Origin of the sequence: Holdemania sp. 1001302B_160321_E10 (genome assembly GCF_015552275.1) — a bacterium.
GTDB lineage: Bacteria > Bacillota_I > Bacilli_A > Erysipelotrichales > Erysipelotrichaceae > Holdemania.
The window spans coordinates 1-114,750 of the sequence record NZ_JADNEM010000012.1; the positions used below are offsets into that span (position 1 = coordinate 1).

General features: G+C 52.7%; 113 protein-coding genes and 1 tRNA gene (1 of these 114 only partly in view). 98 read left to right on the top strand and 16 right to left on the bottom strand.

What is annotated here, in order from left to right; genetic code table 11:
- Window positions 1-36 precede the first annotated feature (36 nt).
- Window positions 37-186: a hypothetical protein gene (locus I2D94_RS08735; RefSeq protein ID WP_195396376.1), complete on the bottom strand. Its 150-nt coding sequence runs from the start codon at window positions 184-186 to the stop codon at window positions 37-39.
- A 350-nt stretch (window positions 187-536) separates the two neighbouring features.
- Between I2D94_RS08735 and polA the strand changes: the two genes are divergently transcribed.
- The 8 genes from polA to I2D94_RS08775 all read left to right on the top strand — a co-directional run bounded on the left by polA (window position 537) and on the right by I2D94_RS08775 (window position 10,103).
- Window positions 537-3,149 (top strand): DNA polymerase I, encoded by a 2,613-nt coding sequence (polA, locus tag I2D94_RS08740; protein WP_195396377.1) that lies wholly within the window; start codon window positions 537-539, stop codon window positions 3,147-3,149.
- Between the two features lies 1 nt (window position 3,150).
- A complete protein-coding gene (gene mutM / locus I2D94_RS08745; protein WP_072684242.1) occupies window positions 3,151-4,071 on the top strand; it encodes a bifunctional DNA-formamidopyrimidine glycosylase/DNA-(apurinic or apyrimidinic site) lyase in 921 nt (306 codons plus the stop codon).
- A complete protein-coding gene (gene coaE, locus I2D94_RS08750) occupies window positions 3,983-4,597 on the top strand; it encodes a dephospho-CoA kinase (protein ID WP_072684243.1) in 615 nt (204 codons plus the stop codon). Before mutM ends, coaE begins: the two co-directional genes overlap by 89 nt.
- Complete coding sequence (locus I2D94_RS08755) at window positions 4,563-5,783, top strand: DnaD domain protein (protein ID WP_072684244.1); 1,221 nt, start codon at window positions 4,563-4,565, stop codon at window positions 5,781-5,783. Before coaE ends, I2D94_RS08755 begins: the two co-directional genes overlap by 35 nt.
- A 3-nt stretch (window positions 5,784-5,786) precedes the next feature.
- Entirely contained in the window at window positions 5,787-6,707 is a 921-nt protein-coding gene (locus I2D94_RS08760; RefSeq protein ID WP_195396378.1) for an ATP-binding protein, read from the top strand.
- A 57-nt stretch (window positions 6,708-6,764) separates the two neighbouring features.
- A complete protein-coding gene (gene pfkA, locus I2D94_RS08765; RefSeq protein ID WP_006059031.1) occupies window positions 6,765-7,727 on the top strand; it encodes a 6-phosphofructokinase in 963 nt (320 codons plus the stop codon).
- A 17-nt stretch (window positions 7,728-7,744) separates the two neighbouring features.
- Window positions 7,745-9,166, top strand: coding sequence for a pyruvate kinase (pyk, locus tag I2D94_RS08770; RefSeq protein ID WP_229056819.1), 1,422 nt, complete (start codon window positions 7,745-7,747; stop codon window positions 9,164-9,166).
- Window positions 9,167-9,263: 97 nt separating this feature from the next.
- Window positions 9,264-10,103 (top strand): HAD family hydrolase, encoded by an 840-nt coding sequence (locus I2D94_RS08775; protein WP_072684248.1) that lies wholly within the window; start codon window positions 9,264-9,266, stop codon window positions 10,101-10,103.
- Between the two features lie 104 nt (window positions 10,104-10,207).
- Here I2D94_RS08775 and I2D94_RS08780 read toward each other — a convergent pair whose 3' ends face one another.
- From I2D94_RS08780 to def, 4 genes are all read right to left on the bottom strand, one after another.
- Window positions 10,208-11,062: a carbon-nitrogen hydrolase family protein gene (locus tag I2D94_RS08780; RefSeq protein ID WP_195396379.1), complete on the bottom strand. Its 855-nt coding sequence runs from the start codon at window positions 11,060-11,062 to the stop codon at window positions 10,208-10,210.
- A 6-nt stretch (window positions 11,063-11,068) separates the two neighbouring features.
- Window positions 11,069-11,629 (bottom strand): histidine phosphatase family protein, encoded by a 561-nt coding sequence (locus tag I2D94_RS08785; protein ID WP_229056820.1) that lies wholly within the window; start codon window positions 11,627-11,629, stop codon window positions 11,069-11,071.
- Window positions 11,630-11,674: 45 nt separating this feature from the next.
- Window positions 11,675-13,639, bottom strand: a complete 1,965-nt coding sequence (gene rnjA / locus I2D94_RS08790) for a ribonuclease J1 (protein WP_195396381.1) — start codon at window positions 13,637-13,639, stop codon at window positions 11,675-11,677.
- A gap of 225 nt (window positions 13,640-13,864) precedes the next feature.
- Window positions 13,865-14,434 (bottom strand): peptide deformylase, encoded by a 570-nt coding sequence (gene def, locus I2D94_RS08795; RefSeq protein ID WP_195396383.1) that lies wholly within the window; start codon window positions 14,432-14,434, stop codon window positions 13,865-13,867.
- A gap of 252 nt (window positions 14,435-14,686) precedes the next feature.
- Here def and I2D94_RS08800 point away from each other — a divergent pair, with 252 nt between their 5' ends.
- The 3 genes from I2D94_RS08800 to coaD all read left to right on the top strand — a co-directional run bounded on the left by I2D94_RS08800 (window position 14,687) and on the right by coaD (window position 17,175).
- On the top strand, window positions 14,687-15,880 hold the full coding sequence (locus I2D94_RS08800) for an FtsW/RodA/SpoVE family cell cycle protein (protein WP_072684252.1): 1,194 nt from the start codon (window positions 14,687-14,689) through the stop codon (window positions 15,878-15,880).
- Between the two features lie 69 nt (window positions 15,881-15,949).
- Entirely contained in the window at window positions 15,950-16,675 is a 726-nt protein-coding gene (rsmD, locus tag I2D94_RS08805; protein WP_195396385.1) for a 16S rRNA (guanine(966)-N(2))-methyltransferase RsmD, read from the top strand.
- Window positions 16,672-17,175 carry a pantetheine-phosphate adenylyltransferase gene (gene coaD / locus I2D94_RS08810; protein WP_195396387.1) on the top strand — a complete coding sequence of 168 codons (504 nt, stop codon included), beginning with the start codon at window positions 16,672-16,674 and terminating at the stop codon, window positions 17,173-17,175. Before rsmD ends, coaD begins: the two co-directional genes overlap by 4 nt.
- Window positions 17,176-17,433: 258 nt before the next feature.
- On the opposite strand, the gene I2D94_RS08815 is transcribed toward coaD, so the two are convergent.
- Window positions 17,434-18,348, bottom strand: coding sequence for a hypothetical protein (locus tag I2D94_RS08815; RefSeq protein WP_195396389.1), 915 nt, complete (start codon window positions 18,346-18,348; stop codon window positions 17,434-17,436).
- A gap of 162 nt (window positions 18,349-18,510) precedes the next feature.
- Here I2D94_RS08815 and hrcA point away from each other — a divergent pair, with 162 nt between their 5' ends.
- From hrcA to I2D94_RS08850, 7 genes are all read left to right on the top strand, one after another.
- On the top strand, window positions 18,511-19,536 hold the full coding sequence (gene hrcA, locus I2D94_RS08820) for a heat-inducible transcriptional repressor HrcA (protein WP_195396502.1): 1,026 nt from the start codon (window positions 18,511-18,513) through the stop codon (window positions 19,534-19,536).
- A complete protein-coding gene (gene grpE, locus I2D94_RS08825; RefSeq protein WP_229056822.1) occupies window positions 19,529-20,194 on the top strand; it encodes a nucleotide exchange factor GrpE in 666 nt (221 codons plus the stop codon). Before hrcA ends, grpE begins: the two co-directional genes overlap by 8 nt.
- A gap of 44 nt (window positions 20,195-20,238) precedes the next feature.
- On the top strand, window positions 20,239-22,047 hold the full coding sequence (dnaK, locus tag I2D94_RS08830) for a molecular chaperone DnaK (protein ID WP_195396391.1): 1,809 nt from the start codon (window positions 20,239-20,241) through the stop codon (window positions 22,045-22,047).
- Window positions 22,007-23,356, top strand: coding sequence for a polysaccharide deacetylase family protein (locus I2D94_RS08835; protein WP_195396393.1), 1,350 nt, complete (start codon window positions 22,007-22,009; stop codon window positions 23,354-23,356). Before dnaK ends, I2D94_RS08835 begins: the two co-directional genes overlap by 41 nt.
- Window positions 23,357-23,373: 17 nt before the next feature.
- Window positions 23,374-24,504 carry a molecular chaperone DnaJ gene (gene dnaJ / locus I2D94_RS08840; RefSeq protein WP_195396395.1) on the top strand — a complete coding sequence of 377 codons (1,131 nt, stop codon included), beginning with the start codon at window positions 23,374-23,376 and terminating at the stop codon, window positions 24,502-24,504.
- 111 nt (window positions 24,505-24,615) lie between these two features.
- The gene (locus tag I2D94_RS08845) at window positions 24,616-27,189 is read left to right on the top strand and encodes an ATP-dependent Clp protease ATP-binding subunit (protein ID WP_195396397.1); all 2,574 of its coding nucleotides are present in this window, start codon (window positions 24,616-24,618) and stop codon (window positions 27,187-27,189) included.
- Between the two features lie 450 nt (window positions 27,190-27,639).
- On the top strand, window positions 27,640-28,512 hold the full coding sequence (locus I2D94_RS08850; RefSeq protein ID WP_195396399.1) for a GH25 family lysozyme: 873 nt from the start codon (window positions 27,640-27,642) through the stop codon (window positions 28,510-28,512).
- Between the two features lie 30 nt (window positions 28,513-28,542).
- Here the strand turns inward: I2D94_RS08850 and I2D94_RS08855 are convergent, their stop codons facing one another.
- Both I2D94_RS08855 and rpsD read right to left on the bottom strand, forming a co-directional pair.
- Complete coding sequence (locus I2D94_RS08855) at window positions 28,543-28,797, bottom strand: TfoX/Sxy family protein (RefSeq protein ID WP_195396401.1); 255 nt, start codon at window positions 28,795-28,797, stop codon at window positions 28,543-28,545.
- 96 nt (window positions 28,798-28,893) lie between these two features.
- Window positions 28,894-29,496 (bottom strand): 30S ribosomal protein S4, encoded by a 603-nt coding sequence (gene rpsD / locus I2D94_RS08860; protein WP_072684263.1) that lies wholly within the window; start codon window positions 29,494-29,496, stop codon window positions 28,894-28,896.
- 344 nt (window positions 29,497-29,840) lie between these two features.
- On the opposite strand from rpsD, the gene I2D94_RS08865 reads away from it, so the two are divergent.
- The 21 genes from I2D94_RS08865 (at window position 29,841) to I2D94_RS08965 (ending at window position 56,082) form a co-directional block, all read left to right on the top strand.
- Complete coding sequence (locus I2D94_RS08865; RefSeq protein ID WP_195396404.1) at window positions 29,841-30,275, top strand: N-acetyltransferase; 435 nt, start codon at window positions 29,841-29,843, stop codon at window positions 30,273-30,275.
- 123 nt (window positions 30,276-30,398) lie between these two features.
- The gene (locus I2D94_RS08870; RefSeq protein WP_072684265.1) at window positions 30,399-32,129 is read left to right on the top strand and encodes a septation ring formation regulator EzrA; all 1,731 of its coding nucleotides are present in this window, start codon (window positions 30,399-30,401) and stop codon (window positions 32,127-32,129) included.
- Complete coding sequence (locus tag I2D94_RS08875) at window positions 32,110-33,270, top strand: cysteine desulfurase family protein (protein ID WP_195396406.1); 1,161 nt, start codon at window positions 32,110-32,112, stop codon at window positions 33,268-33,270. Before I2D94_RS08870 ends, I2D94_RS08875 begins: the two co-directional genes overlap by 20 nt.
- A complete protein-coding gene (gene thiI, locus I2D94_RS08880; RefSeq protein WP_195396407.1) occupies window positions 33,251-34,447 on the top strand; it encodes a tRNA uracil 4-sulfurtransferase ThiI in 1,197 nt (398 codons plus the stop codon). Before I2D94_RS08875 ends, thiI begins: the two co-directional genes overlap by 20 nt.
- A gap of 152 nt (window positions 34,448-34,599) precedes the next feature.
- On the top strand, window positions 34,600-35,247 hold the full coding sequence (locus I2D94_RS08885; RefSeq protein WP_195396409.1) for a hypothetical protein: 648 nt from the start codon (window positions 34,600-34,602) through the stop codon (window positions 35,245-35,247).
- A gap of 269 nt (window positions 35,248-35,516) precedes the next feature.
- Window positions 35,517-37,436 (top strand): BglG family transcription antiterminator, encoded by a 1,920-nt coding sequence (locus tag I2D94_RS08890; protein ID WP_195396411.1) that lies wholly within the window; start codon window positions 35,517-35,519, stop codon window positions 37,434-37,436.
- Window positions 37,437-37,467: 31 nt separating this feature from the next.
- The gene (locus tag I2D94_RS08895) at window positions 37,468-37,746 is read left to right on the top strand and encodes a PTS sugar transporter subunit IIB (RefSeq protein ID WP_072684272.1); all 279 of its coding nucleotides are present in this window, start codon (window positions 37,468-37,470) and stop codon (window positions 37,744-37,746) included.
- Between the two features lie 20 nt (window positions 37,747-37,766).
- Entirely contained in the window at window positions 37,767-39,026 is a 1,260-nt protein-coding gene (locus I2D94_RS08900) for a PTS ascorbate transporter subunit IIC (protein WP_139248601.1), read from the top strand.
- 268 nt (window positions 39,027-39,294) lie between these two features.
- Complete coding sequence (locus I2D94_RS08905; protein ID WP_229056823.1) at window positions 39,295-43,650, top strand: PolC-type DNA polymerase III; 4,356 nt, start codon at window positions 39,295-39,297, stop codon at window positions 43,648-43,650.
- Window positions 43,651-43,786: 136 nt separating this feature from the next.
- Window positions 43,787-44,113: a hypothetical protein gene (locus I2D94_RS08910; RefSeq protein ID WP_072684273.1), complete on the top strand. Its 327-nt coding sequence runs from the start codon at window positions 43,787-43,789 to the stop codon at window positions 44,111-44,113.
- 137 nt (window positions 44,114-44,250) lie between these two features.
- Window positions 44,251-44,721 (top strand): ribosome maturation factor RimP, encoded by a 471-nt coding sequence (gene rimP / locus I2D94_RS08915; protein WP_020223702.1) that lies wholly within the window; start codon window positions 44,251-44,253, stop codon window positions 44,719-44,721.
- A gap of 21 nt (window positions 44,722-44,742) precedes the next feature.
- Window positions 44,743-46,440, top strand: coding sequence for a transcription termination factor NusA (gene nusA / locus I2D94_RS08920; RefSeq protein ID WP_195396412.1), 1,698 nt, complete (start codon window positions 44,743-44,745; stop codon window positions 46,438-46,440).
- Window positions 46,441-46,464: 24 nt separating this feature from the next.
- The gene (rnpM, locus tag I2D94_RS08925; RefSeq protein WP_006059090.1) at window positions 46,465-46,722 is read left to right on the top strand and encodes an RNase P modulator RnpM; all 258 of its coding nucleotides are present in this window, start codon (window positions 46,465-46,467) and stop codon (window positions 46,720-46,722) included.
- Window positions 46,715-47,014 carry a ribosomal L7Ae/L30e/S12e/Gadd45 family protein gene (locus tag I2D94_RS08930; RefSeq protein ID WP_195396414.1) on the top strand — a complete coding sequence of 100 codons (300 nt, stop codon included), beginning with the start codon at window positions 46,715-46,717 and terminating at the stop codon, window positions 47,012-47,014. The genes rnpM and I2D94_RS08930 overlap by 8 nt, the downstream gene beginning before the upstream one ends.
- 10 nt (window positions 47,015-47,024) lie before the next feature.
- Window positions 47,025-48,872, top strand: a complete 1,848-nt coding sequence (infB, locus tag I2D94_RS08935; RefSeq protein WP_072684276.1) for a translation initiation factor IF-2 — start codon at window positions 47,025-47,027, stop codon at window positions 48,870-48,872.
- A 36-nt stretch (window positions 48,873-48,908) separates the two neighbouring features.
- The gene (gene rbfA, locus I2D94_RS08940; RefSeq protein ID WP_072684277.1) at window positions 48,909-49,253 is read left to right on the top strand and encodes a 30S ribosome-binding factor RbfA; all 345 of its coding nucleotides are present in this window, start codon (window positions 48,909-48,911) and stop codon (window positions 49,251-49,253) included.
- Window positions 49,254-49,383: 130 nt separating this feature from the next.
- Window positions 49,384-49,686 (top strand): WXG100 family type VII secretion target, encoded by a 303-nt coding sequence (locus I2D94_RS08945; RefSeq protein WP_195396416.1) that lies wholly within the window; start codon window positions 49,384-49,386, stop codon window positions 49,684-49,686.
- A 15-nt stretch (window positions 49,687-49,701) separates the two neighbouring features.
- Entirely contained in the window at window positions 49,702-49,995 is a 294-nt protein-coding gene (locus I2D94_RS08950; protein WP_006059095.1) for a pore-forming ESAT-6 family protein, read from the top strand.
- Between the two features lie 51 nt (window positions 49,996-50,046).
- On the top strand, window positions 50,047-51,933 hold the full coding sequence (locus tag I2D94_RS08955) for an Ig-like domain-containing protein (protein ID WP_229056831.1): 1,887 nt from the start codon (window positions 50,047-50,049) through the stop codon (window positions 51,931-51,933).
- Complete coding sequence (locus I2D94_RS08960) at window positions 51,930-55,826, top strand: FtsK/SpoIIIE domain-containing protein (protein ID WP_195396419.1); 3,897 nt, start codon at window positions 51,930-51,932, stop codon at window positions 55,824-55,826. The genes I2D94_RS08955 and I2D94_RS08960 overlap by 4 nt, the downstream gene beginning before the upstream one ends.
- 1 nt (window position 55,827) lies before the next feature.
- Window positions 55,828-56,082: a hypothetical protein gene (locus tag I2D94_RS08965; RefSeq protein ID WP_072684282.1), complete on the top strand. Its 255-nt coding sequence runs from the start codon at window positions 55,828-55,830 to the stop codon at window positions 56,080-56,082.
- Here I2D94_RS08965 and I2D94_RS08970 read toward each other — a convergent pair.
- Window positions 56,063-56,854, bottom strand: coding sequence for a tRNA 2-thiocytidine biosynthesis TtcA family protein (locus I2D94_RS08970; RefSeq protein WP_195396421.1), 792 nt, complete (start codon window positions 56,852-56,854; stop codon window positions 56,063-56,065). The two genes, I2D94_RS08965 and I2D94_RS08970, sit on opposite strands and share 20 nt — an antisense overlap.
- Window positions 56,855-56,989: 135 nt before the next feature.
- Between I2D94_RS08970 and truB the strand changes: the two genes are divergently transcribed.
- From truB to I2D94_RS09030, 12 genes are all read left to right on the top strand, one after another.
- Complete coding sequence (gene truB, locus I2D94_RS08975; protein ID WP_229056825.1) at window positions 56,990-57,865, top strand: tRNA pseudouridine(55) synthase TruB; 876 nt, start codon at window positions 56,990-56,992, stop codon at window positions 57,863-57,865.
- Window positions 57,866-57,876: 11 nt separating this feature from the next.
- Window positions 57,877-58,815, top strand: a complete 939-nt coding sequence (ribF, locus tag I2D94_RS08980) for a riboflavin biosynthesis protein RibF (RefSeq protein ID WP_195396423.1) — start codon at window positions 57,877-57,879, stop codon at window positions 58,813-58,815.
- Window positions 58,808-60,139 (top strand): RsmB/NOP family class I SAM-dependent RNA methyltransferase, encoded by a 1,332-nt coding sequence (locus I2D94_RS08985; RefSeq protein ID WP_195396424.1) that lies wholly within the window; start codon window positions 58,808-58,810, stop codon window positions 60,137-60,139. The genes ribF and I2D94_RS08985 overlap by 8 nt, the downstream gene beginning before the upstream one ends.
- A gap of 14 nt (window positions 60,140-60,153) precedes the next feature.
- Complete coding sequence (locus tag I2D94_RS08990) at window positions 60,154-61,527, top strand: hypothetical protein (protein WP_072684287.1); 1,374 nt, start codon at window positions 60,154-60,156, stop codon at window positions 61,525-61,527.
- Window positions 61,528-61,591: 64 nt separating this feature from the next.
- Window positions 61,592-62,065, top strand: a complete 474-nt coding sequence (locus tag I2D94_RS08995; protein ID WP_072684288.1) for a SpoIIIAH-like family protein — start codon at window positions 61,592-61,594, stop codon at window positions 62,063-62,065.
- Window positions 62,066-62,142: 77 nt separating this feature from the next.
- Window positions 62,143-62,481 (top strand): Asp23/Gls24 family envelope stress response protein, encoded by a 339-nt coding sequence (locus tag I2D94_RS09000; RefSeq protein ID WP_159432779.1) that lies wholly within the window; start codon window positions 62,143-62,145, stop codon window positions 62,479-62,481.
- A gap of 51 nt (window positions 62,482-62,532) precedes the next feature.
- On the top strand, window positions 62,533-62,937 hold the full coding sequence (locus I2D94_RS09005) for a PPC domain-containing DNA-binding protein (protein WP_229056826.1): 405 nt from the start codon (window positions 62,533-62,535) through the stop codon (window positions 62,935-62,937).
- Window positions 62,937-63,791, top strand: coding sequence for a patatin family protein (locus I2D94_RS09010; protein WP_195396428.1), 855 nt, complete (start codon window positions 62,937-62,939; stop codon window positions 63,789-63,791). The genes I2D94_RS09005 and I2D94_RS09010 overlap by 1 nt, the downstream gene beginning before the upstream one ends.
- 288 nt (window positions 63,792-64,079) lie before the next feature.
- The gene (infC, locus tag I2D94_RS09015; protein WP_072684292.1) at window positions 64,080-64,622 is read left to right on the top strand and encodes a translation initiation factor IF-3; all 543 of its coding nucleotides are present in this window, start codon (window positions 64,080-64,082) and stop codon (window positions 64,620-64,622) included.
- 22 nt (window positions 64,623-64,644) lie between these two features.
- Window positions 64,645-64,839, top strand: coding sequence for a 50S ribosomal protein L35 (rpmI, locus tag I2D94_RS09020; RefSeq protein ID WP_006059109.1), 195 nt, complete (start codon window positions 64,645-64,647; stop codon window positions 64,837-64,839).
- A gap of 20 nt (window positions 64,840-64,859) precedes the next feature.
- Window positions 64,860-65,219 carry a 50S ribosomal protein L20 gene (rplT, locus tag I2D94_RS09025; protein ID WP_072684293.1) on the top strand — a complete coding sequence of 120 codons (360 nt, stop codon included), beginning with the start codon at window positions 64,860-64,862 and terminating at the stop codon, window positions 65,217-65,219.
- A gap of 86 nt (window positions 65,220-65,305) precedes the next feature.
- Window positions 65,306-65,381 (top strand) — tRNA-Glu (locus I2D94_RS09030).
- A 55-nt stretch (window positions 65,382-65,436) separates the two neighbouring features.
- On the opposite strand, the gene I2D94_RS09035 is transcribed toward I2D94_RS09030, so the two are convergent.
- Window positions 65,437-65,661, bottom strand: coding sequence for a helix-turn-helix transcriptional regulator (locus I2D94_RS09035; protein ID WP_072684294.1), 225 nt, complete (start codon window positions 65,659-65,661; stop codon window positions 65,437-65,439).
- 350 nt (window positions 65,662-66,011) lie between these two features.
- Here I2D94_RS09035 and I2D94_RS09040 point away from each other — a divergent pair, with 350 nt between their 5' ends.
- From I2D94_RS09040 to I2D94_RS09080, 9 genes are all read left to right on the top strand, one after another.
- The gene (locus tag I2D94_RS09040; protein WP_195396430.1) at window positions 66,012-66,848 is read left to right on the top strand and encodes an Mrp/NBP35 family ATP-binding protein; all 837 of its coding nucleotides are present in this window, start codon (window positions 66,012-66,014) and stop codon (window positions 66,846-66,848) included.
- Window positions 66,845-67,231, top strand: a complete 387-nt coding sequence (locus I2D94_RS09045) for a NifB/NifX family molybdenum-iron cluster-binding protein (protein WP_195396431.1) — start codon at window positions 66,845-66,847, stop codon at window positions 67,229-67,231. Before I2D94_RS09040 ends, I2D94_RS09045 begins: the two co-directional genes overlap by 4 nt.
- 94 nt (window positions 67,232-67,325) lie before the next feature.
- On the top strand, window positions 67,326-67,901 hold the full coding sequence (locus I2D94_RS09050) for a GNAT family N-acetyltransferase (RefSeq protein ID WP_195396432.1): 576 nt from the start codon (window positions 67,326-67,328) through the stop codon (window positions 67,899-67,901).
- Window positions 67,898-68,800: an ABC transporter ATP-binding protein gene (locus I2D94_RS09055; RefSeq protein ID WP_195396433.1), complete on the top strand. Its 903-nt coding sequence runs from the start codon at window positions 67,898-67,900 to the stop codon at window positions 68,798-68,800. The genes I2D94_RS09050 and I2D94_RS09055 overlap by 4 nt, the downstream gene beginning before the upstream one ends.
- A complete protein-coding gene (locus tag I2D94_RS09060; RefSeq protein ID WP_195396434.1) occupies window positions 68,775-70,793 on the top strand; it encodes a hypothetical protein in 2,019 nt (672 codons plus the stop codon). The genes I2D94_RS09055 and I2D94_RS09060 overlap by 26 nt, the downstream gene beginning before the upstream one ends.
- 61 nt (window positions 70,794-70,854) lie before the next feature.
- Entirely contained in the window at window positions 70,855-71,529 is a 675-nt protein-coding gene (locus I2D94_RS09065; protein ID WP_072684300.1) for a response regulator transcription factor, read from the top strand.
- Entirely contained in the window at window positions 71,513-72,979 is a 1,467-nt protein-coding gene (locus I2D94_RS09070) for a HAMP domain-containing sensor histidine kinase (protein WP_195396435.1), read from the top strand. The genes I2D94_RS09065 and I2D94_RS09070 overlap by 17 nt, the downstream gene beginning before the upstream one ends.
- Window positions 72,980-73,170: 191 nt before the next feature.
- Complete coding sequence (locus I2D94_RS09075; protein WP_195396436.1) at window positions 73,171-73,650, top strand: MarR family winged helix-turn-helix transcriptional regulator; 480 nt, start codon at window positions 73,171-73,173, stop codon at window positions 73,648-73,650.
- Complete coding sequence (locus I2D94_RS09080; RefSeq protein WP_195396437.1) at window positions 73,647-74,186, top strand: flavodoxin domain-containing protein; 540 nt, start codon at window positions 73,647-73,649, stop codon at window positions 74,184-74,186. The genes I2D94_RS09075 and I2D94_RS09080 overlap by 4 nt, the downstream gene beginning before the upstream one ends.
- Window positions 74,187-74,258: 72 nt before the next feature.
- Here I2D94_RS09080 and I2D94_RS09085 read toward each other — a convergent pair whose 3' ends face one another.
- Window positions 74,259-75,686: a spore germination protein gene (locus tag I2D94_RS09085; protein ID WP_195396439.1), complete on the bottom strand. Its 1,428-nt coding sequence runs from the start codon at window positions 75,684-75,686 to the stop codon at window positions 74,259-74,261.
- 107 nt (window positions 75,687-75,793) lie between these two features.
- Here I2D94_RS09085 and I2D94_RS09090 point away from each other — a divergent pair, with 107 nt between their 5' ends.
- The 3 genes from I2D94_RS09090 to I2D94_RS09100 all read left to right on the top strand — a co-directional run bounded on the left by I2D94_RS09090 (window position 75,794) and on the right by I2D94_RS09100 (window position 78,602).
- Window positions 75,794-76,129, top strand: coding sequence for a hypothetical protein (locus tag I2D94_RS09090; RefSeq protein ID WP_006059125.1), 336 nt, complete (start codon window positions 75,794-75,796; stop codon window positions 76,127-76,129).
- Between the two features lie 5 nt (window positions 76,130-76,134).
- A complete protein-coding gene (locus I2D94_RS09095; protein WP_195396441.1) occupies window positions 76,135-77,301 on the top strand; it encodes a cation:proton antiporter in 1,167 nt (388 codons plus the stop codon).
- Window positions 77,302-77,444: 143 nt separating this feature from the next.
- Complete coding sequence (locus tag I2D94_RS09100) at window positions 77,445-78,602, top strand: M20 family metallopeptidase (RefSeq protein WP_195396443.1); 1,158 nt, start codon at window positions 77,445-77,447, stop codon at window positions 78,600-78,602.
- Here I2D94_RS09100 and murB read toward each other — a convergent pair.
- Entirely contained in the window at window positions 78,599-79,498 is a 900-nt protein-coding gene (gene murB, locus I2D94_RS09105) for a UDP-N-acetylmuramate dehydrogenase (RefSeq protein ID WP_195396445.1), read from the bottom strand. The genes I2D94_RS09100 and murB overlap by 4 nt on opposite strands.
- 111 nt (window positions 79,499-79,609) lie before the next feature.
- On the opposite strand from murB, the gene I2D94_RS09110 reads away from it, so the two are divergent.
- The 9 genes from I2D94_RS09110 to I2D94_RS09150 all read left to right on the top strand — a co-directional run bounded on the left by I2D94_RS09110 (window position 79,610) and on the right by I2D94_RS09150 (window position 88,560).
- A complete protein-coding gene (locus I2D94_RS09110; RefSeq protein ID WP_195396447.1) occupies window positions 79,610-80,797 on the top strand; it encodes a type II secretion system F family protein in 1,188 nt (395 codons plus the stop codon).
- A 14-nt stretch (window positions 80,798-80,811) separates the two neighbouring features.
- A complete protein-coding gene (pilM, locus tag I2D94_RS09115; RefSeq protein ID WP_139248603.1) occupies window positions 80,812-82,236 on the top strand; it encodes a pilus assembly protein PilM in 1,425 nt (474 codons plus the stop codon).
- A complete protein-coding gene (locus tag I2D94_RS09120; RefSeq protein ID WP_195396449.1) occupies window positions 82,233-82,787 on the top strand; it encodes a type II secretion system protein M in 555 nt (184 codons plus the stop codon). Before pilM ends, I2D94_RS09120 begins: the two co-directional genes overlap by 4 nt.
- A gap of 23 nt (window positions 82,788-82,810) precedes the next feature.
- Window positions 82,811-84,310: a hypothetical protein gene (locus tag I2D94_RS09125; RefSeq protein WP_195396451.1), complete on the top strand. Its 1,500-nt coding sequence runs from the start codon at window positions 82,811-82,813 to the stop codon at window positions 84,308-84,310.
- 18 nt (window positions 84,311-84,328) lie between these two features.
- Window positions 84,329-84,646, top strand: a complete 318-nt coding sequence (locus I2D94_RS09130) for a prepilin-type N-terminal cleavage/methylation domain-containing protein (RefSeq protein WP_195396453.1) — start codon at window positions 84,329-84,331, stop codon at window positions 84,644-84,646.
- Window positions 84,643-85,185 (top strand): PilW family protein, encoded by a 543-nt coding sequence (locus I2D94_RS09135; protein WP_195396455.1) that lies wholly within the window; start codon window positions 84,643-84,645, stop codon window positions 85,183-85,185. Before I2D94_RS09130 ends, I2D94_RS09135 begins: the two co-directional genes overlap by 4 nt.
- Before the next feature lie 10 nt (window positions 85,186-85,195).
- On the top strand, window positions 85,196-86,878 hold the full coding sequence (locus tag I2D94_RS09140; RefSeq protein WP_195396457.1) for a GspE/PulE family protein: 1,683 nt from the start codon (window positions 85,196-85,198) through the stop codon (window positions 86,876-86,878).
- 117 nt (window positions 86,879-86,995) lie between these two features.
- Window positions 86,996-87,400, top strand: a complete 405-nt coding sequence (locus tag I2D94_RS09145) for a type II secretion system protein (RefSeq protein ID WP_195396459.1) — start codon at window positions 86,996-86,998, stop codon at window positions 87,398-87,400.
- A gap of 80 nt (window positions 87,401-87,480) precedes the next feature.
- Window positions 87,481-88,560 (top strand): type IV pilus twitching motility protein PilT, encoded by a 1,080-nt coding sequence (locus I2D94_RS09150; protein WP_229056829.1) that lies wholly within the window; start codon window positions 87,481-87,483, stop codon window positions 88,558-88,560.
- Between the two features lie 23 nt (window positions 88,561-88,583).
- Here the strand turns inward: I2D94_RS09150 and I2D94_RS09155 are convergent, their stop codons facing one another.
- Window positions 88,584-89,327 (bottom strand): A24 family peptidase, encoded by a 744-nt coding sequence (locus tag I2D94_RS09155; RefSeq protein WP_195396463.1) that lies wholly within the window; start codon window positions 89,325-89,327, stop codon window positions 88,584-88,586.
- 39 nt (window positions 89,328-89,366) lie between these two features.
- Entirely contained in the window at window positions 89,367-89,618 is a 252-nt protein-coding gene (locus tag I2D94_RS09160) for a kinase to dihydroxyacetone kinase (RefSeq protein ID WP_195396464.1), read from the bottom strand.
- A 168-nt stretch (window positions 89,619-89,786) separates the two neighbouring features.
- Here I2D94_RS09160 and I2D94_RS09165 point away from each other — a divergent pair, with 168 nt between their 5' ends.
- The 6 genes from I2D94_RS09165 to ybaK all read left to right on the top strand — a co-directional run bounded on the left by I2D94_RS09165 (window position 89,787) and on the right by ybaK (window position 94,294).
- The gene (locus tag I2D94_RS09165; protein ID WP_039864372.1) at window positions 89,787-90,065 is read left to right on the top strand and encodes an autorepressor SdpR family transcription factor; all 279 of its coding nucleotides are present in this window, start codon (window positions 89,787-89,789) and stop codon (window positions 90,063-90,065) included.
- Window positions 90,055-90,714 carry an SdpI family protein gene (locus tag I2D94_RS09170; RefSeq protein ID WP_195396466.1) on the top strand — a complete coding sequence of 220 codons (660 nt, stop codon included), beginning with the start codon at window positions 90,055-90,057 and terminating at the stop codon, window positions 90,712-90,714. Before I2D94_RS09165 ends, I2D94_RS09170 begins: the two co-directional genes overlap by 11 nt.
- Window position 90,715: 1 nt before the next feature.
- Window positions 90,716-91,426, top strand: a complete 711-nt coding sequence (locus I2D94_RS09175; RefSeq protein ID WP_195396468.1) for an ABC transporter ATP-binding protein — start codon at window positions 90,716-90,718, stop codon at window positions 91,424-91,426.
- Complete coding sequence (locus I2D94_RS09180) at window positions 91,419-93,011, top strand: hypothetical protein (protein WP_195396470.1); 1,593 nt, start codon at window positions 91,419-91,421, stop codon at window positions 93,009-93,011. The genes I2D94_RS09175 and I2D94_RS09180 overlap by 8 nt, the downstream gene beginning before the upstream one ends.
- Window positions 93,012-93,162: 151 nt before the next feature.
- On the top strand, window positions 93,163-93,702 hold the full coding sequence (gene rbr / locus I2D94_RS09185; RefSeq protein WP_006059148.1) for a rubrerythrin: 540 nt from the start codon (window positions 93,163-93,165) through the stop codon (window positions 93,700-93,702).
- A 112-nt stretch (window positions 93,703-93,814) separates the two neighbouring features.
- Window positions 93,815-94,294, top strand: a complete 480-nt coding sequence (gene ybaK / locus I2D94_RS09190; RefSeq protein WP_072684323.1) for a Cys-tRNA(Pro) deacylase — start codon at window positions 93,815-93,817, stop codon at window positions 94,292-94,294.
- A gap of 76 nt (window positions 94,295-94,370) precedes the next feature.
- Here ybaK and I2D94_RS09195 read toward each other — a convergent pair whose 3' ends face one another.
- The gene (locus I2D94_RS09195) at window positions 94,371-95,273 is read right to left on the bottom strand and encodes a diacylglycerol kinase family protein (protein ID WP_072684324.1); all 903 of its coding nucleotides are present in this window, start codon (window positions 95,271-95,273) and stop codon (window positions 94,371-94,373) included.
- Between the two features lie 128 nt (window positions 95,274-95,401).
- Between I2D94_RS09195 and I2D94_RS09200 the strand changes: the two genes are divergently transcribed.
- Window positions 95,402-95,650, top strand: coding sequence for a hypothetical protein (locus tag I2D94_RS09200; protein ID WP_195396472.1), 249 nt, complete (start codon window positions 95,402-95,404; stop codon window positions 95,648-95,650).
- Window positions 95,651-95,707: 57 nt separating this feature from the next.
- Here I2D94_RS09200 and I2D94_RS09205 read toward each other — a convergent pair whose 3' ends face one another.
- A complete protein-coding gene (locus tag I2D94_RS09205) occupies window positions 95,708-97,378 on the bottom strand; it encodes a DEAD/DEAH box helicase (protein ID WP_072684326.1) in 1,671 nt (556 codons plus the stop codon).
- Between the two features lie 133 nt (window positions 97,379-97,511).
- On the opposite strand from I2D94_RS09205, the gene I2D94_RS09210 reads away from it, so the two are divergent.
- The 19 genes from I2D94_RS09210 to I2D94_RS09300 all read left to right on the top strand — a co-directional run.
- Entirely contained in the window at window positions 97,512-98,771 is a 1,260-nt protein-coding gene (locus I2D94_RS09210; RefSeq protein WP_195396474.1) for a type II secretion system protein, read from the top strand.
- A gap of 148 nt (window positions 98,772-98,919) precedes the next feature.
- Complete coding sequence (locus I2D94_RS09215; RefSeq protein ID WP_195396476.1) at window positions 98,920-99,807, top strand: acetamidase/formamidase family protein; 888 nt, start codon at window positions 98,920-98,922, stop codon at window positions 99,805-99,807.
- The gene (locus I2D94_RS09220; protein ID WP_072684329.1) at window positions 99,804-101,198 is read left to right on the top strand and encodes a TrkH family potassium uptake protein; all 1,395 of its coding nucleotides are present in this window, start codon (window positions 99,804-99,806) and stop codon (window positions 101,196-101,198) included. Before I2D94_RS09215 ends, I2D94_RS09220 begins: the two co-directional genes overlap by 4 nt.
- A gap of 14 nt (window positions 101,199-101,212) precedes the next feature.
- Window positions 101,213-101,884: a TrkA family potassium uptake protein gene (locus I2D94_RS09225; protein ID WP_006059157.1), complete on the top strand. Its 672-nt coding sequence runs from the start codon at window positions 101,213-101,215 to the stop codon at window positions 101,882-101,884.
- A gap of 99 nt (window positions 101,885-101,983) precedes the next feature.
- Window positions 101,984-102,250: a TIGR03905 family TSCPD domain-containing protein gene (locus I2D94_RS09230; RefSeq protein ID WP_195396479.1), complete on the top strand. Its 267-nt coding sequence runs from the start codon at window positions 101,984-101,986 to the stop codon at window positions 102,248-102,250.
- A 48-nt stretch (window positions 102,251-102,298) separates the two neighbouring features.
- On the top strand, window positions 102,299-102,451 hold the full coding sequence (locus tag I2D94_RS09235) for a hypothetical protein (protein WP_006059159.1): 153 nt from the start codon (window positions 102,299-102,301) through the stop codon (window positions 102,449-102,451).
- A gap of 39 nt (window positions 102,452-102,490) precedes the next feature.
- A complete protein-coding gene (locus I2D94_RS09240) occupies window positions 102,491-104,287 on the top strand; it encodes an ABC transporter ATP-binding protein (RefSeq protein WP_195396481.1) in 1,797 nt (598 codons plus the stop codon).
- Window positions 104,284-106,131 carry an ABC transporter ATP-binding protein gene (locus tag I2D94_RS09245; RefSeq protein ID WP_195396483.1) on the top strand — a complete coding sequence of 616 codons (1,848 nt, stop codon included), beginning with the start codon at window positions 104,284-104,286 and terminating at the stop codon, window positions 106,129-106,131. The genes I2D94_RS09240 and I2D94_RS09245 overlap by 4 nt, the downstream gene beginning before the upstream one ends.
- A gap of 18 nt (window positions 106,132-106,149) precedes the next feature.
- The gene (locus I2D94_RS09250) at window positions 106,150-106,647 is read left to right on the top strand and encodes a hypothetical protein (RefSeq protein ID WP_195396485.1); all 498 of its coding nucleotides are present in this window, start codon (window positions 106,150-106,152) and stop codon (window positions 106,645-106,647) included.
- A gap of 130 nt (window positions 106,648-106,777) precedes the next feature.
- Entirely contained in the window at window positions 106,778-108,118 is a 1,341-nt protein-coding gene (locus tag I2D94_RS09255; protein WP_195396487.1) for an MATE family efflux transporter, read from the top strand.
- Window positions 108,119-108,428: 310 nt separating this feature from the next.
- Window positions 108,429-108,803 carry a GntR family transcriptional regulator gene (locus tag I2D94_RS09260; RefSeq protein WP_072684334.1) on the top strand — a complete coding sequence of 125 codons (375 nt, stop codon included), beginning with the start codon at window positions 108,429-108,431 and terminating at the stop codon, window positions 108,801-108,803.
- A 2-nt stretch (window positions 108,804-108,805) separates the two neighbouring features.
- Window positions 108,806-109,663: an ABC transporter ATP-binding protein gene (locus I2D94_RS09265; RefSeq protein WP_072684335.1), complete on the top strand. Its 858-nt coding sequence runs from the start codon at window positions 108,806-108,808 to the stop codon at window positions 109,661-109,663.
- Window positions 109,663-110,295 (top strand): ABC-2 transporter permease, encoded by a 633-nt coding sequence (locus tag I2D94_RS09270; protein ID WP_195396489.1) that lies wholly within the window; start codon window positions 109,663-109,665, stop codon window positions 110,293-110,295. Before I2D94_RS09265 ends, I2D94_RS09270 begins: the two co-directional genes overlap by 1 nt.
- Window positions 110,296-110,319: 24 nt before the next feature.
- Window positions 110,320-111,129, top strand: a complete 810-nt coding sequence (locus tag I2D94_RS09275; RefSeq protein WP_195396490.1) for a PHP domain-containing protein — start codon at window positions 110,320-110,322, stop codon at window positions 111,127-111,129.
- A gap of 148 nt (window positions 111,130-111,277) precedes the next feature.
- Window positions 111,278-111,562, top strand: a complete 285-nt coding sequence (locus tag I2D94_RS09280) for a DUF1905 domain-containing protein (protein WP_195396492.1) — start codon at window positions 111,278-111,280, stop codon at window positions 111,560-111,562.
- A 99-nt stretch (window positions 111,563-111,661) separates the two neighbouring features.
- Window positions 111,662-112,126: a signal peptidase II gene (lspA, locus tag I2D94_RS09285; RefSeq protein ID WP_072684339.1), complete on the top strand. Its 465-nt coding sequence runs from the start codon at window positions 111,662-111,664 to the stop codon at window positions 112,124-112,126.
- Window positions 112,126-113,049, top strand: a complete 924-nt coding sequence (locus tag I2D94_RS09290) for an RluA family pseudouridine synthase (RefSeq protein ID WP_195396494.1) — start codon at window positions 112,126-112,128, stop codon at window positions 113,047-113,049. Before lspA ends, I2D94_RS09290 begins: the two co-directional genes overlap by 1 nt.
- A complete protein-coding gene (locus I2D94_RS09295; protein ID WP_195396496.1) occupies window positions 113,046-114,320 on the top strand; it encodes a rhomboid family intramembrane serine protease in 1,275 nt (424 codons plus the stop codon). Before I2D94_RS09290 ends, I2D94_RS09295 begins: the two co-directional genes overlap by 4 nt.
- A 13-nt stretch (window positions 114,321-114,333) precedes the next feature.
- A protein-coding gene (locus I2D94_RS09300; protein ID WP_072684342.1) for a dCMP deaminase family protein crosses the window boundary here: on the top strand, window positions 114,334-114,750 show its 5' portion. Its footprint extends 66 nt past the window's final position; only the first 417 of its 483 coding nucleotides appear in the window; its start codon is at window positions 114,334-114,336; the stop codon falls past the right edge of the window.

Below are 114,750 nucleotides of genomic sequence, written 5' to 3' on the forward strand. Positions count from 1 at the left end.
TATTGATGTTTTTTGAGATTTTGAGATTTTTCAAATTCACGCAAAAAACTCTTGTTTTTTATTATCTAATTTCTTTTTGGTCTCTATAATTTTTAAGCGGCATTCAATCACCTTGATCGAACATTCGATCAAGGGCAAACCAACTTTTAAAACCACAGTGACAAAAAGTTCCAGGAAATGTTCCATAGAATTGCCCTCCTTTGATGACAGACGACAAAAATCTGTCAGTTTGAATCCATTTTGATAAGACCAAAAATCGACTCTGTCCGGACGGGCATCCGCGGTTCAACAAAACCCTACATTATTAATATTGCGGAAAAAATAAATAATCCTCCTGAGAAAAATGAAAATGTTAAAATTTTTTCTGTTTTAGTAAAACTTGAAAGAATCAGAATTTTATTCACAGGAAACATCAATTAAGATTTAAACGGACAGGACTGCGGTTTATGCGCCAGCTTGCGCTTCTTTTGATATTCATCAGGGCTTATGGTAAAATAAGAACTGAATCCAGTTTAAAAACAAAAGGAGATCCAACCATGAAAAAAATGTTGTTAGTCGATGGAAATTCCATGCTCTTCCGGGCATTTTACGCAACCTTTATGCGGCCGATGTCGACGTCGACCGGTATTCCGACCAACGCGATTTACGGTTTTGCGATGATGATCAACAAAGCCGTTCAGATCATCCAGCCGGACGCGATGCTCGTCGCTTTCGACAAGGGCAAGCATACCTTCCGCCACGAGCTGTTCGCCGAGTACAAGGGCGGCCGCAAGGAAACGCCGGACGCGTTAGTGGAACAGTTTCCGATCGTGCGCGAATATCTGGAAGCGGCGGGGATTAAGCAGTTTGAAATGACGGATATCGAAGCCGACGACATCATCGGTTCAATGATTAAGAAATATCCGGACTGGGATATCAACGTGCTCAGCTCCGATCGCGATATGCTGCAGCTGATCGACGAGACGACCTCGGTCTGGCTGATGAAAAAAGGCATCAGCGATATCGAGGAGATGACCGTGGAAAGCCTGAAGGAAAAGATGGGGATCACGCCGGATCAGATCCGCGACCTCAAGGGGTTGATGGGCGACGCATCCGATAACATCCCGGGAATTCCGAAGGTCGGTGAAAAGACAGCGCTGAAGCTGCTGGAACAGTTCGGTACGGTGGAAAATCTGATCGCCAACACCGACCAGCTCAAGGGCAAGCTGAAAGAAAATGTCGAAGCCTTCAAGGATCAGGCGCTGTTATCCAAACGTCTGGCGACGATCAAAACCGACGTAGAGATTCCGTTTGAAACGGAAGAATTCACATTTCACATCACGCCGGAGCCGCTGCGTCAGTTTTATGTGCGCTATGAGATGAACTCGCTGGCAAGCAAGCTTTCTACCCAGATCAGCGAGCAGGCGGAAGCCGAGGCCCCGGCCTCGCAGCCGACACTGACGGTGGCGGAAGTCCGCCGCTGTCCGGAAGCACTTCTGCAGGACAACGCGATCCTGGTGCTCGACCAGGATCAGCCGTCGGTCTATTTCGCTGACGTTCACGGTCTGGCGCTGGCGTATCAGGACCAGGCTGTCTACATCCCGATTGAAGATGTCCGGCAGGATGAAGCGCTGTTAGCGTATCTGGCCGGGGAGAAGACCAAGATCGTCTACGACGTCAAGGCTTGTCTGCATTTAGCCGACGGCGCGGGACTGACGATCAACGGAATGAAAATCGACGCGATGATCGCCGCGTTCCTGTGCGATTCGACGCTGACCAGTGATCAGAAGATCCGTGAGAAATTCGGCCTGACGGAAACGGTGACGATGGATGAGGTATATGGCAAGCCGGGCAAGATGAAGCTGCCGGAGCCGCAGCTTCAGCGTCAGCTGTGTGCCCAGAAAATTCAGCTGATCGACGCGCTGTGGAAGAACAGCGAGCCGAAGCTGAAGGAGATGGAAATCGTTTCGCTGTTTTACGATGTGGAAATGCCTTTAGCCGTCGTGCTGTATAAGATGGAAAAGGAAGGCATCCGGATTGATTCCCAGACACTCGACGATATTGCCCGGCAGACCCAGGCCCGCCTGGACGCGCTGACCGATGCGATTTACGCCGCCGCCGGAGAGACTTTCAACATCAACTCGCCGAAACAGCTGGGCGAAGTCTTGTTTGACAAGCTGGGACTGCCGGCCAGCGGGAAGAAGCGCTCAACCTCGGCCGACGTACTCGAAAAGCTGCTGGGCGTGCATCCGATTATCGCCGATCTGCTGGAATTCAGAAAATATCAAAAGCTGTACAGCACCTATGCCGAAGGCTTGAAAAAATACATTCATCCGGATGGAAGAATCCATACGATCTACAATCAATGCGCGACTCAGACCGGCCGGCTGTCCTCGACCGAACCCAATCTGCAGAATATCAGCGTCCGCGATGAGGAATCCCGCGAAGTGCGCAAGGCCTTTCTGCCGAGCGAGGGCAATGTGCTGGTCGCTTCCGACTACTCCCAGATCGAATTAAGAATGCTGGCGCACATGGCGGACGAGCAGGGGCTGCTGGACGCATTCCGGCATGCCGTCGATATTCATACCAAAACCGCGTCAGACGTATTCCAGATTCCGCTTGATCAGGTTGACGCGAAGCATCGCCGCCAGGCCAAAGCCGTCAATTTCGGGATCGTCTACGGCATTTCCGATTTCGGCCTGTCTCAGCAGCTGGATATCAGCCGCGCTCAGGCGAAGGAATTCATCGAGCGCTATCTGCAAAGCTATCCGAACATTTCCAAATACATGGATCAGGTGATCAGCTTCTGCCAGGAACACGGCTATACCGCGACGATGCTGGGCCGGCGCCGGGAAGTGCCGGAGATTCACGATAAGAATTACATGACCCGCGAATTCGGCAAGCGCGCCGCGATGAACGCTCCGATCCAGGGCTCCGCTGCCGATCTGATCAAGCTGGCGATGATCCGCATCGACAAGGCGATCAGCGAAAAGGGATTGCAATCCAAAATGATCCTGCAGGTTCACGACGAATTGATTTTCGACGCGCTGCCAGGCGAGCTGGATGCGTTATGCGCGATTATCCAGGAGGGAATGGAGCACGCGATGGAACTGAAGGTGCCGTTAGTCGCGGAAACTAAAATCGGCAGTACCTGGTACGAGGCGAAATAAGATGCCGGAGCTGCCAGAGGTTGAAACGGTCGTCCGCACGCTGGAACTTTTAATTCCTGACCGCCGGATCGAACACGTTGAAGTGCGCATGCCGAAGATGATTCAGATGGATGCCGGCGAATTCTGCCGGCGCTTAGAGGGACAGCACTTCCGCCGGTTTTCGCGGCGCGGGAAATACCTGGTCTTTCAGATGGATGATGTCTATTTCATCGCGCACATGCGGATGGAAGGAAAGTTTTATGTCCAGCGTCCTGAAGAACCGTTGTCCAAGCATATCCATGTGATTTTCGATCTGGACGACGGGACGCAGCTGCGCTATCACGATACGCGCAAGTTCGGGACGATGGAGCTGATGGAACTGAACGGCGATCTGCGCCACTTTCACGAGCTGGGGCCGGAGCCGTTCGACGACGAATTTAATCCGGACTACTGCCGCGCATTTTTAAAGAAACGCCGAGTTCCGATTAAACAAGTCCTGCTCGATCAGAGCTTTGTCGCCGGCATCGGCAATATCTATGCCAATGAGATCTGCTTCGCGCTGCGGATTGATCCGCGCAAACGCTGCGACCAGCTGACAAAAGCGCAGATCACCGCGCTGCCGGAGGTCACCCGGCAGATCCTGAGCCTGGCGATTGAGGCCGGGGGCAGCTCGATCCGCAGCTATACCTCATCCTTAGGGGTGACCGGCCGGTTTCAGCTGCAGATCCAGGTCCATGGCCGGGAAGGCGAAGCCTGTCCGCTGTGCGGCGGGCCGATCAAGAAGATTGCGGTCGCCCAGCGGGGGACCTACTATTGTCCGCATTGTCAGAAAAAGAGAGGAACGGGAATCGAATATGATCAAAATCGCGATCACCGGCGTGATCGGCAGCGGAAAGTCGACGCTGAGCCAGTGCTTACGAAATCTGGGGTATCCGGTCGCTGACTGCGACGCGATCAGCCATGCGATCCTGCAGCCGGATCAGGCGGGATATAAAGCCTGCGTCGAAGCTTTCGGTCCCGCTATTTTAGATGATCAAGGGCGAATCGACCGGGCGGCTTTAGGCGCGATCGTCTTTCAGGATGCCGCGCGGCGGCGCCAGCTCGAAGCGATCACGCATCCCCTGATCCAGGCGGAATTAAACCGCCAGGCAAAAGCCTCCTCATCGCCGCTGTGGTTTGCCGAGGTGCCGCTGTTGTTTGAAGCGGGCATGGAAAAGCAGTTTGACGAGATCATCACCGTCACCGCGCCGCTGGAAACCATCCTGCAGCGGCTGCAGCAGGGCCGCGGTCTTTCACCTCAGCAGGCGCGGGCAAGGATGGCGGCGCAGATGAGCCAGGAAGAGAAAAGCCGCCGTTCGACGCTGACGATCGTCAACGACGGGGATATTCCCGCAATGCAAGATCAGATTCAACAATGGATCAAGGAGAAACAAGATGGAACTGAAAGCGAAAGACGGATACCGCAGTGAAGTGCTGCGGCCGCTGGGCGCGGACGCGCTGAATTCCTTAATGTCGCTGTATCAGCCGCTGGTCGGCTGCGCCGGGGCGGCGCTGTATCTGACGTTGATCAGCGAAGCCAAGCACCAGCGTTCGTTTGAGCCGCACGGCCGGTTATGTCAGATCATGAACATGGACATCACGGTGCTGGAACGCTCACGGCGCAAGCTGGAAGAAATGATGCTGATGCGCAGTTATATCAAAACCGGAGAAGGCAAGGACAACTACATTTATGTGCTGTATCCGCCGCTGGAAGCCGACCGGTTTTTTAAGCATGAGGTGCTGGGGCGGCTGTACGCGCGGATCATGGGGGCGAAGCAATACCAGCTTTCGCTTAACAAGCTGGCGCACATCGAGCTGTCGCGGGAAGGCTTTGAGGAAGTCAGCGAACAATTCAAAAGCTCGGTCATCGAGAACTGGGACGCCGAGAGCGAGGAACAGTTTGCCAGTATCAAACCGCGGTACAATTTCGACGCCGGCGATCATCCGGCCATTCACTTCGATTACGAGCGCTTCTTAACCCGCGCCAGCAACCTCGTCTTTCCGATTGAAGCGCGCACCAATGAGAATCTGCGCCTGATCGGGGAGCTGGCGACGATGTACGGCTTAAGCGCCGATGAAATGCTGATTCTGGTCGGCCGCTGCACAGACAATACGAACAACACGCTGGATGCGGAAAAGCTGCGCTCCACGGCGTTTGTCATGAAAGCGAAAAAGCCGGCGAAAAAGGTCTCGGACGATCCATACGATCTGCCGCCGGTCGCCTTTCTGCAGTCCAAGCAGAACGGTGTGCCGGTGCAGGACAGCGATAAACGCACGATTGAGAAGCTCATCACCGAGATGAAGATGGATCCGAAGGTCGTCAATATTCTGTTGGAACACGTTTTGTCCATCAGCGATAACAAGCTGGTTCCTTCCTTTGTCGCCTCGCTTGCCGCAGCCTGGATCCGCTCCGGCGTTGATACGGCGGAAAAAGCCATGGCGGAAGCTAAAAAACCACGCGGCCGCAGCGGCCGGGGCGGCAGCCGCAAAGACGTGCTGCCGGATTATTACGTCCAGATGAAGACCGGATCGGAAAAAGAAACCGCAGAAGAAACGGATTTCGATCGTGAAGAATTTGAAGAAATCCGCCGCCGGCTGCGCGAACAGGAGGGCTAAGCGATGGAAGCCGTAAAATGGGGAATCCAACTGAACGAACAACAGCTGAAGGAAAAACAAGCGCTGGCCGCCAAAATGAAAGCTCATCCGCTGGTGCAGAACTTTTTGCAAACCAACGGTCTGGATGAAAGCTGGGTTGAGAACTACCCGTACCGGTTTCATCAATGGATCGACCAGCTGAGCCTGTGCCAGAACTGTGCGGGCTTAAATCAATGCCGCCAGAAACAAAAGGGCGAGGTGCTCGATCTGTCGTATACTGGGTTTCTGACGCTTCAGGTCCGTCCGTGCCGTTATGCCAGGCAGCAGCTGCAGGCGGAAAAGCATGTTCACAACTACCGCATCAACGATTTGCCGCGGCGTTTGTGGACGGTGTCGATCACTGATATCAACATCGACGAGGAAGAGGCGGCATACGCGGCAGCGGTGGCGAAAATCTCGCAGAATTTGTTAGCACCGGCGGAAAAAGGACTTTATTTGTTTGGCGCGCCGGGAGTGGGGAAGACTTATCTTGCGGCCTGCGCGTGCAACAGCTATGCCCGTCAGGGCAAGCGCGTTGTGTTCGTGCATGTGCCGACGATGGCTTCACGGATCAAGGGGCTGCTTGACGACCGCGACAGCTTCGAGGACGAGCTGTACGAAATGAAGCGTGCGGACTTTGCGGTGTTCGACGATATCGGAGCGGAAAGCGTGACCTCCTGGCTGCGCGACGAAGTGCTGCTGCCGATCTTCAACGAGCGGATGGACCGTCAGAAACTGACCTGGTTCACAAGCAATGAAAACTTCAGCTCGCTGGAAAATCACTACATGTATAATCAAAAATCCGACAAGGAAGAATTGAAAGCGGTTAGAATTATGGAACGCATAAAAGCCTTGTCGAAAGAGATGAAAATCACTGGAAAAAATCGCCGAAACACGTCGATTTAGTTTCACAATTTTCAAATTCAATGCTATGATATACGGGAAATGACAGGAGGGTTACGTATGATACGAAGAATCGGAATCTTGACGTCCGGCGGCGATGCTCCGGGCATGAACGCGGCGATCCGGGCAGTGACGCGCGTGGCGCTGGCCAACGGCTTTGAGGTCATGGGCATCAAGGATGGTTACCGCGGTTTAGTCGAGGGCAATTACATTCCGATGGATAAATCCACCGTCAGCGATATTCTGAACCGGGGCGGCACCGTACTGGGGTCGGCCCGTTTAACGGAATTCAAAGACCTGGAAATACAGAAAAAAGCGGTGCAGACGCTGCAGAACGCGAAGATCGACGCGGTCGTCGTGATCGGCGGCGATGGTTCTTATCGCGGCGCGATGGCGCTGACGAAACTGGGCATTAACTGTATCGGTCTGCCGGGAACGATCGACAACGATATTCCGGGCACCGATTTTACGATCGGCTTTGACACGGCGCTGAATACCGTCGTGGAAGCGGTGGATAAACTGCGTGATACCTCCAGCTCGCATCATCGTTGTTCCGTCGTGGAAGTGATGGGCAACCGATGCGGCGATCTGGCGGTCTGGGCTGCGATTTCCTGCGGAGCCGAGATCGTCATCACGCCGGAAACGGGCTATGACGAGCTGGATGTTCTGGAACGGCTCCGGTATTTGGACAAAGCCGTGAAGAAACGCCATGCGATCGTCGTCATTTCAGAGAAGATCGCGGACGTCGACGAGTTAGCGCGCAAGATTTCCCAGAATACCGGCTTTGCCGGACGGGCGACTGTACTGGGCCATGTGCAGCGCGGCGGATCGCCATCGCCGAGAGATCGTGTTTTAGCCTCGATGATGGGCGAAAAAGCGGTCGATCTGTTGATGGACGGCGTCGGCGGACACTGTGTCGGGATGATTGACAACAAGGTCACTTCGATGCCGATTGAGGAAGCCCTGTCTTCCCCACGGCATTCCCGGAAGGACTTGTATCGTCTGTTTGACCGGTTAGTATAAGTTGAAGGAGGAAGATTATGTTAGGTAAGAAGACTAAAATTGTATGTACGTTAGGTCCTGCCAGCAACACCCCGGAAATGGTGGAGAAGCTGGCGAAGGAAGGCATGAATATCGTCCGGTGCAACTTTTCGCATGAGGATCACAAAACCCATGGCGAACGCATCGACATGATCCGCGAGGTCAGCGAACGAATCGGCATTAACCTGGCCATTATGCTCGATACCAAGGGCCCGGAAATCCGCTGCGGAATCTTTAAGGATGGCAAGGCTGATTTCTTAAAGGGCGATATCGTCAAGATCTGCCGCGCGGAAATCGAAGGAACGCACGAGCGTTTCCACATCGCCTGCCCGGAACTGTTTGAGGACGTGAAGGCTGGCAATTACATTCTGATCGACGATGGCAAAATGCGCCTGACGATTCTGGAAAACGACGGACAGGAACTGACCTGCCGCGTCGAAAACTCCGGAACAATCAAAACTCGCAAGGGCTGCAACGTGCCTAACGTGAAGCTGTCGATGCCGTTTATTTCGGAAAAAGACGATGCGGATATCCGCTTTGGCTGCGAAAAAGACGTTGACTTCATCGCCGCTTCGTTTGTCAGACGGGCGGAAGACGTTCTGGCGATCCGCAAGATCCTGATCGAAATGGGCAAGCCGACGATCCAGATCATCGCGAAGATTGAAAACCAGGAAGGCTTCGACAATCTGGAATCGATTCTGGAAGTTGCGGATGGCGTCATGGTTGCGCGCGGCGATCTGGGCGTTGAAGTTCAGACACAGTATGTTCCGATTTACCAGAAGACGATTATCCATAAGGCGAATGAAATGGGCAAGCCGGTCATCACCGCAACCCACATGCTGGAATCCATGATGGCCAACCCGCGTCCGACCCGTGCGGAAGCGAGCGACGTTGCCAACGCGGTTCTGGATGGCTCCGATGCGATCATGCTTTCAGGTGAAAGCGCGGCCGGCGAATATCCGGTCGAAGCGGTCAGAACGATGGCGACGATTGCGGAAGCGGTCGAAAAGATCATTCCGTACCGTGAGCGTCTGGATCATTCGATCAAGTCCAGCCGCAAGACGGTTCAGGATGCGATCGGCATCGCGGTTTCCGATGCGACGCTGACGCTGCAGAACGTCGGTGCGGTTGTCGTCTTCACCCAAGGCGGCACCACGGCGAAGCGAATCTCCAAGTTCAGACCGTGCGTTCCAATTCTGGCCGTCACGTTCACCAAGAGCACGCAGCGCAAGCTGGAAGCCTATTGGGGCGTAACGCCGATCTTCTCGGATATCCAGAATGAGCTGACCAATGATGACGAACTGGCGAGCACTATCGCCAAGGGCTACGGCTTGAAGCCAGGCCAGCTGATCATCATGTCCGCCGGTTACCCAACGGGCGAAGGCAGCGCCAACATGATGAAGATCATCGAAATAAAATAAGCTGAAAACAGTCCGAAAGGGCTGTTTTTTTCTGACATTCTCCGCTAAAATGAAAAGCAGGATCAAAGAAAAAAAACGAACAGGATGAGGAAATAAGATGATCAAGTTAATCGTATGTGATTTTGACGGAACGATTTTAGAGCGCAGCACTCAGCTGATTTATCCGCGTGTCGCTGAAGCTCTGCGCAAAGCGAAAGCGGATGGGATTGAATTCTGCGCGGCAACCGGCCGCAACGCTCCGGCTGCCCGGCGGATTCTGGAAGGCTCCAAGGTCGAAGGCTGGATGATCGATCTCAACGGCGCGGAGCTGCGCGATCCGCAAGGACAGGTTCGGGCCGTTCAGGCCTTGGATAAGAATCTGGTGCAGCGTCTGCTTCCCAAACTGAGACATCCCGAGGTGCTGACCACGCTGTACAGCGGCGAGCTGAAATATACATTTCTGCCCGTAGAGGAGCACTATCGGCGCTATTTTACAGTTCCTGGCTGCGGCAAAACTCCGCAGAACACGCCGCTGAGTCAGTTTGAAGCGGATTATCGGCAATTCGAAAGACTGGAAGAACTCGCCGACCCGATCTTTAAGGTTGAGATGCGCAGCGCGTCGCTGGACGCTCTGCATCAGATCCGCGGTCAGATCGACGACATACCGCAGATCGCGCTGACTTCGGCGTTTACGCATAATCTGGAAGTGCTTCCGATCACCTGCAACAAAGCCTCCGCGTTAACACAGCTGCAGGAAATCCTCAAGCTGCGGAAAGAAGAGATCGCAGTCTTCGGCGATGATCTGAACGATTTGTGCTTGTTTGAACAGTTTCCCCTCAGCTATGCCGTGGCCAACGCCAAGCCGGAAATCCTCAAGCGCGCTCACGCGGTGATTGGGGCGTGCGATCAACAGGGGCCAGCGGATGTGATCTTCGGTTTCAGCAGCGAAACACGATAAAGAAAACGGATTTCATTTCCATCGCCAACAGAAGCGAAGGGGAGAAATCCGTTTTTTACTGATGACTATACTAAACGTCATTGAAATAGAATAATTGCGATTGACTATTTCCGGCAGAGATGGCGGTAGGCGTTAACTTTTCTGTATTTGCCCAGATCTTCCCGCTTTCGATAGGCGCGCAGTGCGTCGATATCAAACGTTGCATAGACCAGACCGTCTTCCGTTTCGCTCGCTACTGTCAGACAGTTATCCTGGCAATCCCAGACCTGGGGATGAAAGGCGCACGAACATCCCGCTTTTTCTCCCGGCGGATTCGCCATCGCGACGCCGACCTGGTTCTGCATTGCCGCTACGGAAAGCTCCTGAAGGCGGAACGGCTTGATATCGCCGCAGTCGTTGGGAATTAAGATCAGCTCGGCGCCTTGAAGCATAAGCTCCCGGGCACTTTCCGGATATTCCCGGTCGTAACAGATCATCGTGCCAAGGCAGAGATCCTCAAAATGACAGACCTTGAATTCTTCGCCGCTCTCGAGATAACGCTCAAACGAAAAATCACAGGTATGCACTTTACTGTATTTCATGAGCACCGTACCGTTTCGGTCGATGAGATAAGCGCTGTTTTGAGGATATTTCTTCCCTTGAGTAAAAGCCGTGATTTCCACACCGATGGCATGGCGTTTTGCGGCTTGGCAGATTATATTCAATGCGGCGCTTTCATCCGTCAGGGCGTTCTCACACCAGGCGCGGAAGCTGGGGGCGTCTTCCAGACTTTCCACCGGCGTAAGGGTTTCACAGATTTCAGGAAACGCATAGCTTGTCAGGAAGCACTCCGGAAACAGGATAAAGTCGGCGTCCGCCTGCTTCGCTTCCGCGATATAGCGAAGTGCAAGCATCGTGTTTTCCTGAACGTCGGTTGTTTTCGTTTTGTGCTGAACCAGCGCGAGTTTAAATTTATTCATTTTACTTCATCCTTTGCTTTGTTCTGTATTTTGATCACGTATGCAGGAATCAAGATCGAATGCCGCGATCTCCCCGTTTTCAGGATGGAAGTTGCACAGTGACTGGATCACCAGACCATGGCAGACAACGAGGATGTCTCCCAGGCCGCAATAACGCCGCAAGACACGGATCATGCGCTGGCGCATCGCGGGAAGGGATTCCCAGGCTTTTTCTTCGCCCGGCGGATAAAGCCCGTTGCAGGCCTGAAATTCATCGTAATGCCGCGCTGCCTGCTCGTCCGGTAAATAGACATAGGTTTGATCGGCCAGCCATTCGTGCAGATCAGTTTCTACCTGCAGCGGAATCTGGAGGCAGCGGGAAAGAATCGCAGTGCTTTGTAATGCACGGGTGTAAGGCGGGGATAAGATCAGCCGGGCTTGGGCAAGCCGGGGATCGGCCGCCGTCATTTCGATCTCCTGCATGCCTTTGGCGGAAAGGGGCGCCAGATGATTGCCGAATCCCTGATAAATTTTTGCGTCTTTTTCCGTATAATCCGCAGAACCATGACGAATGAGATAAAACATCATAAACTCCCTGATTTCTTTAAATGTGAACAGAAAAAACGCCGATCGTTAAGATTCAGCGTTGTTTTGTTTCGTTTTGGAATGTGTCCGGCTTGGTGTTTCGCCATTTTCAGCTGGGGCTTTTTTTGTTTTTGCCGGTGTGCTTCTCGGCTTGCGTGTCCGCTTTACCACGCCTTCCTCATCCTTATGCGCCGCAGCGGCCGCTTCGCGTTTCTGCTGCATCTGCAGCATCGCGGCCTTCTGGTTCAGGATCACCGGAATGACGATCGGATTGCGGTTGGTCTTCTTATACAGATACGGTTCCAGCGAACTGCGGATACAATTCTTTAATTCGCCGAAGGTCGTTTTCTGCATCATTTTTTTCTTTAAAGCTTCATAAACGATCATTTCCGCTTCCTTCAAGAGCGTCTGACTTTCCTTGATGAAGACGAAGCCGCGGGAAACGATATTCGGCCGGCACAGAATTTTATTCGTGCGCGAGTCGATCGTGACGATGACCGCGACTAAGCCGTTATCGGCCAGAATCTTGCGGTCGCGCAGCACCGCTGTGCTCAAGCCGGATATATCGTTGCCGTCGACATAGATATCGTCGGTCTGGATGCGGGTTTCCGCCTGGAAGACTTCGCCGTCGCGCAGCACCAGCACGTCGCCGTTAGCGCAGATAAACGTATTCTCGCGCGGGACGCCGGTTTCAATCGCGCTCTCCGCATGGATCCGCAGCATTTTGTATTCGCCGTGCACCGGCATGAAGTATTTCGGCTTGATCAGCTGGAGCATCAGCTTCTGTTCCTCTTGGGAACCGTGGCCGGTCGTATGCAGGGAGGTCAGCGGGCTGTTGACCAGCACGTTGGCGCCGACCCGCGTCAGCTGATTGACGACCTGGGAAACGCTGACCGCGTTGCCCGGGATCGGATTGGACGAGAACACGACGGTATCGCCCGGAATGATTTTAATCCAGCGGTGTGTACCGTTGGCAATCCGGCTTAACGCCGCTAACGGTTCGCCTTGGGAACCTGTGCAGACGATGCAGATCTTACTGGCCGGCAACGAATTCAGCTGGTCCGGCGTAATGAAATGCTTCTCCGGAATGGCGATGATGCCGAGCTTGCGTGCAATCTGCACGACGTTTTCCATCGACCGCCCGAAGACGGCGACCTTGCGTCCGCAGGCTACGGCCGCTTCCAGAATCTGACCGACGCGGTTAACGTTGGAGGCAAAGGTGGAAACGATTAAGCGGCCCGGCGTTTTGCGGGTGATTTCCAATAAGGATTTCGCGACTTTTTTCTCACTGATCGAGAAGCCGGAAACCTCGGAATTGGTCGAATCGCTCATCAGAAGGCTGACGCCGATCTGACCGATGTATGCCATTTTCTGATAATCGCTGTTGGTGCCGATCGGGGTCAGGTCGAACTTGAAGTCGCCAGTCTCCACGATCCGGCCATTCGGCGTGTTGATCAAAATTCCCAGAGAATCCGGGATCGAGTGAATCGTGTTGAAGAAGCCGACCTGGAAATGATTGGTCGTGATCCGCGAATCCTCGTTGATCTGCACGAGCTTGACCTGCCGGCTCATCCGCCGTTCCTCCAGCTTTTTCTGAATCAGGGAGCAGGCGAAGCGTGGCGCGTAGATTTTATCGAGCCGGATCGACTGCAGGAAAAACGGAATGCCGCCGATGTGATCCTCGTGTCCGTGCGTAATGATTAACGCCTTGACTTTCGCCTGATTTTTAATCAGATAGGAATAATCCGGAATGACGTAATCGACGCCTAACAGATTTTCTTCCGGAAACCGGACGCCGGCGTCGACGATGATAATTTCATCCTGATGCTCAAAGCAATACATGTTTTTACCGATCTCACCCAAACCGCCCAGAGCGTAGATGAGCGTGTCGGTATCCCGATGAAACGGAGTTTCGACGACCTCGCTGACGGCGCCCGCAGGAATGGACTTCTTGCGGGGAGTTGATTTACGCGGTGCTTTTTTTGCAGGCGTCGCTGCAGTATTTTCTTTCATTATTTACCTCTTTTCTTTATTCTTAAAAAACAATGCACCTGTCTTTTAATGATTGATGTTCGCTTCTTTGCTAACCCCTTGGCAGGGGAGACGATTTCACGGCTAAACCGCGGGATGGCCTGAAATGAATTTCAGCTCCCCGCGGCAGCCAAAAACGATGAGTTTTCTGATTTTATTTATAAAGGGAAACGCCGTTGGAAAGACCGGCAGGAACGAAAAACGGAATTATTCGATCACAATCGCATTTTCAACGGGAGCATACGGATCGTTTTGATTGATCCGGTCATAGAACAGAATGCCGCTGAAATGGTCGATCTCATGCTGCAGGACGATGGCCACATACCCGGATGCCCGGAAAGTCACCTCGCGGTCCTGAAGCATATCGTAGCCTTTGACCTTGATCCGTGCGCTGCGGATGACGTAGCCTGGATGATCGTCGAGAACGGACAGGCAGCCCTCGCCGGATTTCAAATAGGAGTTCTGGACAGACTGAGAAATGATTTTTGCGTTGGCCAGCGCGTATTCGTAATGAATCGGATTGCCGTTTTTATCTTCTTCATCCACAACCACAGCCAGAAGCTGCCTGGGGATGCCGATCTGAATCGCCGCGATGCCGACCGCCGGACGCAGATTCTTGGTTTCCGCCAACTGGGGATCCGTCGATTCCTTGACGTAGGTTAAAAGCTCCATTAACGTATTTTTATCTTCTTCGGACAACGGCAAAGACACCGGCGCTGATTTATCGCGCAGATGGGCGTCATTGTCCTTTACAATGGTATCCATGTTTATGTTCATAAAATCTACCTCACTTTATATAATACTCAAGAAATGCAAAGAAGGAAAGGAAAATTTGACGAAAGCTTTCCATAAATTGATTTTTAAGCGCTTTCTTTTTCTTTCCCTGCCAGAAACCGCCCAATTTTGACGATTCTTTCCCTTATTCTATTCAAAACCAGTCTCCCCGTCACGTCTTTTGATTGTCAAAAACAGAACTTCAATTCTTTTGTGCAGGGCTGGGATTTATGGTAAAATGTCACCAGGAGGCGGATGAATTTGACGCAGAAAAAAAAGACTTCTTTTCGGATGCCGTACCGGTATGATTTGATCATCCATCTCTGTACGCTGATTTTAGCGGTGTTCGGTTTGTTCATGGTCGCTTCGGCAACGATGGGTCTGGCATCGGGCAACGTGATGACGCTGATGAAAACAATCATGAAACAGCTGGCGTTCACGGTTCTGGGATATCTGGGCATGGTGACGATGGCACGCTGGTTTACGTTTGAACGTATGAAGAAAAATATTACGCCGATCGTCAGCCTGACGCTGGTGCTGCTTTTGTTAGCCCTGTGTTGGGAGGTTGGCGGCGCACGGGCCTGGATCAAAATTCCCTTTCCGGGCCAGGAGATCACGATCCAGCCCTCGGAGTTTTCTAAGGTTGTCATCATCATGGTCATGGCGACATATCTGGGCGATATCCGCAACCTGAAGCTGACGGCCAAAGACTTGATGCGCAACCCGCTCTTGATCGTCGGGGGCTTCTGCTTCATCGTCGCAATCCTGCAGTCGGACTTCGGTTCGGCGATCGTCATGGCGGGGATCGCGTGCATCTGTTTTCTGATCCCCTACCATCCCTCGTTAGTACGGCTGCAGAAGATGCTGGTGATGTTGTTGATCATCGGGGTTGTGCTGATCGTATGGATCTTGTCGCCAATGGGCGAACACCTGATCGAAGCGCTGCCGTTTAAGAACTATCAGATCAACCGCTTCACCTCGGCGATGAATCCATTTGCGGATAAATACGGCACGGGCTTCCAGCTGATCAACGGACTGGTGTCCTTTGCCAGCGGCGGATGGCAGGGCGTGGGGTATGGCAAGTCGATTCAGAAATATACGAACTTCCCGGCGGCGAATACCGATTTTATTCTGGCGATTGTCGTCGAGGAATTGGGCATCTTCGGGTTTTTATTGATTTTTATCTGTTACGCACTGATCGTCGGGCGGATGTTTATCTATGCGATCCGGATGAAAAGCCAGCGCGGGCGGATTGTTTTGATCGGCGTTTCAATGTATTTCTTCATTCACTTTTTGTTCAATGTCGGGGGTGTAACCGGCTTGATTCCGCTGACGGGCGTGCCGCTGTTAATGATTTCCGCGGGAGGTTCCAGTACGCTGTCCGTCATGGTGGCGGTCGGCATGGGCCAGGCGGTGATCTCGCAATACCGTCAGGGGAAGATTGAATAAGGCATTAAACGCCAGCCGGCATCAACGGCGAAGGGAAACGCAGGAAGGAAAAGCGGCGGCTATTTAAAAATGAATGTCGCGATTGCTTTGAAAGAAGAAAGAAAAGAATTCCCGAAGCGACTCGGGAATTCCAAAGAAAGGGAGAGGAGAAACAAAGATTGGGGGATAGCATCTTTCGATGCACTACTATCTTGCCCGGGTTTTCCGCCCTTTATACACACAAGGAGTAAAAAAATGCGAATTGTTGCAGGAAAATTTCGTTCCCGGCTGATTCAGGCGCCCAAAGGCGACCAGACCCGGCCGACGCTGGATAAGGTCAAGGAAGCGGTGTTCAGCCGGATTGGTCCGTATTTTGACGGCGGCATTATGCTGGATCTGTTTGCGGGCAGCGGCTCAATGGGACTGGAGGCACTGTCGCGGGGCATCGAGCATGTTTATTTTGTCGACCGCAGTCCGGCCGCGGCAGCCGTGATCAAAGCCAATATTGCTTCACTTCAGGTCGAAGTGCAGTGCGACGTGTGGAAGTGCGACAGCTTCGCGGCGTTAAGACGCTTAGCGGGGATGGGTGTCCAACTGGATTTGGTTTATCTGGATCCGCCTTATCAGAAGCAGCAGCTGCACAAGATCATGATGCAGCTTGACGCGCTGAATCTGATCTGCGATCACGGACAGGTGATTCTGGAGAGTCTGAAGGAAGACGAGTTTGACGAGGCCTACCATCAGCTGCGCCGCGTCAAGGAAGCAACTTACGGCATCAGCCGCATCAGTTATTATCGAAAGGAAACAGAACTATGAAACGAGCATGTTATCCGGGATCGTTCGATCCCCCGACCTATGGTCATCTGGACATCATCACACGGGCATCGTCGGTCTTCGACGAGCTGATCATCGCGATCATGAAGAATCCGAACAAACGCAACGCCTTTACCGAGGAGGAGCGCGTGCGGATGCTGCAGGAGATTACGCGCGATCTGCCGAATGTCAAAGTTGTGGTCGGCCATGGCCTGACGGTGGAATTTGCGAAGTCGATCGGTGCGCAGGTGCTGATCCGCGGGATCCGGGCTGTCATGGACTATGAATATGAACTGCAGCAGGCGACGGCCAATATGTTTCTGGATGAGACGATTGAAACGGTGTTCTTCGTCGCCCGGCCGCGGTATTCCTTCTTATCCTCGTCCGTGTCCAAGGAAATCGCACTGAACAACGGCGATCTGTCGAAATTTATCCCGGAAGCCATCATCGAGGAAGTTGAAGAAGAACTGAATCCGCTGAAGAAGAAAAATGGCGGGGAATAGCGGCGGAGAAAACTGCTGCCCAAAATTTCGCTGACTGCAGGCAGAGTGTCTGCGGAAGAAAGTAGAATTCTCTAAGTGATCTTATTTATAAGGGTAAAGTTAGAAATAAAGGTCAAGCGAGTGCAGTCCGTTCTTAGCTAGCGAGAGGCTGAAAGTGAACGCCGGAAATTAAAAGAGCGCTGCGATGATTCCGAAAATAACGGAATCCGCCGCGTTTTTTTATGGCTTAAGACAACCGGGGAACGACATAAGCACCGGTCAGCCGCGCAGTCTTTGCAGCATCATCAAAAAGAGGAACACGCCGCCGGCCAGGCCGGTCTGCATCAGCCGGTATCCGAGATAACGCAGATAAGTCAGGTGAAGATGCGGCGTGAGCGAGAGGACCTGCAGATGCACGCTGAAGCTGGCAAATCCCAGCACCAGCGTCATCAACAACGCTTTCAGGGGTACTGCCAGCGGCAGCAGCGCCAGATTGTTGGTGCCTAACGAAAACTCGGTTACACATTGGATCGGCAGCCGCCAGGCGGAGGGCAGCTTCATCGTCGCTAAATTCAGCAGCACCAGTGTCAGCAAAAGATACGCTCCGATGAAATATAAGCTGATGCCGGCCTGGACAACCGCGTCTTTTAAATTCTCAAATAAGGAAGGGACAGATCCGCGCGGATCCAATTGCAGGGCAACGGGTGTACTGCGCGTAAAGAACAGCAGCAGCATCACGGCGAAGAATTCCGCCAGCCAGATCATCAAGCCATATTGAAAGGATTGCAGCAGGACCGAACCGCAGGTGATCAAGATAAACGACGGCGTGCTGACCGTAACGCAGCAAGCCAGCCGCCGGCCCTCCGCTTGCGAAAGCCGGCCGTCCCGCACATAATCGTCGATCAGGATCTGTCCGGCGGGCGAGCCGAGAAAAAAGGAAGCGAAGACTAAGGAAAAAGCGTCCGGCGAGATGTGGAACAAGCGCTCGGTAAATCCGAACAGCCGCCGCGAGAGCGCCACCAGCAGCCCCTGACCGTCGAGGATACGGATTACGACCATCGCCGCAAACAACGAGGGCACTAATTTTTCAAACCAGATCGCTAACGCCTGGCAGGATGCCTCATAGGTTACCGATCCATAATAAAGCAGCGCGGCCAGCAGCGTGAAAAAGATGATTGTCATTCCTTTTTTCATAGGCAAAAAGCCTCCTGGTAAAGTGTATGAACCGCAGCTTGAAAAACGAACTACGAAAAGCTTGAAAACTTGAAAAAATTAGCACTTTTAACTTGACAGTGCTAACAAGCTGGATTATACTGTTAGCAGACATCGGGAAAGAGTGCTAAAGGAGGCGGGATGATGCTGACACCAAGGCGGATTGAAATCTTCAAGGCCATTGTCGACGAGTTCGTTCAGACAGCCGAGCCGGTCGGTTCCAAGACTCTGATGGAAAAGTATCAGCTCCCTTACTCCAGCGCAACGATCCGCAACGACATGATGGTCCTGGAAGAAATGGGACTGCTGGAAAAAACACATACCTCCAGCGGCCGCGTGCCTTCCACAAAAGGCTACAAGTTCTATTGCGAACATCTGATGGAACACAGGGTCGACAACCAGCTGGAAGTGGCGGTCCGCCAGCAGCTGGCCAGCAAGCCGCTGAATTTAGACGACGCCATCCGCGAGAGCTGCAACATCCTTTCGCAGATGACGGACCTGACTTCCGGCGTGCTGGGACCGGATGCGAGCCGGCAGCGGCTGGAGCATGTCAAGCTGTTCCCGATCAGCAACCGAAGTGCTGTGGCAGTCTTTATTACCGATCTGGGGCATACGGAAAACCGGACGTTCCAGTTCGACGACGACCTGTCAGTAGAGGATATCCAAACCTGCTGCCAGATTCTGAACGACCGATTGAAGGGCACCTTGATCAAAGACGTCGTGGACAAAATGGATTCGATCAAACCAATCCTGGCAGCGCATGTCAAGCGGCATGAAATGTTGTTTCAGGCGTTTGTCAACGCATTTGTCAAGTTCGCGAGCGAGAATGTGTATTTCAGCGGCCAGAACAACATGCTGTACCAGCCGGAATTTGCCGACATTGAAAAGCTGAAGGAATTGATGGCGATGATGGAGAACCCGAGCCTGTGGCGTCAGATCGGCACCACGGCCAACCCGGAGCTGGCGTTGAAGATGAACGAAAACGCGCAGCTGGTGTGGGTCAACGACATGGCCGTCGTCACCAGCAAGTTCAAGCTCGGTTCCGACGAGGAAGGCCAGCTGATGGTCTTCGGACCATCCCGGATGGATTACGACCGGATTGTTTCACTGCTGGAACTGGTCAGTCAGTCGATCGAGAGTTTATACGGAAAAGGAGGCAGCCATGAATAACCAGGAAGAAATGAAAAAAGACGAGCTGAACGCCGCGCCGGAAACGGCGGAGGCAGCGGGCGAAACCGAAGAAAAAACGGCAAGTCCGCAGGAAAAAACGGCGGAGCCGGCCGCGGAAGAAGCGCCGGAGCAGCCGGAAGAAAAAAAGGAAGACAAGAAAGACGAGAAGAAGAAAGGCTTCTTCTCCAAGAAGAATGAAATTGAAGAACTGAAGACACGGATCAGCGAGCTGGAAGGCGAAAACGTTAAATTGAAGAACGAATACCTGAAAGCCTACGCGGATACGGAGAATACCCGGCGGCGTCTTCAGCAGGAAGCTGAGCAAACCCGGAAATACCGGATTCAAAGTTTCGCGCTCGACATCCTGCCGGTTCTGGACAATCTGGAACGGGCGCTGGCGATCGAGCCGACACCGGAAACTGAAAGCTACCGCAAAGGCGTCGAAATGATTTATCAGCAGCTCATTCACGCGCTGACCAAAGAGGGCGTGAGCGAGATCGAAGCGCAGGGCAAGGAATTTGATCCGAATTTCCATCAGGCTCTGATGATGGAAGCCGTCGAGGGCGTTGAGCCCAACCACGTCACCGAGGTACTGCAGAAGGGCTACATGTTAAAAGATCGGATTCTGCGCGCCGCGATGGTCAAGGTCAGCGAATAAGCAAACAAGTGAAAACGTGTAAATAAATAAGGAGGATTTCAATTATGGGAAAAATTATCGGTATTGACTTAGGTACAACCAACAGCTGCGTCGCCGTCATGGAAGGCAACGAAGCGAAAGTAATCACCAACCCGGAAGGCAACCGCACCACACCGTCCGTCGTCGCGTTTAAGAACAACGAACGGATTGTCGGCGACGCGGCGAAGCGTCAGGTCGTCACCAACAAGGATTCGATTATTTCGATCAAGCGGAAAATGGGCACGAATGAGAAAGTCCAGCTCAACGGCAAGGAATACACGCCGCAGGAAATTTCCGCGATGATCTTAGGCTACATGAAGGACTATGCGGAAAGCTATTTAGGCGAGAAGGTCGACAAGGCGGTCATCACCGTTCCGGCTTACTTCAACGACGCGCAGCGTCAGGCAACGAAAGACGCCGGCAAGATCGCGGGCCTGGAAGTGGAACGGATCATCAACGAACCGACAGCGGCAGCGCTGGCATTCGGTATCGACAAGACTGACAAGGAACAGAAAGTCCTCGTCTTTGACCTGGGCGGCGGTACGTTCGACGTTTCGATTCTGGATCTGGCCGACGGCACCTTTGAAGTTCTGGCAACCGCAGGCGACAACCATTTAGGCGGCGATGATTTCGATAACGTGGTCGTCGACTGGATGGCAGATCAGTTCAGAAAAGAAAACGGCATCGATCTGAAGCAGGACCGGATGGCGCTGCAGAGAATGAAGGAAGCGGCGGAAAAGGCCAAGAAGGATCTGTCCGGTATGGTTCAGACACAGATTTCCCTGCCGTTCATCAGCGCCGGCGCAGCCGGACCGCTGCACTTTGAAGCGACGCTGACCCGCGCACAGTTTGACGCGATGACCAAATCGCTGGTCGACCGCACGGTTGTTCCGGTTCGTCAGGCGTTGAAGGATGCCGGCTTAACCAAGAACGATATTGATCAGGTCCTGTTAGTCGGCGGCTCAACCCGAATCCCGGCGGTTCAGGAAGCTGTCCGTCAGGAATTAGGCAAGGAACCAAACCGTTCCGTCAACCCGGATGAAGTCGTAGCCTTGGGCGCGGCGATCCAGGGCGGCGTCATCAGCGGCGACGTCAAGGACGTCTTACTGCTGGACGTTACACCGTTAAGCTTAGGTATCGAAACGCTGGGCGGCGTCATGACCGTGCTGATCCCAAGAAATACAACGATCCCGACTTCCAAGAGCCAGGTCTTCTCGACAGCGGCGGACAATCAGCCGGCGGTTGATATCCATGTCCTGCAGGGCGAACGTCCGATGGCCAACGATAACAAGACGCTGGGCAACTTCCAGTTAGGCGGCATCGCACCGGCCCGCCGCGGCGTTCCGCAGATCGAAGTTACCTTTGACATTGACGTCAACGGTATCGTCCACGTTTCAGCGAAGGACAAGGGCACAGGCAAGTCCCAGTCGATCACCATCTCCAACTCTTCCGGATTAAGCGATGAAGAAATCGACCGGATGGTTCGTGAGGCGGAAGATCACAAGGCGGAAGACGATAAGCGCAAAGAAGAAATCGAATTGAAGAACCGCGCGGAAGCGTTCATCAATCAGATCGACGAAACGCTGAATACGGAAAACGCGAATGTCACCGATCAGCAGAAGGAAGAAGTCAAGAAGCTGCGCGACGAGCTGCGCACGGCGATTGACAACAACGATATCGACACGCTGAAGACCAAGATGGAACAGCTTGAAAAGGCAGCCAACGATATGGCTCAGGCGATGTATCAGCAGCAGGCGGGTGCTCCGGGTGCTGATGCGGGCGCAGGCGCTCAGGATGACAATGTCGTCGACGCCGATTTCAAGGAAAAGAAATAACAATTCACGCCGCACAAAAATCCTGGTTTCCATACTGGGATTTCTGTGTTTGAGCGTGCTGATCAGCGGTTGTTCCCGCACCCCCAAGAACAACGCCGGTCAGTTGGAAAATGCGGACAACGCCGTGCTGACAAGCTCGCTGAGCGAGGAACAGCTGGCGCATGTCAAAGAATGCAACGGCCGCCGCGTCAGCAGCGATCAGCCGGTGGAGCTCGTCGTGATGAACGGCGGCAAACCGGAACCGTTTGCCGTGCTGCAGCCGGGGCAGCTGGTTCAGTTAAAAGAAATCAACGATCCGAATCTGATCACTTCACAATATCTGCCCTTGGATGGAATGGATCAGGAGGGCGGTGCGCAGGTATTGGTCAACGCGCTGGAGGTCACGCCTTCCGGTCGCTGGCTGAATCCGACCAATCATTTATTGGAAAAGGATTTTGCGGTGAAGCTGAAGGCCGGCACCCGGATGCTGGATGACAACGGCGAAACGATCCTGACGACCAGCACGGATCAGCAATGGCTGGTGTATGCCCAGAAGGACGGCGCTTACGGCGTTGAGCTGCAGGGACGAATCGTCTGGGTGGATTCCGCTCAGGTTGAAGAAACGATCGCCCGGTCAGGCAGTGCCGGACCGGCGGCTACGTCGCTGCCAGTGCTGATGTATCACTTCTTTTACAGCGAAGCCGATGGTCAGAGCCGCGAAAACGTGAACTTTGTCGAGGTGGAGGAATTCCGCGGGCAGCTGCAGGCCCTGCAGGAGAGCGGCTACGTCGCGCTGACGATGCGCGAAGTGGAAATGATGATGAAGGGCTGGGCGGATGTGCCGGAGAAATCGGTCGCGATTACGATCGACGACGGCGATCCGACAGTCTATCAATACGCTTATCCGGTATTAAAGGATTTCGGCTATAATGCGACGCTGTTTCTGATCACGGGCTGGATGAATCCGCAGCTGCCGTATGAGTTTTTCCAGATGCGCGAGGATGGCTTAGAGCTGCAGTCGCATTCCTTCCTGATGCATCAGGGCGGATGCAAGGCCGGCCATGGCGGACGGATCCTGTGCGTCGATCACGATGAGGGCGTTGCGGATACCCGGCAGTCGCTGGAATATGTCGACGGCGGCTTCGTCTACTGTTATCCGTTTGGCGACGTGAACGATCACGCCGTAGAAATTTTACAGGAAGCTGGGGTTCAGCTGGCTTTTACGACAGAATATGGTAAAATAAAACCCGGAATGGATTTGTACAGGCTGCCGCGGATCCGGGTGACCGGCGGCGCGGGCCTGGACCGGTTCATCAAAAGTATAGAGTAGCAGGAGGGTGATGTTTTATGAGCGAAAAGCGCGACTATTATGAAGTCCTGGGCATCAGCAAAGGCGCTTCCGATGATGAAATAAAAAAAGCCTATCGAAAACTGGCGAAGCAATACCATCCGGATGTGAACAAGGAACCGGGTGCAGAAGAAAAATTTAAAGAAGTCAACGAGGCCTACGAAGTGCTCAGCGACCCGCAGAAACGGGCGACCTACGATCAGTTCGGTCATGCGGGAATGGACGGCATGGGTGCCGGCGGCTTCGGCGGTGGTTTTGGCGGCGGCGGATTTGACGATCTGAACGATATCTTCGGATCGTTCTTCGGCGGCGGCTTTGGCGGCGGCGGATCCCGGGCCCGGTCCAACGGCCCGCGCAAGGGTCAGGACCGCTACATGCAGATGAAGATCAGTTTTATGGACGCGATCTTCGGCAAGACGGAGACGATCACGATCGACGTGGATGAGCAGTGTTCTCAATGCATGGGAACCGGCGCGCATTCTAAGGATGACGTTACCGTCTGTCCGACGTGTCACGGATCCGGAACGGTTGTTACGCAGCAGCGGACGCCGTTCGGAGTATTCCAGTCCCAGAGTGTCTGTCCGGACTGCGGCGGCACGGGTAAGAAAATCCGTAAAAAATGCTCCAAGTGCGGCGGCAAGGGTTATGAACATAAACGCGTGAGCGTCGACGTCAAGATCCCGGCCGGCATTCAGTCCGGGCAGCAGCTGCGGGTATCCGGCAAAGGTGAACGCGGCGCCAACGGCGGATCAAACGGCGATCTGTATATCGAGATCATGGTCATGAAGCACGATTACTTTGTGCGCGACGGCCGGAATATCTACATTACGATTCCGATTTCTTCAGTGGATGCGACGCTGGGCTGTTCGGTCGACGTGCCGACGGTTTATGGCGATGTCGAGCTGACGATTCCTTCAGGAACACAGAACGGCCAGCAGTTCCGACTGAAAGGCAAGGGCGTGAAAGATCTGCGCGGGTCTGGTCAAGGCGATCAGCTCGTTGAGGTGAAGATCGAAATCCCGAAGAAGCTGAGCGGCGAAGAAAAAGAAATGTATGAAAAGCTGCGCAAGCTGCAGGCGAAAGGCGGGAAGGAATCCGTCTTCGACAAGTTCAAGAAAGCTTTTAAATAACGATGGAAAGGGTTTCGGGACAACGAACCCTTTTCTTAAAAATTTTGTTTAGCACTCTATTGACTAGAGTGCTAAAAGTGATATACTAACGAGTGTAAGGAGGGACATCCTATGAATATTGATCAGATGACAGAACGATTGCAGCGGATCTTAATGGAAGCGATCCAGCTGGCGCAGGCGCAGGGCCAGAGCGAGCTGAACGTCGAGCATTGCCTGAAAGCGATTTTTGAAGACGACGGCATCGACGGCTTGTGGCAGCGGCTGGGACAGGACAAGCAACGGACGCTGCAGATCGTCGACAGTTATATGAAACGGCTGCCTTCCAGTACTTCCGGCGCTCAGCCGAACCTCTCCCGCGAGGTGAATCAGGCGTATCAGGAAGCGCTGAAGTGGAGTCAGGCACACGAAGAAACCTATATGAGTTCGGTAGCATTTCTGATCGGCTTGTTGTTCGGCGGCAGCGCCGTCGCCAAGGCGATTCTGGAAGCAACCGGAATTACGAGAAAAGCGCTTGAAAAAGCAGAGGAAGAAAGACGAGGTGGAATGAAGATGAATGAACAGAACGCGGAAAATCAACTGGACGCGCTGCAGAAATACGGGCACGATCTGGTCGAGGACGTCAAGAGCGGCAAGATTGATCCAGTTATCGGCCGGGATGAGGAAATCCGGCGGGTTATCCAGATCCTGTCGCGGAAAACAAAGAATAACCCGGTGCTGATCGGCGAACCGGGCGTCGGGAAGACGGCGATTGTCGAAGGCATCGCATGGCGGATCATGAACGGCGACGTCCCGTTCGGCTTGAAGGAAAAGAAACTGATCGAGCTGGATATGGGCGCACTGATCGCCGGCGCAAAATACCGCGGCGAGTTTGAGGAACGGCTGAAAGCAGTGCTGAACGAAGTGAAGCAGGCGGACGGCAACATCATCCTGTTTATTGACGAGATTCATAATCTGGTCGGTGCGGGCAAAACGGAAGGCTCCATGGACGCGGCCAATCTGTTGAAGCCGATGTTGGCGCGGGGCGAGCTGAAGTGTATCGGCGCGACGACGTTTGACGAATACCGCAAGTATATTGAAAAGGATGCGGCGCTGGAACGCCGGTTCCAGAAAGTTCAGGTCGATGAACCGTCCGTGGAAGATACAATTTCCATCCTGCGGGGTTTGAAGGATCGGTTTGAAAGCTATCACGGCGTGCAGATTCTCGATGAAGCGATCATCGCCGCGGCGACACTGTCCAATCGGTATATCACCGATCGGTTTTTGCCGGATAAAGCGATCGATTTGGTCGATGAAGCCTGCGCTTCGCTGCGGGTGGAGATGGATTCGATGCCGACGGAGCTGGACGAGTTGATGCGGCGGATCATGCAGCTGGAAATTGAAGAAACGGCGCTGAAGAAGGAAACCGACGCCAAGACGCTGCAGCGGCTGGAGGAGCTGCGCAGGGAACTGGCGGATCTGAAAGAAGAAAAAGAAATCAAATACAACCAATGGCAGCAGGAAAAGCATAAGCTGGACGAAGCCAAGGTTTACAAGGAGCAGCTGGAAAAAGCCCGCCTGGACTTCACGCAGGCACAGAACGAAGCGCGTTATGAGGAAGCGGCGAAGCTGCAGTATGATACGATCCCGACGCTGGAGCGGAAAATCCGCGAGTCGGCACAGAATAAAAAAGAGGAACACATGATCCAGGAGATCGTCGACGAGGAACAGATCGCCAAGGTCGTTTCCCGCTGGACGCACATCGAGGTCAGCAAGCTGATTGAAACGGAACGGCAGAAATTATTGCATCTGCAGGATGCGCTGGCGCAGCGGGTCATCGGTCAGGATGGGGCGCTGGAGCTGGTCACGGAAGCGATTCTGCGGTCCAAGGCGCAGATCCAGGATGAAAACCGGCCGATTGGTTCGTTCTTGTTCTTAGGCCCGACCGGCGTCGGTAAGACTGAAGTGGCCAAGGCGCTGGCGGAACAGCTGTTTGACGATGAATCGAAGATCATCCGGATTGATATGAGCGAATACATGGAGAAGCACAGTGTGTCGCGGTTAATCGGCGCGCCTCCGGGATATGTCGGTTACGATGAGGGCGGTCAGCTGACGGAAGCAGTGCGCAGAAAGCCGTATTCCATCGTGCTGCTGGACGAAGTGGAAAAGGCTCATCCAGACGTCTTCAACATCCTGCTTCAGATTCTGGACGACGGCCGGATCACCGATAACAAGGGCGTCACCGTCGACTTCAAGAATACGCTGATCATCATGACCAGCAACCTCGGTTCGCAATATGCGTTTGACAGCGATAAGGAAGAGCGTAATCGCCGGTATATGGACGAAGTCCATAAGTATTTCAAACCGGAATTCGTCAATCGGATCGATGAGATCATCGTCTTCAATGCCTTGAACAATGAAGTGCTGATCAAGATCGCCGATAAGTTCCTGCATGAACTGGCTGGCCGGTTAGCGAAGAAGGATATTGCGCTTGAAGTCACCGACGCGGCAAAGGCGAAGATCGTTGAGCTGGGCGTGGATCCGGTCTTCGGAGCGCGGCCGATGAAACGGCATATCCAGAGAACGATTGAAACCTTGATTGCCCGCAAGATGATTGAACGTGGCAATGAGGGCAACTGCACGATGAAGGTGGACGTGGAGAATGGGCAGTATGTTCTGCATGTGATTGAAAATCCTGAAGTGATCTAAAACAAAGAGGTCGGAGAAATCCGGCCTTTTTTGTTGTCTCAGGGAGTTAGGAAGTTCTTTTTTGAATAACCGTTCATGAAAGAAAATAGGACGTTGATAATACTTTCTGACTTTTATTTGTTTTTAAAGACAAAATAAGTCTTATGCCACATTTGCATTAATAATATTAGAGGAAAAAATAAATTATTCACTATAATGTTAAAAGAAAAAGACGATAAAATTTGGCTATATTGTGTGTTGCATAAGAACTTATGGTTTTCCAGGCACAAGTCCTTTAATATCTTCTAGTATTATAATCTTTCGCATGCCTTTGATAATATTGAACAGATATCGTAAAGATATTCACCACACCTTTTTTGTTTCAACTGTTTAGGAACATGCGCCAGAGCGCCTTCTTCTCCGTGAATAAAATGGATTACCGGACAATCCGGGAAGAAAGGAGGACACAATATGAAAGTCATCGACATCAGTCAGTATGATGGAAATGTGGATTTTCGGCAGGTCCGGGCGTCCGGCGTGGAAGCGGTGATGCTGCGGTCAAGCTGGGGTCACTTCGTTGAAGACTTGCGCTTTCGTGAGAATGTGCGTAAATGCAACGACGCGGGGCTGCCATACGGACTGTATCATTACAGCTATGCTTTAAACGAATCCGAGATGATGCGTGAGGCCGAAAAGTTGATCGCGCTGGCCCGGCATTTTTCTCCGCGCATGCCGGTCGCAATCGACATGGAAGATGCGGACGGTTATAAAGAACGCCACGGAACACTGTATAACAAAGCGCTGAATACTGAAATCTGTCGCTACACCTGCCAGAAAATTGAAGAAGCCGGCTTCTATCCGATGGTTTACGCAAGTCTTGACTGGTTTCTTAACAAGCTGATCTTGAGCGAGCTGGACCGCTACGATCTGTGGCTGGCCCAATGGAATGTCAACGGACCGTCGCTGCCCTGTGGGATGTGGCAATATACGAGCAGCGGATCTGTGCCCGGCGTGCCCGGCCGCTGTGATCTGAATACCGCGTATAAAAACTATCCGGTGATTATCGGCGAGAACGAAGAGGGGGGACAGGATATTCAGTGGATTAATCCGTATGTTACGGTGCAGGTCGTGCGCGGCGTCGGCCGCCGCAACATCTATTATGTGCGCAATGCCGTGATTTCAGGAACCGTGATCGCGGAGCTGAGCCCGGGCGAAAGCTTGCCTGTGGATTTAATCAGCGCTACGATTCTGGAAGATGGCTACAAGTGGATTAAAGTTGATCTGGGACAAGGTGTGGTCGGCTATATGCAGGTCGATCTGGACTATCTTCGCTTTCTGATTTAAAAAGCGAATTCCGAAGAATTCGCTCGACGCTTATTTATAGACAGAATAAAAATCTTTGAGCTTGGCCTTCTTATCAGGGCTGAGCTCGCTTTTCTTTATGCCCTGAATCGCGCCTTCCAGCGCGTACAAGCGGTGGATACAGGCGGAAGGATCGACAGCCCGGATTTTTAACCAGGCTTGCTGGGCGCCCAGCGCGATCAGCTGATCCGCGGTGGTGATTCCAACTTCGTTCAGCTGGCGTTCCAATTCTTTTCCCAGATTCGGCAGCTTTGATAATTCACCCATACGTTTGTCTTCTTTCTCTATTTTCAGTGTAGCGGAATGATGCTCGAAAAACAAGGCGAAAATACAAAAAAGCCTTGCGAGAAGGCTTCTTTTGACTTATCGGTTGTAGTATTCGACAACCAGCAGTTCGTTGATTTCCTGATTCAGTTCGTTCCGTTCCGGCAGGCGGACATAGGTGCCCTTTTTGTTTTCCTTATCAACGGTAACGAAAGCCGGTGTGTTCAGCGTTGCTTCCAGCGCATCGGCGATGCAGGCCATCGACTTGGACTTTTCCTTAACTTCAACCGTAGAACCCGGCTTTACCGTGAAGGAAGGGATATCGACCTTCTTGCCGTTAACCAGGATATGACCATGGTTGACTAACTGACGGGCAGCACGGCGAGTTCTGGCGAAGCCCATGCGGTAAACGATGTTATCCAGACGGGATTCCAGCAGGCACAGGAAGTTGTGACCCTTAACGCCAGCCATCTTTTCCGCTTTCACATAAGTGTTCGCGAACTGACGTTCGTTAACGCCATACATGTTTCTGATTCTCTGCTTTTCACGCAGCTGCGTGCCGTAGTTGCTCAGCTTAATCCGCTTTGTCGGTCCGTGCTGACCTGGCGCATAAGTGCGGCGCTGCAGTTCCTCGCCTGTTTCCAGGATCGAGAAGCCCAGACGACGGGAAATTTTCCAAACTGGTCCAGTATTTCTTGCCATTTTCAATTCCTCCTTGTGTGTTTTATGGCACATAAAACAACAACAGGTACAAATCATTGACGCAGGGTGTTGGTAGACGGCAGTTTCGCTTGAAGCAGCAAGTTACTTCTGCTCTGGAAAGAATTCCAGTACCAACGCCGGTTGCGCAACTTTGTAAGCTGCTATTATTAAACGCTAGGTAAGTATAGCAGATTTCTTCGCTCCCTGTCAATCGAAAAATGAAATAAATCCCTTTAGATAAAGGCGTTTTGCGGGAATCAGAGTTGAATTGTGAACGAGGGGCAGTTTATAATGAAAAAATGAGCGCCGCAGGGAAATTCAAACCGGCGGCAGGAGGAAAAAAGATGCAATTTACAACGATCGATCAACACAATTACCGCCAGACTTGCTGTCTGAGCGTGACGCCGGAACAAAGCGGATATTTGAGCAGCGCGCCGATGATTTTAGCTCGCGCTTATGCGTATCGCCATCAAAACAGCGAAGTAAGTCTGATCGAGGAAGGAACAGACAAACTTGGTCTGATAATGACGCGGGAAACAGATTTGGGAACAACGGTCATTCTTGTTCAATTCTTTATTGATCAGCGGTTTCAGGGCCGGGGCTATGGCCGGAAGGCGATGGAGCTGCTGCTGCAAAGCCTGCGTGAACGCCGGCTAAAACGCGTTGTTTTATGTTACCGTGAGGCAGATCAGGCCGCGGCGCGATTGTATCGGTCGTTGGGCTTTACGGAAACCGGCGAGCGGGACGATGATGAAATTCTGATGGAACTGATCCTTTAAATGATGAGAAAAGTTGGACTTTGCGGCGTTTTCCATCTGGAATAAGAAGTTGTCAAAAACTTGATTTTAACCTATGAGAGTTTGTCGCTTTATGATAAAATAAGAACTAAGAGGTGGTATGCGTTGGAGAAGGTACTGGAAATTCTGACACGAAAAGAAGTGATCATCGCCATGGTGGTCATTCTTGTTCTTTTTATAATCTGGTTCATCGTGCGAAAGGTAAAGATTAAAAACTGCAAGGCGCAGCTGTCGGAGCTGGAAGTCCGGTACAACTCGATCAAGAGCGTGCCGCTGCCGTTTAAGCTGAACAAAGCCGTGGCGATTGCTCGCGTCAATCAGGAGACGATGGCGCAGGTCACGCATTGCAAGGATGATTTTGAACTGGCGCAGGCCAATCTGAAGCAGATCGCGCAGATGCTGGCGGACACGGAAGACATGGTTCTGGTCGGTAAGCTGAAAGACGCGCGCATCAACCTGGACGATCTGGACAACATGATGGAGCTGGGCGAGGAACAGGTCCATCAGCTGGAAGCGTTCCTGGATAAAATTCTCGAAAAGGAAACAGCGCAGCGGGCGGAAGTCACGCAGATGAAGGAAGAATTCCGGACGCTGAAGCTGCAGGCGCAGGAAAAGAGCGCGCAGCTGTCGTTCTGTTGGGAGACGATAGAAAACCGGATCGCCGCGACGGAGAAAATGTTCTCGGCGTTTGAGGAGTGGATGTATGCGTCGGAATTTGAAAAAGCTTCGGAAGAGCTGGTAGAAATCCGCGAAGCGCTGGGGGATCTGACCGATATCATCAATAACCTGCCGCAGCTGCTTCAGGAAGCGCGCGGACTGATTCCGAATTTGATCGACGAGGTTTCGCGCAGTTATTCGATGCAGAAACAAAAGGGCGTTTATCTGCACCATCTGGAAGTGCCGCGCAATCTGGAAGTGATCAGCGAGACGCTGAAAGAAGATCTGGCTGCACTGAAGCAGGGGACAGCCGTTCATATCCGGGCGCATCTGGACGAGGATAAAAAGCGGCTCAGTCAGTTGTTGGCGCAGATTGAAAAAGAAGGCCAGAGCTATGACGAAATGCGTCAGGCTGAGGAAAAAGCAGAAAAGACCGTGCTGCAGCTGAAAGAAAACAGTCAGTATGTCCGCCAGCTGATGGCGAAGGTTTCCGTGCGGTTTGGGATCGAGGATCTGAGTGATCAGATTAAACTGCGCGAGCAGCGGATCATTGAAATCGAAGATATGCGCGTCAAGATCATGCAGATGATCAAAGGCAATTCCGTTCCGGCTTCGACGATTTTGATTTCCCTGAAAGAGCTTCAGCAGGAAGCCGACGCCGTGCTGACTGAGGTCAACCAGCTGAAAGCGCGGCTGGACAGCGCCTGCAGCGACGAGGCCCGGGGGAAGAAGCAGCTGCTGAAGCTGCAGCTGATCATGAATGAGATGCAGGTCAAAATCCGCAAGAACAAACTGCCGGCGATTTCCGCCACCTATGAAGGTGATCTGGCGCGGGCTGTCGAATATGTCCGCTCGATTGAAGATCTTTTAACCGATACGCCGCTCAATGTGCAGCTGATGAACGCCACGCTCAACGACGCGATCGATTATATTTACAAGCTGTACAACAATGTGAACAACCTTGTCGCCATGGCGATCATGGTGGAGAATACGATTGTTTTCGGGAATAAATACCGTTCGACGTATCCGGATATCGACTCCGAGCTGACCCGGGCCGAGCTGTGCTTCCGCAACGGCGAATACACGCAGGCGCTGACCGTGGCGCTGGCGACGATTGAACGAATCCATCCGGGTTCGTATGAGAAGCTGATAAAGGAGAATGCGCAAAGTGCTGCCTGATAACGCGATTTATTTTGATAACGCCAGTACGACGCCGGTGCATCCGGAAGTCCGCAAACTGGTCAACTCGCTGTTGGAAACATCGTTCGCCAACAGCGAATCTTTGTATGATGAAGGGATGGAAATTTCCCGCCTGATGGAAAAAAGCCGCACGCAGATTGCTTCTCTTCTGAAAGTGCAGCCGCATGAAATTATTTTTACCAGCGGCGCCAGCGAGGCCAACAACATGGCGGTCAAGGGCGCGGCGTTTGCCGCGATGGGCAGGAAAAACCATCTGATAACGACGAAGGTCGAACATTCCAGTGTCGCCAACGCGATGCGTCAGCTGGAAGAGGTGTTCGGGTTTGACGTGACCTGGCTGGACGTCGACGAACGCGGCGTCGTCCGTCTGGATCAACTTGAGCAGGCGCTGAGCGAGAAAACGGCGTTGGTTTCGATCATGGCGGTCAATAATGAAGTCGGCAGCGTCATGCCGCTGGAAGCCATTAAGAAGATCGTCCGGAAAAACAGCCACGCCTTGCTTCATATCGACTGCGTCCAGGCACTGAAGCGAATTGATCTGGATCTGAGCCAGGTCGATCTGGCAAGCTTTTCCGCGCATAAGATCGAGGGCTTGAAGGGCAGCGGCTTTTTGATGAAGAAGCAGCATGTGAATCTGGTGCCGATCATCAGCGGCGGTCAGCAGGAACAGGGACTGCGCGGCGGCACGGCCAATTCCGTAGCCGACATCGCGCTGGCCAAAACTTTGCGTTTGGCTCTGGAAGAACAGACGCAGTACCGGATGGTGACCCGCCAGCTGAATCGGCGGATGCGCGAAGGGCTGGCCCAGCTGCCTGAAATTGAAATCAACAGTCCGGACGACGGCGTCAGCGCAATTTTAAATTTCTCATGCAAAACGATCCCGTCGGAAGTCATGATGAACGCGCTTAACAGCCGGAATATCTGCGTTTCCGCGCAGAGCACCTGTTCCAGCAAGTCCAAAACGCCATCCCATGTCCTCAAGGCGATGGGGATGAGCGATAAGCGGGCACTGTCAAGCATCCGCTGCAGTTTTTCCAGCCGCAACACGCCGGAAGAAGTCGATCGATTTCTGCGGGAACTGAAGGAGATATTACATAAATATGGAACCCATTCACTATGATCACATTTTAGTCCGTTATGGCGAATTGTCGACCAAGGGTAAAAACCGTAAGGATTTTATCAAAAAGCTGACCGACAACATCCGCGCCTCGTTAAGCGCTTATGACAAATTGACGTATGAGCGGACCTTTGACCGCTTATATATTCACCTGCATGGAACGGAACCGGAGGAAATCTGCGCGATTCTGAAGGAAATCTTCGGCCTGAGTTCATTTTCCCTCTGCCTGAAAATCCGTTCTGATCTCGACGCGATGGTGGAAACCGGCTATCAGGTGGCGATGGAACGCGGGCAGGGGACGTTTAAAGTTGAAACCCGCCGTCATGATAAGAAATTCCCGATGGTCAGCGATCAGATCAATCGTGCCGTCGCGACGAAAATCTTGAAGGAAAGCGAAATGAAGGTCGACGTCCACCACCCAAATCTGCGGATCGGGATTGAGGTCCGCGAAGAATTTACTTATGTGATGGCCGATACCGTCAAAGGCGCCGGCGGCTATCCGGTCGGCATGGGCGGCAAAGCACTGCTGATGCTTTCCGGCGGCATTGATTCGCCGGTCGCCGGCTACCTGACGATGAAGCGGGGCGTGGAGATCGAATGCATTCACTATGCCTCCCCGCCGTATACCTCCAGCAGCGCTCAGAAAAAAGTGTTGGACTTAGCCGGGATCATCTCGAAATACCAGGGCAGCATCAAGGTGCATATCATTCCGTTTACCGATCTGCAGCTGGCGATTTACAAGCATTGCGACGAAAGCTACGCGATCACGATCATGCGCCGGATGATGTATCGGATTGCCGAGCGGGTCGCGCAGAAATACAAATGCCTGGCGATCGTCAACGGTGAAAGTATCGGACAGGTCGCTTCGCAGACGCTGGAAAGCATGCAGACGATCAATCACGTTATCGACATGCCGGTAATCCGGCCGGTCGTCACCTATGATAAACTTGAAATCATCGACGTGGCCCGCCGCATCAACACCTATGAAACGTCGATTCTGCCATTTGAAGACTGCTGCACGATCTTTACCCCGAAGAATCCGGTGACCAAGCCGCATCCGGAAAAAGCGGAAAAGATGGAAGCCGGCTGGGATTTTGAAGCCTTGATCGACGAGTGCATTGAGAAAATGGAAACCGTCGTCGTCACACCCGCAACGCCGCAGGAAGACGACCTGTTTTAAACAAAATAGATATAAATGAAGCATAAGCTTTCTAATTCAGCCGGGAAGTCGTGAAGGACCCCGGCTTTTTCCATTTCTTCCCAAGCGTTCGTTTTGATTTCACCTGAATGTCTTCTGACAAAGACAGCCATACTGTTATTGAGGTGAGAAAAATGATGGATTATCGTAAACGCGAGTATCAGTGTCCTTCCCGGAAAAGCCAGAACGATTACAAGTATGAGATGGCTTACGAGTTGGGCGCCGATTACCAGGAAGCCCTGGTCGAACGCAAAAGCGAGTATCTTCAAAATGTGAAGCAAAAAGAAATTTGCAAGCATGCCACCGAATTTGGACAGGAGATGGAAATCATGAACAATCAGAACAACCAGTACAGCCAGAACAACAACGACCGTCAGCATCAGTCTGACCGCCAGCACAACCAGGAAAACAGCCGTCAGAACAACCAGTACCGCTCTGAATTCTCGCAGGAAAATCAGTTCCAGCAGAACAACAACGATCGTCAGCACCAGTCCGATCGTCAGAACAACCAGAGCAACAGCCGTGAGAACAACCAGTACCGTTCTGAATTCTCGCAGGAAAATCAGTTCCAGCAGAACAACGACCGTCAGCATCAATCCGATCGTCAGCGCCAGTCTGACCGTCAGAACAATCAGGAAAACAGCCGTCAGAACAACGAGTACCGCTCTGAATTCTCGCAGGAAAACGAGTTCCAGCAGAACAATGACCGTCAGCACCAGTCTGATCGTCAGCGCCAGTCTGACCGTCAGAACAACCAGAGCAATCGTCAGAACAACAAATAACGACCGATCTCATCGTGATCAGTCCAGTAAAGGAGCGGGAAACCGTTCCTTTTCTGTTTTATCGCCGGCAGGCAGATTTTTCAACATGGAAATCAGAAAATAAGTTTGAGGTTCAGCTTCTGCATAAAAACAGAATTCTGGAAAGTGAGGATCAGAAGCAAAAGCGAGCCGAAGCAGAGGTTTTCGTGATGGCGTGCAAAAGTTTGTTTCTCCTGTGCAAGAAGCCGTTCTTGTCCCACTATAATAAATAATAAAGAAAAGGAGAAACCATGAAGAAAAGACAAAGCGAGCTGATCCGCTGGATTCTGCAGTCGCCGGGCCTTCCTTTTGAAACGGCGTTGGAGAAACTCCATGTTTCCAAACGTACGCTCTACTATGACATTGAAGAAATAAATTATTGTTTGCGCCATTGCGCGCAGCTGAAAAAAATCGCGGGACAACTGGTCTTTGTGGGCGATCTGCAACGGGTCAGCCAGATGATCGCCGATCAGGAACTCACGCTGCAGGGAACGGAGGAAAAGCTGGAGTTTATTTTATATAAAATTCTGTGTGATGATTTTCCAAGATTGGAACAGATGGAACAGAAGCTTCAAATCAGTCATTCCACGATGACCTATCTGATGAATGAACTCCGCGTTCAGCTGGAGGCGCAGGGCATTGAATTACGCTATGACGAGGGCGTCTATCAGATCCGCGGCGATGAAAATCAAATCCGCGACCGCTATATATACTGCCTGTACAACGATAACAATCTGATCAACCGCATCAGCAGTGAAATCCTTGCGTTTAATCAGAAAAATCAACTGGGCTTAGCGGATTATTCGCTGGCGCTGCTTTCAGCCATGCTTCGGTTTGTCCGATTACGAATGACTAAGAAATGCCGGATCCGAGCCGACTGGACGCTGGAAACGCAGGCCTTCCATTACCGTCAGTCAGTCGCGGCCGATCTGAAAATCAACGATCCGCTGGAAGCAGCCTATCTCACAGCGTTTATCAGCTCTTTGACAACGCTGAGCGCAGGTGAAAAACAGACGATTATCGATCAGGGCGTGACGCGGCTGATCACCTGTTTTGAGAGTCGGATGGCAGTGGTTATCGAAGACCGTGAAACGATCCGGCGCAGTATTGCGCAGCATCTTCTGGCCTCTTATTATCGGATTCAATTTCAGTTTCCAATTCGAAATTTCTGTCTTGATGAGATTAAGTCCCGGTACTTCGAATTGCTTACCATGATTCGTCTGATTCTGGAAGACGAACAAATCTTTCCGGAATTCAAAGGGATTCGGGAAGAAGAAATCGCTTTTCTCACCGCCTATTTCGGCGGGGTGCTGCGCAGTCAGGAAAATCACCGGCGAATGCGCAATCGGATTCTGCTCGTCTGTCCGCAGGGACTGATGGTCTCCAAAATGCTTCAGATTCAGATCGAACAAAGCGTGCCGCTGATCCAGATTGTCGATCAGGTATCGCTGCAGCGCCTGCCGCAGCTTACGGTTCCTTACGATTATATTGTGTCTACAATGCCGATTGAAGGCTATGATGAGAAACTGATTCAGGTCAACCCGCTGCTGAATCGTCAGGACGTCTGTTTGTTGATGGAAAAATGTGCGGGGATACCGATGCCGGACTCCGGTCCGGAAATCCAGCCGCTGTTGCAGGTGATCGAAAAATACTGTGTCATCCAAAACCGTCCGGCGCTGGTCAGAGAATTGGAAGCCTTGTTATACAAACATAAAGAAGAAAGGGGAAGTCCTATGTTAAAAGAACTGATCACATCCGATAAAATCCGTGTATTAGATCATGTCGACAGCTGGCAGTCCGCGATAGCCGAGGCGGCGCAGCCTCTGGTTTATGACGGAAGTATCGATCCGGAATACATTCAGGAAATGATCGCCTCGATTGAAAAGTATGGTCCTTACATTGTGCTGGCCGACCGCTTTGCGCTGCCGCATGCCAGCGGCGCTCTGCATGTCCACCGGCTGGGCATGGCGATTCTTTCCGTGAAGGAAGCGGTGGACCTGTTGGGAAAACCCGTCAATTTGTTCGCGGTTTTGGCGACGGTGGACAGTACCTCGCATATCCGCGCGTTAGCTGAACTGACTGAGATTCTGTACGATCAGGCCAACATTGACAAGCTGTGTCAGGGCAGTGCGGAAGAGATCTTGAGATTGATCCGGCAGGATCCATCTTAGATAAAAACGTTCGATAAAGGAGGTGAGCGTTATGAAATTTGTTGCCGTGTGCGGCTTTGGCGTCGGATCCAGTCTGATCCTGGCGATGAGCTTACAGAAAGTCGCGGACAAGCTGGGATTGGACGTGGAAGTGGAGAACACCGATCTGACGTCAGCCCACAGTGCGGACTGCGACGCTATTTTTACAAGCCCGCAGCTGCAGCCCGAATTGTCGCAGAGTGTTTCCGTTCCTGTTTTTGCCGTTACCCGCTACATGGATCTGAGCGAAGTCGAAAGCCAGGTCCGCCAGTTTCTCAATGAAAAACAGTAAGTCGAAAGGGGATTTACACTATGGAATTGATGAATTTTATAATTAACAGTATCTTTCGCAATCCGCCGGTTCTGCTGGGCTTGATCGCAGCCCTCGGACTGGCGCTGCAGAAAAAACCATTCGGCACGATCGTCAAGGGCGCGCTGATGACAGCCTTCGGCATGGTCATCCTCAACACCGGCGTCTCGATGCTGGTACAGTCGATTCTGCCGATCAACACGGCGTTCCAGTCGCTGAACGGCACCGTTGCCGAAGGTCTCAACGACGCGACCTTTACCGCTTCCTTTGGCGGCGATATCGGCATGGCGATGTTTATCGGGATGATCCTGCATCTGTTGATCGCCCGTTTCACGCCGGTCAAAACGATTTTCTTAACCGGCCACATGCTCTGGTGGTTCCCGTTTATCTTTGTGGCCGCCGGGGTTGAAGGCGGTTTGCGCGGAATGCCGCTGATTCTCTTTGGGGCGATCTGTTCCGCATTATACTGGTCGCTGATGCCGTGGGCGCTCAAGAAATACACGTTTGCGGTCACCCGGGACAACAGCTTTCTGCTGGGCCATCCGACCGGCTATCTCGGCTTGATTTCCGGGTTTGTCGCCTCCAAAGTCGGCAATAAAGAAAAATCGACGGAGGATATTCAAATTCCGAAGGCGCTGTCGTTCTTCCGTGAGATCTCCATTACCGGCTGTCTGGTCATCTTCGTGATGTTTGTGATCGTCGGCCTGACGATTCCAACGATGCTGGGCGAAGGCGAAAACGTCGTCGTTGTAGCGATTGCGCAGGGTTTGAATTACGGCGCGGGCTTGATCCTGCTGCTGCAGGGCGTGCGCATGTTGATCAGCCAGATCGTTCCGGCGTTCAAGGGCATTTCGGAGAAAGTCGTTCCGAACGCGATTCCGGCTTACGACTGCCCGATGCTGTTTACCTACAAGCCGAATGCCGTTCTGATCGGCTTTGTCGTCGCGATGATCACCTCGACCGTTTTGATTTTGATCTGCAACGCGACGCAGGTCTTCGGCATTATGCTGGTTCCGTTAGTCATCACTTCGTTCTTCGAGTGCGGCACGGCGGCGATTCTGGGCGAAGGCCAGGGCGGCCTGCGCGGCGCGGTGATCGGCACATTTGTGGCCGCGGCGGTGATGGTTGTCATGGTCGGCTTCTCGGCGCTGGCGTATTCGCATACGATCGCCAACTGGATGCTGATCAATGCCGGCAACGACTTTTCACTGTTCGGCATGCTGGCGAAAGCGGTCGCCTCCCTGCTGGGCGGAATCTTCTGATCTGTCATTCAATTTGACTTTTAATTATGTAAAGAACCGGTTCGCTGAAAAAGGCGCCGGTTTTTTTGCTTTTGAAAAGCCGGTCATCGCTGTTACACCTGCGAAAAAGCCTTGGTTAAGGTTGTCCATCTCGTTTATTCCTGAGGTGGTTTGCGGCCAACGCCGGTTTCTTTTCACTTGTCTGACAAGCGGATGAAAGATATTTTCAATTCTATTTCAGGATGAAAAATGGTAGAATGATACCCAGGAACAGGATGGAGATGCGCCAATGGGAACAATCGAATTAAAAGAAACGCTAAGCAAGGTTCAGTTCGAAGGACTGGACAGCGCTTATTTTGAACAGGGAAAAATCACGCATTGTAAATTTATTACCGCGAAAAAAAAGGTTGTGCTGGAGCTTCAGCTGCCGCGGACGCTGCCGCTGGAACAGCTGCAGTGCTTTAACGACGGTCTGATCAAGCTGATCGGCTGTCCGGTTGAGCTGCGGATCAGCGCGGACGTCTGTGATCTTGATTCTGGCGAAATGTTGAAATATTGTAAATATTTCAGCGAGCACTCACGTTTTGGTCAGGGGTTGAAAGACGCGATCCCAACGGTCAGGGATCAGATTGTCGATTGTCTGTTTGCCGACGAAACGCTGAAGCAGCAGGCGACGGCCTGTCGGGAAGAACTCGATCACTTCATGCAGAACGCAGGGATCAGCTATGATTTTGAGTTTTCCTGCCGCGCGGCCAGCTTCACCCAGATCGAGGTCAAGATGCCCAAGGAAGCCCCGAAGCCGCAGGCCAAGCCGGCGTTTTCTGCGGATAAGCCGAGCTATCGCTCCCGCCGCACGAAGATGGAAGATTATACCGTGCTGACATTGAAGGAAATCAACGACGAAATTCAGAATGTCCAGTTTACCGGCACGATTTTTGAAAAAGATTCAGTGACGATCAAAAAGACCGGCAACGAGATTCAGACGCTTTATGTCAAGGATAACGACGACGCGATTACCTGCAAGCGGTTTGAGAGCGCCCGCTGTCCGAAGGAAAAGCTGAACGAGGTCGGTGTCGGGGACGACGTGCGGGTGTATGGTTCAGTCCGCTATGATTCCTTTGCCAAGGAGCTGGTGTTTTTCCCGGACGACATCGTCAAGCTGGAAAAGAAGGAAGAGGAACAGGATACGGCCGACGTCAAGCGCGTCGAGCTGCACTGTCACACGAATAAATCGGAAATGGACGGCGTTTGCGAAGTCGAGGAATTGGTGACGCAGGCGTTTAAATGGGGGCACCGCGCGATCGCGATCACGGATCACATGGCCTGCCAGGCATTCCCGAAGGCGCAGAGCTGCGCCGCCAAGCTGCTCAAGGGCAACAAGGACCGCGAATTTAAAATTCTCTACGGCGTTGAAATGAACATGGTCGACGAGTTTTTGACGATCATCCGCAATCCGCGCGCCGATTCGCTGAGCGATACGGCGTATGTCATCTATGACCTGGAAACCACCGGCTTATCCTGCAGCTTTGATCACATCATCGAATTCGGCGCGGTCGTGATCGAACGGGGCGAGATCAAGGAAACCAAACAGCTGTTCGTCAAGCCGCCGGTGCCGATCAACGCCTTTATTTCAGAAAAGACCAACATTACCAACGAAGACGTCGCCCAGGCCAAACCGTTTGCCGAGGTGGCACAGGAGCTGGTTGATTTCATCGGCGATAAAGTGCTGGTCGCCCACAATGCGACCTTTGACTACAACTTTCTCAACGAAGAACTCAAACGCATCGGCATGGCGCCGCTGACCAATCCGGTCGTCGATACGCTGGATTTGGCGCGTGCGCTGCATTCCGACCGCCGCAGTTACCGTCTGGGCAACATCGCCCGCCATTACCGGATTACCTACGACGAAGAAGTCGCGCACCGCGCGGATTACGATGCCGACGTGCTGGCCAGCGTGTTCATGTTGATGATCAAGGAATGCAAGGACCGCGGCGCGCAGACTGTCGCCGATCTGCAGAATCTGCAGGATGAAAAAGCGTTTGTCAAAGTCATGAAGCGTCATGTCAACGTGATCGCCAAGAATCAGGCCGGACTGAAGGATCTGTTCAAGCTGGTTACGCTGTCCAATACCGATTATCTGGCGGTCTTCGGCAAAGCCAATTCCAAAAGCAGCGGCGAAGAATTTCTGGCTGAACCGCGGATTTTGCGGCGATGCATCCAGGAGCTGCGCGAGAATCTGCTGATCGGCTCGGCCTGCTACAACGGCGAGGTGTTCGAGCTGGCAGCTAACCGCAACCAGCAGGATCTTGAAGCGGCGATCGCTTTTTACGATTACATCGAAATCCAGCCGCTGGAGAATTACCGGCCGCTGGTTGAATCTCATTCCCTGCCGGATACCGATCGGCTGAAGCAGGTGCTGATGCGGATAATCCGGACGGCGAAGAAGCTGAACAAACCGGTCGTTGCGACCGGCGACGTCCACTATTGCAAAAAGGAAGAAAAAATCCTGCGCGATATCTACATCCAGACGCAGGGGATCGGCGGCGTCCGACATCCTTTGTATATCTATGATAAGGAACGGCGCTCCCGCACCGTAACGCCGGATCAGCATTTCTTAACGACCAATCAGATGCTTCAGGCGTTCGACTGGGTTGAGGATCGGCAGCTGGCCTATGAGCTGGTCGTCGAAGCCCCCAACGCGATCGCCGATCAGGTGGAAAAGGTGCTGCCAGTACATGACAAGCTGTATACGCCAGTCATCGAAGGTTCCGAAGAGAAGCTGAAAACGATCTGTTATGAGAACGCGCATAAAACCTATGGCGAAGTGCTGCCGGAAATCGTGGAAAAACGGCTGGAGCGTGAGCTGAACTCAATTATCGGTAACGGCTTCGCGGTTATTTACTACATTTCCCATCTGCTGGTCAAAAAGTCCAATGAAGACGGCTATCTGGTCGGCTCGCGAGGCTCGGTCGGCTCCTCCTTTGTCGCGACGATGTCGGGAATCACCGAGGTCAATCCGCTGATCCCGCACTACGTCTGCCCGGACTGCCAGCACTCCGAATTCATCACCGACGGCTCGGTGAAGTCCGGCTTTGACCTGCCGGCGAAGAAATGCCCGAAATGCGGCGCGGAGATGATTGTCAACGGCCATGACATCGCGTTTGAAACCTTCCTGGGCTTTGAAGGCGATAAGGTTCCGGATATCGACTTGAACTTCTCGGGCGAATATCAGGATAAGGCGCATGCCTTCACGAAAACGGTTTTCGGCGAGGATCACGTATTCCGCGCCGGGACGATCGGCACGGTCGCCCAGAAGACGGCGTTCGGCTATGTCAGCGGCTATGCGGAGGAAATGGGTCTGGAAAACATGCGCCAGGCGCAGCGGCTGCGCTTAGCCAACGGATGCGAAGGCGTCAAGCGGACGACCGGTCAGCATCCCGGCGGCATCATCGTCATCCCGAGCTCCATGGACGTCTATGACTTTACGCCGGTTCAGTATCCGGCCAATAACCCGGATTCCGAATGGAAAACGACGCACTTCGATTTCCATGATATCCATGACAACGTCTTGAAATTTGATATCCTCGGCCACGTCGATCCGACGGCGATGCGCCTGCTGCAGAACATCTCCGGGATCGATCCGACGACGATTCCGATGAACGATCCGGAAACGATGTCGATCTTCAATTCCGTCGACGCGCTGAAAGCCGATCCGCGGGTGTACAGCGAGGCGACCGGGGCGGTCGGCCTGCCGGAATTCGGCACGAAGTTTGTCCGCGGTATTCTGGAGCTGACCCGTCCGAGCACATTCTCCGAACTGCTGCGAATTTCCGGTCTGTCCCATGGCACCGACGTCTGGCTGAACAACGCCAAGGATCTGATCGACGGCGGGCTGACGCTGCATGACGTCATCGGCTGCCGTGACGACATCATGACCTATCTGATTGAAAAGGGAATGCCGAAGAAAGATTCATTCTTCATCATGGAAAGCGTCCGAAAGGGCAAGGGCTTAAAACCGGAATGGATCGAATTGATGAAGGAAAACAACATTCCGCAATGGTATATCGACAGCTGCTTAAAGATCAAGTATCTGTTCCCGAAAGCCCACGCCGTCGCGTACGTCATGATGGCGATCCGCATCGCGTGGTTTAAGGTCCATCATCCCTACTGGTACTATGTCGCGTTCTTCACGCTGCGCTGCGATGCCTATGAAATCGAAACGATGGTCAAGGGCATGGACGCGATCAAGCGGCGGATGGACGAGATTCAGGCGATGAAATCGAATCCGGAAACCAAGCGTCAGGTCACCAAGAAAGACGAAGATCTGTACTCGATGTTCGAGGCCTGTCTGGAGATGTACGCCCGCGGCTACCGCTTTTCCAACATTGATATCGACAAATCCCTGGCGACGGAATTCCGCGTGCTGCCGGACGATCTCAAGACGATCATCCCGCCGTTTACGACAGTCGACGGTCTGGGCGCCAACGTCGCCAAGTCGATCGTAGAAGCCCGCCAACAGGGTGAGTTCTTATCCAAAGAAGATTTATTAAACCGTACCCAGCTCTCCCAAACGCTGATGCGCAAGCTCGAGGTGCTGGGCACGCTGGAAGGCATGCAGGAAGAGAACCAGCTGAGTCTGTTTTAATTGGAAACTGGAAAAAGCCCGGCTGCAATACAAAATAACTCATTTGAATCAAATCTGGGAAATCATCCGCCTGCGGGCGGATTTTCCTGTTATAATAGAGGCGGGAGAATCTGTTCTCAAAAAGGAAGCGGTCGTTATGAAAATCGAATGTCCTGTCTGCCACGAAGAAATTCCGGCTTCGCAGCTCAATGAAGTCCGGGAATTCGACTGTCCGCACTGTCATTACCGCATTGAAATGGAGCCGTTTGCGGCTTCGCTGATGCAGCTGTTTCCAGTTGCGGCACTGATCCTGTTCATCCTGGTGTTTACGATTCTGAAGCTCTTTCTGCCGGAACAAACGCTGGTGATCGTTTTTCTCGTCGTCTTCTGCATCGGCGCCCGGCTGCATTGGAGTCTGGCTGTTTTGCGGTATCTGGGACTGCTGAAATTCCGCCGTAAAGTCGATGAAGAGAAAAAACTGTGAGAAAAACGTCTGAAAAGCGGGGCCGAAGTTCAGAAAACGCTTGATTTTTACGCCAATTCTGTGTATAGTAAGAGTGCATAAAGAAACAGCAGGAGTGGTGAAAGCCACTCCTTCATTCATGTTATAAGGAGAGAAAAATGGAACAGTTGGAAAACATCAAGACGTTGATTCTGCCTGTCCTGGACTCCCTTGGCATTCAGCTTTACGATCTGAAATGGGTGAACGAAAAGAAATCCCGGATTCTTCAGATCGCAGTGATGAGAGCTGACGGATCTATGGACATCGATACCTGCGCCTTAGTCTCGGAGAAAATTTCCGAAGCTCTGGATGCCCATGACGATTGGATCAGCTTTGAATACTTTCTGGAGGTGTGCTCGCCCGGCGCGGAACGCGAACTGCGCAATGAGGAAGAAATCCGCGGCGCTTTGGGTAAGCATGTCTTTGTCCGGTTAAAAAGCCCGGTCAAGTCGATGATGGAAATCACCGGCGATCTGCTGGAAATGAACGAAACCACCCTGACCCTTAGCTATCGCGATAAAGCTGTAACCCGCAAGGCTCAGGTGGAACTGGATCAGATTGAAAAGATCCGCCTGGCTGTGAAATTGTAAGGACTTGGAGGAGAAATCGCAATGAATTTCAAAGAATTTTTGAAGGCGATGCAGACGATCGAGGATGACCGCAAGATCACCAAGGAAATCGTCATCGCCGCGCTGCAGGAGGCTTTAGCCAAAGCCTATCGCAAACACATCGACATCCCGGACGTGCTGGTCCGCGTCGACATCAACGAAGCCAACGGTCAGATTCATGTGTACCAGCAATATACCGTCGTTGAGGAAGTCGAGGACGAGGAGCTGGAGATCGCGCTGGCCGAGGTCAAGGATAAAGGTTATCAGCTGGGCGATTTAGTCGACCGCGAAGTGGATATCAGCCAGATCGGCCGGGCCGCCGCGCTGCTGGCAAAAAACGTCATGAAGCAGAAAATCCGTGAGGCGGAGAAGCAGGCGGTTTATGATGAATACATCGATCAGCTGGACGAAATGGTCACCGGCATGATCGAGTCGGTCGAGGAGAAGTTTGTCGTCGTCAATCTGGGAAAGACGATGGCGCTGATGCCGCGCGCCGCTCAGATCCCGGGCGAACGCTATGTCGAAGGTCAGAGCATTCGTGTCGTCATCACCGAATGCAACAAGGATACCAAGGGTGCGCAGGTGCTGGTTTCCCGTTCCGACGCGAAGCTGGTCAAGCGTCTGTTTGAAAAGGAAGTTCCGGAAATCTATCAGGGTGTCGTCGAGATCAAGGCGATTGCCCGTGAAGCCGGGGAACGGACGAAGATGGCCGTCTGGTCGAACAATCCGGACGTCGATGCGATCGGCGCCTGCATCGGTCCGCGCGGCAGCCGTGTTCAGGTCGTCATCGACGAGCTGAAGGGTGAGAAAATTGATATCTTCGAGTGGAGCGACAACATCAGCGAGCTGATTAAAAACGCGCTGGCTCCGGCTCAGATTCTGGCGGTGCTGCCAACCGAGGACAAGCGTTCGCTGCTAGTCGTCGTTGAGGACAACCAGCTGTCGCTGGCGATCGGCAAGAAGGGCAAAAACGCCCGTCTGGCCGTGAAGCTGACCGGCATGCGGATCGATATCAAGACGGCCGGCGAGATCGAGGAACAGGGCATCGACTGGAAGACGATGATGCTGCAGTTTGCCGCTGAGGAACAGAAGCGGCTGGCAGAACAGCGGATCGCCAAGCAGCTGGAAGAGGCTGGCGTTCAGGAAGTTGAAACAGAGCCGGATGCCGAATCAGAAGCTGCGGTCGAAACACCGGAAGTTTCTGCGGAAACGGAAGTTGTCCAGGAAGCGGCCGTTGAAACGCCGCAGGCGGAAGCGGAAGTCGAACCGGAACCGGAGACCGCGGAAGAAGAAATGCTGACAAAGCCGGAAATTCAGCCGGAAGTTAAACCGGTTGAAGTGCAGCCGGAAGTCAAACCGGCATCGTCTGTCAAGAAAGAGGAACCGGTCCGCGCCAAGCGTGAGGTTCGCGAACGCCGCGAATATGTATCCCGCTTTGAACGGCTGGCTGATCCGACGCAGTCTTCGGCGCATACCGAAGAAAAAGCGCCGCTGCGCCGCCGCAAGAATGTCCGCGAGGATGACCGCAAGCTGCGTCTGAAAGATCTGAAGAAGGATAAGGACTACGAATTCAAGCCAGTCTATTCAGAGGAAGAGCTGGAGGAAATCCGCCGTCAGGAAGAGTTGGAAGCGCAGAACAGCTGGATTGAGGACGATATTGATTTCGACGAATTCGACGAATACTACGACGAAGAAAAATAAACCGGAAAGACGGGAGGGAGTACGATGAAGAAAATACCGATGCGCAAATGCGTCGCAACGCAGGAACAGTGTCCGAAAAAAGAACTGCTGCGGATTGTGAAAACGCCGCAGGGCACGGTGGAAGTGGACCTGACCGGCAAGCTGAACGGCCGCGGGGCGTATCTGAAAAGGGACGCGGCGGCGCTGGAGCTGGCGATCAAGCGGCAAAGTCTGAAGCGCGCTCTGGAATGCGAGATCCCCGAAGAAGTTTATGATAAAATCCGCGAGGTTCTCGGTGAATAACAAGGTTTCAGGATTGTTGGGAATCGCTGCCCGCGCCCGCAAGGTCGCAACCGGGGACAGCGTGATGGCGGCAATCCGTCAAAACAAAGCGAAGCTGGTTCTTCTCTGCGCGGACTGCGGTAGCAACGCGCAGAAGAAGATTCAGGATAAATGCCGTTTCTACGGCGTTGACTGGATAGTCGAGGGGACGGCTGAAGAACTGTCGGCCGCGCTCGGCCAGCCCAGACGGATCGCATGTGCGGTTCTGGACGAGGGACTGGCCCGGTCTATTCAGGATGCAGTTATGAAATGAGGTGAAGGTATTGGCTAAACAACAAAGAAGGAATAACTCGGGAAGACGGAATAACCACAGATCCAACAATTCCAATAATTCCTATAACCCACGGCCGAAGATGGAAGCCGTAACCAGCATTACCTACGAGGAAGGAATTACCGTCGGGGAATTAGCGCAGAAGATGAACCGCAATGCCAGCGATATCATCAAGCTGCTGTTTATGCTGGGTAAAATGGTGACGATCAACAGCTCGATGGATGACGAAACGATTGAGTTGGTCTGCATGGAGTACGGCGTGGAAGTCAAGAAAGAAATTCCGGTGGATCAGGACAGTCTGGAAGACGAAGTCGAAGAAAATCCGGAGAATCTCGTGCAGCGCCCGGCGATCGTTACGATCATGGGGCACGTCGATCACGGCAAAACGACGCTGTTGGACACGATCCGCAAGACGCGGGTCGTCGAGGGCGAATTCGGCGGCATCACGCAGCATATCGGCGCCTATCAGGTCAGCGTCCAGGGCAAGAAGATCACGTTCTTGGATACGCCGGGCCACGAAGCGTTTACCGCAATGCGCGCCCGCGGGGCGAAGGTGACGGATATCTGTATCATCGTCGTCGCCGCGGATGACGGCGTCATGCCGCAGACCAAGGAAGCCGTCGACCACGCCAAAGCAGCGGACGTTCCGATCATCGTCGCCGTCAACAAGATGGACAAGCCGGCGGCGAACCCGGACCGCGTCATGAACGAGATGGCCGATCTGGGCTTATTGCCGGAAGAATGGGGCGGCGATACGATCTTCGTCAAGTGTTCGGCGAAGCAGGGTGACGGCGTCCAGGATATTCTGGAAACGATTCAGGTCGTTGCGGAAATGCGCGAGCTGAAAGCCAACCCGAAGCGCAACGCGACCGGTACGGTTATTGAAGCGAAGCTCGATAAGGGCCGCGGACCGGTCGTCACGCTGCTGGTTCAAAACGGCACGCTGCACACCGGCGACTGCATCGTTGTCGGCGCCTGCTTCGGCAAGGTCAGAAAGATGACCGACGACCGCGGCCGTGAAATCAAGGAAGCCAGGCCATCGACGCCGGTCGAGATCATCGGCTTAAACGATGTTCCGGTAGCGGGCGATATGTTCAAGGTCTTCGACAATGAAAAGCAGGCCCGTGCGATTGCGGAACGCCGTTCCCAGACCAAGATCGAGCAGGAACGCAAGAGCAGTTCCGCAATGAGCTTAGACGATTTGGCGCGTCAGATCGAAGCTGGCGAGGTTCAGGAAATTCCGGTTATCGTCAAGGCTGACGTGCAGGGCTCGGCGGAAGCCGTCAAGTCCTCGCTGGAAAAGCTGGATGTCCAGGGCGTCAAGGTCAACGTCATCCGTTCGACCGCCGGGACGATCAGCGAATCCGACGTCATGCTGGCGAGCGCTTCCAAAGCGGTGATCTACGGCTTCAACGTCCGCCCGGACGCCAATGTGCGTAAAAAAGCGGAAGAAGAAGGCGTCGAGATCCGTCTGCACAACATCATCTACAAAGCCATGGAGGAAATGGAACTGGCGATGAAGGGCCTTTTGGCGCCGGTGTACGAGGAAGTCGTCATCGGACAGGCGGAAGTCCGTCAGACCTTCAAGGTTTCCAAGATCGGCACGATCGCCGGCTGCATGGTGACCGACGGCAAGCTGGTCAAGGACTGCAAGGTGCGTTTAATCCGTCAGGGTATCGTCGTTTACGACGGCCAGCTGGGCTCGCTGAAGCGTTTCCAGAACGACGCCAAGGAAGTCACCAACGGTTATGAATGCGGCTTAACGATCATGAATTTTAACGACATTAAGGAAGGCGACCTGATTGAGGCCTACGCCGATCAGGAGGTTCCTCAGAATTAAGGAAACGCTTTTCCTGAAGAAACAGGAGGGACGCTCATGTCTGTCAAACAAGAACGGGTAGCGCAGATCATCCTCAAAGACGTCACGGATATCATTCAGTTTTCCCTGAAGGATCCGTCCGTCGGATTCGTCACGATTACTGACGTGCAGGTGACCAACGACTACTCCTACGCTACGATTTACGTTTCTTTCTTAGGCAAGGAAGAACGCAAGCAAGCAGGTCTGAAGGCACTCAACCGGGCAAAGGGTTTTATCCGCTCGGAGCTGGGCAAACGGCTTTCGATCCGCAAGGTTCCGGATTTGATTTTCAAGCTCGACGATTCGCTGGAAAAAGGAGAGCGGATCGACTCGATTATTTCGCAAATCAATCACAAAGCTTAACCGGAAATCCTGTCTGAAATGAATCGGACAGGATTTTTTTTGTTTTTTTTCAACTTTATTCCTTTTTTTGGAAGGCTTTTTCGAAAAAACCGCAATATTAATACTAGGGGCGTGCAGAAAGGAGAACACAATGAGAACGATTGCGGTGGAACCAACCCGGCTGGAAGCGTGTGCCGGACAGATCGAACAGCTGCGGCAGGAGGTGGAAAGGGCGGTCGCACGGCTGTACGAGCGGGTAGAGCTGATGGCGGCGAACACCTGGATCGGCCGGGACAATCTGGCGTTTACAACGCAGATCCAGGGCTATCAGGATGATTTCCGAAGGGTCGAGCTGCTGATGCAGCAGTACAGCGAATTCTTAAAAGCCTCGGCGCGAAGCTACCGGCAGATGCAGGAAGAACTGGCGGCGCAGGCCAGCCGGCTGGTCAATTAAAGGGAGGAATTGAAAATGGATAACTTGAAGATTTCATTAGCGGGAGTTAAGGATACTTCCGGCGCAATTCGCGTCTGCAACGAGCAAATTTACAGCGCATTGATCGAAGCGAAGAAACAGATGAACGATTTGGCGATGGTGTGGCAGAGCGACGGCTCGGAGGCGATCCGCCAGCGTTTCAATCAGTTTGCGGCGCAGTTTGAAACCCAGAAGCAGATCATCGAGTCGTACGCCCGGTTTCTGGATACCGCCGTGTCCAGCTATGATACGCTGGAAGCGACGATTCAGAACAACGCCGGTTCATTTTAGCGTATGCGCGGGCGCTGGAGAAGTCTTTTCGCCGCGGGGCTGACGGTGCTGATGATGGCGGAGGGCTGTATGCCGCAGCCGACAGGAGTTTTGCGGTGCGATTGGGCGAAGATGTTGGCGGAAACGTTGTTTTTTGACGATTCCGCCGCCGGCCTGGCCGCCTTGAAAGATTGGGGCGTGGAAGTGGAGACGGACCGGCAGCGGGTTTCACGGCAGGCGGCCTGTCTCAATCTGCTTCAAGCTTACGATGGTGAAGATCCATCATTAGAGCGCTGCCAGACGCTGGGATTTCTGACGAAGCTAAAAGGCTGGCTGACGGCGGAGGAAGCGGCAGCGTCATTGAAGGAATTGACGCGGCAGCTCAACCAGTCTGAAGCAAAGACGCCGGTGTTTGAGTGGGAAGCAGCCGGGTTATGGAATGGAGAGGGACGGCCGGATGAAACGGGAAGGATTGTGCTGAATCCCGGACAGACTGGAAAGTTGGGAAGCTGGTTTACCGATCCGGATTCCCGTCAAATCTACATCACGGATTCGATCGTTGAAACCGAAGGTCAGATCATGGCTGAAGTCCATCCAGAGGATCCGCAGACGTGGCTGGCCGGAACGCAGTTTAAACTGGCGTTTGATGCGGATTGGAGTCAGGCTGAGATCGAGCCTTATGGGCAGAACGGCGAAGAACTTCTGCCCCTTGCAATGAATGCCGCGGAAAGAGCTGAACCGTGGTTTGCGTTGATGAAGCAGCAGTTTGAAGTCGGCAAAACGCAGGTAAGCTGGAGCGTGGCCGCCAGTGGAATTCATGTCCATGCCGCAAAAAAGCTGGCCAACAGCGCGACGCTGCAGATGGACTATGATCTGACCGGACTGCATCCGGTGATCGAATGGAACGGCTTGAGCAGGGATGGCCGGCTGCAGCTGGACTTTGTGATGAACGAATCGGCCGGTCTGACGCGCGGGGTGTCCAATACGCTGACCAGCGACTTTTCCGGTCTGGATCCGCACGCACTGTTAAACTCGCTGACCGCTTCCTTTACAAGCACGCGCAAGGACGCCGACACGATCATCCCGATCGCCAGGATCAAGCTGCCTGTACCGCAGTTTCCGATCGTCGACCTGCTTTTAACCCTGCAGCTGCATTGTTATGCCGGCGGCAAGATCGAGCTGCTTCTGAGTCAGGAGGGCAGCGTGGGCATGGAAATAAGAAACGGCGTTCTGCGGCCGATCCATCAGCTTGAACACCGGCATGATTTCATCTTTCAGGGCTCGGCCAAGATGACTGCGGCCCTGGATGCTTCCGCCCGGGCAGCCGGGATTTCACTGATGGATCTGATGCTGCAGACAGGCTTGCGCGGCGTGATGCGCACGACGGCCTGGATCGGCCGAAACGGCGAACTGGAATCCCGGGCAGCGGGAGAGTTACCCCTGGAAAGTCAGCCGGTTCATGCGAATCTGCAGTTCTGCAGCGATTTAAACGTTCATGGTATTCTGGAATTGGAAATCAATTCCCCGGAGTCGTTGGCCGGTCGGCTTGGCATGGGCCGGACATTTTCAATCCTGAATGAGAACAACGCGACGCTCAATCCCCATGGCCGCACGCATCTGGAAAACGGGATCTTTGTGGATCGCTGCACCCGCGGTGAGCCTTCTTCCTCACCAGCGCCGACCACGGCTCCGATTGTACAAACTGATCGGATCGAGCTGGCGGAAGTTTTGTTGATATTAAGTCCGAATCAAAGCGGACAGATTGTGATCCGCGGACTACCGGAAGGCGTGACGGTGTCGGATCTGATGTATTCCGTGGACGATCCGGGGGTGGCTACCGTCGTGCAGACCGGCAAGGTGCGGGCAGTCAAAGCCGGGGATGCGATCGTCACGATCAGCGATCCGTCGGAAACCTACAAGACAAGCTGTCATATTCATGTGCGGGCTGAGGCGGCATGATCGTCTGCATCCTGTGGCAGCACCGACTGGCGATCCGTCATGTCCATCCGCAGCGCGGCTTATTCTTTGCCCCTGAAGCGGACAGCGTGCTGGCGATTACGCAAAAGAAGGAAGGGTGGCAGCTGCAGCTCAGCGACACGCTGCAGTTTCTGGACAGTCCGCGCCGCTGCCGCCTGATCAGCCGGCGGCATGACGAGCTTTGTTATCTGCCGTTCTATGAGAAAATTGACCTCTTTTATACCTTTGATGAGACCGGATTTAATCAATACACGCTCTATCAGCGTCCGCAGGGTTGCTGGATGCTTAATGACCAGCGGTTGAGCGAACTCTGCGGCGATCAGGACGAACCGTGGGCAATACTTGACTTCGATCAGAATCTGGCGAAGGAAACAACGCAGTTTCCCGGTATGATCGTCAACGGCGTCCATCAGCGTCAGACCCGGCTGGAAGCGGGAATGCGCCTGCAGTTTGCGGCAGTAACGATCCTGATTCATCCGGCATTCATCGCACTCAACAATCCGGGAATGCAGCTCAAAATCAAGCTGAAGCCGCTGCGCCGGCAGGCTTTAGCCGACTGGATGTACCAGCCGCCGGATAAGCTGCCGCTTCCCTTTCATCCGACTTTTCAGTTTTATCCCGTCTATCCCCGATGTCCGCTGCACTTGCCCCCGGGACCTCCAGTCAAGCTCAGACCCATGACCTTCAGCGTACTGACGATCGGTCCTTCGCTGATGATGGGCGCGGCGTCGATTGCCGTCGGCTTGTCGTTAGGTCAGGGGGCAGCAGGGATGATGGTGCTGATGCCGGCCGTCATGATGGTTTCGGCGGTGTTCTGGCCGCTGGTTCAGCTGGCCGTGAATCATCTGTTAAACAGGCGTGATCGGCGTCGGCGCAAACAATGGCTGGCGGACGTGCTGGAAGGGTGGGAACAAAGCTGCCAAACGGCGCTGCAAGAAACGACGGCGTTTCTGTCGCAGCGCTATCCGGAGGCTGACGCGCTAAAAAGGCAAATTGAAGAACAATCTGTTTTTGATACCGACAATGCTCATCCGCTGTTCGGCAAGCTCAGTTTAGGCCGCCAGCGGCTGACGCTGATTCCAGAAATAAATCTGGACACACTGGATTTGCATCAACCCGCGGATCAAACGGTCAAGCAACAGATCGACGCCTGGCAAACAACCCATCCCTTCACTGCTGCCGCGCCGCTTCCCTGGGATCTCTTTGAGTGGGAACAAATCGGTTTAGTCTGCGATGAAAAATCGCTGGCGGCCTTTTTCAATACGATTTTAATGACGCTGGCGCTCCATCACCAAGCGCAAAGCCTGGCTCTGGCCTGGATCGGTCCGGTGCCTGAGATTCTCTTTGAAACGCTTTGCTGGCTGCCGCAGATTTATGACGAACAAGGATTGCGGCGGATCTGGACGAAACGGGAAGATTGGGATCGCGGCCGGCGGCAGATTCAGGAAATTCCTGTTCCGACGTGGACACTGGTGAGCGATCCGAGCGCGGCTGCTTTTTGGGAAACGTCGAAGCCGAAATCCTGCGTGTGGCAGTTGGCGCCCCGATCGGAGGATCTGCGGCTGGCAGCGCAGCGAATTTTGATCATTGAGCAGGGACATGGCCGGATTCTGACGCGCTCACGTCAGCTTTGCCAGGAATTCGACGTGGATTTCAGCTATGCGAAAAGCTTCCGCGACAGTGCGCTGGCACTGTACCGCTATGGACAGAAAAGCCGGCCGTCCAGCCGGCAGGTTGACATTCAAAGTTTGCTGGGCCAGGCGGGACTCGGCTGTCCGCCCTGGCAGGAGTCGGCACGCCTGACGCAGCTGCGAATTCCTTTGGGGCTGGATGAACAAGGCCAGCCGGTAATTCTGGATCTGCATGAAAAAGGCCAGGGACCGCATGGCTTAATCGCCGGGATGACCGGCAGCGGTAAAAGCCGGCTGTTGGAAACGCTCGTCTTGTCAGCGGCCTGGCATTACAGTCCGGATCAATTACAGTTTGCGGTCATTGATTACAAAGGCGGCAGCCTGATCGAGCAGCTGCGTTTTCAAGGGCGGCTGATCCCGCATTGCTGTGCTCAACTGAACAATGTCGAAGAAGGTGGGGCAGAACGATCTTTGATCTACCTGCGGCAGGAATGCGAACGCCGGCAGCGCTGTTTCGCTCAGGCGCAGACACGGTTAAAGCAGCCCGTTGCCGATCTGGATCATTACCGCCAGCTGTGTCTTGACCACCCGCAGCTGACACCTTTGGCCCATTGCGTATTGATTATTGACGAATTCGCCGAGCTGAAGCAGTCGCAGCCGGAGTTTATGCGGGATTTGATCCAGATCTGCCGGATCGGACGCAGCCTGGGATTGCACCTGATCCTGGCGACACAGCGGCCGGCGGGCATCGTCGACGAACAGATGTGGAGCAATTTCAATTTTAAGCTCTGTTTAAAAGTGGCGCAGAAACAGGACAGTCAGGAAATACTGCATTGCGATAAAGCGCTGCGGTTAACCCGGCCGGGACAATTTCTGCTGCTGAGCCAGCAGGATCTAATCCAGGGACAATGCGCGTGGTTAGGCGGTAAGCAGACGCCGGATCCCATTATCCGCTGGCTGGATTCCCGGCTGCAGCCGATCCGCGAGGTGCGGCGGGGTAAAAATAACAGCCTGCGCCAAAGTGAAGCGCTGATGGCAGCGATGCTGCGGGAAGCGGACCGCCGCGGTTTGTCTGCGCCACCGCTGTGGCCGCCGCTGCCGGCGGCGGTGGATTTGGCCGAGCTGAAAAAACAGACGGCCGGGCTGGTGCTGGGCGTCGGCGATGATCCGCAGCATCGCGCCACGCCGGTGATTGTTCACCCTTTGGCGCATGGTTTGTTCATCAGTGAGGAAGCGGCGCCACAGGAGGCCTTCTTGCGATGTCTGATCCAAAGCGCGGGACGGTTTGACCAAGCGGCTGAGTTTGTCGTGCTGGATCCGCTGGATCAGCTGCCGCAGTTCTATGCGGAACCCGCGGTTATCGAAGTTCTGACGTTACAGCAGCCGGAATTGATGGAACGATTTTTCAGCTTGCTTAAGCGCGGTCTGCGGCAGCGTCAATCCGCTGAAATTCCGTTGTTTGTCCTGACGCTTCAGCTCAGCACAATTCTGGAACGTTATGACAATCTGGCGCTGTTTCAGCAGCTTTTGGAAGAAGGTCCGTCGTTAAACCTGTATTTATTGTGCGCGGAGAAGCAAGTCAGCCGGCTGCCGCTGCGTCTGACGCAGAGTCTGCGGATTCGCTATATCCTTGGTCCGGCCGCGCCGGCCCAGCTTGGCGAGGTGCTGGAGCGAACCTGGACTCAACCGCTGGCGAGCGGTTGGGGATTGGTTCAGAAGGAGTCCGTTCTGAATTTCGTTTTGGCCCGGCCGCTTTCTCCACTTCTAAACGATAAACCGAAACGCTGGCAGCTGCCGCGTCTGCCGCAGCGTCTGCCGCGCCGCTGGCTGAAAAAGAAAGCCGTGTTTCTGGGTGTGGATCCAATTCTGTGCAGGCCGGTCTATGCGACGCTGCATTCGCGGCAGCATCTGGTTGTACTCAGCTGTGAAGCGAAGCTCTGCGCCGCCAGGATCCGTCAGCTTGGCGGCGGGCCTTATCCCATCGTCGATGTCTCCCGGCTTGACGAAGCGGAAATCATCGCGTTTTTGGAAGGAGAAGCGCCGTTTGTTCTGGTTGGCACAGCGAGCGATTTGCAGCGCAGCACATGGCGCAGGCTGGTTGATTTTTCATTGACGTTGTGGTCCGGCCCGGGCTTGCGGCAGCAGCTGTTTTTCCCGGTGCCTGCCACGATGGCAAATTTAACAGATCAGGAAAGTATGTGGATTCAAAACGAACAAATGCAACGATTGAAGGAGATAGAATAAAATGGAAAATGAAGTTTTACTGGGTTTTGAATTAGTCTGCTGCGACGCGTATTTTGAATGCAGCGTCGATTCGTCGCTGACGCTGCGGGAAATTGTCGAAGGCCTGCAGGAGATGAGTCCGCCGGAAATCCGCGAGGAATTTGATCTATGTCAGCCGCTGATCCTATGTGATCCCCAAGAGCACCGGATTCTGGACGAACAAAAAACAGCCGCCCAGCTGCGGCTGCCGGACGGCTTTAAGATTCTGATTTTCTGATCGGATGAATTTCGGTTTGGCCTGTGGCAGGCTCTTTTTGCCACAGGCTGAGCTGCTTTTCATTGTGCAGCATCAGCAGGAAGTTGTCGCGGGCCATTGGATATTCCGCGTACAGCCGCTCCAGCATTTCTTTCATATCCTGCCTTCGGGTGTAGCCATCCATCGGACAGGTCGATTTCACAACCGGTACGCTGCAGCTCTGTACCGCCGCGCGGATTTGATTTTCACGGGCGTAGATGAAAGGCCGGATAAACGGCATTTCGGCGTTGGATAAATACATCTTCGGCGCGAAGGTGGCCAGCCGGCCGCCATAGATCGCATTCATCAATAAGGTTTCAATCGCGTCGTCCCCATGGTGTGCAAACGCGACTTTCGTGCAGCCGAAGTCCTTTGCGGCCCGGTTGACGGCGCCTTTTTTCAACGTTGAGCACAACGAGCATTTCAAGGAACCGTCCGCATTGGCCTGAATTTTTAAAATCTCGTAGATTCGGCTGGACACGAGTTCCAGCCGGATGCCGCGCTGTTTGAAAAAGGCTTCGGCGTCCGTAAAGTCCATATCGGGAAAGCCCATCTGAATATGAATGCCGACGACTTCAAACTGCTTGCTTTGGATCCGCCGGCAGAACTGCTGGTAAAGATGCAGGCAATAAAGCAAAAGCATCGAATCCTTGCCTCCGGAGACGCCGACGGCAATCCGGTCGTGATCGGCGATCATGCCATAGTCCAGATCGGCTTTGCGGATACAGCCTAAAATTTGTTTCATCGCATTCATGGTTTTGTCCTCCTGACGTTTTTTACTTCCGTCCTATTATACCACAGGCCCTGTTTGAAGCCCAGGTGAACATTCCGTGTGAGATTTAAGCGGATACGGCGATAGGCTTTGCAAACGGATGGGAGCCTTGGTATAATGAAACGTGGAGTTTGGAGTGATACAGTGGACGGAATTTGTTTAATTAATAAACCGGCAGGCATGACGTCGTTCGACGTGGTTTATCAGGTGCGCAAAGCGGCCGGCATCAAGAGCGTCGGGCATACTGGAACCCTTGATCCGCAGGCGAGGGGCGTTCTGGTTGTGCTGCTGGGCCGGGCTTGCAAAGCGCTGCCGTATTTATCAGGCAAGACGAAAGAATACATCGCCGAGCTGACGCTGGGCACAAAAACCGATACGGGCGATATCTGGGGCAAACCGTTGGAAACCAGACCGGTTCGCGAGGTTGAATCGACGCAGCTGGAAGCGGTGCTCAACAGCTTTCTTGGCGTTTCGCTGCAGATGCCGCCGATGGTATCCGCAATCAAAAAGGACGGCAAGAAGCTGTATGAATATGCCCGCGAGGGCGTGGCGGTCGAACGGGAAAAACGTCCGATCGAAATCACGGAAATCGAATTATTGCAGACCGCTCCGGTCATCCGTTTCCGCGTCGTTTGTTCCAACGGAACTTATGTGCGCACCTTGTGTGAAGACATCGCGGAAAAGCTGGGAACCGTGGGCACGATGAGCAGTCTGGTCCGGACCCGGGCCTGCGGCTATACCTTAGAACAATGTCAGTCGCTAAACGAGGTCCGGCAGGGCTGTTTTCAGCTTGTTTCCATCTATGACGGCATTGCCAGCCAATATCCGCTGATCGAAGCGAATCCAGCGCAGATTCCGGATATTAAAAACGGCAAGCGGCTGCGTTTGAACAGTATGGAACCCATCGTCGGCGTCGTCAGCGGAAAGCAGGTGCTGGCGATGATGGAACGGCAGGAAGATGGAATTTACCGCTGCCTGCGGGGATTATGGTAGGAGAAATATCAATGAAAGTAGATATGATAAAAACGCATGGCGGGCCGGTTCTGGAAGGGCCGGTCTGCGCCTGCATCGGCTATTTTGACGGTCTGCATCGCGGACACCGGGCGTTGATTGACGAAACGATCCGCCGGGCGAAGGCGGCGGGGTGCGACAGCGCGCTGATCACATTTTCACCTGATCCGTGGATCACGATCGGCAAGATGCAGAAAGTGCAGCATTTAACGACGCTGGAGCAGCGCATCGAGCTGGCCGGCAAGATGGGAATAGACCGTGTGATCGTACTGGATTTTGTTAAAGAAATGGCCGAGCTGTCGCCGCAGGCGTTCATTGACATGCTGGCGGAGCATTGCCGTCTGAAGGTATTAGTCTGCGGTTTTGATTTTCATTATGGAAAATTCGGCAGCGGCAGTGTCGAAACGCTCAGAGCTGAAGCTGATAAACGGTTTGACGTCGTGGTGATCGCGGCGGTCAACGATCAGGGCGATAAGATCAGTTCTTCACGGATCTGTCGTTGTCTGGAACGGGGCGATGTTGCGGAGGCCGGGCGTTTGTTAGGCTATCCTTATGAAATCCGCGGCGTGGTCGTTCACGGCCGTCAGAAGGGCCGCGAGTGGGGCTTTCCCACCGCGAATTTAAAAACGGATGAGGAAACGCTGATGCCTTTAGGCGGCGTGTATGCCGGGGAAGCGGAAAGCAAAGGCCGCTGTTGGAAGGCGATGATCAATATCGGCCACAATCCGACCTGCAATCCGGTTCGCGAGCTGTCGGTCGAAGCAAACCTGTTGGACTGTGCGGAAGATTTTTACGATCAGCCGATGCGGCTGCGCTTTTACAAGCGGCTGCGGGCAGAGCAGCAATTCGCTTCGTTGTCGGAATTAGTCGATCAGCTTCGCCGGGATCAACAGGCCGTCCGCGAGGTTGTTCAGGAGCCGGGAGATGAATGAACAATTCTTAAAGCGGATGCAGACGCTGCTGGGGGCGGAGTACGACGCTTATGTGAAAACCCTGCACAATCCGCCCTTTCGCGGTTTGCGGGCCAATTTGTTAAAAATCCAGCCAGATGCCTTAGTTAAGCGTCAATTCGCTTCCTTGTCGCCGTCACCGTTTGCCCGGGAAGGCTTTGTGCTGACCGGTTCGGAAACAGGTCTGGGCAATCATATTTATCACCGGCAGGGATTGTTTTACATGCAGGAGCCATCGGCTTCGTCGGCGGTGACCGTGCTGGATCCGCAGCCGGGCGACTGGGTGCTGGACTTATGCGCGGCGCCGGGCGGAAAAAGTACGCAGATCGCTGCGCGGATCGGCCATGCCGGCTTTCTGATCGCCAATGAAATCGACGGCGGCCGGGCGCGCGTCTTAATGAGCAATCTGGAACGCTTAGGCGTCAGCGAAGCCCTGATCACTCACGCTTCCCCAGAACAGCTGTGTCCGCAGTTAACGGGCTGGATGGACAAAGTTCTGGTAGACGCCCCATGCAGCGGCGAAGGCATGTTTAAAAAGGAAGATCAGGCGCTGGCCGACTGGAGCGTCGAGCATGTCCGCTCCTGCGGTCTGCGTCAGCAGAAAATTTTAGAATCGGCCGTATTCACGCTGAAGGAACAAGGCATTCTTGTCTATTCGACCTGCACGTACGCCCCGGAGGAAAACGAACAGGTTATTGATCAGTTTCTGCGAAAGCATCCGGAAATGGAGCTGCTCGACTGCGGCGTGAAGTTCGGCCGGCCAGGCTTGTCGCTGGGGCTTGTCGACGGTGCGAAGGTCCGGCGGATTTTCCCGATGGATCAGGGCGAAGGTCATTTTGTCGCGAAGCTGCGCAAAAGGGCGCCTCAGCCTTCAGTCCGCCAGCGGTTTGTCAAAAGTTCGCCGCTGCCGCCGGCAGCCCGGGACTTTTTCAACGATCAGCTGACGGAGATCGGCGACCTGCATTTCCATCTGGAACAGGACCGGTTGTCCCTGATGCGGCATGAATTTATCCAGCTGGATAAAATTCCGGTGCTGCGGCAGGGGGTAATGGCCGGGGAAATCGTCAAAAATCGGCTGGAACCGCACCATCATTTCTATACGTCCGCCTTGCTTCAGGATCGTTTTACAAAAACCGTGGAGCTGGATGAAAACCAGCTTACGCTCTATTTGCAAGGACTGCCGTTAACGATGAACGCCCCGCGCGGCTTTCTCTGCCTGAGATTTGAAGGCTATCCCGTCGGCTTTGGCAAGAGCGACGGCGCCGTGATTAAAAATAAATACCCCAAAGGACTGCGTACACGCTGAAGGAGGATGATCCCATGCGTCTTGAACTGTTTGATTTGATCGACGATTCGGTCAAACTGCTGGAACTGAACAACCCGTCCTACCAATATGTCGAAGGGGCGATCAAAGGCTGCTTCGAGCATCTTCTGGAAGACTATATGGATTATGTCGTCGGCTTCAGTTCGCGGATAAAATCAATCGGGTCGCTGAAGGAAAAAATGATCCGCAACAAATATTACCTGCAGTTTTCAACCGGCGAGGAGGTTTTGAATTTTCTTCCCGATTTGATCGGACTGACCGTGGAATGCCGCTTTATCAGCGATGAAAACCGGATTTACCAGGCGATCCGCCATCATTTCAGCTTTGTCGAGGGACAGGAATATGCCCAATGCATGCTTTATCCCGATCTCTGTCTGAATCTGGCGATGCCCCAGCCCCAGCTGCAGCGCAACGGCTTTACGATTTACCGGATCGACGGCTATTATCTGTTCAACGGCCGCAAGGTGAATTTTGAGCTGCAGATCAAATCCATGGTGCATTCCTTCTGGAGCGAGATCGAGCATCAGGTCGTTTATAAAAACACCCAGTACGTGATGTTTGACAGCTTCATGAAAGATATTCTGGCTTCAATCCGCGATAATCTGGACGTCGTCGATCACCAGCTGGAAATCGTCTATACGCAGATTCTCAATCAGAATAAAGACAAGGATATCGGCATGAGCGAACGCGGATTCAAGATGTTCATGGCGAAATCGATCAGTGATCTGTATGCGATTAAGATGATCGAGTCGATCGGGTTTACGACCGATTTCAAGAAATGCAGCGCTGTGCTCAGCCAGTACATCTACATTAAAGATTTTGTCCAGTCGGACCAGCCGCAGCAGAAAATGGTCGAATATTTCGAACATTTCAACCTGCTGAAAATCAGCGATCTCGATTTCACGGAACCGATCACGCTGGAAAAAGAATTCATTCATTACGATCCGTTCTGCGATGTGCTCGGCCGCTATTGGCAAAGCATCATCAACATTGATTTTGAGTGGCACGTGTTCTTCGTCATGCTTTTTGCGATCCAGCCGGGCAACAACATTCAGGACTTCACGATGTTTGTCGAAGTGCTGAAATCGCTGATTGTCAATCGTTTCTGGTACGAGAAGAAATTCACGACGCTGGACAGCGTCAGCGCTCAGACGATCCGCGATGATCTGCTGCGGTGCGTCGCGGAAGCGATGGTGGAGGTCGGCAAGATCGAGATCATCCACGAAGACCGCCTGCTTCAGATCATGGAGCTGTTCCACGATGAAATCGACGGTCTGGACGATGCGTTGGGAAGTATGGAGGAATATCAGCTGCAGCGCAAGGATATTCTGGCGCAGCTGAAGCATAAAATCTGCGCTCTGTTTTATTGACGGTCAAATCGCTCATAACGGACAAGCCTGCCGCATACAGTACAAGTGAGCAGGAGGCCGTGATATGAATAAACAGGCATTTGCATTTCTCACTTTATTTACATTGATTCTGATGCTTTCAATCTACTATGTGACGCTGCCGGCCGATCAGGGACAATTAAATCCCGATCAGCTTTTAACCGGACAGAACGAGGATCAGGATTCCCTGGCCACGATGCAGCAGCAGCTGCAGGACAAACATAATGCCCAGGCCCAGAACTCTCAGGCGATCGTCGCGTCGCCTTCAGCCAGCACCGAAGAAAAACAGGATGCCTTGCAGCAGGCGGGACAGGTGGAACAAAACAGGAAAACCGAAGAAACGATCGTTGCGGCGTTGAGTCAGGCTGGAATGGAGGGATGCGTGGCGGAACTGCAGGACGAGGTCGTGCGGATCGGCTGTCCGAAAACGCTGGCCGGCGCCGAGAACGCGTCCAAGATCATGAAGATCGCCGCGGATCAGCTGCAGGATGAACGGGTGCCGGAAGTCACGTTTAAGTAGACGGCGCTAAAAATAAAAACCCCGTTTCATTTTCTTTGGCAAGTTTGGCTTTCTCTGGTATAATAGGAACAAAGAAGGTGAATAAATTGGCTCAGGAATATATTCAGATTAAAGAAAAAGACGAAGGCACAGGCCTGATTGCCTTATCAAAAGGTGTATTTGAAACGATTGCCCAGATCTCGATCGACGACGTCGATCAGGCGTATGCGATCGAACCGACAACGCTGAAGAAACCGATTCAATGCAAAATCGCGAACAACCGTTTAAACGTCATGGCGGAAATCAAAGTAAAATTTGGAGCCAACGTGAATGCGGTCTGCGAAACACTGCAGGATCGGATCTATCAGAATATTCTGCAGATGACCAGCCTGAAATGCAATCTGGTTGACGTCAAGGTCGTTGGATTTCTCTTTTAACAAACAGCCGGATTTCTTCCGGTTTTTTCTTTTTTACAGGAGGTATTGAAGATGAATACAGAATGTTTCAGAGTGCTGCCGGGACAGGATCTGGCAAAGACGATTGAACGCTATTGCGCTGAGCGTCAGATTACCGCCGCGGCGGTTGTGGCCTGCGCCGGATGCCTGAGCGTCGTCCGGTTTCGGATGGCGGACGGCGTTACGATCTATGAAAAACAAGTCGATGCGGAGATCGTTTCGCTCAGCGGCACGATCAGCGAACAGGGAATGCATGTGCATATCAGTGTCTGCGACCAAAAGCTGCATACCTTCGGCGGCCATTTAACCTCCGGCTGCATCGTCAATACGACGGCCGAGGTCGTCCTGCTTCATCTGGATCAATGGCGGCTGACGCGCAAGCCGGATCCGGCGACCGGTTATGACGAGCTGAACGCAGAAAGGATCGGTGAAGCGTAATGGGAGAAACGAAAATCGGTCTGGTGCTGGAAGGCGGCGGGATGCGCGGCGTGTATACCGCAGGTGTGCTGGACGCTTTTTTAGATGCCGGCCTGGAATTTGACGGAACGCTGGGCGTTTCCGCCGGCAGCTGCCATGCGGCCAGTTTTTTATCGAAACAGCGCGGCCGGGCTTACCGCGTCAACGTCAGCTACCTTAATGACTGGCGCTATTGCAGCGCACGTTCATGGCTGACCACCGGTGATTTCTTCGGCGCGAAAATGCTTTACGATACGATTCCCAATCAGCTGGATTTGTATGATCATACCGCGTTTGAACAACGCCGCGGCTGGTTTCGCGCCGTGGTCACCAATCTGGCGAGCGGTGAAGCGGAATATCCGGTAATCGAAGATCTGCATCGCGATATCATCTGGCTGCAGGCGTCCAGTTCGCTGCCGTTGTTGTCGCGCACAGTCAAAATTGAGGGACAGGAATATCTGGACGGCGGGATCAGCGATTCAATTCCAGTTAAGGAAGCGATGCGCCTGGGCTGTGAAAAGAACGTTATCGTCTTGACCCAATGCGCCCAATACCGGAAAAAACCGAATGAGCTGATGCCTTTGATCCGCGCGAAATACCGCCGCTATCCCAAGCTGATCGAACTGATGGCGACCCGTCATCTGCGCTATAACGAAACATTGGAAGAAATTGAAGCGCTGAAGCAGCAGGGCAAAGTCTTTGTGATTCAGCCGCAAAAACCGGTCACGATCGGCCGGCTGGAAAAGAACCGCAGTGAGCTTCATGCCTTATACCGCGTCGGTGTGGAAGACGGCGCCGCGCAGGCGGAAGCGCTGCGGGAATTCATGGGACGCTGAAATCAGGACGAAGAGAACGTCCAGTCCGGTATGGATCCGGCTTGTTCAGCAGGGAAACGCCGCCGGGCTGACCGTTTGCATGTCCAAAGCAAATTCGGATAAGTTTTGGAAAAAACCTTTGACAAGCCGCAGGTTCCATGGTAAAGTAAACAAGCAAAGAAAAAGTATGTAGAAAGTAGAAGTGCCCCTTCTCACCTGATGTCCTTCAGACTTGGGTTGACGCTGCAAACACAAAGAGAACTGTGTAAGTAGAAGCGGGTATTCTAGGAGTACCTGCTTTTTTGCAGTATGGAGGTGTCGTTTATTAGCAAGAAAGTCATGACCAACGATGATCTGGTCAATGAAAACATTCGTTTCAAAGAAGTCTTAGTCATTGGCCCTAAAGGAGAGCAGCTAGGCGTGATGATGCGCCGGGAGGCCCTGGAAAAAGCCTACGATTATGAACTTGATCTGCTGTGTGTCGCTCCAAATGGAAATCCGCCGGTCTGCAAGATTGTCGATTACGGACGGTATCGTTTTGAGGCGCAGAAAAAGGCGAAAGAAGCCAAGCGGAATCAGCATGTCACAGAGGTTAAACCCATGCGCTTATCCCCGGTTATTGATACGCATGATTTTGAAACCAAACTTCGTCAGGCCCGCAACTGGGTTGAAGATGGAATGAAGGTTAAGATCGATATGCGCTTTCGAGGCCGTTTGATCACGCGCCTGGAGGTCGGTAAAAAGGTTATGAATAGCTTCGTCGAACAGATGTCGGATATTGCATCCGTTGAAAAGGCTCCGGCCCTGGAAGGCAATACGATGTCTGTGGTTCTGACACCGAAGAAGAAATAAAAAAGTATAGGAGGACTTGATTATGCCAAAGATGAAAACAAAAAAGGCGCTGGCAAAGCGTGTTAAAAGAACAGGCAGCGGAAAACTGAAGAGAAGCCATGCTTATATCTCTCACTTTGCAGCGAACAAAACTCATAAACAGAAGGTACAGCTGAGAAAGTCGGCACTGGTTGACAAGACCGACATGAAGCGGATCAAGTACCTGATTCAGGACTAATTAGAGGAGGACGTTAGAACATGCCAAGAGTAAAAGGCGGAACTGTAACCCGCGCAAGAAGAAAAAGAACATTAAAGTTAGCGAAGGGCTATTTCGGCTCGAAGCACCTGCTGTATCGTACAGCTCATGAACAGGTCATGCGTTCTCTGCGTTACTCCTATATCGGACGTAAGCAGCTGAAGCGCGATATGCGCAAACTGTGGATCGCACGAATCAACGCGGCAGCGAGAATGAACGATATGAGCTATTCTCAGCTGATGCACGGCTTAAAGCTGGCCGGCGTTACGATCAACCGTAAGATGTTGTCGGAAATCGCGATTCACGATGAGAAGGGCTTCAAGGCAATCATCGAAACCGCAAAGACGGCATTAGCGAAATAAGTCAGAACCCCGATGAAAAAAACGGTGCAAATTGCACCGTTTTTTGTTGAATTTGCCGCAGGAATAAGCTATAATAATTAAGCACTGGCTCGTTGGTGAAACGGTTAACACAGCGCCCTCTCAAGGCGTCATTCACGGGTTCAAATCCCGTACGAGTCACCATAGATAAAATAAGACCCTTATCCAAGGGTCTTTTTGTTGGTTCAGTGCAGAAAACTCAAAGCGAAGTTTCGCAATCAGAATCGGCTGGCCGGATACAGACAATTTTTTCAATCGGGACCTCCAGAATCGAACACAAGATATCGACGGTGACTAAGGTCAGCGGCTTATTTTTGCGCATGCGATGAATCGTACCGCGGCTGATATTATGATGGTAGATCAAATCGTACTGGGTTACGCCGGTTTCCTTTAAGGTTTTCCAAAATGGACTGTAATCGATCATAAATTCACCTCATTTCATTACCATTCTAAGCGGTGAATGAAAAGGTTAATATTGCCAACAATTCAGGAATATAGCCGGTTAAGTGAAGAAAAAGCGGTTTTCGTGGTATTCTATCCCTGTTTTCCGGCTTTATTCCTCAGGGATTAGGATCTGCAGTAAATCTTGAAAAATGTAAAAAAAAGCTGGAAATGTCAGGAAATTACCGGAAATTGACCGCCCTTTAAATCCGTATTCGAACAATCGGGAGAAAATTTGGGAAGCAATTTGAAAGATTTCAGGCACAGCGTTGGATTGTTCGACTTAGAAATGATATAATACACAACGTGAGAAAAGAATTGAGGTATTACGATATGAGCGAAACATGCAATCACGACTGCGGCAGCTGCAGCGCTAACTGCGCCAGCCGGCAGGAACCGCAGAGCTTTTTGGAAAAACCGAATCCGAACAGCCGAATCCGCAAGATCATCGGCGTCGTCAGCGGCAAAGGCGGCGTCGGCAAATCATTAGTCACTTCGTTGTTAGCGACGACGATGCAGCGGCGCGGACATCAAAGCGCCGTCATGGACGCCGATATCACCGGACCGTCGATTCCGAAGGTGTTCGGGATCCATGGCATGGCGTATGGGAACGACGACGGCATTCTGCCGGCCGTCAGCTCGACCGGCATTCAGATCATGTCCGTCAATCTGATGCTGGACAATGAGGAAACACCGGTGATCTGGCGCGGCCCGATTTTAGCCGGCATGGTCAAGCAGTTTTATGGCGAAGTGATCTGGTCGGACGTCGACTTCATGTTCGTCGATATGCCGCCGGGAACCGGCGACGTCCCGCTGACCGTATTCCAGTCGCTGCCGTTGGACGGCATCGTCGTCGTCACCTCGCCGCAGGAGCTGGTTTCCATGATTGTCGCCAAAGCCGTCAACATGGCGAATATGATGAACATTCCGGTATTGGGCGTCGTGGAAAATATGAGCTATCTGGAATGCCCGGACTGTGGCAAGAAAATCGAAGTCTTTGGTCACAGCAAGCTCGATGAAGTCGCGGCTGAAAAGGGTCTTGATATTCTGGCGCGGCTGCCGATCAATCCGCAGTTTGCCAGTCTGTGCGACGCCGGCCGGATCGAAGATTTTGAAGGCGATTGGATGACGAAAGCCGCCGAAAAACTGGAAGGGTTGTTGGAAAAATGAAACAGGTAGCAGCGATTCCTTATGAAAACGGACAGGTTTTCGGACATTACGGCAAGACGCGGCAATTTCTGATCGCAACGATTGAAGCAGGAAAAATCGTAACCAGCGCGATTGTGCCGACCCAGGGCAAAGGCCATGGCGAACTGGCGGGCTTTTTAAAGGAACACGGCGTCACGGCGTGTCTGTGCGGCGGCATGGGCGAGGGCGCTTACCAAACGTTGACGGCGCAGGGCATTGCGGTTATCCGCGGCGTCAGCGGCAGCGCGGAAGCGGTGCTGGCAAGCTACGCGCAGGGCCGGATTGCGGATGATCCCGAAGCAGTCTGCACGCATCATCATGATCATGACGAAAGTCATAGCTGCAGCTGCGGAAAACATTCGTAAGAATTTGAATCCTGTCATAAAGGCTTAAGAAATTGAGCCTTTTTTTCATTTCCCAGCTCGGCTATAATGAAAGAAACAAAGGTAGGAGATTGCGATGAACATCAAGAAAATGATCGGAGAGAAAGTCATTTTATCCCCGTTGGACAGTCGGGAAGCGGAACGGCTTGTTCAATGGGTCAATGATTTGGAGGTAACGCTGGGCACGACGCTGGCCGTTACCAGCATGACCTTGGATAAGGAAACTGAAATGTTAAAGCAGATGGAGCAGGGCGGCCGGGATTTTTATATCGTGGCCCGCGACAGCAGGCAGCCGATCGGCACCTGCGGCATCACGAACTGGGATCCAATCAATCAGTGGGCCAGCGTCGGGATTATGATCGGCGAGCGGAACTATCACAATCAGGGCTGCGGCAGCGAAGCGCTGGCGCTGTTATGCGATTACTGCTTTAATCTTTTAAACTGCCACAGCGTTCATCTGGAGGTCTATTCGTATAATCTGCCGGCCATCGCCTGTTACAAAAAGGTGGGCTTTCAAGAATGCGGACGCTATCATCAGGCGAAGAAGATCGGCGGACAGTGGTACGATTGCATCCAGATGGAACTGTTTGCGGAACAGTTTGATTCCCGCTGGGTAAAACCTGCCGTAAAGCGCAGGCAGGGAAACGCATGATCATCGCAGAAAATCTCGGCAAGAAATTCCGGAATAAAACCGTGATCCGGCAGATGAACTGTGCTATCAAAGAGGGCAGCATCTATGGGCTGGTCGGCGCTAACGGGGCGGGGAAGTCAACGTTTTTACGGATGTTGGCGGGGGTGTATCAGCCCAGCGAAGGCAAGGCCGAGATCAATGGGGAAGCGGTGTTTGACAACGCGAAAATTAAAAAGGAGATCGTCTTCATCCCTGATGAGCTGTACTTTTTTCCCAACTACAATTTCCGCATGATGGCCGATTATTACGCCAGTCTGTACGAACATTTCGACCGCCACCGCTTTCAGATGCTGTGCGATCATTTCAAGCTCGACACTGAGGCGCGGATTCAGAATTTCTCCAAGGGTATGAAGCGGCAGGGCGCGCTGATTCTGGCGCTGTCGACCCGTGCCCATTATTTCTTCTTTGACGAGACGTTTGACGGTCTGGATCCGGTCATGCGCTCATTGGTGAAATCAGTGCTGTCCGAGGACGTCGCGCAGCGCAGCTCAACCGTCCTTTTAACCTCGCATAACCTGCGGGAGCTGGAAGATCTGTGCGATCACATGGGCTTGCTTGTAGAAGGCCGGATCATGTTTGAAAGCGACATTGATTCGTTAAAAACCGAGATGTTCAAGGTTCAGATCGCGCTGCCGGACAAAACGTTCGACCGCGATGAATTCCGTCAGCTCAAGGTGCTGTATTACAAGAAAAGCGGTTCGATCGCAACGATGATCGTCAAAGGCGACCGTGAGCTGGTCACCGACGTACTTCGCAGCAAGCAGCCGATCATCCTTGATCTGCTTCCGCTGTCGCTGGAAGAAGTGTTTATTTATGAAATGGAGGGATACGGCTATGAGTTCGATTCGCTCCGTCTTTAATTTTAAAGTATTCTGGCAGAACTTCCGCAGCGCGCAGGGACTGCTTCTGGTGGCGATGATCATCTACCAGGCCGGAATTTTAATCAACTGTTTTTCGCTCAGCCGCACGCCGGGAATGACCCGGGTCGTCGCGTTTTCCGAAATCTCGGGAATTATCAGTCTCTGCGCCTGTTTTCTGCTTCCGATCGCGGCCTGCGTGACGCTGTTTGATTTTCTTTTCAGCAAAAAGAAAAGCGACCTTGTGTTTTCTTCACCGATCCCGCGCAAAACGCTGTACTGGTCCAACTGGGCCGGGGGCATGATTTTTCTGTTGATCAACGTTTTGATCGCTTCGCTGATGCTGCATGTCACGCTGCTGCGCAATCCGCAGCTGATCGTCGAAAATGGCGTCGTGATCCGGTTTCTGATCTTATGGGGCTTAAGCATGATGATGGTGTATTCGTGCTGCTGCCTGGCGGTGTCGCTGACCGGCAACCGGTTTGTGCAGTTTGTGCTGGTCGCGGTGCTGACGCTATTGCCAGGGTGGTTCCACTATACGTTCCAGACGCAGTTTTACAATTATGATCAGCTGTCCCAGGTTGACTATTCAAGTCAGAAAGCGACGGAAACGCTGACCAATCCTTATTCCATGCGGATTGTGCAGGATGAGGGAAAAGTGGATACGCTGCCATATATCGCTTTCGATCAGTTGATCAGCAGTCTTTCCGGGATGCGTCAGTCGTTCAGGGTGACGGATTACAACAACCATACGGCGTTCAGTTACAGCCGCTGCTGGATCATGCTGATCAATCTGCTTGCCGCCTCGGCGTTGGGCAGCTGGGCGTTTATCCGGCGCAAGGTCGAGGTAGCGGAGACCTCCTTTATCAGCGAAGCCGCGCATGAAGCGGTGCGGATTGCGGCGTTTGTGCCGATTTTCTATACGCTGGGCATGAAAGACTGGGTTTCGGCAGTTTTATATGCCGGAATCTTGTTGATTTTATATCATCTTTACGATTATCTGGCGCGGCGCGAATTCATCAGCCTGCGCAGGACACTGATCAGTTTTCTGGCGGTCGTGGCGATCGCGGCACTGATCCGTTTTCCGATGCGGATTCTGGTCCGCCGGGAAGCATCGCGGCAGATTTCAATCGAAGACGTCAGCGCAGTCGCGCTGGCCCCGGCCTCCACGCTGGGATCGCGTCAGCATGAGGCGCTTTTACAGCTCAAACTGGACGATCCGGAACTGATCCGGCTGGTTTTTCAAAGCAATGTCAACAGCGAATACACCGAAGGTTCAATTCATATGATCGTCCGGTTTTACCAGGGCCGCGGCTACTCTGATTTCTACGTTAACTTCGCGCCGGAACAAATCCCGCAGCTGGAAACGCGGTTAGGCGCCAACGATCAATATCAGCTGCTTTACCGCAGCCTCGATCCGCAATCGGTCTATTGGATTGAAGCCAACGGGATTTCGGCTGGTCTGGATAAAGCCGAGGTCGATCAGCTGGTCGCACAGCTGCAGCAGGAACAACAGCAGCAGAATTTTGCCGATCTGCTGCATGAAACAAAACAGATCGCCTGCCGTCAGTCCGACGAGTCCTATTGCTTTTTAAGCCTGACGCTGGTCTCGTTTGAAAACGGCGAGCGGACGGAACAGAACGTCGATCTGCTTCGTTATCAGTCGGTATTTCAGCTGTACAGTTCGTTTGTCAACCAGCAGTTTTTAAAAACCTATGCCGATAACGTGCGCTTTCTGAATTTTTACAGCATGTACGACAATCAGCTCGAACAGATCCGGCAACAAACCGATTTGGATTATGAAAGTTTTAATCTCCGGCTGTCTCAATGGCTGAACGAGAATCTGCCGACTCAGCTTCAGAAAGCGCCGCTCTCTTCAGAAGAATTCCTGTCGATCACCTATTATGATTCCCAACGGCAAAGTCAGGGGGCAATTTTTATCGAGAAGAACGAGAAGTGGCAGGAATTTGTCAGCTCATTAATTCAACCTGAATAAAATTCACTTAAAATTCACATCGTCAGGGTAAAATAAAAAAGAAATCAGGAGGTGCATCCCAATGGTCAAAATCTTGGTGGTCGACGACGAGCAGCGGATTCGCGAGATGATCCGCAAATATGCGGAATACGAGGGCTTTGCGGTGGATGAAGCCTGCGACGGTCTGGAAGCGGTCGACAAGGCGCTGAAGGAAAACTATGATCTGATCGTCATGGACATCATGATGCCGAATCTGGACGGTTTTTCAGCGTGCCGGGAAATCCGCAAAACGCATGAAACCGTACCGGTTATTCTGTTGTCGGCATTGGGTGAGGAATACGATAAAATTCATGGATTCGATTTGGGCGTCGACGATTACGTCGTCAAACCGTTCTCGCCGAAGGAGCTGATGATGCGGATTCACGCGATTTTAAAGCGGACCTCCCAGAGCGAGAAAAAAGAGCTGATCAAGATCAACGATCTGACGATCGACTTCACCGGGCGGATTGTGAAGATCAAGGATGAGAAATTGAATTTATCGCCGAAGGAATATGATCTGTTATTCTATCTCGTTAAAAACCGCGGGATTGCGCTGACGCGGGAGAAGCTGCTTCAGAATGTCTGGGGCTATGACTTTTTCGGCGATGAGCGGACGTTGGACACGCATATCAAGCTGCTGCGTAAAAATCTGCGGGAATACAGCCGCTACATTACGACGCTCAGAGGGGTAGGCTATCGTTTTGAAAACGGAAACTAGTCTGCAATGGAAGCTCGTTAAATATCTTCTGGCGTTTGTGATCGCGCTGTTAGCGCTGTTATGGCTGTTTCAGGTCGTTTTTCTGGACAGTTTCTATCAGCGGTTTAAGATCGAGGGCATTGAAAAGATCGGCAATACGCTGGCGGCGAATCTGCAGAGCGAGAAGTTTACGGAAATCGTCGCCCAGCAGGCCCGCCAGAACGACGCGTGCATCCGTGTGCTGCACGGCATCTATCAGATTCAGACGACTAATACGATGGGCTGCCAGATCTATAATCTCAAGAACAGCGATATCGCTCATTACATCGCGTTAGCGGAGGCCAATGGCGGCGATTATCTGGATATTCAGTCGGAGCAGGTTGTCAGTGAACTGCCCAACGGGAGTTTGCTTTTTTCGAATAAACAAGGATCGCGGAATTTGATTTACTTTAAAATTGTTGAGGACAACAGCGCGCTGAAAACGATCATTATGGTCAATACGCATATCTCCCCGGTCAATGCGACGACGGAAACGCTGCGCACGCAGCTCAGCTATATCGCGCTGATTGTCATCATCGCTTCGCTGGGACTGGCCTATCTGATGTCCCGCAAGATTGTCAAACCGATCGTCAACATCAATCAGAGCGCCCGGCAGATGGCGGAGGGAAATTATGATATTGTCTTCACCGGCCGGGGGTATAAGGAAATCACACAGCTTAATGATACGATGAATCACACGACGCGCAAGCTGAAGGAAGTAGATCAGATGCGCCGGGATCTGATTGCCAACGTCTCGCATGATCTGCGCACGCCGCTGACCATGATCAGCGGATATGGCGAAATGATGCGCGATCTGCCGGGTGAAAACACGCCTGAAAATGTTCAGGTTATCATCGACGAAGCGCACCGGCTTTCCAATCTGGTCAATGATCTGCTGGATCTGTCGAAGCTGCAGGAAAAGAAGATAGAGCTGCATGCCCGGAATTTTGATCTGACGCAGTTGATCGAAACGGTGCTGCACCGATATGAAAAGTTTACGACACAGGACGGCTTTGATATTCAGTTTCAACACACCGAATCTGTTGTGGTCAACGCCGACCCGGATCGTTTAGGTCAGGTCTTGTATAATTTCATTAACAACGCGATCAACTATTCGCTGGAGGATAAACGGATCGTAATCCGTCAGACAATCGTCGATGGTCAGGTGCGCGTGGAAGTGGAAGATCATGGCGAAGGGATCAGTGAAGACAAGCTGAACTATATCTGGGACCGGTATTACAAGATTGATAAGACGCATAAGCGTTCCAGCGCCGGCAGCGGAATCGGACTGGCGATTGTGCGGGAAATTCTGGAGCTGCACCAGGCCCGATACGGCGTGCGCTCCCAGGTCGGTCAGGGCTCGGTGTTCTGGTTTGCGCTTCCGCTTGCGGCGTCTGCACCGCAGGAAAAGTGTGCTTCGGAACATTCCTGACAGGTTGACTGAAATGTTTGTCAGTTTTTGTTTCAAAATAAAGATCAGTTTTGACGCAGGCACCGTGAACGAGGGCCTGCGTTTTTTTCTCCTTGCCGTCTTGAAGTGTGCCGGCGGCGATTGACAGCTGCGCCGTGGCTTGTTACAATGAAATAAGAAAGGTAACTTGTTACCTGTAAAAGGAGAATAACATGGAAATTTCCGATTTGGTGAGGCGCTTTTCCGATACGCCCGAACATCAGCGAAAAGCGATCTTCAGCCAGCTGATGATCGCCGCGAACCGGCTTCAGACAGTTTTTGATCATGAAATACCGCAGGTTACGTTAAAACAGTTCATGCTTTTAACAATGGTCCGGCAGTCTGATCAGCAGCTGACCCTCACGCAGTCAGGCAAATTGTCAGGCTGTTCGCGTCAGAATGTGAAAAAGCTGGCGGAAGCGCTGCAGCGCAAAGGATTTGTTTGCGTGCATCCTGACGCCGCAGACAGCCGCGCCTCACGGATTGAACCCACGCCGGCGCTGGAGGCTTATTTTAATTCGCTGAGCACTTTGTTCCAACAGCGGCTGGCGACGTTGTTCGCGGATTTCAGCGAAGCGGAAACGGAACAGCTTTTTCAGCTTTTGGTTAAATTAGCGGCGGGGATCGACGCGTTGGAAGGAGAACGGGCATGAAAAAAGTTCTGGTTCTGGTTCAATCAAAGTACGGCGCTTCGCGGCAATATGCCAGGTGGCTGGCGGAACGGATAGCCAGCGATCTGGCGGAAACAAAGAATTTTGATCCGCAGAATTTTGATCGTTATGCAAAGATCGTGCTGGTGGGCGGCGTGTATGCTGGAACGGTGGCCGGCGTAGATTTTCTGAAAAAACACCGGGCGCGTTTAAACGGGAAGATGATCGCCGTGTTCGCGGTGGGCGCCAGTCCGGCGGATGCGGACGAACTGAATCGGATGCAGCATTGGCTGAACGAAAGGCTGCCGGATGCGACGTTATTTTACGGCCGGGGGCGTTATGATGAGCAGCAGATGAATATTATGGACCGCACGCTGTGCCGGATGCTGAAAAAATCACTGCTTAAAAAAGATCCGGCTACTCTAAAGCCCTGGGCGCGGGCAATGCTGGAAAGCGAAGTGCGGGGGGCTTGCGACTGGTGCGATCCGAACGCCTTGGAGCCGCTTTGTTCCGTCTTGAAGAATGAAATGAACGAATAAGATAAGACTGCGGCATGGGAGAGTGATCCATGCCGCAGCCGTTTGATTCCAGAGAAAATGAAGGAAAATAATTTATTGTTTTTGTCCGGGATGGCGATGGTCCGCCGGCTTGCGCAAAAGCAGCGAGCGCAGCTTTGTGCCGTCGTAGGGATAAAGCGGATAGCAGTAGTTGCCTGACAATGTGTCGGTCTTCAGCATCAGCATGATGATTGCGGCAGTTCCCACAACCAGCCCCCACGGGCCGAACAGCGCGATCAGAATCAACAAGCTCATCCGGAAGAATTTGAAGCTGTACCCCAGTTCAAAGCTGGGCTGGGCATAATTGCTCAGCGCCACAAAGGCCATATATAAAATGACCTCGCCGTTAAACCAGCCGGTGCTGACGGCATATTCGCCCAAGATCACTGCGCCGAGGATGCTGAAGGCGCTGGATAAAGACGAAGGGGTGTTTAACGACGCCAGCCGCAGACCGTCGATCATCACCTCAATGATCAACAGCTGCGCTAATACCGGAATTGCGGCACTTTGTTCGATCAGGATGAAATGCAGATTTTCCGGCAGCAGCCAGGGACAGCGCAGCGCCAGATACCAGCAGGGCGTAAAGAATAACGTCAGGAAAAAGATCAGGATCCGCACCAGTTTTAAATACGTTCCGATCAAAGGCGGAAAGTAATAATCATTGGCTTCCTGAAAGAAATCGAAGAAATGCGTCGGCAGAATCATCGCCGAGGGCGTATTGTCCGTCAGCACGATCAGATTGCCTTCAAGGATACTGGCGCTGGCAGTATCGGGACGCTCGGTAAAGCGGATCCGCGGCAGCGGGTTGAGCCATTGCCTGGGCAGCAGACATTCCGCCAGACTTTCCTGAGACAGACTCAGACCGTCAACCTCGGTGTCATTCAGTTTCGTCCGCACCTTCTCCAGCAGTTTTCGATCAACCTTGTCGCTCAGATAGCACAGCACGACATCGGTTTTGGACCGGCTGCCAACCTGAACATATTCATAGATCAGTTGCGGATCGCGGATCCGCCGGCGGATCAAAGCAGTATTGAAGATGAGCGTTTCAACGAATGCATCACGCGAGCCGCGCAGCACGCGGTCATCCTCCGGTTCCTGCATCGAGCGCACCGGATAGCTGCGGGCGTCGATCAGCACTGCTTCCTGCGCGCCCTCGGCCAGAAACAACAGCGTTCCGCTCAACACGGCGTCAACTGCTTTGGCCAGATCGGTCGTGCCTTCCACTTCCAGATAGGGGATCTGCCGGGCCAGCCAGCCGCTGACAGAAGCCTCCGCCAGCGGATCCAGCTTCATCATGTGTTCCATGATTTTCTCCATCACTTCATCCTTGGCGAAGCCGTCGATAAAGATCAGCTCGCCCTGACCTTGCTTGAGATCAAAGACGGTGCTGACGCAGTCAAAGCTCTCCTCAATCGGCAGCCGCCGGTGCAGCTCGGCGGAGAACTCGACGGTGAAAGCGCTTGATTTTTCCAAAAAAATCACCTCGTTTCCAGTATTCCCAAATCTGTGGTTTTCTTGCGGGGAAATTCCTTGTCAAACAGAAAACCGGTGCTATAATAAAACAGGTTTTAAGAAAAGAGGGACGTTGTATGGAATTATTATTTTTTGTCATGAATCAGATTGATAAATTAGATCAGCTGCTGAAAGACTTATCGAACGAAAAGAAATTCAGCGCGACGATCATCGACAGCGCGGGGATGGCGCGGCTGTTGGCGGATCATGATTATCTGTTCGGCTCGCTGCGGGCGCTGTTAAACAACTCGCAGGTCAACAGCAAGACGATCTTCATGGTGCTCAATCACGAGGATGTTGAACACGCGGTGCAGATCATTGAGAAGAACGTCGGCAATCTGGACGAGCCGAACACGGGCGTCGTCTTCACGGTGCCGGTCAGCTATGTTAAGGGCATTGTGAAGAAGGGGTAATCACGATGCAGCAGTTAATGAGTTTAGCGATCCTGCTGCTGACGGGATTGGTTTTCGGCCGGCTGATGAAGCTGGTTAAAATGCCGAACGTCACCGGCTATCTGATCGGCGGTCTGATCGTCGGTCCATCCATTTTAAATCTTGTGCACGCCGATGCGCTCAGTCAGCTCGGCTTTATTTCCAGCGTGGCGCTGGGCTTCATCGCCTTTTCAATCGGCAGTGAATTCAAGGCCAGCTATTTCAAACGCGTCGGCATGACGCCGATCGTCATCGCGATTCTGGAAGCGATGGTGGCGGTCGTGCTGGTTATCGCCTCGCTGATCGCCTTCGGTTTTGATCCGGCATTCTCGTTTGTGCTGGGAGCCATCGCGGCGGCGACAGCGCCGGCGGCGACGATCATGGTCATCCGCCAGTATCGTGCGAAGGGGCCGGTGACGGAAACGCTGCTGAGCGTCGTCGCGCTGGACGATGCGGTTGCGTTAATCGGCTTCGGTATCGCGGTGGCGATCGCCCAGATGATCGAAAACCCGGGCAGCGGCAACCTGATGATGCAGCTGATGGATCCGGTGATCGAGATTCTCGGTTCGCTGGGCAGCGGCGCCGTTCTGGGTTTTCTGATGTTGATTCCGCTGAAGTTTTTCCATGATGAAGATAACCGGCAGGCGCTGATCTACGCATTTATCTTCATTGCGCTGTTTGTTTCCAGCATGTTTGGCTTCTCGGATCTGCTGACGTGCATGGCGATGGGCGCGGTCTTTGCGAACATCTCTAACGAAAGCGACAAGGTCATGGCGATTGCCGACCGCCTGACGCCGCCGATCTTCATGGCGTTCTTCGTCCTTTCCGGAGCGGATCTGAAACTGAGCATCCTGCCTTCGATCGGCCTGGTCGGCATCATTTATGTCGTCATGCGTGTGGTCGGCAAGTTCTTGGGCGCCTGGGCAGGGGCAAAGATCATGCATGCCAGCGAACCGGTGCAGAAGTATCTGGGCTGGGCGTTATTGCCGCAGGCCGGCGTCGCGATTGGTCTGACCGTCGTCGCGCAGACGGTCGTGCCGCAGTACGCGGAAACTGTGCGGGCAGTTGTCCTGTGCGGGACCCTGATTTATGAACTGATCGGCCCGAGCGTATCCAAGTGGGCGCTGACACAGGCCGGCGAGATCGTGGAATAAGAATGAAGCAGAGCGTTCGTTTTGAGACGGCGTTCTGCTTTTTCTCTGCCGGAAAGAAAAAGAAATCCGAAATCGTGATCGGATTTAAGCGGAAAGACGTGACAAACAGGATGGAACATGATAAATTTTTAACCATGAGGTGAATGGGTATGAAAGAACAATGCAAGACATGGGTTAAGCAGCATCTTGACGAAGGGATGGAGCTGGTCAAGGCGATGTATGAGCATCCTGAACTGGGCGATCAGGAATTTGAATCAATGGCGCTGCTATGCGAAAAACTGGAACAGCTGGGGTTTGCGGTGGAGCGCAGCTATCTGCTTCCGACCGGCTTCATCGGCCGCTATGATTCTGGAAAGCCGGGACCGAAAATCGCGTTTTTATGCGAATACGATGCGCTGCCGGAGGTCGGCCACGGCTGCGGCCACAACCTGATCGCGGCGATCGGCGTGCTGGCGGGCGGCGCTTATAAAGCGGTGATTGATCAGCTGGGCGGAGAAGTTCGGGTGATCGGGACGCCGGCCGAGGAAAACTTCGGCGGCAAGGTGCGGATGGCCGAGAAGGGCTGCTTCGACGATCTTGATGCGGCGATGATGATCCATCCGGGCACGGAAAACCGGCTGGGCGGCAGAACCAACGCGCTGATGCCGCTGAAATTTGAATTCTTTGGCAAAAACGCACACGCCTGCCACCCGCAGGAAGGCCGCAGCGCGCTGGACGCGGCGGTCAATACGTTTGTCGCAATCAACATGCTGCGGCAGTTTATGGAACCGGGCAGCTTTATTCATGGGATCGTCAAGGACGGTGGGGAAGCGGCCAACGTCATTCCGGCTTACGCGTCGCTGGAATACTATTTCCGCGCGCCGACGATGGCCGTCGCTAAGGCGATGTCGCAGCGGGCGGTGCAGTGCGCCGAGGGGGCTTGCCAGATGGCCGGGACGACCCTGAAAACAAGCATGTACGAATGTCCGTACGAAGACAATAAAATCAATTATACTCTGTGCAAATTGCTGGAAAAACAATATGCCGAACTGGGCTTAAGCGACATCCAGCCGGTCGACGAGGTGCCGGGCGGTTCCAGCGATATCGGCGCGGTCAGCTACCGCTGTCCGGCGCTGCACGGATATATCCAGATCTGCGGATGTGAAGTGACCGGTCATTCCCGCGAGATGGCGGCCGCGACGATCAGTCCGCAGGGGTGCGCAGGGTTGGAAAACGGCGCCAGCGCGCTGGCGATGTGCGCGGTTGAGCTGGCCTCGGATCCGCAGCTGCTGCGGCAGGTCAAGGAAGAATTCGCGCGTTAAAGCGTTTCAATTTCACATTCCAGAACGACGGAGGTCTGATCGAAGACCTCCTTTTGTATGTGAGCGACCAACGCCGTGACATCGCCGCTGGAAGCCTGATTGCGGTTGATGATAAAGCCGGCGTGTTTTTCCGAAACCTGCGCGCCACCGATCTGTTTACCTTTGAGGCCGCACTGGTCGATCAGGGCCGAGGCGTAATGACCGGCGGGGCGCTTAAACACACTGCCGGCGCTGGGATAGTCCAGCGGCTGCCTGGCGGTGCGGCGGGCCATGGTTTCTTCCATGAGGCGGCGGATATCCTGCCGTTTTCCCGGCGTCAGGCGAAAGGCGGCGCTGATTAGCACGTGGTTCTGATCGTTGAGCAGACTGGCGCGATAGGCAAATTGCAGCTGATCGCGGGTAAAGGTTTTTTCCTCGCCCTCAACTAAAACTTGCGCGGATTCCAACATTTCCGAAAGCTCTGTGCCGAAAGCGCCGCTGTTGTTGTGCAGCGCGCCCCCGACGCTGCCGGGAATTCCATACAAACGTTCCAGCCCGGATAATTCCGCCTGCATCGCGCCGTCGCACAGCCGCTTGATCGTGAGTCCGGCGTCCGCCCGCAGCAGCGTGCCTTCCCGCCTCAGTCCGGCCCAGTTGGACCGCAGCAGGATAATCATCCCCGGATAGCCGGCGGTTGGGATCAGAACGTTGCTGGCCTGACCTAAAATCCGGTAGGGAATTTCTGCCCGCGCCGCACAAACCACACAGTCCCGCAGCTTGGCAGCAGTGTCGGGCAGTGCGACTAACTCCGCCGGCCCGCCGATATGAAACGACGTGTACGGCGCCATCGTCACCCGCCGCTGCAGTTCAATATTTTTCTGTTGAAGCTCCTGAATCAGATTTAAGTCAATACGCATAGTCTCTCTCCTTTAAAAATGTTAGAAGTTTACGGCTGAATTCTGGGCAGACATCCTTAAAGATGATATAATAATAAAAATGATCTAACCGAAATGAAGGATGTGTGTTGAATGGAGTCCTATCTTTATACGGCAGTGAACAACGAAGGAAAAAAAGTACGGGGCGAGAAGCGGGCGGAAGACGTCGTGCATCTCTACTCGCTGTTGAATAACGAAGGGCTGTATTGTCTCAACGCCCACCGCAAGGCACAATGGGAAACCCAGACGGTAAAACCGAAAAATCAGGAGCTTTCTCTGATGTGCAAGCAGCTGTCAGCGATGTTAAGCTCGGGGATTCCGTTAGTCAACGCCCTGGAAATGCTGCGGCAGAAAAGTGATAAGAAGAAAATGAAGAAGCTGTATGCTCAGCTGGTCGAGGAAGTGCGCAAAGGCTCTTCGCTGACGCTGGCGATGAAGCAATGTCAGCAGGCGTTTCCGCCGCTGTTGATCTATCTGGTGCAGGCTGGAGAGATGAACGGAACGCTGGATTCGGTCATGGAGCGCATGGCGGGGCATTACGACAAAGAATATAAGCTGCGCAACAAGGTCACCTCTGCTTTAATCTATCCGATTATGCTGCTGGTGGTGACCGTTGCCGTCATCCTTGCGCTGATGACTTCCGTTGTGCCGAGCTTTTTGAGCATGGTCGGGGATATGGAGCTGCCGTGGAATACGCTGCTGCTGATCTCCATGAGCAATTTCATCGTCGCTTACTGGCCGTTTCTGCTCTTAGGCGTGCTGGTGGCGATCCTCGGTTTCCGGATGGCCTTGAAAGTGCCGGCAATCTGCCGGGGCTTCGATGAGATTAAAGTAAAATTTCCGGTGTTTGGAACGCTGAACCGGATCGTTGCGACCTCGCGGTTTGCGCGGACGTTTTCCTCGCTGTATTCCAGCGGAATTTCCGTCATTGATTCGCTGCAGGTATCCGGCGACGTCTTAAATAACAGCTATTTTACCGAAAAGGTGAACTGGATCTGTGAACGGGTGCGGCGGGGTGAGATGCTCTCCCGTTCGATTGAAGCTTCTGAAGCGTTCGATCCCTTGCTGAACTCGATGATGTATGTCGGCGAGGAATCCGGATCGCTGGAGGAAGTGCTGAATTCAATCTCGGATTATTACGATACGGAAGCGGATAACGCGACGCAGAAGATGGTCGCGCTGATGGAGCCGATCATGATCGTGATTCTGGCGATCATCATCTTCTTCGTTATTATTTCCATCATCATGCCAATTTATGATTCCTACGGGATGATCGCATAGCAGGGGGAAGCATTATGATACTATTGCATATTATGCAGCGGCATGCCGTTGTGGTTTGGGGAAAAGCAAAAAAACATGCGCTGGAGGTTCAGCGCACGCATTCCTGCGCGATTCCCGAAGGTTTATTGATCAACGGCTTTATCCAGAATGAAGAAGCCTTTGCCCAATGGGCGAAAACGATGGTTTCCGAGCTGGGACTCAAAGGCAAAAAAGTAACGGTGATTGCCGACAGCACGGCGGTGATCTACCGTCAGATCGAAACGCCGAAACTCAAGGCGAAGGCATTGGAAAAGAACCTCTATTTCAATTTAGCCCGCCAGATCGGCAACATCACAGAAAATACCGTTGATTACGCGATTTTGCCGCAGGCGGAAAACGGCAGCGAAAGTCTGACGGTCGTCGTCCCGCAGTCGTATGGCGATACTTACAGCAAAGCGCTGAAAGCGGCGGGCCTCAAGCCGCAGCGGATGATCACCTCGACGCTGGCTTTAATCCAGGCGGGAATGCGGTTAAATGAAGAAAAGACCGCGATTTATTCGTGGTGTTCGGACGAAGTCTGCACGTCGGTTTTATTCAATAACGGCCGCTTCATGTTTTCCAACGTGTTCCGCTTTGATCGCAATCAGACGCCGCTGGCCGTCATGAACGAGCGGATTTCCCAGCTTGTCCAGTTCCAGCGGATTAAGAATCCCGATTCGCCCGTGGAGCTGGTGCGGGTCGGTGTGCCGGAGAACGCCGAGTCAATCGCCGGCGAGCTGACGCAGCTGCTGCGGCTGCCGACCGAGATCTTCCCGGCAGTCAGCGGCTTGAGCGCATCCGAGGTTTCCTCGCAGGTCTGCGCGGTATATGGTCTGGCGATGCTGGCGCGGCCTTACGACCTGTTCAGGGGAATTGATCATCAGCGCTATACCGAGGCTTACCAACGGCGCCGCAGCCTGCGCGTGATTCTCGGGCTGTTTGTCGTTAACGCCTTCCTTCTTGCGATCCTTTGCTATCGGCAATTCGCTTTGAATCAGATTGAGGACAACGCGATCAGGCAGGTACAGGCGCAGCTGCAGCTGCCCGAGCGGCTGCAGCAGTATGACGACGCGCTGATGCTGTCGAGTGAAAATACGCTGACCCGTCAGCAGATTGAAGACGCGCTTCAGGTGCTGCAGTACAGCGAACAGACTGAACAGTTTTCCAAGACGCTGTTCGAGCAGATTCAGGCGCTGCGTCCCAAGGACGTTGCGATCAGCGGACTGCAGGTTCAGGATGGTCTGGCCGTTCAGCTGACCTGTACGGCAGGCAGCCGGCTTTCCCCATCCCAATACGCGCAGGATCTGCGTTCGACAAACTGGTTTGCGGATGTGAATTATACCGGCTTCACCTATAACGAAAGCAAGAAGAACTACAATTTCCTGATCACATTGACGCTGAAAGGGGTGGACGCGGAATGAAACTCTCTGAACGTGAGAAAATCTTACTGGTCGTCCTGGCGTTTATGTTATTGAACGTGATTGGCATTCAGTTTATTTTGACCCCGATGCAGCAAAAACATGAGGATTTAGTCAGTGAGCGCGCTCAGATTGAAGACGAGCTGGCGCAGCAGCAGCTGATGATCGACATGCTGGACGCCCTGAATCAGGATCATGAGGATCTGGCGGTTCAGCTGCAGAATCTGGCCGACCGCTTCGTGCCTCCGAAGTATTCTGAATTGAAGGATGAATACTTGTATGAAACGATGGCGGATTTTATCAAACAATGGGATTCTCTGACGATCTCGGATCTGACTTACGCGACACTGCCTGGCAGCGAACAGGCGTTAAGTGTCGTGCTGATGGTGGAAGCGGATTTCACGGTCACCGGTTCGATGGATCAGATGATCGGCGCGATGGATAAGATCCAACAGCTGCCGCAGGTCATTTCGATTACGTCCCTGTCGGTCAATGAGAAAGAAAAGCAGATGCAGGGTTCATTCCATATCCAGTTCTACACGTTTAACGATTAACTAAAGAGAAAGGGGGCGTCGCGATGCGGTCGAAACGGGGAAGCACATTGTTGCTGACAATCTGTCTTTTTATGGTGTTTCTGATTTTTGCCGCCGCTCTGATTCCTCTTTCCCGCCGGGCTTTTCAGCAGACGGCCGCGGACGTGACCCAGCAGCAGGCGGATTATATTGCCCAAAGCGCAGTGGAGGCGCTGATCACGCAGCTGGATGAAGAAAATCTGCGGCAGACGCTGATCAAGGTTGTACAAAGAACTCAAGATCAGGTTGTGAGTGATTGGGCCAGCTATGGCGACCGTGGCGAATACCGATATGTGATTACACTGGATCCGTTCTATGAATCGCATGAGTATTTTTTATGGGAAAAGCAGCATCTTCTCATCAGCGCGCAGTCGAAATATGAAGGAAAGACGTCCCAGATGACGGCCGTCGTGCAGGCAACAAAATACATGAATCAGTTCTTTGATCCCAACGGGATCGAAAGAGAGATTACCGGTAAGGATGGCCTGTCGAAACGCGCCGTCCTGATTAACGAATGCCGGATTCCAACGGATCATTCGGCCAGCTTCTGGATCAATGCGATTTCTGATTTGACGCTAACGCAGCAGAACGTAAACGGAAACATCAGTTCTGAAGATGAAAAACCCGATGAATTACAGAAAAATCTGGATCCGAAAGTTGTCTTAATTTACCGGAACATTAAGAATCCTGTGGTCACCGGCCATATTGACGGCAATGTCGTCTTAGAACCGGCTGAATACACAAAAGCGACGATTGGCAGCGATACGCAGGGAGAAGTCGTCATTGACGGCGACGTTATTTGTAAAGGCGATCTTGTGTTGAAGAATGCCACGGTGACGGGAGCGATCTATTATACCGGCAGCTTTAAATCAGAGAACGCTTCTTATACTGGAGAAATTCGGCAAATTCAATCCACAGACGCTCTTTTTGAAAAGTATCTGTTTCATCTTTCAGTAATCCCCAGAAAAATAGAAAGCATTGAAGGCTATCGTAAAGTTACTTCATCGGATGCCGAGATAGAGATTAAAATCACGGATGATTCAGCGATATTTTATGAATTTTCAAATCCAAATCTGGAAAAATTACAGATTAAAAACGGGAAAACACTGGATATTTCGTTCGTTAATTTAGCCAAAATGCCACATCAGCTGATCGTTGAAAGCGAAAACAAATTTTATCGGCCGGTCTTTTTTATTGAAGATGAAAATCCCGTGCTCAGCGATCAGGTCTCGACGAATCTGTTGAACAGCGAAAATATTATCCTCGTTTTTACCCATCCGGTTCGAATTCAGGGTGACGTCAATGTGAGTGTTTTTGCGCCCAAGATTATTTTTGAGGCTGAAAATATCACGATGAATGGTCGGCTGCAGGCTTGTGAGTTCGAGCACAGCGAACTTGTCAGCAGCGTCAACCTGAAGGCGAGAAATAATGCGGATATTTATGAGGTATTTAAATTAGGCGGAGAGGATGCCTATTATTTTGACCTGTACTATTATCAATCATAAGGAAAGGAGGGATCTGCCATGAATAAACGCGGCATGACTTTGTTGGAAATTGTGATCTCGTTAGGCATTCTGGTGATCATCGTGACTTCGCTGACGAAGGTTTTTACTTCCGGCGTATCCTTGACGATGGAATCGGACAGCCTCAGCCGCAGCGAGTTAAAAGTGCGCAAGGCGATTGCGGGTGAAAAAATTGCCGGCGTTAAAATCATGCCGCAGGACGCGTCGCTGACCTTCTCGCTGGATGGACAAAGCTATTCCATTTCCGGACAAATGAAGACATATTCCGATGCTAAGGGGCGTGTTAACTATCGTTATTTTGAGGCGGATCCTTCATGAAGAAGCGTGGGTTTACGCTGATTGAGATGGTGTTGGTCGTCGGGTTGTTAACGACGCTGGTGATTGGCTTGACCGCGATCTTCAGGCCGATGATCGCAACCTATCAGAAAAGCGCGCTGCAGACCGATCTCAAAGACAAAGCGCAAATTCTGATCGAACAGATCAGCAAGCCGATGCAGACCGCGAAATCCCTTGTCAGTGAAAAGAAATCAATTACGGAATTTAAAGATGAATATGGCCGAAACTTTCTTGTTTACAGCATTGTCAACGGTCAGCTGCAGGTCTGGGATTTTCCAGGGGGGGCGCCAAAAGCGCTGTATTCTCCAGATTTTTACAACGGTTACAAAGTGGATATCAAGCTGTCCACAGCGACAAAAGATTATGACAGCGATACGACGACGGTGAAAATCGTTCTGATCTTCAATAAGAATGGTGAAAAATATCGCGCGGAATCAGCGATAGAATGTATGAATATTGATTATGGCCGCCAGGATTTCAGCATTGTCCTGTCAGAGGGCTATATCGCGATAGAAAGGTAGGCGCAGACAAGTGAAAAATCTTCCGATCGGCCAGCTGCTGCTGGAACAGGGTTACATTACAGAGGAACAGCTGAACAGCGCGCTGGCGCATCAGAAAGCACATCCCGGCAACCGTCTGGGCGACGTCTTAATTGAATTAGGCTATATTACGGAAGAAAAGAAGCTGAAAGCGTTGAGCGTGCGTCTGAACGTTCCGGTCTACGAAGGCTTCCAGATCAATGTCAGCAGCGATATCGTGCGGCTGATCTCCGAAGACGTTGCGAAGAAGTATCAGGTCATGCCGTTGGAAATCAAGAACAACGCCCTGCAGCTGGCGACCAGCGATCCACTTGACTTCTATGCACTGGAAGATATCAAGGCTTCCTGCGGTATTCCGGTATCTCCGGTCTTAGCTCCGAAGGAAATGATTGAGAATGCGATCCGGCGGAACTACGCGCAGGCCAATGTCAGCAGCGCGATCGACGAAATTGAGAAGGATCTGACGGAAGATCAGGACTTGGCGCTGAACGATGAGCTTTCCGAATTGACGCAGCGTGTCGATAACGCGCCGGTCGTCAAGTTTGTCAACAACATGATTCGTCAGGCTTATGAAACAGGAGCGAGCGATATTCATATCGAACCGTTTGAAATGACGACGGTGATTCGATTCAGAACCGACGGTGTTCTGCATGAATTCACGCGAATCGCGAAGTCCGTGCATGAGGCTTTGATTACGAGAATCAAGATTATGGGGAACATGAACATTGCGGAAAAACGAATCCCGCAGGATGGTCATATTGAAAGTCAGATCGACGGCAAGAGTCTGGATATCCGTTTATCCTCACTGCCGACGGTTTATGGCGAAAAGATGGTCATCCGTCTGCTGGGCCACAGTCTGCAGCAGCTCACAACGTTAAAAGATCTTGGCTTGCAGCAGAAAGACTATGATCTGATGGAGTCCATGATTCATCAGCCTTACGGCATTCTGTTGTTTACCGGCCCGACCGGCAGCGGCAAAACCACGACGCTGTATGCTATTTTAAATGAACTGGCAAGAGAGGAAGTCAACGTCATTACGATTGAAGACCCGGTTGAAAAACGAATGATGGGCATCAATCAGGTTCAGGTCAACGCTAAGGCCGGATTAACCTTTGCTTCAGCCCTGCGTTCCATTCTGCGGCAGGACCCGGATATCGTCATGATCGGCGAAATCCGAGATGAAGAAACCGCGGAAATCGCCGTCCGTTCAGCAATCACCGGCCACTACGTTTTATCTACCATTCATACCAATGACAGCGCCACGGCCATTGCCCGTTTGAAAGACATGAAGGTGGAACCTTACCTGCTGTCTTCTTCCGTTGTCGGGATCGTTGCCCAGCGTTTAGCCCGTCAGCTATGTCCGCATTGCAAGGAACAGGTCATGCCTACGCCGGAACAAAGTCAGCTGCTTGGCGGCTATACCGGACCGATCTACAAACCTCATGGCTGCGCCCGCTGCAATCAGACCGGATATAAAGGCCGGACGGCGTTATTTGAAATCCTTCCGCTGACCGCTGAGATCCGCGATTTGATCGTCAGCTCAAATGATACGAATAAAATTAAAGAGTCCGCTATCAAAGCCGGTATGACAACGCTGTCGGAGGAAATGGTGAAGATGATTATCAAGGGACAGACGTCGATGGAAGAAATGCTGCGGGTCATCTATACGATTTAATTCGAAATCCTAATTGGATTATTACAAAAAACTTAAATTTTTTACACGGTTATCATAACTCTTTTACAATAACCGTGATATAATGATAGTGTTCAATATGAAAGGAATATTAAAATTATGAGGAAGAGTGCAAAGAACAACAAGAAAGGTTTTACCCTGATTGAATTGATTGTCGTCGTCGCTATTTTGGTCGCTTTGATGTTGATGTTGGTGCCGAAGCTGACAGGATTTACAGAAGATGCGACAAGAACTGCAAATCAGGCCAATGCTAGAGCAATCTATACGGCAATAGCAGCGAGTGATACTGCGGAAACAACTGGATTATATCCAGCTAATAAGAGAACAAAGCAAATTTGTTTATTTGAAGCACCAGCCGTTGAAAAAGATGTTAAAGTTTTCGAAGAATTTTGGGCAGATCCGGTAAAAACCGATATAAGGGATGTATGCAAGTATAATGGGACATCTGTTACTTGTGGGACAGATGAAAAAACTGCTGGTACCTATCCAGTTCCAGAAAATTAATTCTATTTGAGAGCGTAACCGCTCTCTTTTCTTTCTCCCCATTTCAGCGTACAATGAACAGTATAAATGAGGTGATCACGATGGATTTACAAGCTTGGATGGATCGGGGACGGGCGATGGACTGTACTGATTTACATTTGACGGTCGGCCTGCCGGTCGTGGCAAGAATGTTAGGGGAACTGACAATTATTGGGGATGAACCCTTAACGAAGGAAGACATCCATTCGATGCTGGCGACGGTCATGAACCGGACTCAGCAGGAAGAATATCAGAAAGGGGATCTGGACTTTGGATTCCAGGATGCGCATGGCTACAGCGTGCGTGTCAACGCTTATTATCAGAAAGGCAATCCATGCGCAGCGCTGCGTCTTTTGCGCAATACGATTCCTTCCTTTGATGATTTGATGATTCCGGAAGCCGTGCGCAAGCTTTCCACGCTGCCGCGGGGATTGGTGCTGGTTACGGGGCCGACCGGAAGCGGAAAGTCAACGACGATGGCCGCCATGATCAATTCGATTTCGCATGAACGTAAAGCGCATATCATTACGATTGAGGATCCGATTGAATACCGCTTTGAACATGCGTCCAGCGTTGTTCATCAGCGTGAGGTCGGCGTGGATGTCGCTTCGTTTGCGGACGCGCTGCGCAGTGCGCTGCGTGAGGATCCTGACGTTATTCTGGTCGGCGAGATGCGCGATTTTGAAACGATTCAGGCCGCGATCCGGGCAGCGGAAACGGGCCACTTGGTCATCTCCACGCTGCACACCAATTCGGCAGTCAGTACGATCGACCGCATTATCGACGTGTTTCCGGAAGCCCAGCAGGGCCAGATTCGCGTCCAGCTGGCAAGCGTGCTGAAAGGCGTCGTCACCCAGCAGCTGTTAGTCCGTCAGGATCAGCCGGGCCGGTTGGCGGCCTTTGAGATTTTACTGACCAACGATGCGATCGCATCCATGATCCGTGAAAACAAAGCGCATCAGATCAGTAGTGTCTTGCAGACAGGCCAGAAGGCTGGGATGCGGCAAATGGATTACGATCTGGCACGTTTGGTGCAGGAAGGGAAGATCTCTGAAAAAACAGCGCATGAGCGCTGTCTGAAGGAAGCTGATCTGCAGCAATACCTGTCTTACGCACCTTCGGCTTCGACGTATTACTTTTAAAAAAAGACAGCTTGCGCTGCCGTTTAGAACAAGGTGAGATAAGCCTGAATCAGAGCGTTGCCCCAAAGCACGCTGAGTGTCAGGCCGACCGCCAGAAAAGGACCAAAGGGAATTTCGGATTTCCGGTCCTTTTTTTTACAAATCATCAGATACATCGCCGCGATCGCCCCGATGAAACTGCTTAAGACAAACGCTGTTAAAACCAACGGCGCACCCAGATAAAACCCGGCGGCGCACATGATTTTTACATCGCCCCCGCCCATCGCGTTCAACCGCGACAGGATCCAGAATGGGACGCTGATGATCAGCGCGCCCAGAATCCGGCTGGGGATGGAGGCAGGTTCCAGCGCCAGGGCAATCACGGCGAGAATCAGAATGAAAACGGAAAGCCGGTCGGGGATTTCCATCGTATCCAGGTCGATCATGGCCATGACAATCAAGATCGAAAGAAACAAACAATGCAGCACGGCGGTGAACGTAGCCCCGTAATAGAAACCACACAGCGCATACAAAATTCCAGTTAAGCTTTCGATCAGCGGATAACGCGGCGAGATCGGCGCGTGGCAATAGCGGCATTTTCCCCGCAGCCCCAGCCAGCTGAGAACCGGAATCAGATCCATCGCGGACAAGGTGTGATGACATTGCGGACAGAAGCTGCGGCCTTTCGCGGTCGACAGCCGCAGAGGTAAGCGATAGATTGCGACGTTAAGATAAGAGCCGATCACCAGTCCAAATAAAAAGAAAAACAGAACGATTAACCATTCCATAACGAGTACCTGTTCATTCACGGACGGAGCCGTCCGCGATTAACCCTGCAGCCCCTGAGACTGACGTTCCATGTTTTCAACGACGATATCATGAATCTCGCCCAGGCTGGCACAATATTCCAGCACCTTCCATGGCGTATTGGTATGAAAGTGAATTTTGATCAATTCGTCGTCGCCGACGGCTAACAGACAATCGCCTTCGATATTCTCCGTGATGTAATCATGAATCGCATCTTCGGAAAGATGCTCGCCTTCAATTAAAAGCTGGGTGTCAAATTTAAATTCCAACATAACATTCTCCTTCGCCTGTTTTGGCGTTAATCTTATTTTACTCTGATTGGGAAGTCCGGGCAATCGTTCTGCAGAAGAAAGAAAAGAAGAAAAATAAGAATTGACAAGGATAGAAGGTACCTCTATAATACATTTAGATAATTATCTAAATGAATGGAGGAGTGAGAAGTGGGGATGCAGGAGACCTTTAAAGCTTTATCCGATCCCACACGACGTGAGATTCTGGAGCTGTTAAAGGAGAAACGGCTGACCGCAGGTGAAATCGCCTCGCATTTTCAGATGACCAACGCGACGGTATCGCATCATCTGGCAGTGCTGCGGAAGGCGGATCTGATCAGCGATGACCGTGACGGCAAGTTCATCTATTATGAATTGAACATGAGCGTGTTTTCTGAAGTGCTGGGCTGGGCCTTAGGGTTCATCAAGGAAAAAGAGAGTGGGGATTGAGTTGAAAGCGTTCTTTAATTGGAAATTGTTAATTCTTCCGGTGCTGGCAGTCGTGATCACTTTGATCGTGTGGCCTGCTTTGCCGGAGATAATCCCGACGCATTTTGACGTTCAGGGACTGGCGGACGATACAGGTCCGAAAATCATGATCTGGATTTTCCCGGCGATGTTGTTTCTGCTTCCGGCGCTCATGATGATTTCGCCGATGATTGATCCGCGGCGGCGTAATTACGAGAAATTTAAAAAGTCCTACGGCGTTATCCTGGGCGTGACGGAAGTCTTTCTGTTTTTGATGTACGGCTGGATTTTAGGTCAGATCTTCGGCGTGGCGTTCATTAATGGCGAATATCTGCTGCCGGTGATGACCGGTTTGATGTTTTTGGCGCTGGGCAACGTCATGCCGAAAATCAGGCAGAACTATCTGGTCGGCGTGAAGACGATCTGGAGTTTCGACGATCCCGATAACTGGAATAAAACCCAGCGCTTCGGCGGGTATTGCTTCTGCGTGGTGGGCGTACTGCTTCTGCTGAGCTGTTTTGCGCCACTGGCCTGGCGGACGGCGGTCATCTTGATTTTGATTTTTACCGCGGCGCTGCTGCCGATGGGTTATTCCTGGCTGTTGTTCAGGAAAAAGGAAAAGGAGAAGTAAAATGCTGGAGATAAAAGGCTTAGTGAAGCGCTATGGCGCCAAGGCGGCGGTGGATCATCTCGATCTGACGTGCGAAAACGGCGAGATCTTCGGATTCATCGGTCCCAACGGCGCAGGCAAAACAACGACAATCAAATCGGTCGTCGGGATTCTGGACTTCGACGAGGGCGAAATTTGGATCGACGGGCATTCGATCCGTCAGGAACCGTTAGTATGCAAACAGAATCTCGCGTATATCCCGGATAATCCGGATCTCTACGATATCATGCGGGGGGATGAATATCTCAACTTCGTGGCCGACATCTATCAGATTGACAAAGAAACCCGGACGAAGCGGATCCGGAAATATGCGGCGTTGTTTGAGCTGGAAGGGGCGCTGGCAATGCCCATCAGCAGTTATTCGCATGGCATGAAGCAGAAGCTGGCTTTGATCAGCGCATTCTTGCATGAACCAAGACTGCTGGTGCTGGATGAACCGTTCGTCGGTCTGGATCCGAAGGCTTCCTTTTTACTGAAAAAACTGATGCGCGAGCATTGCGGCTGCGGTAATACGATCTTTTTTTCGACGCATGTGCTGGAAGTCGCGCAGAAGCTGTGTGATCATGTCGGTATCTTAAAAGATGGACGTCTGGCGGCACTGGGGACGATGGAGGAAGTCACGGGCAACCAGTCGCTGGAACAGGTGTTCCTGGAGCTGGCCGATCATGAATAGAACGTTTGTCCTGATCCGGCTTTCGCTGAAGCAGCTGATCTGGCAGATGGCCCGCACCTTCGGCGGCCGGAAGAAATTCAGTTCCCTGCTGGTGCTTTTGGCTGCGGCGATGCTGATCGGATTGTCGGGCTTATACAGCTGGGCGATGATCGAAAGTGTGCCGGCGGAACTGAACATGCTGATCCCGCTGTCGATGCTGAGCGCGGCGTTCGGGTTGATTCTGGTCTTTGGTTTCTATCATGCTCAGGGGTATTTATTTGACTTTCAGGATTATGATCTGCTGGCAAGCATGCCGCTGACCCGAGGTCAGATCCTGATGTCCAAGCTGGTTGCTTTGATCGCGATGATGCTGATCTACAGCGCGTTTCTGACGCTGCCGATGATGGCGCTGTTTCAGCTGCGCTATGCGATGCCCGCGACATTTCTGCTTTATGGCCTGATCGGCCAGCTGTTTCTGCCGATCGTACCGATGAGCGTGGCGTGTCTGGCGGCGGTTGCCGTGCGTCTGATTTCCAGCCGTCTCAAACATCCGGTGCTGATCCGCAACGTGTTGTCGTTGGGAATGGTGATCGGCTTGATGACAGTCATGACGTTGTTTCAGGGACAGACCGGGCAGGCGCAGGACCTTGCCGCGCTGATTCAGCCGATTCAGACGTGGCTGGCTCCGGTGTACTGGCTGACGATGGCGATGATCAACGGGAATCTCTTTGCGTTGCTGAAGCTGATCGGACTTTCTTCGCTGGTTCTGATTCTGTTTCTTGTTTTGATCGCGCCGATCTGGAACGCGCTGAATCAGAAAGCGCGGACGACGCCGGTCAAAGCCGGCGGCAAGGTGAAGCTGGAGGCTTCTTCGATGAACGCGGCGCTGCTGCGCAAGGAGCTGCGGCGGTATTTCGGTTCGACATCGTTAGTGATGAACACGATGGTCGGCCCGGTGATGGTGGCGCTGTGCGCGGTGCTGCTGGCGGCGCAGAAGGATCTGATGGTGCAGATCATGCTGGAAAGCGGCGTCGACTTCCGCGCGTTTGCCGATCCGGTTGCGATGTTGCTTTTAGCGGCATGTCTGTTCTGCGCGATGATCTGTCCCATCACGGCGACTTCGATCTCGCTGGAAGGCAAAAACTTCTGGATTGTAAGATCGCTGCCAATTCCGGCAAACCACTATCTGGGAGCGAAGCTGGCTTTGAACCTGCTGCTCAACGTGCCGGTCAGCTGGCTGAGCATTCTGATCCTGAGCTTCGTGTATCATTTTGCGCCGGTCACAACCTTGCTTTTATTGGCACTGACCCTGTTGGCGGCGCTGTGCTCAGGTTTGTTCGGTTTGATCGTCAACCTGCACTTTCCGCGCTTTGATTATGATCGGGAAATTGTCGTGGTGAAGCAGAGTCTGAGCACGATGATCACCGTCTTTGCCGGGATGGGGTTCAGCTTTTTGATCATTGCCGCACTCTTGTTATGGGCGCCGTTGGAGCCGGTTATGATGATGGCGGTGATTGCATTGGGAATGACAGCTCTGGCAGCGGGCATGGGCTGCTATCTGTTCTGCCGGGGCGAATCGCTGCTGCGCCGATTATCCGGCGTGTAATCCTGCCGAGTTTCGAACTTTCTTCAGGCTAACTCTGGCAATTCTGGAAATCTCTGGTAAAATAGAGGGTAGAGAGCAGCGCGCATAAGCGGGCTGTCAACTCATTGCCAACTGTAAATCGGTTGGCCGCTAAAGAAAAGGAGAGATTAACATGAAAGATTTGAAAGGCACAAAGACTGAACAGAATCTGATGACCGCATTCGCCGGTGAAAGCCAGGCCCGCAACAAGTATACCTACTATGCGTCCAAGGCGAAAAAGGATGGCTATGAGCAGATCGCGGCGTTGTTTGAAGATACGGCCAATAATGAAAAAGAACATGCGAAGCTGTGGTTTAAGCTGCTGCATGGCGGAATGCCTTCGACAGTTGACAATCTGAAAGACGCGGCAGCCGGTGAAAATTACGAATGGACCGATATGTACGCGAAGATGGCGGAAGAAGCTCGCGAAGAAGGCTTTGACGCGATTGCCAAGACGATGGAAGGCGTCGCTGCGATCGAAAAGACGCATGAAGAACGGTATCTGAAGCTGTTGGCGAACATTGAAAGCGGCGAAGTTTTTGTCCGCAAAGGCGAACAGGTTTGGGAGTGCCGCAACTGCGGACATCTGCACATCGGCGAAAGCGCTCCGGAAGTCTGCCCGGTTTGCGCGCATCCGAAGAGCTACTTCATGCTGCGCCCGACCAACTATTAATTTTTGGGGTTAAAGCAAGCCATCCTCCTGTGCGGGGATGGTTTTTCTTTTCCTGTTGGAGGATCGTGCTATAATAAATCCGGAATTCATGAAATGGAAAGAGGAGTAAGCGATGAAAGAAGTCAAGACGAACGCGATGCGGCTGTTGGACAAGCAGAAGCTTGCCTATCAGGTGCATACCTATCCGCACCACGATAAGGAAGCGGTCGACGGGGTGAGCGTGGCGGCGATGCTGAACGAGGATCCGGCGCATGTTTTCAAGACGCTGATCACGCAGGCGTCAAGCAAAGCCTGTTATGTATTTGTGATTCCGGTGGCGGCGGAGCTGGATTTAAAAAAAGCCGCGAAGGCGGTCAATGAAAAGGCTGTCGAATTGATTCCGGTTAAAAATCTGCTGGGCGTCAGCGGATATATCCGCGGTGGCTGCAGCCCGATTGGCATGAAAAAGTTGTTTCCGACGGTGATTCACTCATCGGCTTTGGATTATGAAACGATTCTCTTCAGCGGCGGTCAGATCGGCACGCAGATTGAAATGGCGCCGCAGCTCTTAGCTGATTTGATTCATGCACGTTTTGAAGCGATTATCCGCTGATGACTGGCGTTGAAAAGGAGATTAGACAGAGAAAAAATCCTGAGTGCTGCTTTATGAAAGTCAGAATTCAGGATTTTTATTTTGCTTTTAACGGTGAAGCTTGCGGCACGATCAGCGGCAGCTTGTACGGCCCGGTCGTGATCCGCACATGATTGGAGGTAAAGCCTTCGCCGTCCGACTGCATTAAGATCGGCTTGTCGACATGAATCTCAATTTCAGAGGCCCGCAGCATTTTGCATTGCTTCAAATGGGTGTGCTTGCCTTGTTTGTATTTTGGCATCAGCCATAACGTTTCCCATAACGTCAGCGGTTCAATGACGCAGACGTCGAATAAGCCGTCCTGAAGATCCGCCTGCGGCGCGGCGATAAAGCCATTGCCATAGCAGCTGCCGTTCATCACGGCGGCGATGATCGCTTTCTGCCGGATAGTCTCCGTTTTCGTTTTTAACACCAGTTCAAACGGCGCCGGCTTCAGCGCGCACAGGACCGCTGCCAGCCCGTAGACGGAAAACCGCGGGAGCGGGTAATTCTGATATAATTTGATTGCCAGATCGTTGACCCGTGCGTCTAAGCCCAGCGTCGTGCAGTTGTGGAAGCGCCAGTGATGACATTGCCCAAAGTCAACCTCCACCTGTTTGCCCTGAATGGTTTCGTGCAGCATCTGCGCGAAGGGAAGCTTGCGCCGGTCGATCATCCGGTAATAGTCATTCCCTGTGCCGCTGGGCAGGATGCCCATGCGCAATCCCTGCGGCAGACCGTTGAGCACTTCCCAGATCGTACCGTCGCCGCCGACCGCATAGACGATCGTTTCCGGATCCGGTTGGATTTCCGCCGCCAGCTTCTGAGCGTGTCCGGCGTATTCAGTCAGTCGGATTTCGCCGTCCAGATGATTCTGTTCGATTTCTTTTCGAATCGCGGCCGCAGCCCGTTTTCCGTCCCCTTTGCCGGAAGTCGGATTTACGATGAATATATGCTTCATAAATACCCCTATCTAAAAAATACGATAATTCCTGAATTATTTTACCATGGTTATTTCTTCCGGTCATCTCAATTTAATTGAAACTTCAAAATATTATGCTATGATTGAATCAAAGGGTGGGAAATGACATGAAAGAATCAATCCTGTTTGATTTTGCGACCGTGCAGGATTTGGAATCCTGCAAACAAATCGTAGCCCGGAAGCTTCAGGCCAGTCAGGTTGATTGCGATGATCTGGAAGATCTGACCAGAGACATTATGAAGCTTTCTTATTCCATCGGCGGATCCTACGATGTCAACATGATCGTCAGCGTGACGCAGTGTTATCTGGATCACCCGCAGCTCAGCAAAAAAATTAAAAAGAAAGTGGAAGCGTAAAGAAAAACCCCAGCCTGCGTCGGTATCCGCAGTATGGGGTTTTTTCATGATTTAGAATTAATCGCGGTTTTCGCGGCGGCGTCCGCGCTGACGCGCCCCTTTGGCGGCTGTCCGGCGCTTCGGCGGCAGATTGGAATAATCCTTGCCTTTGCGGACCATCAGAAGCGGGTGGACTGTCTGGCCTTTGATCGGCGTATTCTTCATTGCGTCGGCGATCTCGCGGTCAAACTGACGCGGGATCTGTACGGTCGTTTCCTGCGCGCTGATCCGGATCTTGCCGATGTCTCTGCCCGGCAGCCCGGTTGCGGTCGCGATCGCGCTGACGATGATCGCCGCGTTGACGTCCTGATCAGAACCGATATCCAGAATCAGTTCGCTCATGCCTTTTTCCGTCACGGTTAACGCCGGACGGGCGGAAGCATTCCAGGCTGATTCATCGAACATCTCCGTGCCCGCAATCTGATAGGCCAGGGCTAAAGCCATTTCCCGATAAGAATAGCCGTCATCCTTCATGGCGTCGATAATCGCCGCCAGCGGCTCCGGGACATCGCGGGTCATCCGGTGTTCCAGATCTTCGCGTAAGAAGTCCAGCCGGATCTTGCGGACTTCTTCCAGCGACGGCAGCGGCTTCTGCGTCAGCTTGGAGCGGGTTGTGCGCTCCAGATCGCGCAGTGCGTATTTCTGACGCGCAGTGATCAGCGTGACCGCCAGACCTTCCTTGCCGGCACGGCCGGTCCGGCCGATGCGGTGAACATAATATTCAGATTCCTGCGGCAGATCGTAGTTGAAGACGACGTCCATCGAATCGACGTCGATCCCGCGGGCTGCGACGTCGGTCGCCACCAGAATGTTGATCTTGCCTTTTTTGAAATTTTCCATGACGCCGGTGCGCATTTCCTGCTTCATGTCGCCATGCAGCGCGGCGGCCGGATAGCCTTTGGAGACTAAATCCGAGGTCAGCTCGTCGACCATTTTCTTCGTGTTGCAGAAAATCATCGCCAGATGCGGATTCTGCATCGAGATCAGCTGCATCAGAATTTCTTTCTTGGCTTCCTTCGGGCAGACGTAATAGACCTGTTCAATCTTCGGCGTGTTGATCTGCGTCTGCGGCGTCTTGATATGCACCGGATTGGTCTGGTATTGCGAGGTGATCTCCAGGATCGGCTTGGGCATCGTCGCGGAGAACAGAACGGTCTGGCGCTGCTGCGGCAGGGCGGCGATGACGGTTTCGATATCCTCGCGGAAGCCCATGTTCAGCATTTCGTCCGCTTCATCCAGTACTAATACGCGGCACTGGTCAAAGCGCAGCGTGCGGCGGCGGATATGATCGAGTACACGGCCCGGGGTTCCGACGACGATGTCGGCGCCTTTTTTTAATTCCAGAATCTGCTTGCTGATCTGCTGGCCGCCGTAAACGGCAACGGTGCGGATGCCTTCTTTATATTTGGTGAACTTGCGGATTTCATCGCAGACCTGCATTGCCAGCTCGCGGGTTGGGGATAGAATCAGCGCCTGAGGCCGCTTGCGGTCCGTGACCTCCAGCATTTCAATGATAGGAATCGCAAATGCGGCGGTCTTGCCGGTGCCGGTCTGGGACTGTCCGATGACGTCGCCGCCGTTCATGACGACCGGGATGCACGCGCTTTGGATATAGGTAGCCTCTGTGTAGCCGCAGTCTGCGATGGCGCGGCTCATCTCAGGGGATAGGTTTAGTTCGTTAAATTTCATGTGTTTCTCACTTTCATCTTAAAATCGCTCGCCTAGGAGTATATCATTATTATGGACAAAAGTAAAACGAATTAAGCAGGCAGATTCAGAAGTATGATATAATAATCCTAATCAAAGAACAAAGGTGAAAACAATGAAAGAGAAACGTGGTTTTACATTATTGGAAATGATCGTGACGGTCGCGATTTTATTTACGCTTTTGAGTATCTTGGTACCGACGATGTCAGGCTTCGCGAAATCCGCGGGCGATCAGATTTCAGATTCTAATTTAGAGCTGTTGAATTTTGCCACGCATTCCTACGCTTCGTTTCATGAGATCGAAAATAAAGATATTTTTGAATCGGTCGAGGACGACGCCGCGCGGCAGCAGGTGCTGGTCAGCGACGGCCTGATTGAGCAGCCGGTGCATCCTAGTGGGGAAGGGGATTATTGTTGGAACATTACCGATCAGAAATGGATCCGCTATGTTCAATCCACGGAAGGCTGCGGCGGCAGTTATAAACCTTCATCCAATCCGGATGGTTCGTTAACGCCGGATGACGTAAAGAAGCCGGAACCGACGGTGTACCCGTCGTCCAAACCGATGCCGACCTACATTCCTTCGCCTTACAAGGCGGTTTGTGAAGCCAGCAAGGGCCAGTTTGACATCGTTGCGGAAACCTGTTCATGCCCGGCCGGTTACGTTCTGGAAGGAACGGAGAAGAAAGACGGCGTTGAATATAAGGTCTGCATCCCGGTCGAACAATATATGTGCATCAGCAGCGGCGGGACATATGACAAAACAACCCAGACCTGTACATGTTCCGGCGATCTCATCCTTGATGACAACACCAAGATGTGCGTGTTCGATCAGGAAAAAGCCAATCAACAGAAATGTGTGGCTAATGGGGGTGAATGGATTGTAGAGAATGGTTCCGGTTACTGCAAGAAAGAAGAAACGAACACCTATCCGATCGTAGTGGATAAGAATAATCCGAACTTTGTCCATGCGGCCTATATGTTAGGCGGAGAAGAGGGCGATGGTTTGTTTGACGTGTTTAACAATTTGGACAACCTTGAGGATCTGGTTAAAACTGGAAAGAGTTTAAAAAGTGGAGATTATTTTTATTACAATGGTAACCTATATCGAGTGAGTTATGGTTTGTATATAAATCAAGGCAGTAAGCCAAATGATATAATAAAACAGTTAAGTTCAAGTTTATTTAATGTTTCTGCATCCGGAAATTATGTGAAAGGAAAGGAATATCATTCTGGTGAATATGTTTTGCTGGACCAAACATGGTATACTCCTTCGAATGTGACGAATTCAACTCCGCCGAACAACGAATGGCATGAATGTGGAACAGACCCTGCAAAATTTGAGGGAGCATGCAAGGTTGATAATAAAAAATGATTCAGTAGGCTATAAGTGAATTCTTATAGTCTTTTTTCTGTGCAGAAAGAATGTTATGCTTTTTTGTAAAATTTTCAAAGCCCGAGTATTGAGTATTTGAATTAAAAGGTGTAGACTAAGAATCGTATACGCTTAAAGAGGGTTGGTTATGAATAAGATTGCGAAAGATCATGTGATCTATGCGATGTCTTCTGAGAATAAACCGGTACTCAACGTACATTCAGGAGATCGGATTACGTTTGAAACGATGGATTGTTACAGTGACGAGGTCACGCCGGACGAGCCGGACAGGCGCTGTCATCGGATTAATCCGGCAAGCGGGCCGGCGGCGGTGGAAGAAGCCATGCCGGGCGATACGCTGAAGGTCACGATCGAGAAAATTACACTGGGAAGCCGGGCGTTGGTCGGCAGTTATCCCAACAGCGGAACGATGAAAGAACTTGTGACGAGGAGAATGATCCACTTTCTGCCGGTACAGGAGCACCAGCTGGAATTTTGCAGCGATCTGATCGTCAAGGCGGATCCGATGATCGGCGTGATCGGCGTAGCCCCGCAGGAAAAAGAAGTTGGCTGCGGAACTCCGGGTGAACACGGCGGCAACATGGACTGCCGTAAGATCCGCGAAGGCTCAGTGGTCTATCTGCCTGTTTTTCATCCAGGCGCGCTGTTGGCGCTGGGCGATGTGCATGCGGTCATGGGCGATGGCGAGGTGATGGGCAGCGGCGCGGAAATTGCGGCTGAGGTCACGGTAAAGGTCGAAGTCCTCAAGCAAGCCTGCGAAGGTCCGTGGATTACAGATCAGGATCAGCTCTATGCGCTGGCTTCCGCCAAGACGATGGAGGAAGCGCTGAAACGTTGTTGTCAGAAAATGAATTGCCAGCTGCAGCGCCAGTTGGGATGTACGCCGGAAATGGCGGGCATGCTGATGAGCCTGGAGGGCAATAGTGAAATATGTCAGGTTGTGAACGATTTGGTAACGCTGCGGTTTGGAATGCCGCTGGTTCGATTCCTTTCCAAGGAGGGAAATAGATCATGAACTTCAAACTGCCGATCAGAGATAAGCTGCTGCGGTTTCTGGGGCCGACCCGGATGATCGCGCTGAGCTTTGTCCTTGTTATCCTTGTAGGTTCCTTCCTGCTGTGGCTGCCGTTTTCGCAGAATCCCGGCATGCGGGCCAGCTATCTAAACAGTTTATTCGTCGCCACCTCGGCGACCTGTGTGACGGGACTGATGCCGTTTGCCGTGATTGACCAGTACAATCTGATCGGCCAGACGGTCATCATTTTCCTGATGCAGATCGGCGGATTGGGCCTGATGTCGCTGCTGGCGCTGTTTCTGACGCTGATGCGGCGCAAGCTGAACTTTTCTGAAAAGAAAATGCTGCAGGACTCGTTAAATAAAAACGACGCCGACAACATTCCCAACTTTCTAAAAAGCATCTTCCGCTATACCTTTATTTTTGAAGCCATTGGCATGGTGCTGCTGGCGCTGCGCTTCATTCCGGAATACGGATTGACGCAGGGGCTTTACAATTCGGTATTCCTTTCCGTTTCTGCGTTCTGCAACGCGGGGCTGGATAATCTGACGCGGTCGTCGTTAATGGCGTACGCCACCGATCCGCTGATCAACTTTACCGTCTGCGGTCTGATCATCACCGGCGGCCTGGGCTTTGCGGTCTGGTTTGACCTGCGGCGGGTACTGCCGGAGAAAAAGACATTCAGCTGGAAACGGCTGTGGACGCGGCTCTCCCTGCACAGCCGGCTGGTGCTGGTCGTGACCGGAGCGTTGTTGGGCAGCGGGACGCTGCTGATCCTGTTAGTGGAATTTACCAATCCGGATACGCTCGGATGGATGAGCTTCCCGCAGAAAGTGATGGCGGCGTTCTTCCAGTCGACGACGCTGCGAACGGCAGGCTTCAGTACCATCGACTTCTCGCTGCTGCGGGGTGCTTCCCTGTTCATCATGCTGTTCTATATGATCATCGGCGGTTCGCCGGGCGGTACCGCGGGCGGTATCAAAACGACGACGTTCTCGATGCTGTTCGTGCTGATCGTGTCTGAGATCCGCGATGCCGGCAATATGACGCTGTTCAAGCGGACGCTGCCGGCCGGCACCTTCCACAAGGCGTTCGCAATCACGCTGACCTATGCCTGCGTGTTGATCATGGCGATCTTTCTGCTGACGCTCAGCGATCCGGAAATCGGCTTTCTGCCGATCGCATTTGAAGCGTTTTCCGCGATCGCGACGGTCGGGCTGTCCGCCGGGGTGACGCCGCTGTTGTCAGCGCTGGGTAAAATTGTGATCATCGCGCTGATGTATATCGGCCGAGTTGGTCCGATTACGATCGTGCTTTCGTTGATGCGAATGAAACAAAACCGTAAAACAAACAATCTCGTTTATCCGCACGGGGACGTGCTGATCGGGTAGGAGGAATAGGAATTATGTCGGAAATGAAACAGTATGTTATTCTGGGCTTGGGGATCTTCGGATCGACGATCGCCAAGACCCTTTCGCAATACAACCACGAAGTCATCGCGATTGATAAGGATCTGGCGTGCGTCGACCGCGTCAGCGATTTTGTCACGCAGGCGATTCAGGCGGACTTCACCGATATTGACCAGCTGCGTGCGATCGGCATTCAGGACTGCGACGCGGCGGTGGTGGCGACAGGATCGCATCTGGAAGAAAGCATCATGGGCGTCATGAATCTGCGCGAGCTGGGAATCCCGTTTATCATGGCAAAGGCGAAAAACAAGAAGTACATGCAGATCCTGCAGAAGATCGGCGCGGATTACGTCGTCCGTCCGGAAAAAGAGATGGGCGAACGCGTGGCGAAGAAGCTGGTTTCGCGCAACATCATTGATTTGATCGACATCGACGACGATTACAGCATCGTTGAGATCGCGGCTCCGGCCAAATGGGTCGGCAAGACGCTGAAAGCGCTGGAACTGCGGACCAATTACGGCATCAACGTCCTGGGTATCCGCAAGAATCCGAAGGAACATCTTTCGATTTCCCCGGATGCGTTCTACACGATCGAGGCTAACGACCAGCTGCTGGTTATCGCGGATAATAAAATCTTCAAGAAATTTGAATCACTGTTCAGAATTTGAATCGAAGCCGGAAAATTCCGGCTTTTCTGTATTTTTGGACTTGTGAAGGAAAATGAACCATGGTATCATGATAACCATAGTCGACAGGAGGTTTTTTATATGACAATGACAAAAGATAAATTTACATATATCCCCCAGGGCGTTTGTTCCAAGCGCTTTGATTTTGAGCTGGAAGGCGACGTTATTACCAACGTCGTGATCACCGGCGGCTGCCCCGGCAACCTGTTAGGCATTTCCAGAATCGTCAAGGGGAAAACAGTCAAAGAAGTAGTAGAAGCTTTTCAGGGAGTTCATTGCGGCGCGAAGCCGACGTCCTGTCCTGATCAGATCGCAACGGCGTTAACCAAACACTTCCAATCAAACTAAAGGATAGTTTCAGCGCGGAACGCTCAGCCTAAGAACAGGTGAGAGTGTATGAAAAAACCGCAGATGGAAGTTGCGAAAACGCTGGTGGAGATCGGTTTGTCGTTTGACGTCATCGAATTGATGACGCAGGTGACGCCGGTCGAGTATCTGGCAGAAGTGATGGATGAAAATGAATCAGAAACAAATGAAAAGCACTGCTGAGCGTGCTTTTTATTTTGGATTCCGGAAGGAGGGGAAATCATGCGGAAGTTTCATTTTATTTGGGAGTTTTTAGAAGGCAACCGGAAACGGATGGCGGCGATGATCATTTTGGTGTGCGTGTACGCGTTTCTGAATCTGTGTTCACCGCTGTTGTTCAGTTTTATGATCGACAACGTCATCCATGCCCAGCCGGCTAACAATCCGGTTCTGGCGTGGCTGTTGGATCATTTGGGCGGGGCGGCGTATTTACAGCGGAATTTGTGGATCGGCGCCGCGGCGATTCTGGCGATTAATGCGCTGATCTGCGTGTGCGTGTTCTTGCGGGGGTATTGGAACGCGGTGATTTCAGAGGAAGTGTGCCGCAAGGTCCGCAACCGGCTGTACGCGCATCTGCAGTCGTTGCCGTTCAGTTACCACGTGCGGATTAAGACTGGCGATCTGGTGCAGCGGTGCACGAGTGATGTCGATCAGATCCGGCGCTTTCTGGCGGGACAGATCTCAGAGGTCGTCTATTCCGTTGCGACGGCGCTGGCCGCGCTGTTGATTCTGTTTTCCATCTACCGGCCGCTGGCCTGGCTGGCGGTGATCTCGATGCCGCTGTTAGTGATCTACGCCTATGTCTTCTTTACCCGCGTGCAGAAGGCGTTTTTAGCGTCGGATGAGGCTGAGGGGGATCTGAGTACGGCGGTGCAGGAGAATTTATCCGGCATCCGCGTCGTCAAGGCGTTTAATAACGAACGGGAGGAAATCCGGAAGTTTGAGCAGAAAAATGCCCGCTACCGGGATCTGACGTTTAAAATGATTCAGTATCTGGGCGCGTACTGGGGGACAAGCGACTTGATCTGCCTGACGCAGATCTTCGTGATCATTTTGGCCGGGATTTTTGCCGCGGTTCGGGGTGATCTGAGCGTTGGCAGCTTCTTCGTGTTCATTTCGTATGAAGGCATGATCCTGTGGCCGGTGCGCAACCTCGGCCGGATTCTTGCCGATATGGGCAAAATGAGCGTGTCAATCGGACGTCTTCAGGAAATCCTTGACGAAACTCCGGAAGATGTGGCCAGCGGGGAAACGCCGCCGATTGAGGGCCGGATCGAGTTCGATCACGTTCAGTTTCAATATGAAGGCGACAGTCAGCCGGTGCTGAAGGATCTGACCTTTACGATTGAGAAGGGCGTGACGGTGGCGCTGATCGGGCCGACCGGCGGAGGCAAAAGTACCTTGGTTCATCTGTTGATGCGTCTGTACGATCCGACGTCCGGTCAGATTCGGATTGACGGACATGATATTACAGACATCCAGCGGACATGGCTGCGTCAGAACATCGGCATCGTCCTGCAGGAACCGTTCCTGTTTTCGAAAACAATTTACGATAACATTCACCTGGCCCGGCGCGGCGCGCATCGCGAGGAAGTGGAACAGGCGGCGCGGATTGCGTCGGTGCATGAAGTCATCGCGGAGTTTGACCGCGGCTACGACACGTTAGTCGGCGAGAAAGGCGTCACGCTTTCCGGCGGACAGAAGCAGCGGATCGCGATCGCCCGCACGGTGCTGTCGCCGCAGCCGATTTTGATCTTCGACGATTCGCTGTCAGCGGTCGATACCCAGACCGACGCGAAGATCCGCGCGGCTTTAAAAGAGGTGCAAAGCCAGACCACGACGCTGATCATCACCCAGCGGGTGGCTTCGGCGATGGATGCCGATTTGATCCTGGTGCTGGAACAAGGCCGGATCACTCAGGCGGGAACGCATGGTCAGCTGCTTGAGCAAGACGGGCTGTATCGCCGGATCGTCGAGATCCAGACGGCCCGGATGAATGAAGGAGGGGAGGAAGCATGAGTCAGATTCGTTTTGAGGAACAACAATACAATACGGAATCGCTGGATGCCGGCCTGTGGAAGCGGATCTTCGTGCTGATGAGACCGCTGCGCAGGGAGTTGGTGCGGCTGCTGATCCTGATGGTCGCCGTCGCCGGCTGCGACGTCCTGTTTCCGATCCTTAACAAAATCGCGATCGACACGTTTGCCGCAGGCGGTCAGCCGGACAGCTCGCTGTGGATGTTTTCCGGAGTTTACATGGCGGGTGTGCTGTTTCAGGCGTTCAGCGTCTATCTGTTTTTCATGCAGGCGGGCAAAATTGAAATGGCGTTCTCTTACGATGTGCGCCAGAAAGCATTCGCCAAGCTGCAGACGCTCTCGTTTTCCTACTTTGACCGGACGCCGATCGGCTGGCTGATGGCGCGGATGAACAGCGATATCGCCCGGCTGGCGGAAATTTTGTCATGGAGTCTGATGGATTTGATCTGGGGCTTAGCGGTGATGCTGGGGGTCAGCGTCGTCATGCTGATCGTCAACTGGAAGCTGGCATTGCTGGTGCTGATGGTCGTGCCGGTGCTGGCCTGGCTGAGCGTGTGGTTTCAGGTTCGGATTCTCAAGAATTACCGCAGCGTGCGGCGGATAAACTCGCGGATTACCAGTGCGTTCAACGAAGGCATCACCGGCGCCAAGACAACGAAGACGCTGGTCATCGAAGATGATAACTTAAAAGAATTCAATGAAGAAACGCTTGAGATGAAGGCGGCCAGCGTGCGCGCGGCGACGTTGTCCGCACTGTTTATGCCGGTGGTCATGGGGCTGGGGGCGATCTCGACCGCGGCGATCCTGTGGTCGGGCGGCCATCAGGTGCTGATGCAGACGCTGCAGTTCGGCACGCTGATGATGTTTACGCAGTACGCCACGCAGTTCTTTGAGCCGCTGAGGCAGATTGCCCGGCTGATCGCCGAGCTGCAGCTGGCGCAGGCCAGCGCGGAGCGGGTGCTGTCACTTTTGGACAGCGAACCGCAGATTGTCGATACTCCGGAAGTCATTGAAAAATACGGAACGGAGCTGGAGCCGAAGCCGCAGAATTATGAACCGTTAGCCGGTGACGTGGAGTTCCGGCATGTCGATTTTGAATATCTTGAGGGTGAACGTGTGCTGACCGATTTTAACCTGAAAGTGAAAGCCGGCCAGACCGTTGCGCTGGTCGGAGAAACCGGTTCCGGCAAGAGTACGGTTGTCAATCTGTTATGCCGGTTTTATCAGCCGGTGAACGGACAGGTGCTGATCGACGGGAAAGACGTGCGCGAACGCTCGCTGGGCTGGCTGCACTCCCATCTCGGCTATGTGCTGCAGGCGCCGCATCTGTTCTCCGGTACGGTAAAGGAGAACATCCGCTACGGCCGGCTGGATGCCAGCGACGAACAAATTGAAGCGGCGGCAAAAATGGTCGATGCACACGAGTTCATTCTGCGTCTGGAAAACGGCTACAACACGGATGTGGGCGAGGGCGGCTCACGATTGTCGACGGGGCAGAAGCAGCTGATTTCATTTGCCCGCGCCGTGCTGGCAGATCCGCGGATCTTCGTGCTTGACGAGGCGACCGCTTCGATCGACACGGAAACGGAACAGGTGATTCAGTATGCCATCGAACACCTGATGAAAGGCCGGACAAGCTTCATCATCGCGCACCGGCTCTCGACGATCGTCAACGCCGATTTGATTCTGGTCATGAAAAAGGGTAAGATAGTAGAACAGGGAACGCATAGCGAACTGATGCGGTTGAACGGCTATTATGCCCGGCTGTATACCGCACAGTTCAACGAAGACCTGGAGAACCAGCTGCTTAACCGCGGCCGCAGTTAAAGGAGAGGAAGTCAAACCATGAAACTGGAAGTCGGAACGCGTTGTCCGTTCCATATTGAAGAAGGCGTGATGATCGATTTTGTGGAGGATCAGTGGCTGATCTTGATCAAAGACGCTGTGTGGCAGGATGAGGAAATCAAGGCTTTCCGCCGCAATCCCGGTCAGCTGGCATTTCTGCCACTGGATACCGTCGTGTTCTTTACCATCAACATCATCGACGTGCTGGAAACCTCGGATCTGCCGTTTGTGATTCAGGAAAGCGAAAGCGCGGACGCCATTCTGGCTCAGGCAACAATGCCGGTGACGCTGGCGCTGATCTCAAGACAGGACGAGGTGCTGGCGCTGCGGCAGCTGACGCTGGGCAATGCGGAAAGCTCGCAGGTGAAAGCGCAGCTGAAACGGATTCTGGAAGCGGGTTATGAAGCGGAAGTGTCAAACCATCAGATCGACAAGACGCAGGCTCGCTACCAGCCGTATGAGCTGGAAGAAAAGGCGCTGTTTACCGCGGCGTTCTAAACTTGAAAAAAGGAAATGAAAGAAGCATGGAAGCGATGAAAACTGACACCGCTTCCATTTTCATTTCTGCTTGACAACTTCGCTCTTGCGACGTATTCTGAAAAAGTTCGCTTTCAGGGGGAGTATATTTATGGAAGTTCAAACACATAAAATGTCGTTATTTCATTATACGTGGCCGATCTTTATCGAGCTGCTTTTGCAGATGTTAGTCGGCAATGTCGACCAGATGATGATGAGCCAGGTGTCGCAGAACGCCGTCGCGGCGATCGGCAATGCCAATCAGATCGTCAATGTTCTGATCATTACGTTCAGCGTGATCTCGCTGGCAATGACGATTCTGGTCACCCAGTATTTCGGCAGCGGCAACCGCGAACGGGTTGGAGAAACCTATTCTCTGGCGCTGTTTGTCAATTTTGTTTTCGGGTTGGGAATCAGCGTCACGCTGGTGTTCTTCAACCGTCCGATCTTTGCCTGGATGCATGTGCCGGCGCAGATTCTGACCGACTGTGCAATCTATATTACAATCATCGGTCTGGGCATGGTGCTGCAGGCGCTGTTTATGACGTATGTCGCGATGTTTCGCACACAGGGCTGGATGAAGCAGACCATGGCGGTGTCGGCGGTGATGAACGTGCTCAACATCATTGGAAACTTTCTTTTGATTCAGGGCGTCGGACCGATCCCGCCGCTGGGCATCGCGGGCGTCGCGATCTCCAGCACGGTGAGCCGGCTGATCGGCCTGGGCTTGCTGATCGTCCTGTTTAATCTGCGCACAACGATTGAGGTCCATCTGCGCAGCCTCAGCCCGTTTCCCTGGGGCCAGCTGAAAAAGCTGCTGGCGATCGGGATTCCTTCCGGCGGGGAAAGCGTATCCTACAATCTGTCGCAGATGGTGATCACTAAGATTGTCAACGGCTTCGGTACGGCGGTCATCAATACGCGCGTCTATGCGAACATGTTCGCCATGGTCTCGTATATGTACGGCAGCGCGGTGTCGCAGGCGGCGCAGATCCTTGTCGGCGTCCTGATCGGCGGCCGGAAACTGGAAGACGCACATAAGCAGGTCATGCGCACGATCATATATTCCCTGATCATCGGCGTCGGCGTGTCAACGCTGCTCTATATCTTCTCAGATTCGCTGTTCGGGCTGTTTACTGACGATCCGGCCGTGCTGCGCTTAGGCAAACAGGTGATGTTGATCGAGATTTTCCTGGAAGCCGGCCGGGCGGTCAACATGACGCAGGTGCGGGCGCTGCAGGCGGCAGGGGATATTCAGTTTCCGATTCTGCTGGGCATCGCTTCGCAATGGGGCGTCGCGGTCACGCTCTCGTTTGTCTTTGCGGTCGGCATGAATCTGGGCGTGGTCGGCGTCTGGCTGGCCATGATGATCGACGAAGTGCTGCGTGCGATCTTGTTTCTTCTGCGGTGGTACTCGGGCAAATGGAAAACCCGGAATCTGATTGAGAACTGACTGACACGTCAGTTTTTTTATGAAAGTGATTTTCTTATCTGATCGGGTTCTATGGTAAAAAATCCTATCGGGAACATCGTTGTTTTCAATCGCGCTTCATCCGACTGCCGCAAAAGAATCAGAAGCCAAAAAGCCGGCGTGGGATATGCCGGGATAAACTATATGGCGGATTGTCTTGGGGCATGAAAACCGGGATTTGACAAAGTTTGCCGATCTGATCTGGGAGGCGGTATTATTTTTTTCAGTTTTTGTATTGACAGAATGAATATAGCGTATATACTGTATATATACAGTGAGAAAGGGTGACGGCATGGAAATCTTTATCAGCAACACGAGCGACAAGCCGTTGTATGAACAAATTACCGCCCAGATCAAAAATCTGATTCTTAACGGCGCGTTAAAGGAAGGGGACGCCCTGCCTTCAATGCGAATCTTGGCCAAGGAGTTAAGAATCAGCGTGATTACAACCAAGCGAGCCTATGAAGAACTTGAACGTGAAGGCTTCATCGTGACGCAAAGCGGTAAGGGCAGCTATGTGGCGGCGCGCAACGTGGAGCTGATTCGCGAGGAGAATTACCGCCGGATCGAGCAGCAGCTGCTCACTGCGGTGAACATGGCGCGTTTAAGCGAGATTTCCCTGGATGAAATGATTGAGATTCTGACCCTGCTGTATAAGGAGGAGTAATCATGGACGCCATTTTATCAATAGAACATCTGCATAAACAATATTCCGGTTTTGAATTGAACAAGATCAGTCTGCGGCTCAACCCCGGCGAAGTCATGGGCTTCATCGGCGAGAACGGCGCGGGCAAGACGACGACGATCAAGTCGATTCTCGGCTTAATCCGCCACGATGGCGAGGTTCGTATTTTTGGCAAACCGTTCGAACAGTTAACCGAGCGGGAGCGCGGTCAGATCGGCGTCGTACTGGACGGCTGTCACTTCCATGATCCGCTGACGGTCAAACGCGTTGAACAGATTTTATCCAACATTTATCCTGAGTGGGAAAGAACGAAGTTTCTGCAGCTGTGCGAACGCTTCGGGCTGCCGCTGAATAAGAAGATCAAGACGTTCTCGACCGGCATGAAAATGAAGCTGTCGATCATCGCGGCGCTCTCGCACAACGCCCGCCTGCTGATCCTTGACGAGCCGACCAGCGGTCTGGATCCGATCGTCCGCGACGAGATGCTCGATTTGTTTTATGACTTTATTCAGGATGAAACGCATTCGATTCTGTTTTCCAGCCACATCACGACAGATATTGAGAAGATCGCCGATACGGTGACGTTTATCCATCAGGGCCGGCTGCAGTTTTCGCTGCCGAAGGACGTCCTGCATGACGAATATGGGATTGTTAAGGGTTCGCGTTCAGAGATTGAAAAGATCGATTCCGATTCGCTGCTGGCGATTGTGCCGCAGAGTTTGACCTGTCAGGGGTTGGTCCGCAACCGTGAGGAAGTCCGGCAGGCGTTCGGGAAGCTGAACGTCGAAGCGGCGTCGCTGGAAGAAATTATGCTTTGTATGGTGAAAGGAGAAGTTCGATAATGAAAGGCTTATTGTTAAAGGATGTCTTTGTCGTCTCTGAATTTGTCCGTGTGCTCTCGCTGATGGCGATTGTCTTCATCGCTTCGATGATGGCGATCGACGGTTTTTCTGTCATCGGCGCGATGATTTCGCTGCTCGTCGTGTCGCTGGTCATCTCCTCGTTCAGCTACGATGATCTGGCGCATTGGGACAGCTTTGCCGCGACGCTGCCGATCAGCCGCAAAAAGCTGGTCGCTTCCAAATATCTGTTTCTGCTTCTGCTGGGCGTGCTGGCGATTGGGGTTAACGGGTTGTTGTCCTTGTTTTTAGTTGCGATGCAGCCGGAAGTCAGTTTTGCCGAACAATTTGTCACCGGAATTCTGATTTCAATGACGGCGTGTGTGATCGACTTCGTCTTAATCCCGATGATTTATAAATTCGGCGCGGAAAAAAGCCGAATGATGATGATGATGGTGATCGTCGTGATCTTCGGAGTCTGCTACGGCGGGGCAGCGTTGCTGGAAATGGTGAATCTCAGTACGGACTGGATCACAATGCCGGTGATGATCGGCGGAGTTGCCGCGGCGTTTCTTGGCAGCATGTTGATTTCCTGGACCTGCTCTGTTAAAATCGTAGAAAAGAAAGAATATTAAGAACTTTGGCAGGAGGCGGTCAGAATGCAAAGAATTGATGGGCACGTGCATTTGGAACACGGACCTTTGAGTGTGGCGTATGTTGAACAATTTGTCGCGGCCGCGCAGAAAGCCGGGCTGGATTGTCTGCAAATCCTGGATCACACCCATCGCTTCCGCGAATTCTGTCCAGCCTATCAAAGCGTAATCGACGCTGATCCGCTGCAGGCGCAATGGCTGAGCGGAAAAGGAAAATTCAAAGATTCTTTAACAGAATATCTGGAGTTGGTCCGGCAGATGAAGCAGCACGTCTGGCCGCTGGAGGTTCGGTTTGGTCTGGAGGTCTGCTACACGCCGGAAAGCGAGTTGTTCTTACGGGAGATCTGCCGGGGATTGCCGCTGGATTTTCTGGTGGGCAGCGTTCATTCGATTGACGGTTTGTTGTACGACATGCCGTTTTCCCAGCCGCTGCTGTGGCAGAAATATGCGCATCAGGTGATCGTTGACCGCTATCTGGATTGTGTGCTGCAGTCTGTGCAAAGCGGGTTATTCGATCAGATCGGCCATCCGGATACCGTGAAAATGGCGGCCTGGGATGTGACGATGGATCCGGCGCGAATCCGTGAGATCGCTGAGGAAGCGCAGCTGCGGGGGATCGTGCTGGAATGCAATACCGGCTGTCATTGGCGCTACGCGCATTCAGATCTTGGCTTGTCCGATACCTGGCTGGAAATTCTGGCCGAGGCAGGCAACCGTGTCATAACGGCCAGCGACGCCCATGATCCGGAAGATGTTAACCGTGATCTGGAACGGGCACGGGCCCGGCTGGTTCAGTTTAACGTGCGCTGCGCTTAGGCTGGCTTCCATCCTGTTTTGACATGAAGTGAAATCAAGAAAACCGCTGACCAGCGGTTTTCTTGCATTGCGGATTTTCTGGATTCTGCGGCTTCCTCTGGCTGATCTGTGTAATTGAGAACCAGACTAAGAAGCAGGAGGTTTTTGAATGAATCCGAAAATTTATGAGTTTGACGCTGTCATCCGGAAGGTTGAAGGGCTGGATGGGGCGTATATTGAGTTTCCCTGGGATGTGCGGACTGAATTCGGCCGCGGCCGGGCCGCGGTTTCAGCCGAGTTTGACGGTGTCCTGTACTCGGGCAGTCTGGTGCGGATGGGCACGCCCGGACACATTCTCGGCGTGCGCAAGGACATCCGCGCTCAGATCGGCAAACAACCCGGCGATTGGGTGCATGTGCGGCTGTGGGAGCGGACAGTTGAAAAAAAGCGATGAATCCATTAAAAAAAACACGACAAAGGCGCGCAAGTGTAGGCTTTGAAAAACATATCGGCGTATGATACAATACTAGCGTTATAGAAAATGGTGGAAGTTATGAAAGTAAAAGAAATAGTCTTGCTGGCAGGGGTGCTGGCGCTGGATATGCTGACGAAGTTCTGGGTGCAGTCGACGATGACGCTCGGCCAGAGCATCCCTGTCATCCGTGGTTTTTTCAATATTACTTACGCGCAGAATACCGGCGCGGCCTGGAGTCTGCTCGAGGGGAAGATGATGTTTTTCTACATCATCACCGCCGTAGCCGTGGTCGGTTTCTCCTGGTATTTATGGAAGACGGACAAGAAAGAGACATGGACGCGGATGGCGACGGTGCTGGTGATCGGCGGCGCGCTGGGCAATCTGATCGACCGCGTGGCGTTTCACTATGTTCGGGATTTCCTTGATTTTATTATCTTCGGATATGATTTTCCGATTTTTAATGTGGCGGACATGGCGCTGTGCGTCGGCGTCGGATTGCTGATTCTGATCACGCTGATCCAGCCGGAAGGAGAGAAACACTAATGGAAACACGCATTTTGATCGTTGAGGAACAAGACCAGGGCGTGCGCCTGGATAAATACTTGAGCACAGCGATGGACGATTGTTCGCGCAGCCGCGCTCAGCAGCTGATCGACCAGGAAGCTGTGCGGATTGACGACCTGCCGGTCAAAAACAGCTATAAAGTGAAAGCCGGGGATGAGATCGAGGTCACGCTGCCGGATGAGGAAGCGCTGGAAGCGCAGCCGCAGGAAATGGCGCTGGACGTCGTGTATGAGGATCACGACGTGATCGTCATCAACAAGCCGAAGGGCTTAGTCGTCCATCCGGGACCAGGCAATCCGGATCATACGCTGGTCAACGGTCTGCTTTGGCACTGCCATGATCTTTCGGGGATCAACGGCGTGCTGCGGCCGGGGATTGTGCATCGGATCGACAAGGATACCAGCGGGCTGATCGTCGCCTGCAAGAATGACAACGCGCATCAGTCGCTGGCGCAGCAGCTGGCGGAAAAGACCGCCGGCCGGCAATATTATGCGCTGGTGCACGGCGTGATCAATCACGAATACGGAACGATCGACGCGCCGATCGGACGGGATGAAAAGGATCGTCAGAAAATGGCGGTCACGGAGAAAAACTCCCGGCCGGCCATTACGCATTTCAAGGTTGTGGAGCGGTTTGACAATTACACGCTGGTCAGCTGCCGTCTGGAAACCGGGCGCACGCATCAGATTCGCGTGCACATGCAGTATATCGGCTTTCCGATCGTCGGCGATCCGAAGTATTCGCTGCGCAAGACGCTGCCGACGCAGGGCCAGATGCTCCATGCTTACCAGCTGTCGTTTACCCATCCTTCCACCGGCGAGCGGATGACGTTTGAAGCGCCGCTGCCGCCGGAATTTGAAGCGCTGTTAACACAGCTGCGCCAGGAGAGGAGCGGGCTATGAATTGTACTGAAAAAGACGTGCAGCTGCTGCAGCTGGCGTATTACTTTATATCCGTCTGCCAATATCAGTTTATCTCTCTGCGCGAGGCGCAGGACGAGATCTGGCTGGGGAATCCCAAGCATCCGGAATACCCGGTCATCCGGCTGTCGCAAACCCGTTTGAGCACGGTGTTTTTCGATAAGACGCGGATTTTGAAGATCCATCAGTCGATCCGGAATTTATTCCGCCGCAACTGTGATTTGCTGGATATCCATATCAGCGACGAAGCGGTGCAGGATCAGGAGGAACAAATCGATCTGGTGACGATTTCGCCGCAGACGGTATCTGATCCGCAGCTGACGGCAGTCTTCCCGGGGCTGGACCACGCGGTTCAGCCGATCCAGGATCCGCAGCAGGAATACAATAAGATCACCCAGAAGCTGGCCGAGCTGCAGCGGCAGCGCGCGCAGAGTCCGCAGACAAAATCACCGCTGGCACCGCCGAAAGCGACGATGATTCTGATGGGCATCTGCCTTGTCATTTATTTGTTAAGCGTGGTGTTCTCCTGGATGTTCAGGGAATTGGGCGGCTCAGGGGAAGTGAGCGTTTCCGTCGCGATTTTGCTAGGCGGCTACTATAAAGCGTTTGTCGTCGGTGCGCACGAGTACTGGCGCTGGCTGACGAGCGCGTTCGTCCACGTCGATCTGTGGCATCTGTTGATGAACATGATGGCGCTTTACAACATGGGCATGCTTTGTGAAAAGCTGATGGGCGTGCGGAATTATCTGATCATTCTGTTCGGTTCGATTTTATTCGGCTCGGCATTTGTCTTCTTAGGCAGCGGCAACGTTGTGGCGATGGGCATCAGCGGCGGACTGTACGGTCTGTTGGCGGCGTTTCTGGTGTACGGCATTCAGACGCGGATTCTGTTTCAGCCGCAGCTGCGGACGCAGTTCCTTTTGATCCTGATGATCAACCTGATGATCAGTCTGATGCCAGGTGTTTCGCTGGCCGCGCATTTCGGCGGCTTTGTCGGCGGCTTGTTGATCAGCGTTGTGCTGACCCGCAATGATTCGTGGGCGCAGCTGCGTAAGAATACGATGGTGGCGCTGTGTGTAGCCGTTGTGTTCCTCGGCCTGAAGACGGTTCAGCCGCAGGCTCGCGAGCTGGATACAATCTATCCGGGAACGGACCGGATGGTGGTGGAGATGCTGAAAGATCTGCATCTGGACTTCTACGGCGATCATTTAAGCAAGAAGATGGTCGAAACTTATGTGGGTTCGTCACTTTAGGAGGAAATGAGCGATGAAGCGAGAACATGTTTTAAGCTGGGACGAGTATTTCATGGGCCTGGCTCATCTGTCGGCGATGCGGTCGAAGGATCCTTCAACCCAGGTCGGCGCAGTGATCGTCGATCAGGAGCACAAGGTGGTCGGAATCGGTTATAACGGTCTGCCGATCGGTTGTTCCGACGATGAATTTCCATGGGATCGGGAAGGCGGTATGCTGGAAACGAAGTACGCATTCGTCGTTCATGCCGAATTGAACGCGATTCTCAACAGTACGCGCAATCTGCACGGCTGTACGCTGTATGTGTCGCTGTTTCCCTGCAATGAGTGCGCCAAGGCGATCATCCAGAGCGGAATCCGGAAAATCGTCTATGAAGACGATAAATATGCGACGGCAGATAACGTCATCGCTTCCAAAAAGATGCTCAACGCG

Excerpts from the sequence above, each read along its gene's own strand:
- I2D94_RS08960 (WP_195396419.1), top strand. The coding sequence starts at position 51,930 with ATGATCGTCTGCATCCTGTGGCAGCACCGACTGGCGATCCGTCATGTC.
- I2D94_RS09065 (WP_072684300.1), top strand. The coding sequence starts at position 70,855 with ATGGTCAAAATCTTGGTGGTCGACGACGAGCAGCGGATTCGCGAGATG.
- pfkA (WP_006059031.1), top strand. The coding sequence starts at position 6,765 with ATGATACGAAGAATCGGAATCTTGACGTCCGGCGGCGATGCTCCGGGC.
- truB (WP_229056825.1), top strand. The coding sequence starts at position 56,990 with ATGAAACGTGGAGTTTGGAGTGATACAGTGGACGGAATTTGTTTAATT.
- thiI (WP_195396407.1), top strand. The coding sequence starts at position 33,251 with ATGGAACCCATTCACTATGATCACATTTTAGTCCGTTATGGCGAATTG.
- I2D94_RS09175 (WP_195396468.1), top strand. The coding sequence starts at position 90,716 with ATGCTGGAGATAAAAGGCTTAGTGAAGCGCTATGGCGCCAAGGCGGCG.
- I2D94_RS08865 (WP_195396404.1), top strand. The coding sequence starts at position 29,841 with ATGCAATTTACAACGATCGATCAACACAATTACCGCCAGACTTGCTGT.
- I2D94_RS09150 (WP_229056829.1), top strand. The coding sequence starts at position 87,481 with ATGGATTTACAAGCTTGGATGGATCGGGGACGGGCGATGGACTGTACT.
- I2D94_RS08990 (WP_072684287.1), top strand. The coding sequence starts at position 60,154 with ATGCGTCTTGAACTGTTTGATTTGATCGACGATTCGGTCAAACTGCTG.
- I2D94_RS08945 (WP_195396416.1), top strand. The coding sequence starts at position 49,384 with ATGAGAACGATTGCGGTGGAACCAACCCGGCTGGAAGCGTGTGCCGGA.
- dnaK (WP_195396391.1), top strand. The coding sequence starts at position 20,239 with ATGGGAAAAATTATCGGTATTGACTTAGGTACAACCAACAGCTGCGTC.
- I2D94_RS08815 (WP_195396389.1), bottom strand. The coding sequence starts at position 18,348 with ATGAAAAAAGGAATGACAATCATCTTTTTCACGCTGCTGGCCGCGCTG.
- I2D94_RS09245 (WP_195396483.1), top strand. The coding sequence starts at position 104,284 with ATGAGTCAGATTCGTTTTGAGGAACAACAATACAATACGGAATCGCTG.
- I2D94_RS08900 (WP_139248601.1), top strand. The coding sequence starts at position 37,767 with ATGGAATTGATGAATTTTATAATTAACAGTATCTTTCGCAATCCGCCG.
- I2D94_RS09040 (WP_195396430.1), top strand. The coding sequence starts at position 66,012 with ATGAGCGAAACATGCAATCACGACTGCGGCAGCTGCAGCGCTAACTGC.
- I2D94_RS08895 (WP_072684272.1), top strand. The coding sequence starts at position 37,468 with ATGAAATTTGTTGCCGTGTGCGGCTTTGGCGTCGGATCCAGTCTGATC.
- rbfA (WP_072684277.1), top strand. The coding sequence starts at position 48,909 with ATGTCTGTCAAACAAGAACGGGTAGCGCAGATCATCCTCAAAGACGTC.
- I2D94_RS08785 (WP_229056820.1), bottom strand. The coding sequence starts at position 11,629 with ATGATGTTTTATCTCATTCGTCATGGTTCTGCGGATTATACGGAAAAA.
- def (WP_195396383.1), bottom strand. The coding sequence starts at position 14,434 with ATGAACATAAACATGGATACCATTGTAAAGGACAATGACGCCCATCTG.
- I2D94_RS09195 (WP_072684324.1), bottom strand. The coding sequence starts at position 95,273 with ATGAAGCATATATTCATCGTAAATCCGACTTCCGGCAAAGGGGACGGA.
- I2D94_RS08910 (WP_072684273.1), top strand. The coding sequence starts at position 43,787 with ATGAAAATCGAATGTCCTGTCTGCCACGAAGAAATTCCGGCTTCGCAG.
- I2D94_RS09125 (WP_195396451.1), top strand. The coding sequence starts at position 82,811 with ATGCGGTCGAAACGGGGAAGCACATTGTTGCTGACAATCTGTCTTTTT.
- I2D94_RS09230 (WP_195396479.1), top strand. The coding sequence starts at position 101,984 with ATGACAATGACAAAAGATAAATTTACATATATCCCCCAGGGCGTTTGT.
- I2D94_RS09050 (WP_195396432.1), top strand. The coding sequence starts at position 67,326 with ATGAACATCAAGAAAATGATCGGAGAGAAAGTCATTTTATCCCCGTTG.
- polA (WP_195396377.1), top strand. The coding sequence starts at position 537 with ATGAAAAAAATGTTGTTAGTCGATGGAAATTCCATGCTCTTCCGGGCA.
- I2D94_RS09045 (WP_195396431.1), top strand. The coding sequence starts at position 66,845 with ATGAAACAGGTAGCAGCGATTCCTTATGAAAACGGACAGGTTTTCGGA.
- I2D94_RS08985 (WP_195396424.1), top strand. The coding sequence starts at position 58,808 with ATGAATGAACAATTCTTAAAGCGGATGCAGACGCTGCTGGGGGCGGAG.
- rimP (WP_020223702.1), top strand. The coding sequence starts at position 44,251 with ATGGAACAGTTGGAAAACATCAAGACGTTGATTCTGCCTGTCCTGGAC.
- I2D94_RS09160 (WP_195396464.1), bottom strand. The coding sequence starts at position 89,618 with ATGTTGGAATTTAAATTTGACACCCAGCTTTTAATTGAAGGCGAGCAT.
- I2D94_RS09295 (WP_195396496.1), top strand. The coding sequence starts at position 113,046 with ATGAATTGTACTGAAAAAGACGTGCAGCTGCTGCAGCTGGCGTATTAC.
- ribF (WP_195396423.1), top strand. The coding sequence starts at position 57,877 with ATGAAAGTAGATATGATAAAAACGCATGGCGGGCCGGTTCTGGAAGGG.
- infC (WP_072684292.1), top strand. The coding sequence starts at position 64,080 with ATGGAGGTGTCGTTTATTAGCAAGAAAGTCATGACCAACGATGATCTG.
- I2D94_RS09080 (WP_195396437.1), top strand. The coding sequence starts at position 73,647 with ATGAAAAAAGTTCTGGTTCTGGTTCAATCAAAGTACGGCGCTTCGCGG.
- coaD (WP_195396387.1), top strand. The coding sequence starts at position 16,672 with ATGAAACGAGCATGTTATCCGGGATCGTTCGATCCCCCGACCTATGGT.
- I2D94_RS08965 (WP_072684282.1), top strand. The coding sequence starts at position 55,828 with ATGGAAAATGAAGTTTTACTGGGTTTTGAATTAGTCTGCTGCGACGCG.
- dnaJ (WP_195396395.1), top strand. The coding sequence starts at position 23,374 with ATGAGCGAAAAGCGCGACTATTATGAAGTCCTGGGCATCAGCAAAGGC.
- I2D94_RS09265 (WP_072684335.1), top strand. The coding sequence starts at position 108,806 with ATGGACGCCATTTTATCAATAGAACATCTGCATAAACAATATTCCGGT.
- I2D94_RS09110 (WP_195396447.1), top strand. The coding sequence starts at position 79,610 with ATGGAGTCCTATCTTTATACGGCAGTGAACAACGAAGGAAAAAAAGTA.
- I2D94_RS08800 (WP_072684252.1), top strand. The coding sequence starts at position 14,687 with ATGAATTTGACGCAGAAAAAAAAGACTTCTTTTCGGATGCCGTACCGG.
- I2D94_RS08845 (WP_195396397.1), top strand. The coding sequence starts at position 24,616 with ATGAATATTGATCAGATGACAGAACGATTGCAGCGGATCTTAATGGAA.
- pyk (WP_229056819.1), top strand. The coding sequence starts at position 7,745 with ATGTTAGGTAAGAAGACTAAAATTGTATGTACGTTAGGTCCTGCCAGC.
- I2D94_RS09055 (WP_195396433.1), top strand. The coding sequence starts at position 67,898 with ATGATCATCGCAGAAAATCTCGGCAAGAAATTCCGGAATAAAACCGTG.
- I2D94_RS09215 (WP_195396476.1), top strand. The coding sequence starts at position 98,920 with ATGAATAAGATTGCGAAAGATCATGTGATCTATGCGATGTCTTCTGAG.
- murB (WP_195396445.1), bottom strand. The coding sequence starts at position 79,498 with ATGCGTATTGACTTAAATCTGATTCAGGAGCTTCAACAGAAAAATATT.
- I2D94_RS09240 (WP_195396481.1), top strand. The coding sequence starts at position 102,491 with ATGCGGAAGTTTCATTTTATTTGGGAGTTTTTAGAAGGCAACCGGAAA.
- I2D94_RS09270 (WP_195396489.1), top strand. The coding sequence starts at position 109,663 with ATGAAAGGCTTATTGTTAAAGGATGTCTTTGTCGTCTCTGAATTTGTC.
- I2D94_RS08875 (WP_195396406.1), top strand. The coding sequence starts at position 32,110 with ATGCGCAAAGTGCTGCCTGATAACGCGATTTATTTTGATAACGCCAGT.
- pilM (WP_139248603.1), top strand. The coding sequence starts at position 80,812 with ATGATACTATTGCATATTATGCAGCGGCATGCCGTTGTGGTTTGGGGA.
- hrcA (WP_195396502.1), top strand. The coding sequence starts at position 18,511 with ATGCTGACACCAAGGCGGATTGAAATCTTCAAGGCCATTGTCGACGAG.
- I2D94_RS09205 (WP_072684326.1), bottom strand. The coding sequence starts at position 97,378 with ATGAAATTTAACGAACTAAACCTATCCCCTGAGATGAGCCGCGCCATC.
- rbr (WP_006059148.1), top strand. The coding sequence starts at position 93,163 with ATGAAAGATTTGAAAGGCACAAAGACTGAACAGAATCTGATGACCGCA.
- I2D94_RS09275 (WP_195396490.1), top strand. The coding sequence starts at position 110,320 with ATGCAAAGAATTGATGGGCACGTGCATTTGGAACACGGACCTTTGAGT.
- lspA (WP_072684339.1), top strand. The coding sequence starts at position 111,662 with ATGAAAGTAAAAGAAATAGTCTTGCTGGCAGGGGTGCTGGCGCTGGAT.
- I2D94_RS08970 (WP_195396421.1), bottom strand. The coding sequence starts at position 56,854 with ATGAATGCGATGAAACAAATTTTAGGCTGTATCCGCAAAGCCGATCTG.
- I2D94_RS08890 (WP_195396411.1), top strand. The coding sequence starts at position 35,517 with ATGAAGAAAAGACAAAGCGAGCTGATCCGCTGGATTCTGCAGTCGCCG.
- I2D94_RS09135 (WP_195396455.1), top strand. The coding sequence starts at position 84,643 with ATGAAGAAGCGTGGGTTTACGCTGATTGAGATGGTGTTGGTCGTCGGG.
- I2D94_RS08995 (WP_072684288.1), top strand. The coding sequence starts at position 61,592 with ATGAATAAACAGGCATTTGCATTTCTCACTTTATTTACATTGATTCTG.
- grpE (WP_229056822.1), top strand. The coding sequence starts at position 19,529 with ATGAATAACCAGGAAGAAATGAAAAAAGACGAGCTGAACGCCGCGCCG.
- I2D94_RS08855 (WP_195396401.1), bottom strand. The coding sequence starts at position 28,797 with ATGGGTGAATTATCAAAGCTGCCGAATCTGGGAAAAGAATTGGAACGC.
- I2D94_RS08760 (WP_195396378.1), top strand. The coding sequence starts at position 5,787 with ATGGAAGCCGTAAAATGGGGAATCCAACTGAACGAACAACAGCTGAAG.
- I2D94_RS09290 (WP_195396494.1), top strand. The coding sequence starts at position 112,126 with ATGGAAACACGCATTTTGATCGTTGAGGAACAAGACCAGGGCGTGCGC.
- rpmI (WP_006059109.1), top strand. The coding sequence starts at position 64,645 with ATGCCAAAGATGAAAACAAAAAAGGCGCTGGCAAAGCGTGTTAAAAGA.
- I2D94_RS08955 (WP_229056831.1), top strand. The coding sequence starts at position 50,047 with ATGATGGCGGAGGGCTGTATGCCGCAGCCGACAGGAGTTTTGCGGTGC.
- I2D94_RS09280 (WP_195396492.1), top strand. The coding sequence starts at position 111,278 with ATGAATCCGAAAATTTATGAGTTTGACGCTGTCATCCGGAAGGTTGAA.
- mutM (WP_072684242.1), top strand. The coding sequence starts at position 3,151 with ATGCCGGAGCTGCCAGAGGTTGAAACGGTCGTCCGCACGCTGGAACTT.
- I2D94_RS09035 (WP_072684294.1), bottom strand. The coding sequence starts at position 65,661 with ATGATCGATTACAGTCCATTTTGGAAAACCTTAAAGGAAACCGGCGTA.
- coaE (WP_072684243.1), top strand. The coding sequence starts at position 3,983 with ATGATCAAAATCGCGATCACCGGCGTGATCGGCAGCGGAAAGTCGACG.
- I2D94_RS08850 (WP_195396399.1), top strand. The coding sequence starts at position 27,640 with ATGAAAGTCATCGACATCAGTCAGTATGATGGAAATGTGGATTTTCGG.
- I2D94_RS09100 (WP_195396443.1), top strand. The coding sequence starts at position 77,445 with ATGGGTATGAAAGAACAATGCAAGACATGGGTTAAGCAGCATCTTGAC.
- I2D94_RS08735 (WP_195396376.1), bottom strand. The coding sequence starts at position 186 with ATGGAACATTTCCTGGAACTTTTTGTCACTGTGGTTTTAAAAGTTGGT.
- I2D94_RS09210 (WP_195396474.1), top strand. The coding sequence starts at position 97,512 with ATGAAAGAGAAACGTGGTTTTACATTATTGGAAATGATCGTGACGGTC.
- I2D94_RS08775 (WP_072684248.1), top strand. The coding sequence starts at position 9,264 with ATGATCAAGTTAATCGTATGTGATTTTGACGGAACGATTTTAGAGCGC.
- rplT (WP_072684293.1), top strand. The coding sequence starts at position 64,860 with ATGCCAAGAGTAAAAGGCGGAACTGTAACCCGCGCAAGAAGAAAAAGA.
- I2D94_RS09235 (WP_006059159.1), top strand. The coding sequence starts at position 102,299 with ATGAAAAAACCGCAGATGGAAGTTGCGAAAACGCTGGTGGAGATCGGT.
- I2D94_RS09130 (WP_195396453.1), top strand. The coding sequence starts at position 84,329 with ATGAATAAACGCGGCATGACTTTGTTGGAAATTGTGATCTCGTTAGGC.
- I2D94_RS09220 (WP_072684329.1), top strand. The coding sequence starts at position 99,804 with ATGAACTTCAAACTGCCGATCAGAGATAAGCTGCTGCGGTTTCTGGGG.
- I2D94_RS09250 (WP_195396485.1), top strand. The coding sequence starts at position 106,150 with ATGAAACTGGAAGTCGGAACGCGTTGTCCGTTCCATATTGAAGAAGGC.
- I2D94_RS09075 (WP_195396436.1), top strand. The coding sequence starts at position 73,171 with ATGGAAATTTCCGATTTGGTGAGGCGCTTTTCCGATACGCCCGAACAT.
- I2D94_RS08950 (WP_006059095.1), top strand. The coding sequence starts at position 49,702 with ATGGATAACTTGAAGATTTCATTAGCGGGAGTTAAGGATACTTCCGGC.
- rpsD (WP_072684263.1), bottom strand. The coding sequence starts at position 29,496 with ATGGCAAGAAATACTGGACCAGTTTGGAAAATTTCCCGTCGTCTGGGC.
- I2D94_RS08780 (WP_195396379.1), bottom strand. The coding sequence starts at position 11,062 with ATGAATAAATTTAAACTCGCGCTGGTTCAGCACAAAACGAAAACAACC.
- I2D94_RS09120 (WP_195396449.1), top strand. The coding sequence starts at position 82,233 with ATGAAACTCTCTGAACGTGAGAAAATCTTACTGGTCGTCCTGGCGTTT.
- I2D94_RS09090 (WP_006059125.1), top strand. The coding sequence starts at position 75,794 with ATGGAATTATTATTTTTTGTCATGAATCAGATTGATAAATTAGATCAG.
- rnjA (WP_195396381.1), bottom strand. The coding sequence starts at position 13,639 with ATGAAAGAAAATACTGCAGCGACGCCTGCAAAAAAAGCACCGCGTAAA.
- I2D94_RS09225 (WP_006059157.1), top strand. The coding sequence starts at position 101,213 with ATGTCGGAAATGAAACAGTATGTTATTCTGGGCTTGGGGATCTTCGGA.
- I2D94_RS08885 (WP_195396409.1), top strand. The coding sequence starts at position 34,600 with ATGATGGATTATCGTAAACGCGAGTATCAGTGTCCTTCCCGGAAAAGC.
- I2D94_RS09260 (WP_072684334.1), top strand. The coding sequence starts at position 108,429 with ATGGAAATCTTTATCAGCAACACGAGCGACAAGCCGTTGTATGAACAA.
- I2D94_RS09155 (WP_195396463.1), bottom strand. The coding sequence starts at position 89,327 with ATGGAATGGTTAATCGTTCTGTTTTTCTTTTTATTTGGACTGGTGATC.
- I2D94_RS09200 (WP_195396472.1), top strand. The coding sequence starts at position 95,402 with ATGAAAGAATCAATCCTGTTTGATTTTGCGACCGTGCAGGATTTGGAA.
- I2D94_RS09145 (WP_195396459.1), top strand. The coding sequence starts at position 86,996 with ATGAGGAAGAGTGCAAAGAACAACAAGAAAGGTTTTACCCTGATTGAA.
- rnpM (WP_006059090.1), top strand. The coding sequence starts at position 46,465 with ATGAAGAAAATACCGATGCGCAAATGCGTCGCAACGCAGGAACAGTGT.
- ybaK (WP_072684323.1), top strand. The coding sequence starts at position 93,815 with ATGAAAGAAGTCAAGACGAACGCGATGCGGCTGTTGGACAAGCAGAAG.
- I2D94_RS09060 (WP_195396434.1), top strand. The coding sequence starts at position 68,775 with ATGAGTTCGATTCGCTCCGTCTTTAATTTTAAAGTATTCTGGCAGAAC.
- I2D94_RS09255 (WP_195396487.1), top strand. The coding sequence starts at position 106,778 with ATGGAAGTTCAAACACATAAAATGTCGTTATTTCATTATACGTGGCCG.
- I2D94_RS09010 (WP_195396428.1), top strand. The coding sequence starts at position 62,937 with ATGGGAGAAACGAAAATCGGTCTGGTGCTGGAAGGCGGCGGGATGCGC.
- I2D94_RS08905 (WP_229056823.1), top strand. The coding sequence starts at position 39,295 with ATGGGAACAATCGAATTAAAAGAAACGCTAAGCAAGGTTCAGTTCGAA.
- nusA (WP_195396412.1), top strand. The coding sequence starts at position 44,743 with ATGAATTTCAAAGAATTTTTGAAGGCGATGCAGACGATCGAGGATGAC.
- I2D94_RS09005 (WP_229056826.1), top strand. The coding sequence starts at position 62,533 with ATGAATACAGAATGTTTCAGAGTGCTGCCGGGACAGGATCTGGCAAAG.
- I2D94_RS08755 (WP_072684244.1), top strand. The coding sequence starts at position 4,563 with ATGGAACTGAAAGCGAAAGACGGATACCGCAGTGAAGTGCTGCGGCCG.
- I2D94_RS09180 (WP_195396470.1), top strand. The coding sequence starts at position 91,419 with ATGAATAGAACGTTTGTCCTGATCCGGCTTTCGCTGAAGCAGCTGATC.
- rsmD (WP_195396385.1), top strand. The coding sequence starts at position 15,950 with ATGAATGTCGCGATTGCTTTGAAAGAAGAAAGAAAAGAATTCCCGAAG.
- I2D94_RS09095 (WP_195396441.1), top strand. The coding sequence starts at position 76,135 with ATGCAGCAGTTAATGAGTTTAGCGATCCTGCTGCTGACGGGATTGGTT.
- I2D94_RS08835 (WP_195396393.1), top strand. The coding sequence starts at position 22,007 with ATGACAATGTCGTCGACGCCGATTTCAAGGAAAAGAAATAACAATTCA.